Below are 115,343 nucleotides of genomic sequence, written 5' to 3'. Positions count from 1 at the left end.
GAAAAGAAGGCGATCGTTGAAAGTCACATTCCGATGGGTCGTGCTGGTACTTCCGAAGAAATGGCAGCAGCAGTTGCTTTTTTAGCTTCGGATGAAGCCGCCTACATCACCGGACAAACTCTATTTGTCGATGGTGGTTTGACTTTGTACGCCGATTTTCGCGAGGCGTGGTCAGCCTGATTGATAGTCAAAAGTCAAAAGTTAAAAGTTAAAAGTTAAACGTTGAGAATTGAAAATGAATGGATTAACTTCACAAACATTGAAATTCTGGAGTGTAACAGCAACCTTTGTGACACTCGTTGCTGGATTTTCTCTGAATCAAATACCTGAAGCGATCGCTCAAGCCCAAACTCAAGCTCAATCTTCTGAAGTACAAAAATTGCTAAAAACTAAGCAATGTCCGGGTTGCAACTTGAGTGGAGCAAATCTACAAAACGCAGATTTGGACGAAGCTAACTTACAAGGTGCTAATCTCCAGAATGCTAATTTACAAAATGCAGATTTAGAAGAAGCTAACTTACAAGGTGCTAACCTACAAGGAGCTAATCTGATTCGCGCCGATCTAGAAAAGGCAAACCTACAGTCGGCTAATTTACAACAAGCTAGTCTCCAGCGAGCAGACATAGAAGGAGCAAATCTTACCAAAGCCAACATCACGGGAGCAAATTTACAACAAGCAGAATTTGAGAACACAGTCATGCCTGATGGCACAGTTAGAAATAGGTGATTTGCCTGCTTCAGCTTTGCATTTTGAAATAACTGGAAATTACTAGGCTAGAAATGCAGACTAGACAACGGCAATTGGCAAACCGTCGCGCAGCAAAGAAAAAGCTGTGGTGGTGGATTGGTGGAGGAGTCCTTGCTTTGGCAATTCTTTGCTTGGGCTTTCTCTACCTGAGAGGGTTTTTTCGCTCGGAAGTCGAGTATAAAATTACCAATGGACCTAGTTTAGAAGAGCCCCGTTTTCCACTACTAGTAGTAAGTTTATCCAATGCTTTACCTACTAGCGGTCGCTTGACTGACTATTGGAGCGGAGCAGATGCTATTTATGCTGCTCGCATAGATGCTATCAAGAGCGCCAAACGCACGATTCACTTTGAAACATACTACATGACCCCTGGTCGTCGTGCTGATGAATTTGCTGCCGCACTCAGCGATCGCGCTCAAGCAGGCGTGGAAGTACAACTTTTGATCGATGACTACGGTACTGATTCGATTCCCAGCGAGTATTGGCAAAGATTGCAGCAAGCTGGTGTTGAGGTGCGTTTTTTCCGCGAATTCGATTGGAGAGCGCCATTGGAGTATAATTCTCGCACTCATCGCAAGTTACTGTTAATTGACGGTCAACGGGTTTTAATTGGTGGTGCAGGAGTTTCAGATGATTGGGATGGCGATCCAGAAATAGGTGATACCGCTCCTTGGTTAGAATTTGAAGCAAGTTATACGGGAGAAGTCGTCAGTCTATTGGAAGGCAATTTCTTCCAAAATTGGGCATATGTTGGTGGCACGGTAGATTTGGCGCAGGATGTAATCAAAGTGCAACCAGAAAAAGGAACGCCACTTTACATCACGAACGACACGTCTACTTTGAGCGAGTCAACAATCAGAATGCTATTTCAGGTAAGCTTTTTGGCAGCTAGAGAGCGAATTTGGATTGGTAGCCCCTATTTTGTCCCCGATCGCAATACGCGCAACGTGCTAATTCAAGCCAGGCAAAAGGGGGTTGACGTGCGCGTTCTGACAATGGGACAGAAGAATGATAAGCCAATTGTACGTTTTGCTTCTCGCGAACTCTACGGCGAACTACTAGAAGCTGGGGTGCAAGTTTGCGAATATCAACCAAGTATGATGCACGCTAAACTAGCTTTAATTGACGATGACTGGGTAAGTACGGGCAGTGCAAACTTTGACCCCCGCAGCTATCATCACAATGACGAATTAAATATTTCTACTAACAATACTCAATTAATTGAAAAAACAGACAATTTATTTCAAAACGCTTTGGATAATAGCAATTGTCTTACTCGCATAGAATGGCAAAATCGTTCAGCAACAGAGAAATTACTCGGTCAAATAGGGCTGATTTTCAAGCCTTTGTTGTAGTAGTTTAGTGAGAAATTTAAATTAGTTGTATAGCAATCCTATTTGATTCATGAACGTGGAGCAGGCTTCTAGCCTGCCGCAGGCTAGAAGTATACTTTACAAATCATTTAGAACTACTATAGGTAAATCTTAATAATTTTCAGGTAGGCAATGCTTACCACAATTGGCATATGTAACTCATGATGGGCAATACCTACCCTACTTGAAATGTTTTGACTTTTAACTTTTGACTTTTGACTTTATTTCAGTTCATGGAGTAAAAACATGACCGCAGAAGAAAAAAGACTGGAAGAAAATCGCACCCGTCAAGCATACTGGCGGCGCTGGGGTCCATATTTAAGCGATCGCCAATGGGGAACTGTACGCGAAGATTATAGCCAGAATGGTAATGCTTGGGATTATTTTCCCCACGAACACGCTCGGAGTCGCGCCTATCGTTGGGGAGAAGATGGGATTGCGGGAATTTCTGACAATCATCAAAGACTTTGTTTTGCGATCGCGCTTTGGAATGGAGTAGATCCAATCCTGAAAGAAAGATTATTTGGGTTAGCTGGACCTGAAGGCAATCATGGGGAAGATGTCAAAGAATATTATTTTTATCTTGACAATTCTCCCAGTCATGCCTATATGAAATATCTCTACAAATATCCTCAATCAGCATTTCCTTACACGCAATTGGTGCAAGAAAATCAGCAACGAGGATACTACGAGCCGGAATTTGAATTAGTTGATACTGGTATATTTGACAATAATCAATACTTCGATGTGTTTGTCGAATATGCTAAAAACTCTCCTGAAGATATTTTAATTCAAATTACAGTTGTCAATCGTAGTTCGGAAGAAAAAACACTTCATCTCTTACCTACTCTCTGGTTCCGCAATACTTGGGCTTGGGATAAACAGAGTGAAAAACCATCACTTCAAGTCATGAAGCCCGATCTTCTTGCCTGTGCTATTGAAGCTGCTCATCCAACTTTGGGGAAAAGATGGTTGTATTGTCAAAATGGCTGCAAGTTGTTGTTTACAGAAAATGAGACTAACTATCAAAAGCTATTTGGAGTTAGCAATAAATCTCCTTATGTCAAAGACGGGGTAAACGATTATGTTGTGGAGAATATCGAAGAGGCTATCAACCCAGAAAAAATAGGTACAAAAGCTGCTTGTTATTACTCACTGAATCTTGATGCAGGTGAAGAACAAATCATCAAGCTAAGACTCAGCGATCTCGGTAAGCTAACACATCCATTTTTAGAGTTTGATACAATTTTACAAACTCGCAAGCAAGAAGCAGATGAATTTTATCAACGAATTTCTCCAGAAGAGTTGTTAGCAGATTGTCGTAACGTGCAACGACAAGCTTTTGCTGGCTTATTGTGGACAAAACAGTTTTATCACTACGTCATAGAAGATTGGTTGAATGGCGATCCAAATCAACCAGTGCCACAGCGACATAATGCTCGCAATCAAGAATGGATGCATCTATTTAATGATGATATTCTTTCTATGCCCGATAAATGGGAATTTCCCTGGTTTGCGGCTTGGGATTTAGCTTTTCATGTCATTCCTTTAGCAACAATCGATCCAGATTTTGCCAAGCGACAAATGGATAGACTGACACGGGAATGGTATATGCATCCTAACGGGCAAATTCCAGCTTATGAATGGCATTTTAGCGATGTCAATCCTCCCGTTCATGCTTGGGGAACATGGCGAGTTTATCAAATTGAACGAGATATTTACGATCGCGCTGATACTGATTTTCTGGAAAGAGTATTTCAGAAATTATTGCTCAACTTTACTTGGTGGGTAAATCGCAAAGATAACGATGGCAATAATGTCTTTCAAGGAGGATTTTTAGGCTTAGATAACATCGGTATTTTCGATCGCAGTGCTGAGTTGCCTACAGGTGGCTATTTAGAACAATCGGACGGTACGAGTTGGATGGGAATGTATTGTCTGAATATGCTGGCGATCGCATTAGAATTGGCAAAAACTAACTCTACTTATGAAGATATCGCCAGTAAATTTTTCGAGCATTTCCTCTATATTGCCGATGCAATGAACCACATTGGCGAAACTCAGATTCACCTATGGGATGATGAAGACAAGTTCTTTTATGATGTCTTGCATTCTCCACATGACGAACGCCATCACCTCAAGGTGCGTTCGATGGTGGGTTTAGTTCCCATATTTGCAGTAGAGATTCTAGAACCAGATTTACTAGAGCGATTTCCAGGGTTTAAAAAACGCTTTGAGTGGTTTATTAACAATCGTCCTAAACTGCAAGAGAACATTGCCTCTTTGACAGACGAAGGAAAAGAAAGCAAACGATTGCTAGCAATTGTTAATCCTGAAAAACTCAAGTTAATTTTGCAAAGAATGTTAGATGAAGGCGAATTTTTGAGCGAGTATGGCATTCGTTCTGTCTCGAAATTTCATCTAGAAAACCCATACACTTTCAATGTTGACGGTCAGCAGCATCAAGTGAGTTACGAACCGGCTGAATCTACCAGTGGGATGTTTGGCGGGAATTCTAACTGGCGCGGTCCTATTTGGTTTCCGATGAATTATCTCATCATTGAGTCTCTACAAAAATTTCATAACTATTTAGGAGATGACTTTAAAGTTGAATGTCCCACTGGTTCCGGTCGATGGATGAATTTAGCAGAAGTGGCTACAGAGTTGTCTCAAAGATTGACAAGAATTTTCTTACGAGATAGTAGTAATCGTCGTCCTGTTCACAGTGGCAACGCTATATTTCAAACTCATCCAGACTGGCAAGGCTTGTTATTATTCTATGAATACTTTCATGGCGACAACGGCGCAGGATTGGGAGCAAATCATCAAACAGGTTGGACGGGATTAGTAGCAAACTTAATCCGCGACAGTGGAGAAATGAAGTAATTCAGCCGCGACTTCTTCTTATCTTCATCGCCTTTCTTCGCGCCTCTGCACGCCAGGTGCTACAGGGCGGGGAAACCTCACGCCAGCGCACTGGCTTGTCTTTGCGCGACACAAATCTTCAAAACACCTTATCAAAACAAAACTATGTGGGAAAAAGAAGCCTGGAAACTACTAGAAGACTCCATCATCTACTATCAAGGACGACCAATTGGCACGCTGGCGGCTCAAGATCCAGCACTAGAAGCACTCAACTACGACCAGTGTTTCATCCGCGATTTCGTCCCCTCAGCCTTAGTATTTCTGATGCATGGCAAAACAGAAATCGTGCGTAATTTCTTAATCGAAACGCTAGCCATGCAACAAAATCACGATCGCGAAATGGATTGCTTTGCGCCAGGACCAGGCTTAATGCCTGCTAGCTTTAAGGTGGAACATGATGGCGACAAAGAATATATAGAATCTGATTTTGGCGAAAGCGCGATCGCCCGCGTTCCTCCTGTCGATTCTTGTCTGTGGTGGCTGCTATTACTAAGAGCTTATATCAAAACCACAGGAGATATTGAATTAGCTCATCAGCCAGAATTTCAAGAGGGAATAAAACTGATTCTCGATTTATGTTTGGTGCATCGGTTCGCCATGTATCCTACTCTTCCAGTTCTCGATGGCTCGTTTATGATTGACCGTCGCATGGGGGTTGACGGGCATCCTTTAGAAATTCAAGTATTATTCTATGCGGCTTTGCGGACTGTAAAAGATTTGTTGTTGCCAGAAAATGGCGGCGATCGCTATCTTGATGCAGTCAAGCAGCGACTTGGTGCTTTAAATTACCACGTCCGCGAATATTATTGGATAGATTTGCAACGGTTAAATGAAATTTACCGCTATAAAAGTGATGAGTTCGGTCAAGAAGTTGCGAATAAATTCAACATTTATGCCGAATCAATTCCCAATTGGTTAACCGAGTGGTTGCCCGAAACCGGAGGCTATTTAGCCGGAAATCTGGGTCCAGGACTGATGGATTTTCGCTTCTTTTCATTGGGAAATCTGCTGGCAATTCTAGTTTCTTTAGCAAGCGAAGCAGAATCTCAAAAGATTATGGATCTATTTGAACAACGCTGGCAAGATCTAATTGGATTTATGCCTTTGAAAATTTGCTTTCCCGCTGTAGAAGGATTAGAGTGGCGGATCGTGACTGGATGCGATCCCAAAAATCTCCCTTGGTCTTATCATAATGGCGGTAGTTGGGCTACAATACTATGGTTATTTGCTGCCGCAGCCCAAAAAACAGGACGAATAGAACTAGCGACTAGAGCGATCGCGCTGGCTGAAACTCGCTTAGTTCAAGATAAATATCCCGAATATTATGACGGTAAAAATGGGCGCTTGATCGGCAAAGAAGCGAGAACTTATCAAACTTGGACGATCGCCGGATTGCTAGCAGCAAAAGAGATAATGAATAATCCGAAGCACATTGAATTATTCAGCTTTGAGGAGGGAGTTGAAAGTCCAGGTTGTCGATTGTGGTAGGTTTTTTGCATTTAATATAGGTTTGCACTACAAATTCTTCTGGAGCGATATCCCAATTTCTGCCGCAATTGCCGCACTACATCTTGCTTTCCACCTTATTTTACCGATTCGTTAAGCTATCGCCACAAATTCAATTTTAAGCCGATTGCATAATTGTGCAATAGTGCTATCATGCATTTATGCAATCAGAAATCGTTATTGAAGCACTCCTAGCTCTCGCTCAAGAAACACGGCTTGCTGCCTATCGTTTACTTGTCCGCGCTGGATCTCAGGGTCTACCTGCGGGGGAAATTGCTTCGGCTTTGAGCGTCAATCCCTCTACCATGTCTCGTCATCTTGCACAGCTAGAGCGGGCTAAGTTGCTCCACTCCTGGCGAATTCAACGGCAAGTGTTCTATGCGATCGATTGGGATGGAACAGGTCAACTATTAAAGTTTTTGACCGAGGATTGTTGCAGGGCAGATTCATCAATTTGGTATGACGGTGAGTCTGGAAATTGCAGGCAGTAAACAATTATGGGAGAAACCAATGAACTTTGACCACAAGCCTAGAATTCTTTTTCTGTATGGTTCGTTACGGGAACGTTCTTACAGTCGTCTATTGGCTGAAGAAGCTGCCAGAGTTATTCAGGATTTTGGTGCAGAAGTCCGTTTTTTTCACCCTCACGACTTGCCTCTTCATGGGAGTGTACCAGACACGCATCCTAGAGTTCAGGAATTAAGGGAACTGGTTTACTGGTCAGAAGGGCAGGTTTGGTCAACTCCAGAGATGCATGGCAATGTGAGCGGATTGATCAAGCATCAAATTGACTGGATTCCGCTTAGTATCGGTGCAGTACGACCTACGCAAGGTAAGACTTTAGCAGTGATGCAAGTCTGTGGAGGATCGCAATCCTACAACGCAGTAAATACACTTCGAGTTTTAGGGCGTTGGATGCGGATGTTCGCGATTCCAAATCAGTCTTCTGTTCCAAAGGCATATCAAGAATTCAATGAAGACGGAACGATGAAAAACTCACCTTATCGAGATCGTGTTGTCGATGTGATGGAAGAACTTTACAAGTTTACGCTACTGTTGCGCGATAAAGTAGACTACTTAACCGATCGCTATAGTGAACGCAAAGAAGAAACAGAAAAGCAAGCGAAAGAAATCGTCAGTCAGTCAATTGGTTCACCTTCCAGCTAATCAGGAAAGAAAACGCAAACCGAGACTGCTATGATTGAAGGACTCAGCCATATTACCTTTATTGTCCGTGACCTTGAGCGAATGACAGCGTTCCTTACCCAGATCTTTGATGCAAAAGAAGTTTACACAAGCGCTGACAGAACGTTTTCAATTGCACGAGAGAAATTTTTCCTCATCAACCATCTTTGGATTGCAATCATGGAAGGTGAGCCGCTTCCTCACAGAACTTACAACCATGTTGCATTCAAAATTCATGAAGAAGATTTCGCTCGATATGTTGAGCGAGTTCAGGCAGTTGGTGTAGAAGTTCGCTGCGATCGCACTCGTGTTGAAGGTGAAGGAAAATCGCTGTACTTCTATGACTACGACAATCACCTGTTTGAATTGCACACGGGAACGCTCAACCAACGCCTAGAGCGATATTTGCGATCGACTGTAGACGTTGAACCACTAATTGAATTGTTTACTCAGGGCGATCGATCCAGTTAACCAAAATAGCCAAAGGAATCATCGGTAAAGCAGGCAGCAGACAGATTAACCACCGATCTAAATTCAACGGTGCAGTAGCAAATAAATTATTCATGACGCTCCATTGACTGAAAACAATTTGCAATAAGACTGCGGCAAGAATACCCAGCGCGATCGCCTTTGTACCACTAATAGAAACTTTTCTACCACGGATTTTCAGCGCGATCGCTTTCCCTAAATGGCTGATACTCAATAAATACACGATTCTGGCTGCAACCAAAGCTTGAATTGCCATCGTTCGCGCCAAGGTGACATCTCCCGTGTTTCGACGTACCCCCTCGAAGAAACCAAAAATTAGAATCCAGTTAAAAACGGAAATTGCCAAAATCCGCTGTAGCAGTTTTCCTGAGATTAACGGTTCCCTTGGGTTGCGTGGCGGTTGCTGCATTACCCCCTCAGATTTGGGTTCAAATGCAAGCGGCACTGTCATCGCCACTGAGTTGACCATATTCAACCACAAGACTTGTAAAGACAGAATTGGTAGATCTCTGGCGAGTAAAGCACTAATTAAAATCGTCATCGACTCGCCACCGTTGACGGGTAAGATAAACGCGATCGCCTTGCGTAAATTTTGATAGACCGTCCGTCCTTCCTCTACTGCGGCTTCAATCGAAGCAAAGTTATCATCCGTCAGCAGCATATCGGCGGCTTCCCTAGCAACATCCGTTCCCGCACCACCCATCGCTACGCCAATATCGGCTTGTCTGAGGGCTGGGGCATCATTTACCCCGTCTCCCGTCATGGCAACAATTTCGCCTTTGGCTTGTAATGCTTCTACCAACCGCAATTTTTGGGCTGGGGCGACTCTGGCAAAAACTACACCTTCTTCCACCGCCTGCGCCAATTCGCGATCGTCCATTTGGGCGAGTTGCTGCCCTTCAAATGCCTCCACCCTACCATCTTTTTGCAAACCCATGCGGAGGGCGATCGCTTTCGCTGTGGTAATGTGGTCGCCCGTAATCATCTTCACGTCAATTCCTGCCGACTGACAGTTGCGTACTGCGGCGATCGCTTCAGCGCGTGGTGGATCGATCATTCCCTGCAAGCCGATAAAAACCAGATCGGATTCGATATCGTTATGGTCTACAGAAGTCTGGTTATCCCTACTGTTTTTTTGGCAAAAGCCAGCACTCGTAATCCCTGCTTTGCCATTAACTCAACCTGCTGTTCGACTTCGGCGCGGTTGATGGAAATAGAGTTGCCGTTTCGATCCAGCATTTGCCGAGTGCGGCTCAAAATTGCTTCTACAGAACCCTTGACATAAATAACTTTAGATTCTTCCCCACTCCCGTACGGGCGGGTTTCTAAACCCACCCGTACCGACTCCCCACTCGCCAGTTCATGCAACGTCGCCATGTACTGAAACTGAGATTCAAACCCAATTGCATCCACTCTGGGAATTGACTCTACTAATTCGGACTGACTCAACCCTGCTTTCTTAGCAACTGCAATCAAAGCTCCTTCCGTCGGATCGCCCACGACTACCCAGCGATCGTTTTTTTCTTCTAAGTGAGAGTCGTTGCACAACAACCCAGCGATTAAACATTCTTCCAGAGCTACAGGCAACCTCTCCCTCAGCTCCCTCAGCTCTCTTATCTCCCCTTCTGGACTGTAACCCGTACCGCTAACAGTAAAGCGATCGCCTCCAGCGTAAATCGCTTGCACTGTCATTTGGTTTTCGGTTAGCGTTCCTGTTTTATCAGAGCAAATGACTGTTGCACCGCCTAAAGTTTCTACCGCAGGTAGCTTGCGGATAATCGCGTGGCGGCGTGCCATGCGGTTGACTCCAATTGCCAACGTCACCGTTACCACTGCTGGTAGTCCTTCAGGAATGGCGCTGACTGCTAAGGCAACAGCCGCTTCAAACATTCCGGCAAAGGTCTGTCCTTGACCCAACCCTACTGCTAACGTGAGCGCCGCCAGCCCTAAAATGACGTAGAGTAACGTGCGGCTAAATTTGTCAAACTTGCGAGTTAAGGGCGTACTCAGGTTACTCCGTTGCTCGATGGTTTGGGAAATGCGCCCTACCTCCGTATTGCCTGCTGTTGCTACGACAATACCGCTTCCCTGTCCGAAGGTAACAAAGCTACCTGCATATGCCATGTTAAGCCGTTCTGCTAAAGGAGCGTCAGGCTGAAGTGGAGCGGTTGACTTTTCCACTGGGACAGATTCGCCCGTGAGAGCTGATTCGTCTACTTGCAAGTTCCGGCTATTTACCAAGCGCAGATCGGCTGGCACTTTATCGCCAGAAGCCAGCATGACGATATCTCCAGGTACGATTTCTCGTGAGGGAAGGCGAATCTTTTGTCCGTCGCGCAATACAGTTGCTTCTGTAGTGACGGCTTGCGCTAAAGCGGCGATCGCCCCTTCTGCTTTTGATTCTTGCACGAAACCGATAATCGCGTTAATTACCGTTACACCCCAAATCACGATCGCATTTGTCCAAGAACCTAAAAAGGCTTTGATGATTCCGGCGATTAATAAGATATAAAGTAGCGGCTGGTTGAATTGCAATAAAAAGCGCCACCATGCTGGTTTACCTGGTTTAGCCTTGAGTTCGTTTTCCCCATACTGGTTCAACCGTTGCCTAACTTCTGCTGCTGTTAAGCCCCTATCTGAGTTAGTATTCAGCGAGTGGGCTACTGCCTGGGCTGCGAGTTCGTGATATTGAGGTTCTAATTGGCTACCTGTTGCAGAGGTTGTCATTGTTTGTTTCTATGGCGTTAATTAAAGTGCAAGGCTTTTGCAAGAGACCAAACAAGGCAAATGATGGACAACATAATTGCTAACCCTAACTAGAATAAATGACATCTTTTATTTCAGTTTTAGAGATAAATATGATGAGAAAGTGACAAAAAAATACCAATAATTCAACTTTAGGTAATTTTGAGTGAAAGCTGAGCGCAGTTTTGTTTCATCTCTTAACTAAGGATAAATTTATCTGGCTATCGAGGTATTAATAGAAACTACATTTGTTATAAAGTGCGATCGCACTTCCTCTGAGTGCGAAAGTGTAACGTGATGCCGTTACCTACACCAACTACCGTGATTCAAGCGTTCTGCACTCCTATTGAAATGGAAACTACCAGTAGAGAGAAAACAACAAAAGCTTAAAGTAGCGTTGAGTGCGGGAGCAAAAATTCTGACTCTGACGATTCTCTCTGCATCTTGCAAACACAATTTTTGTCCATTAACAAAATTTACTAGCTATTGCCTATAGCAATCCTATTTGATTCATGAACGTGGAGCAGGCTAAAAGCCTACTTTACAAATCATTTAGAACTGCTATAGAACGCCTATTCACACGCGGCTTCCTCACCCCTAGAGACAAACTGCTATTTGCGATCGCTTATTACTGCGCCTGTCGCGTTAGTGAAGTGCTGGCGCTGACGGCTGAAGATTTAGCGGGTAGTGTGGTGACGCTGCGTAAATGTACTACCAAGGGCAAGATTGCCACGCGCACGCTGCCAGAGCACCCGAAGCTACAGGGATATTTAGCAGCTGACGATCCACCGTCTGGTCTGTTATTTCCAGAACGCAATGGAAACAAGCCACTCACTAGAGCAGCTGCCGATCCGATCCTCAGAGCTGCTTGCCAGCGAGCGAGGATTAGAGGTGCTTCGACTCATTTATTCTCTTTTCGGTAGAGTTGGTGCTGCCGATCGAACTCAACTGGGTAAGCCCAATAGCTACAAAGTAAAAAACTAATTTCTCTCTAGAAGAGGGAAGGGCGCTCTCAATTTATTTATGCAACAAAGCCGAGCGCACTTATTACAATAGTTTAAGGGTGCTGCTAAAACGGAGTCATACCGATTATGATTAAATTCGTGACTATTTCATGGCAATTTAAATCGCTTTCTCGGTAGCTCCAATTTGCAACTGTAGATTAGCGTTTTTCCAAAGACAGGAGATAATATGAGCAGCGAGAGCGGATGCCCGTTTACGGGCGGAGGTCAGAAACTTACGGCTCGTCATATGCCGTCGAACCGAGACTGGTGGCCGAAGTATTTGAATCTGAGCATCCTCCACCAGCACTCACCCCAGGCTAATCCCATGAGTGAGGCGTTCAACTACGCTGAGGAATTCAAGAAGCTCGACTTAGCGGCTGTGAGGGCAGATATCTTTGAGCTGATGACTACCTCTCAGGACTGGTGGCCAGCCGACTACGGTCATTATGGTCCTCTCTTCATTCGGATGGCGTGGCACAGCGCAGGTACGTATCGGATCGGTGACGGTCGCGGCGGCGCAGGGTCGGGTAGCCAGCGGTTTGAGCCGCTCAACAGTTGGCCCGACAATGCTAACCTCGACAAGGCGCGCATGTTGCTTTGGCCAATCAAGCAGAAATACGGCAAGAAAATCTCCTGGGCTGACCTCATGATCTTCGCTGGCAACTGCGCGCTTGAGTCGATGGGCTTCAAGACGATCGGCTTTGCCGGCGGGCGCGAGGACATCTGGGCACCAGAGGAAGACATCTACTGGGGTTCTGAGAAAGCTTGGCTAGGTGGCGAGCGTTACGACGACGATCGAGTGCTTTTAAATCCCCTCGCTGCCGTTCAGATGGGTCTGATCTACGTGAACCCAGAAGGACCAAGCGGCGAACCCGATCCGATCGGCTCAGGGCGCGATATTCGCGAAACCTTTGGTCGGATGGCGATGAACGATGAAGAAACGGTGGCGCTGGTTGCCGGTGGACATACCTTTGGCAAATGTCATGGTGCGGGCGAATCGTCGCACGTAGGTCATGAGCCTGGGGGGGCAAGCATTGTAGAGCAGGGTCTCGGCTGGAAGAGCGCTTTCAACACGGGTGTAGGCGTTGATGCGATCACTAGCGGTATTGAAGGTGCATGGACTCCTACTCCAACGCAGTGGGACAACACCTATCTCGACACCCTATTCAAATATGACTGGGAGCTGACAAAGAGTCCCGCTGGTGCGTGGCAATGGAAACCGAAGAACGGTGCTGGCGCGGATACGGTGCCTGACGCGCACGATCCGTCGAAGCGGCACGCTCCTATGATGACCACGGCGGACATGGCTATGAAGATGGACTCCATCTACGAGCCGATTTCACGGCGTTATCATGAGAACCCAGATGAGTTCGCCGACGCATTTGCCAAGGCGTGGTTCAAGCTGACACATCGCGATATGGGTCCCCGATCGCGCTATCTCGGTTCAGAGGTGCCAGCGGAAGAGTTCTTGTGGCAAGATCCCATCCCCGCGGTCACCCATGAATTGATTGATGAGCAGGACATCGCCGCGCTCAAAGGTAAGATTCTTGCTTCGGGACTGTCTGTCTCACAACTCGTTTCGACTGCCTGGGCATCGGCATCAACGTTCCGTGGGTCTGACAAGCGCGGTGGAGCGAACGGAGCGCGCATTCGTCTTGCGCCTCAGAAGGACTGGGAAGTCAACCAGCCGACCCAACTCGCAACAGTGCTGCAAACCCTGGAGGCGATCCAAGAAGAATTCAACAGCTCACAGTCTGGCGGAAAGCGGGTTTCGCTCGCTGACTCGATCGTTCTGGGCGGATGCGTGGGCATTGAACAAGCGGCGAAGAACGCTGGGCATGAGGTCAAAGTTCCCTTCAAGCCTGGACGTGCGGATGCGTCCCAAGAGAAAACGGATGTCGAGTCCTTCGCCGTGCTTGAGCCAACCGCGGACGGGTTCCGCAACTACTCTAGCGGCAAACACAGCGAATCGCTTGAGGAGTTGCTAGTCGATCGGGCGCAATTGCTGACCCTGTCAGCCCCTGAGATGACGGTTCTCGTGGGCGGCTTGCGCGTCCTGGGTACGAACTTTGGAGCGTCCAAACACGGTGTCTTCACCGATCGCCCAGAGACGTTGACCAATGACTTCTTCGTTAACCTGCTTGACCTGGGCACGACATGGAAAGCGATCGCTGAAGATGAATATGAGTTCGAGGGGAGCAGTCGCAAGACAGGCGAACTCAAGTGGACTGCTACCCGTGTTGACCTCATCTTCGGCTCAAACTCTCAGCTACGCGCCCTCGCGGAAGTCTACGGATCTGAGGATTCGCAGCAGAAGTTTGTGCATGACTTTGTGGCAGCGTGGGACAAGGTGATGAACCTCGACCGCTTCTAAGCGTAACTTCCACGGTCATTGGGCGATCGCAGGTTGAGGCTACGCAAACCGGCAGAAATCCTGAGCGCAGGTGAAAGCCAGAGACAATAATGAGGGCGGCGTTTCAAGACAAGTTGAAACGCCGCCCTAGCTTTAGACCCTGACTTGTACGTTGCCAGTTTTATTCCCTCAGTGGAGCAGCGAGACTTGCGAGATTGAGTGCGTCCGAAGGGCATTGAGGCAGTATTAGCTTCTGGATGAGTGAGGCAGTGATTGAGCAATGGCGCAACGAGCAAGCATACTGGGAGACGGGGAGCCTCTAACTATTACAGTGACACAGCGGTTACTACTTCGGGGCACGATTCAATCGTTGTTTCATCTGGCAGGACGGCAAACAGAAAGCTTTTTGGAGTCGTTGTTTATAGTGATGAGAATTGAGTTGGCAGCGTCCGACAAAGCACATTTAGTTACAAAGTAGAAGGCTAATCACCGCATCATTAAAGGTGAGGCGTGACTTTCTCTTATTCATGCAACAAAGTCCTTGAAAGACCTCTTCATCTATGACTTACATCCTTACTCGTGTAGGACTACCGAAGGTGCTAGAGTGAAACTAAAGAAATATGTTTAGAAAGTTAATTCCGCAATTCTCTTTTGTCTGAGCCAACCGGAGAGATCGGGAAAGGGAGTCTAGATATGACTGAATTTGTGCAACAAAAAATAGCGTCAAAAGAAACTGGTGTAAATCAGGAGCATTCATTAACAGTAGGAACATCTGCCGGTTTGGTATGGTTTACAGCATCCCAGCAGTGGATGGAACTGGAGGGTCACAGTATCACTGCGATCGCTCCAAGCCTGAACGGACTATGGGCGGTGGTTGATGGCAAGTCGGTATGGCATCGCGATTCTGAGGGTGAATGGCAAGTAGTAGCCCCAAGTATTCAAGATTTGCAGTTGAATTGCATTCAGCCACTGAGTGGGAAAGTTCTGGTCGGTACATCTAATGCTCATCTTTTCTGGATTGTAGATGGTGGCATTGAATTCATCCAAAGTTTTGATACAGCTCAAGGGCGAGACGAGTGGTATACACCTTGGGGTGGGTTGCCAGATGTTCGCTCTATGGCAGGAGGACAATCGGGCGAACTTTATGCCAACGTACACGTTGGTGGCATCTTGCGTTCCCAAGATCGCGGACGTTCGTGGCAGCCAACTATCGATTTGCACTGGGATGTTCACCAAGTCATCACTGTTCCAGATCGTCCTGGTGTCGTGCTAGCAGCTACAGCAGAAGGATTGGCTACGAGTACAGATAGAGGCGATACATGGAGCTTGGATCGAGCTAACCTACACTCCACGTACTCCCGCGCTGTTGCTATTTGTGGCGAGACAGTCTTGATAAGTACCTCTAGCGGTCCATCTGGTGCTAAAGCAGCAATTTATCGGCGATCGCTCGACCGAGCGGGGACTTTCGAGAAGTGCGATCGAGGTTTGCCGCAGTGGTTTTCACACAACATTGATACGGGAAGCCTTGTGGCGTTAAAGGATAGAACTGTTTTTGGTACGAGTAAAGGTCAGATCTTCCTATCAGAGGATGCGGGCTTGACATGGAAACAGTTCGCCTCAGATCTGCCACCAATTCACTGCTTGAATTTTTCATAACGCAGCCACAAACAATCTTTTAGGAAGAGGAATGAATATTGAGAATCTTTTTAGAATGAACTTCAGTTCTAATTTAAGAGGATAGGAGTTATGACAGATCGAAAACAAGAGAAAGTCACCTCTGAAGTTCAACAAAAAGTGGCACCAGAAGTAGAAGTGAAATCTCCTGCGGTCGAGGACAGTGAAAACCCAGAAGATCCTATTTCAGAAGCAGGTGAAGTTCCTAAAACGGGTGATGCGCCTGCTGATTGATAGAACTTTTCGCGTCTTCACGTCTCGATCCGTTCTCCGATCGCAAGGTGTAAATGTCAGAAATGGCGATCGCGTTACGATCCGCAATTCATCTAGTAACTACAGTGCTTCTTCTGGTACTGTATGCATTTTCTAGCAAATGACTTGCCAAAAAAGTAAATAAAGTAGATACAACTGTAAGCGATCGCCGTTAGCAAAATTTCAATTAGTTACTCGATCGATAATGTCTCATCGCAGGTGTAACGTGTTCTGCTTCTGTGTCGCGATTCACCGCTGAATGTTGTACCGTAAGTACGGAGCAGGGAGCGTGATGCAGGACGTAGTTGCTGACACTACCCATAAACAATTCGCTCAAACCAGAGTGACCCCGACGACCCATAATAATTAAGTCAGCTTGCCAATTTCGCGCAAACTCGCAGACAGTACGGCTAGGACTACCAGCTATCTGACTAAACTCCGTTTTCACTCCCGCCGCAGTTGCTTCATCTGTAAAACTTTGCAGCATTTCCAGTCCTTTATTTGCAAACTCGTCCCATCGCTGGCGCTGCATTTGGATGATTTCGCTACTCATCCCATATCCCTGATAGTAGTCTGCATGGGACATCATATAAATATCTGGGCTACCCTCTTCTTCAGCAGAGAGTACGTGTAATAGCATGACGCTAGCATTAAGTGCCTTTGCTAAGCCTAGTGCTTCCTCAAAAACGCTGCGATTAAGACTAGAAGTATCGAGCGCTACTAATATTTTTTGAAACATATGAAGTTACCTCCAAATGTATTGTTGGTAATTGGTAATTGGTTACTGTTCTCTACCCATTTACAAACTTAGTAAAAAACTTTGAGGAAGTTGTGAGGATGTTAAACGGAATTTACCCAATTCACTTTTTTATCTATTGCAACACCATCCAAAATTGTATGTCCCTTGTAACTGTTAGCCTGAGATTGAATAACAATATAGACCAAATCTTCATTTAAAATATTTCTAAGAGTTCTCTCGCCATCAGGATCGACTCGTACTACTGTTCCTTCACTGATGGGAAAAATCTCACCATCAATTTGAAATTCACCTTCACCTTGAAGGAAGAGATAAACTTCTTCATTTTGCTTGTGTTTGTGATAGAAAGGAATTGCTACTTTTGCTGGTAGCTTATTGAAGGAGATTTCACAACTTGTTAAATCTACAATTTGCTTAATAAATAACTTGCCTTCAACTTCAATTACTCTTGATGGTAGTTGAAAGGAGAAATGATGTAGCTGCGACAACTTACCTATATTAGCTACAGTAAAGTTTTCACCATGCTTTGTTTTATAGTCAAATGCTGTCATATTTTTGACTCCTTTTGAGACTTTAAGTTCTGCTAGCAATAACTTCTATTTCGACTTTGGCTCCCTTGGCTAATGCATTTACACCAATGGTCGATCGCGCTGGAGGATCGAGATCGAAATAGCGGGCATAAACTTCATTGACGGATACAAAATCATTCATATTGGTCAAGAAAATAGTCGTCTTTACTACGTCTTGCCACTGTAAACCAGCCGCATCCAAAATCACTTGAATGTTCTGCATTAAATAATCAGTTTGTTCTGCCGCTGATTCTGAAAATACTGCATCGTTTTTAGCATCGTATGCAAGTTGTCCCGAACAAAATACTAAACTTCCTGCATCGATAGCCTGGGAATAAGCTTTGACGGGAATTGCTACATCTGGCGCATACACAACTCGTTTAGGCATAGATATCAATTAATAGAAACAGACAGGTCTGTATTGTTACTGCCATTAGAAGATGTAACAGACAGGTCTGTATCATGTCAATAGGGAGATACCAATGCTATGCCCTGATGAGATGCCAAGATGAAGAGAAAACAATGTCAAGCGATCGCAAAACCTCAACCCGCCAGAAGATTCTAGAAGTTGCTGACGATCTGTTCTACCGCGAAGGAATTCGGGCAGTAGGAGTAGATACAATTATTGCTCAGTCAGGAGTTGCCAAAACGACGCTATACCGCTACTTTCCTTCTAAGGATGACTTAGTGGTGGCGTATTTAGAGGAACGTCAAAACAGCTTCAAGCGATTATTTGAAATTGCGATCGCCCGATACCCAAACGAGCCGAAACAGCAGATAATTGCTTTATTTGCCTGGTTAGACAAGTATTTGACAAAACCCGAATGTTACGGTTGTCCGTTCTTGGTGACAGCATCGGAGTTACCGGAACTAGAACATCCGGCGCATCAATTAGCTGTATCTAATAGGATAGCAATTCGCGATCGCCTCGTGTCTTTAGCTGAAGCAGTGGGAGTAGACAACCCTCAACAGTTAGGCGTTCATCTCCTGCTATTAATTGACGGTGCATTTACCCAAAGGCGGTTATTTGGAATCGAAGGTTTTGATGTAAGATTGAAACCTATTGTTGCTCAATTAGTCGATGGTAATGGGTAATGGGTAATTGGTCATTTGTCATTGGGTAAGAAGTATTTTCACGCACCACGACGCAGCTAATATCGGCTTATCCGCTTTGCCGCTCGCTGCAACACCCCACGCACCGCGCACCACTCTCTACTGATAACTGAATTGACTACGCAATTTTCCTTCCAAGTTTCCACTCGTTGCAGCCAAACTAAAGCCCGTGCAGGTGTCTTTTACACTCCTCATGGTGCGGTTGAAACTCCCCGCTTTATGCCCGTAGGGACGCTGGCAAATGTGAAAACCGTCACTCCCACACAACTTCAGGAAACAGGGGCGCAGATGGTTTTGGCAAATACCTATCACTTGCATTTGCAACCAGGGGAAAGGATTGTCGAAAAAGCTGGGGGATTACACCAGTTCATGCGCTGGAATCAACCAATCTTGACTGATTCTGGCGGTTTTCAGGTTTTCAGTTTGAGCGAAATGCGGCAGATTACCGATGATGGGGTAATATTTCGATCGCCTCATGACGGACAGATGATTAATTTAACCCCAGAGCGATCGATCCAAATCCAAAATGCTTTGGGTGCTGATGTGATTATGGCATTTGATGAATGCCCCCCCTATCCCGCCAGTCGTGAGGAGGTAGAAGCAGCGACACAAAGGACATACCGCTGGCTAGAACGTTGTATTAGCGCCCACCAGCGCCCCGATCAGGCGTTATTTGGTATCGTCCAAGGGGGAGTCTACCCAGAATTACGGGCGGCGGCGGCTGAGGCTTTGGCAGGGTTAGATTTACCTGGATATGCGATTGGTGGCGTGAGTGTAGGGGAACCACCAGAACTGATTGCCAAGATCGTACAAGCGACAACTCCCATGCTACCAGTAGATAAGCCTAGATATTTGATGGGGGTAGGCACGTATAAAGAAATGGCACAAGCGATCGCGTCTGGTATGGATCTATTTGACTGCGTGATTCCTACACGCCTTGCCCGTCATGGCGCAGCTTTGGTAAAGGGGGAACGGTGGAATTTAAAAAATTCTCAATATCGGGAAGATTTTCAACCTTTAGATGAAACTTGTCCTTGTTACACTTGCCAAAATTTCACGCGGGCGTATATTTCTCATTTGGTGCGATCGCAAGAAATTTTAGCTTATACTTTGTTGACCATTCATAATATTACAGAATTAGTTCGGTTTACCCAAAAGATTCGAGAGGCAATAATTAGCGATCGCTTTACGACAGAATTTGCTGAGTGGTTGAGTTAGCAGATCGGCACGTTAATAAAACGATAGGGGCGCACATCTGTGCGCCCCTACTAAATATATTTCTAAATTTTTAAAGAATATCCCCTAATTCTTATGAGAAGAATTGCTGGATCGCTGCAAAAATATTAAGATTATTATTCTTATTATTCAAAATTTTGTTTATTTTATGGTGCTGGTATCCAGCAAAATTATTGTATGAATTGTTAACAATCGACCAAGATAGTTTAGGTTGTGAGGGATGGGGATGTAGCTATGCAGTTGGATGGCTTGGTCTAGTCATGCTCGTAACAAGTAGTATTTTTATTATGATTGGCACGGTTTTGGTTGGGTTAGAGTGGAAAAACAAGACATGGAGGATTATTTTAGGACTTGCTACATTTACATCTAGCATTCCTTTGTTATTATTTTTTATTTTAATTATTTGGGCTAATACTTTTAAATAAAACTAAAAATAGAATTTCAATGTATGGTGGGCAATGCCCACCTGACGATTAAAGACAGATGAAGACAGAGTCAATATAAATGTACATGGGCTGAGCCAAAAGAACTAACACCAATTACCAATTACCAATTACTAAGATTTTTTATATGACGCTACGCAAACCATTCGCAATTGGTTTAGTTGCCACAACTGCGATCGCAACTTTAACTATTGTTGCCCGCACTTTTTCCCAGACGAATCAAAGTACTAGCCTTGATACTGGAAATGTTATTTTTCTGCATCCCGATGGTACGAGTGCTGCCCATTGGGGAGCTGCCCGTTTTCTCAATTACGGTTCCGATGGTAGGCTGAATTGGGATCGCATGTCTCATCTTGGTGTCTATTTAGGACACATGAAAAATCAGCTGACTGCCACTTCTAATGCTGGCGCTGTGACTCATGCTACGGGAGTGAAGGTAGATGCTGACTCCTACGGCTTAGACGAAACTGGAAAGCCAATGACGGCGCTTTCAGGCAAGCCACAGACAATTATGCAAGAAGCGATCGCCCAAGGTATTCCAACAGCAATTATTAACTCTGGTATTATTAGCGAACCTGGTACTGGTGCTTTCTTAGCTAAGGTAAAAAATCGTCAAGCACACGCAGAGATTACCAAACAAATTGTTGAGTCTGGCGTAGATATCATTTTGGGTGGTGGAGAAATTTGGTATCTTCCTAAAGAAAAAACTGGACGACACGCTAAGTCAGGTAAACGAGAAGACGGCGTAAATCTAATCGATCTAGCAAAACGTAAAGGTTATGCTGTAGTATACAACCGCGAGGAACTATTGAAACTACCCACTAACACCAAAAAAGTTTTAGGCATATTTGCAGCTGAAGATACTTACAACGATGAACCAGAAGAGGATTTGAAAAAGCAAAAGCTACCGTTGTATGTCGAGAGTGCGCCAACTGCGGCAGAAATGTTACAAACAACGCTGAGGGTTTTATCTAATAGATCGAAACCCTTTTTTATCGTTCAAGAGGAGGAAGGAACGGATAACTTTTCTAATTACAACAATGCTAAAGGCTGTCTCGAAGCCATGAAACGGGCAGATGATGCAGTTGGGGTAGCAATGAAGTTTATCGAGCAAAATCCCAATACTATGTTATTAACAGCCGCAGATAGCGATGCTAGCGGGTTAGAAGTCATTGGCGAACAGATAAGCAATATGCCACTGAACCAGCCTTTACCTCCTAGACAGAAAAATGGCGCACCTTTGGATGGTAGAGATGGTACAGGTACGTTACCTTTTGTTTCTGCACCCGACGCTAGAGGACAGCGTTTTCCATTTGCGATCGCCTGGACTGGTTTTGCCGACAATGCCGGATCGATTGTTGCCAAAGCACACGGAATGAACGCTGCAAGGATGCAACCTACTATAGATAATACTGAGATTTATAGATTGATGTATAGAAGTTTATTTACTAAAACTTTGCCGTCCAGCTCTCCTTAAAAGTGCTATCTTGTGAGGCAGAGATCGTACCTGCCTTGCGATCGCCTCTAGCTTAATTATTTTTTTAACTAACGAATGGTTATCTAGTTTTAAGCTAAAAGAAGTTAGTCAAAATTTGCCTGCGTTTAGTAAAGATTTATCAAGTTTTATGGGCTTACCTTTGCATGTGCCGAATCGCAGTACTAGATGACGATCGCAATTGGTGCATGGCACTTCAGCGTTTTTTAAAAAACACCTTTGAAGTGTCTATTTTCAACGATGCTACCTCGCTCATCGAAGATTTGATTCAAGATGTGCGGCAGTATGACTTAATTATGGTCGATCTGTCTCTGCCACCCGATGCTTACGGAGAAATTGACGGGCGGAAATTTATTCGCTATATCAGAGAAGTTTTACTAGAACCTCCCATTCTCGTGTTAGTGACCGCATTTATTGGAAAAAATGAATTGAATAGTGGCGAGATTTTCTGTAAAGAAGCTGATGCTTTCTTAGCTAAAGATGCAGGGTTAGATGAGATTTCACGGCAATTGCAACAATTATTGGTAAATAGGTAATCAGTTATCAGTGAATAGGGAGCAGGGAGCAGGGAGCAGGGAGCAGGGAGCTGAGGGGGCTGAGAGAGTGACCAGTGAAGAAAGGGTGTGGGAAGTGTTGGAAGTATGGGAAATGCGGGAGGACACTCAAAGAATTTTCGAGAGCGCTCTCCCTTGTCCCCCTTGTCTTCCTTGTCCCCCTTATCCTCTTATCCTCTCGACTCCCGACTTTCAAAAATATGCGTCATAAAAAACATCCAAATCGAGCGGGACTGAACCGAAATTCTCTGTTAAATCGGATTACGAATCGCATCCATCAATCTTTGGAACTACAGCAGATTCTCTCTGTTGCAGTGCAGGAGATTCGGGCATTTTTACAAATAGATAGAGTCAAAGTTTATAAATTTCATCCTGATGGAACGGGACAAGTGATTGCTGAAGCGATCGCGGCAAAGCGTTTACCATCTTTGCTAGGGTTGCACTTTCCCGCAGATGATATTCCTGCCCACGCACGGGAGATGTTTGTCAAAATTGGGGCGCGATCGATTGTGGACGTTCCCCAACAACAGATTAGCCTCAGCTATTTAAAATCTCCCCAAACTACAGGAGATTTGACGTTAGAGGAAGTTCAGCAAAGAACTGTTACAGAAATTCTCCAACGCCCCGTCGATCCTTGTCACGTCGAATATCTCACAGCTATGGGGGTGCAGTCTTCCCTAGTCATCCCAATTCTTCACGATTGCCAGTTGTGGGGACTGCTGGCTTGTCACCACGCGCAACCAAAAACTTTTCGTCAGGAACAATTAGACGTGGTGCGACTCGTGGTAGAACACCTCGCGATCGCAATTTCTCAATCTCAACTATTGACGCAAGCACGCGAAAGAGCTATTCGCCAAGAATTAATCAACAAAATTTCAACTCTGCTTCACTCTCCCCACTCAATTCAAACAATTTTACAAATTGCTCTTGAAAGTATTGTCAACAGCGTTGATGGTTCTGGTGGCAGACTATATCTTTGTCCTACAGGGCAAGCACAAATCACAGAAATTTATACCGATAAAGCCCAACCTCAAGGGATGTTGGAGAACGCTCCATTTTGGCAACAGTTGATGGCTGGTGTTGGTAGAAACCCCCAGCACGGGTATGTGGCGATCGCCAATCTTTATCAAGCACCGGAGTTACTAGAAGTTGCTCCTGCCTTTCAAACTACGAATATCCGCAGCCTATTTGTTATGCCCTTGCATTATGGTAGTGAAACCTTGGGTTGCCTGACCATTTTCCGCGATGCGATCGATACTGATATTACCTGGGCGGGAAGATTCGATCCTGACGAACGTATTTCCAGAGTGAGGCATTCTTTTGAGGCTTGGCGAGAATTAAAACGAGGACAAAGCAAAGAATGGACGAGTTCGGAAATAGAATTAGTCCAAGCCCTAGCCAATCATCTCTCACTTGCCGTCATGCAGCACCGATTACATGAATACGAACGACAACAGAGGCAATTGTTAGAAAGACGTAATCAAGAACTAAAGACTGCCCGCACCCTGGCAGAAGAAGCCAATCGCCTCAAATCAGATTTTCTCTCCTCCACCAGTCATGAATTACGCACGCCTTTAGCAGCCACGCTTAATTATTTGAAATTGCTCAAAGAAGGACTTTACTACAACGAAGTAGAGTTAAAAGAATACATTCAAATTGCCTATCAATCAGCAGAAAATCTCGTCACCTTAATTAACGATATTCTCGACCTGGCAAAAATTGAAGCCGGAAGATTGGTGATGCATTGGGAAGAATTTGAGCTAATGCCTCTATTGACAGAACTACAACGTTTATTTCAAATTGAGAGCAATTGTAAGGCTATTCCCTTAAGCATCGATTGTCAAGTCGAGCGCATTTATGCCGATAAATTCCGACTGCGACAAGTCCTAACTAACCTCTTGGCTAACGCTTTTAAATTTACTGAAACCGGACAAGTTTGCATTCGAGCAATTACCAAAACTGACGAACCAGCAATTGAAATTTCGGTAACTGATACTGGAATTGGGATCGAACCAAGCCAAGCAGCAGTATTATTTGAGCCTTTTGTCCAAGCAGACGGTTCGGTGAAACGGCGCTATGGAGGTACGGGATTAGGCTTAACCGTCTGTCAGCGTTTAGTAGAACTGATGGGAGGAAAAATCTGTCTAGAGAGTGCGGGTTTAGGACAAGGCACGAAGGTTACTTTTACTCTTCCTGTGAGACAAGGGAGTAGGGAGTAGGGAGTAGGGAGGGACAAGGGGGACAAGGGGAACAAGGGGGACAAGGGGGACAAGGGGGACAAGGGGGACAAGGGGGACAAGGGGGACAAGGGGGACAAGGGGACAAGGGGACAAGGGGGACAAGGGAGCAACTACCAATTACCCATTACCCATTACCACTCTCCGTTGATAACTGATAACTGATAACTGTATATAATTGCGATCGCGCTCTAATTTTTTTTCGTAGCCTGCTTGAATATTCTCTTAGTTGATGACGATTACACATTGGCTCGCAGCACTGCCAAGCTCTTGCAACGTCTGGGGGGTCATTACGTTTACATTACGGACGATCCAGCAGAAATCTTTCAGCGCTGTCAGACGCAAGCAGTTGATTTGGTAATTATGGATATTAATTTGCCAGACGCACAGTGGCAAGGTCAAGCTGTTAGTGGTGCTGATATTTCGCGCGTGTTAAAAAATCAAGCGCAAACAGCCCAAATTCCGATTATTCTCGTGACAGCTTACGCTTTGGCAGGCGAACGTCAATTTCTGCTGGCTGCTTCCCAAGCTGACGAGTTCGTGGCTAAGCCGATTACTGACTACAACTCTTTTCTAAACCTCATTCGTTACCTTGCGAGTAGTAAGTAGTTATCAGTTATCAGTTATCAGTTATCAATAGACCTCCTGCGTGAATACTTGAATTGTCATCCACACGCGAAGCGAAACATCTGGGAGATTCTTCACTACACTGCGTTGCGTACCCTTCGGGAAGGCTTCGCCAACAGAATGACATCCATGATTTTTTGATTCATGCAGGAGGTCTAATGTACAGACTTTACATGTAACGTCTGTACAAAGTTATCAGTTAATTCCGACTTACGAATTACGAATTACGACTTACGACTTTACAGGTGGTAATTCATGCAAAATCGTGAAGCGAATATGATTAATTGCTAAGTCGCCAATTGAGATTTCTTCTTTATTCAGCGGTACGCCATTGCTTTTCACAGTTTCAAAAGAAATACCTTTGCCAATTTCAATGTGATACCAGGCTAAACCCATAAAAAATCTAGCAGGGTAGGGACCTTGTTCTACTACGTCGTCGGGGTTTGATTCCATCGGCAACCACAAGTCTAGTCCTGGTAAGTAAAATTCTACCCAAACGTGGTTAAAATCTGGTTGCAGGGGGACTTGCTGGTGTTCGGCATAGGGAGGACACTTGTAGCGTCCGATTGTACGACAAGCAATTCCATTTAAGCGCATCAAAGCCAGTAAAACACCAACATATTCGCCACAGGAACCAACGCCGCGATCGAGAACAATATCGGGCGTATCGATGTGAGGCTTAATCCCGTAGGATAATTGGTCGTAGACGTAATTGCGGATACTGTACATCTGGCGCAGAATATTGGTTTCGCTACCGATCGCCTCGCGAGCAGCACGACGGACGATGTATGATTCCATTGCTAATTCATCATCATCTACCAAATAACGCTGGGCAAATTCTGGCGGGAGAGGAGGGATATTTTCTACTTCTCTAGGGGCAATGCGATACTTGATGCTGCGAACTTCAACGATCGCTTTCCAACCGAAAACATGGCGATCGCCTGTTGTTAAATGGTCGAATTTAAATACTGCGACTCGCTGTCCGTCTTGGATTTCTTCTGTAAAAGGCAGACCAATCGGTTCAACGTGAACGACTTTTTGACGGTCGGTGGATGCAGGTAAAGCAATTCGCCACTCTACCTGTTCTAAGTCTACTTCGTCTAGCGGCGATAATTCCTCAGCATAGACCATTTCGATCGCGTAGCCGTTGGAAAGAGCGTAGTGTCCTTGGGAGTTGTAGTGGTATTGCAGCGGATGGATAAAGGTGCGATCGCGATAGGTTAATTCGTGCGATGGATCTAAATTAGGATTATCCCTGATATACGCCTCTTCTGATGCATAAGCGACGTAGAGTAATGTCTCATTAGTTTGTGGCTGGGTATAAAAAGTCAACCCCGTGGGACATTCAAACGGAGTCAGGACGCTAAATTGAATGTCCCCCGTAGCGCGATCGAGACAATACACTGTCTGTTCCGTGCGATCGCATACCCACAAATTCTCTTCCTTAACTGTAATGTTTTCTATCCCTACCCCTGGAGCAAAAAATCTGGTAATTTGTCCCCCTGTATTACTGTCAAAAATTAAGATATAGCCTGCTTTTTGACAAGTGATGTAAATTGTCGATCGCCACACTGCGACCCCATCGGCAGTGTAAGGTAAGGTAACAAAAGGTTTGAGTTTAAATTCTCCCCACTGGCAATAGTAAACCGTATCGTCCCGCGTACACCACAGAGTGTCTTCCCACACCGCGATTCCCGTTATGTCAACAAACTCTTCTGCGGTTTGCCAATTCAAAATTGTGGTGTTGTCACTAACTGGATCGATTTGCAGCAAATACCCTTTGACCCGATCGATGGCTAACAGGCGATCGCCATAACTGGCAATACCATGCAAGGCTGCTGCACCAAAAGGTCTAATTGTCCGTTGCCAAAGGGGTTGACTCATATGCGTGCGTGAGGGACAGGGGGGACAGGGGAGACAAGGGGGACAAGGGGGAACTCGGGGACCCCACGACCGAAGGGAGTGGGGATTAGGGGCGAAGGGAGACAAGGGAGACAAGGGGGACAGGGGAGACAAGGGAGAAAAAACCTACACCCTACACCCTACATCCCACACTCCACACCCTACACCCTTTCTTCACCCACCACTCAAAAAGGAGACAAGTAAAGTATATGAATTGCAATTTTATACTGTCTGTCGAATACAGGTAAGTACCAAAAGAGACAAGAAGCAAGTATAGAGATGCAGCGATTCAATCGACGCTTAATCGGCAACTGCTCCTATAATTACAATTTAAATACAATCGAGCGGATCGATATTTACTTTTTTCATCTAATTTGATAGGGTGAACTCTGCCCACTTTTTCTGCAAGATTAAGTAGGGTTGGGATTATCCGCCCTACTTTACTGTTCGCTCCTAAGATTGCTCATGTTAAGAATCCAGAAGCTTAATAAATCTTACGGAAAAAGACGAATATTGCAAGACCTAACTTTGCATATCTTACCAGGAGAAATTTACGGTTTATTAGGGGCAAATGGAGCAGGAAAAACAACTGTAATAAATATTATTTGTAATCTTCTACAAGCAGATAGCGGAGAAGTTAAGATCGGCGATCGAGCAGTTTCTGATGCTACCAAGAAAATTATTGGTATTGTCCCCCAAGAAAATTTACTCTACAAAACCTTAACTTGCACGGAAAATCTTAATTTTTTTGCCCAGCTTTACGGTATTTCAGTTAAGCAAAGAAAGCAGCAAATTCAGTCTTGTTTAGCTGCTGTCAACTTATTAGACTGGGCAAAAACTCCTGTAGAAAAACTCAGTGGAGGCATGAAACGGCGATTGAATATGGCGATCGCTTTAGTTCATCAACCCAAATTAGTTATTTTAGACGAACCAACCACAGGTTTAGATGTAGAGGCGCGTTATGAGATTTGGGATTTAATTCTACAACTCCAACGTCAAGGGACTACTATTTTACTCACCACTCATTTATTAGAAGAAGCCGAACGTCTTTGTCACAGAATTGGAATTTTGAAAAATGGTCAAATTGTCGCTGAGGGTAGTTTAGCTCAACTACGTCAATACATATCTGCTGAAGAAATTATTATCGTGCAGACAGATGAAGCGGAAAAAGCGATCGCCCGGGCAATAGAATTAGGTTTCAACTATCGTTACTATGGCAGAGATCTTGCTTTTTGGCTTCCAGAATCTTTAGATTTAAAAGAAATTATTTCTCTCTTTGAAGGTATTCCTCTTAATGCTATCTCCCGTCAACCCGTGCGACTAGAATATATTTATTTAGAAGTGACTAAATCAGTGGCTAGTGGTTAGTGAGTAGTGAAAATACAAATGACAAATGACCCATTACCCATTACCCATTACCCATTACCCATTACCCATTACCAATCCTCCCATAATATAAGTAGCATGTATAGCGCGATCGTCTCCCATAATGACTAAGGTAAATATTCTTTCTGCTAATTCTTCTAAAGATGTTGGAGTTGCGTCAGAATTACGAAATGCCATTAATGGTGTAGCACGCGGATCTAAGACAACAAAATCTGCTTCTTTACCAGGATTAAAATTACCAATTTTATCTTCTAAGTTGAGTGCCTTTGCTCCTCCTAAAGTTGCTAAAAATAGTGTTTGAAAGGGTGAGAGCTTTTGTTGCCTTAGTTGAGCGATTTTGTATGCTTCGTTTGCGGTTTGTAGGAGAGATACACTCGTTCCGCCACCTACATCTGTACCCAAACCAACTTTCACAGGATAATCTTTTGATTTAGCTGTTTCAATTCTAAATAGTCCGCTACCTAAGAATAAATTTGATGTCGGACAAAATGCGATCGCAGCATTTGCTTGAGATAATCTATGAAACTCTGCATCAGTTAAGTGGACTCCGTGGGCAAACACAGAGCGATCGCCTACTAATCCAGCGCGATCGTACACGTCTAAATAACCCTGACTTTCTGGAAATAATTGCTTGACAAATGCAACTTCATCTACATTTTCTGATATGTGAGTATGCAAATAAACATCGGGAAATTCTTGTAAAAGTCTTCCAGCAATTTGTAATTGCTCGTTGGTTGAAGTTATGGCAAAGCGGGGAGTTACAGCATAAAGCAAGCGGTCTTTTTTATGCCATTTCTGAATGAGAGCTTTTGTTTCTTGATATGATGTTTCTGCGGTATCGGTGAGAAAATCTGGAGCGTTACGATCCATCATCACTTTACCAGCGATCGTTCGTAGATGGCGGCGGTTAGCTTCCTCAAAAAAAGCATCTACAGATTCAGGATGAACGGTAGCAAATACTAATGCTGTTGTCGTACCATTTTTCAATAATTCATCGAGAAAGATAGCGGCTACTTTTTGAGCATAGGTTTTATCTTTAAATTTCCCTTCTGTAGGAAATGTATATTTGTTCAACCACGTTAGTAATTGTTCCCCATAGGAAGCAATCATTTCTAGTTGGGGAAAGTGAACGTGAGTGTCAATAAATCCTGGCATTATCAGCATCCCAGGATAAGCAGTTATTGAAATTTCTTTGTATTTGTGCTGGAGGCTATCGTAAGTTCCTATTTCTTTAATTTTGCCATCTTCTAAAACTAATAATCCATCAGGAATATAGCGTACGCTTTCTAATTCAGATACGTAGAATGGATCGGCAATAAAATCTAGAAACGAACTACGAAAAGCCTTAAGAGATGACATAAAGAATCTCTGATGAATGTAGTCCGTGTAGAGACGTTACATGTAACGTCTCTACACGGGAAACTGTGCGCCCCTACGATTAACTTCTCAAATTCAAACTAAACTTCTCTACCAGAGATTCTCTGACTTTTTGATGCACGGGTTCTACTTCTGCATCGGTCAAAGTGCGATCGCTTGCCCGATAAACTAATCGAAAAGCCAAACTTCTTTGTCCTGCGGGAACACCTTGACCTTTATACTCATCAAATAATTCTACCGACTCTAGTAGCTGACCACCTGCATGAGCGATCGCCCGTTCTAATTCTGCTACCGAGACATCTACGGGGGCAAAAAAAGCAATATCTCTGTCGGCGGCTGGATAAGTAGAATAAGGTTTGAAGCGAGGAACGAGCATTTCCTCTACATCCAAAGCATCAAATAGCAAATCTAAATCGAGTTGAAAAACATAAACCTCATCCGGTAAACCTCTTTCTTGCCGTAACTGAGGATGCAACTGTCCGAAAACACCTAAGCGGTTTCCTTGCAACCACAAAGAAGCCGTTCGTCCTGGGTGCAAGCGCGTATCTTGTCGGCTGGGTTGATATTCAATCGACAATCCCAAACGCTGAAATACGCTGTCTAATATACCCTTTGCCTCATACCAACTCATAGGGCGATCGCGTCCGGCGCTGACCCATTTACCTTGCGTTGGATCGCCACCTAAAATCCCTCCAATCGCCTCCATTTCATCGATCCCAGCTTCATCTTGAGTGAAGATTCGCCCAATTTCAAAACCATTGAGCGCCCCATTTCCCTGTTCCAAATTGTATTGGAAGGCATCGACTAAACCAGCAATCAAATCCGTCCGTAGGGCTGCATATTCGGCAAACAAAGGGTTAGCCAGCACCACCTGCCGATCTTCCCCTGGTTTCACCAACGAATAATGCATCAACTCTGTTAATCCTGCTGCCCGCATCGCTGCTCGGATTTGCCGCGTTAGCTGTTGTTCGACCGAAAGAAAGCCAAATTCTGTTGCTTCTGGCAGCGTGGTGCAGAATTTATCGTAACCGTAAACGCGGGCAATTTCTTCAATTAAATCGATTTCCCGCTCTAAATCGCGGTAGCGATAAGGTGGTACGGTAACGATCCAGACTCGCTCTTTTTCTGCGTCTGGTGTGACTTGACAGCCTAACGCCGTCAAGATTTGTTGCATTTCGTCTGGCTGTAATTCTCCATCCGTATCGCCCAGATCGACTAAGCCTAAAATTTGATTGACGCGATCGAGGCGCAGTTGAATCGATCGCGATAGCGTACCCATGTCGGGTCTGCGATCGGCAATTTGCTGACTTACCGCTGTACCCCCAGCTATTTGCTGAATTAAACTAATGGCGCGACGACAGGCTAATTCTAATTCAGCATAATTCACGCCGCGCTCGTACCTTGCCGAAGCTTCTGTACGCAACCCCAAACTGCGCGCTGAACGACGGATCGCCACAGAATCAAATAACGCTGCTTCTAATAATAAATTTTGCGTTGTGTCGCCAACTTCCGTTGCTTCTCCTCCCATCACTCCAGCTAAAGCTACAGGTTTGTCGTTGGCAGTAATCAGCAGAGTTTGGCTTGTCAGGTTGCGGCTTTGTCCGTCTAAAGTTTTTAAACTTTCTCCCGATTCAGCAAAGCGAACGCCAATGGTAATAGGTAGGGGCGCACTGCTGTGCGCCCTTACTGCTAATAAGCGATCGCGATCGAATGCGTGTAGCGGTTGTCCCCACTCCAACATAATGTAGTTGGTTGCATCCACCACATTATTAATCGGTCGCATTCCTGCTGCTTGCAAGCGCTGTTGCAACCATTCGGGAGAAGGTGCAATTTTTATTCCTTCAATAACAGTACCGATATAAGCCGGACAAGCTTGCGGTTGGAGAACGGCGATCTCTAATCCCTCTGTTGTCGGAATCGACAAAGCATCTGGTTGTGGTAATCTCAGCGTTGCTCCAGTTAAAGCTGCCACTTCCCGTGCAATCCCTACCATGCACAACGCATCAGCACGATTTGCCGTTGCTGTCAAGTCTAAAATTGTGTCGTCTAAACCTAGAAGGGGGCGAACGTCATCACCCAACTGTAGGGGCGCACGGCTGTGCGCCCCTACTTCATCAAAAATATGGATACCAGCAGATTCTTTAGATAAGCCTAGTTCTGCTAGGGAACAAATCATGCCTTCGGAACGCACTCCCCGCAGATTGGCAGCACGAATTTTTACGTCAATTTTAGGTAAGTAAGTGCCGACGGTAGCAACTGCTACATAGATATCTGCACGTACATTCGGTGCGCCACACACAATATTTAAAGGTTCACCTTTGCCAATATCGACCTTCGTAACGCTCAATTTATCGGCGTTAGGGTGGCGCTGACACTCCAGCACTTTGCCGATGACGACACCATCAGCCCAAGTACGACGGTCTTCGATCTCTTCCACCTCGAAGCCAGCCATAGTGAGCGTATGAGCCAACTCCTCTGGAGTCATCGTTATATCGACTATTTCCCGCAGCCAGTTCAAAGAGATACGCATGGAGTGTGTTTGCTTGTTTCAATCGCAGCTCATCTATCTTACAAAATTCTCGATCCAAAACCTACGTGCTTTTACCCCCTAGTCCAACAGTTGGCTAATTGATATTTAAACAAAACTCACAATTACCCGATATTGCTGCCAATAACTTTAGCAATTCTTCAACGATTCTCCGCAAGACTAACCTAGTAAAAGTCAATTTTTATTTGAATAATTGATTCAGAGTGTAACAATTCTGTTTGCTTCTATTGTTTGCGTCCATTGTGCAACGTCGAGTCTGTTATGAGCTACTGCTTAAATCCAACTTGCCAGTCTCCAGAAAACCCAAATTCTGTCGCACAGTGTCAGTCTTGTGGGTCGCCCCTGCAAAAACTGCGCGATCGCTACCGCGTGACGCAAGCACTAGCCCAAGGTGGCTTTGGTGCAACCTTCTTAGCTCAAGATGATAGTTTACCCGGACAGCCCTGGTGCGTCATCAAACAACTGCGCCCTTCAATCAATACTCCTGAAGTTTTGACAATGGCGCGGGAATTATTCGCCAGAGAAGCACAAACCCTTGGCAAAATTGGCAATCATCCCCAAGTGCCAAGATTATTAGACTATTTTGAAACCGATCGAGAATTTTATCTAGTTCAAGAATTCGTCAACGGTTTAACCATCCAGCAAGAGATCAAACGTAAAGGTCTAATGAGCGAAGCTGGAGTCAAGCAATTTTTAAGTGAAATTTTAGGAATTTTAAAATACATTCACTCGCAACAAGTTATCCATCGAGACATCAAGCCCAATAACTTGATCCGCCGCAGTGAAGACGGCAGACTTGTCTTAATTGATTTTGGTGCGGTCAAGAATCAAGTTAGCAAAACCTATAGCAGCCAAATCGAAAATACTACCCTGACTGCTTTTTCTGTGGGAACAAATGGCTTTGCACCACCAGAACAAATCGCCATGCGTCCAGTCTACGCCAGCGATATTTATGCTGTGGGCATCACCTGTATTTTCCTTTTAACTGGAAAATCTCCGAAAGATTTTGACTATCATCCTTCTACAGGTGAAATGCTCTGGGAACAAGAAGTCAGAATTAGTCAGCACCTAACTACCGTTCTGCGGAAGATGGTTGAGGCTTCCGTGCGCCACCGCTATCAATCAGCTGATGATGTCCTCAAAGCTTTGGAGATGGAACCATACTTCGACAGCATCTCGTCTGGGATGGCTACACAAATTCGCTCGCGCCCTACGAGTACCCCTGCTTCCCAACCATCTCAACCTTCGCAACCAGTTTATTCTGGCTTGAATTCCCATCAGCAGTACGTAGCAGCATTAGCTCAGAATATTCGGGCGCGGCGCGAGTTGGGTGCTACGACTGGTGTAAATACTCAAATGACTCGCCAACAGCCAGTTGCTGCTAGAGCAAATGCCGTAACAACCGTAAAAACCCCTAGCCCAACCAAATTAAAATCCAAAGAAGTGGAGCGTTTAGACTCTGGTAGTTTACTAAATGCATACATCAATGGCAGAAGAGATTTTACCTCTCAAGACTTGAGCGCGATCGATTTACGGAGAAAAAATCTTGCTGGTATTAAATGTTACGCTTCCAGGCTCGATCGCGCAAACTTGCAAGAAGCAGTTTTGTGTAACGGTGATTTTGGGCAAGCTTGTCTCAGTCAAGCCAATCTGAGAAATGCCGTATTGACCAAAGCATACATGAGTTATACCGATTTGTCGGGAGCCGATTTACGCGGTGCAGATTTAAGCGGTGCTTATTTGAGCAATGCTAACCTCAGAGGCGCAAATTTGTGCGGTGCTAACCTAACTGGTGCGACTCTTTCTGATGACCAGTTGGCACTAGCTAAGACAGATTGGTTTACTAAAAAGCCTAATAGAAGGGGATAGTCTAAATTGCTGCTGAGTAAGCTTCATCCACTTTAAGTGTTGTGCCAGAGACGAATTTGGCATCATCAGAAATTAGAAAAGCTACCGTTTTAGCTAATTCAACGTAAGTTGCAGGACGACCGTACATTAAATCTGAAGGTACGTTCCACCCAATAAGTTCTTCCATACTATCCGCTACAAAAAAAGGGGCAACGGAATTCATCCGAATTTTATCTGCTCTGTAGCGTTTGGCGTACAGTTTCGTAAATCCTTCCATTGCAGCCCGCAGCGTCCCGCTAAAGGGCGTTCCTAATTCTGGTTCGCGCGAGTCACAAGCAGAAATATTCACGATCGCCCCGCCTCCTTGTTGTCGCATTGGTTCCGTTACCAGTCTTGCCATGCGGACGACGCTGAGAAATAGCATTTCAAAATTCTCCTGCCACATTTCATCACTAATTGACAGTAATTCGGGTCGCGGCGGATCGCCAAAATTATTCACAACGGCATCAATGCGCCCAAATTGACTCAATGTTGTTTCCACTAATTGCTGCAAATCTTCGGCATTGGCGATCGATCCTTGCGTGGCAATTCCACTTAACTCTGCTGCTAAGTCGAATATACTCTGGTTTCGCGCTATCAAAGAAACCTTGTAACCCCTTGCTGCTAACTCTCTGGCACAACCCGCCCCAATTCCACGACTGGCAGCCGTAATTATGGCAACTCGTTGGGTATTCATGACCAATTTAATAAAGTTTTCTCTTTAGAAAATATCGTATATCTCTCAAGTAAGTTTGTAAATAAATATCTTTACTTAGTTTTTTGCCTCTAGCCTTGGCGATTGGCGATCGCACTCTATAGTGAATTGTAACTACAAAATCTATCCCAAGAAGAATAGAACCAACTCTTCATCCATCATATGGTGGAAGATAGCAGCTAACTAAGGTATGCAATAGATACCTCTAAGCATTCCATGCCAAAAGTTACCCGCTTCCAGATTGCTTCCTACGGGGTTGCTGTCCTTGCCGTAATGCTAGCTCTGGCGCTCATGTTGGGGCTAGACTCTTGGCTGGGAATGACAAAAACTCCGTTTTTGCTGTTTTATGGGGCAGTAGCGATCGCGGCTTGGTATGGAGGGTTAAAACCTGGAATAGTAGCAACTGTCTTATCGATTCTATTCAGCAATTACTTCTTTCACTACCCGACTTATACATTTATAGTTGACCTGCCCGACTTGCTACGGCTAGGATTGTTTGCCTTACAAGGAGTCATGATTAGCTATCTATGCGAGGAGTTACGCATAGCAAAGCACAGAGCAGAGATCGATCGACAGCGCGAACAAAAAGCCAAAGATCGAGCAGAGGCAATGCAACAAAGATTGGCTTTTTTAGATCGTGCCAACACCGTACTCACATCTTCTCTGGACTATGAAACAACATTGCGATCGGTTGTAGAACTGACTATTCCCGAATTTGCCGATCTCTGCACCGTCGATATTCTCCCCGCAGACATGGCGATTAATCCTTTGGCTGCCGTTCAAGCCAAAGACCCCAATCGAGCAGACTTGGTGCGTCAACTTACAGCTACCTATCCCTTAGATTTAAACGACCAAACACACCCAATTACTAGAGTTTTTCACACAGGGCGATCGGAATTAATTCCTGAAGTCACAGATGCCAACTATGTAGCTATGGCGCGAGATGCCGAGCAGTTGAAATTTTTTCGGCAACTAGGGATTAAATCTGCGATTTGCGTACCGTTGATTGCAGGTAGAGAAGTGTTTGGCGTACTGTCGCTGATGCTGACAACTTCTCAGCGTCATTACTGTAATGAAGATTTAACCCTAGCTGAGGAACTGGGACGGCGCGTCGGGTTGGCAATGGAAAACTCTCGCTTGCATCGCCAATTAAAGCAAGCAATGCAGCGACAAGAAGCAACCCTGGCATTGATCGATACTTGGTTAGCTAGTTCTCCTGTCGGTTTAGCTTTTTTAGACACCGATCTCCGCTACGTCCACGTCAACCAAGCTTTGGCAGACATTAATGGCATCCCCCTCAAAGACCACTTCCATCGCAGCGTGCGAGAAGTGCTACCAGCGTGGGGCGATACGCTAGAACCAGTTTTGCGGCAAGTGATGCAAACGGGAGAGCCACTGCTTAATCAAGAACTTAGCGGTGAAACAAATTCCCCAGGAGTTTATCGCCATTCTCTGGTCAATTTTTATCCCGTTTGTCTGGCAAACGGACAGACATTGGGTGTAGGTGCAACTGTAGTCGATATCACTCAACTCAAACAAACTCAAACATCACTGAGTCAACGGGAAGCTGAATTAAGCCTAATTACCAACACCGTACCCGCGCTGATTGCCTATGTCGATCTTAACCAGCGCTATCGCTTTGTGAATCGGACCTACGAACAATGGTTCGGTCATCCCGCTACAGAAATTTGTGGCAGGCATATACGGCAAGTCTTAGGCGAAGCTGCTTACGAGAAGATTCGCCCTTATGTAGAGCAAGCACTAGCAGGACGAGCAGTTAGATACGAAAGTCAAGTTCCCTATCAAGATGGCGGAGTGCGTTACATCGAAGCAGTCTATATTCCTCAGTTCGACAGTCGAGGACAGGTAGAGGGGTTTGTCTCTTTAGTCAGCGATATGACCGATCGCAAACGTGCCGAACTAGAGCGCGATCGCCTGTTGCAGCAAGAGCAAGCAGCACGTCAACTTGCAGAGTTAAATATCCAGCGAGTTTACCAATTACAAAATTTGACTGCGGCTCTAGCTCAAGCATTGACGACAGAGCAAGTCAGAGAAATTTTACTGCATCAAGGACTAGCTGCCTTCAATGCCACAAGAGGCTGGATCGGTTTGCTGCATAAAAATGGTAAAACGGTAGAGATTGTCTGCTCGATTGGCTACCAGGAAGCAGAAATTGCCCCCTATCGGCGCGTTCCGCTAACGACACCCCTTCCCCTCACCGATACAATCCGCACCGGGGAAATGGTCATCGCGCGATCGCCTGCTGAATATCAACAGCTTTATCCGAGTCTCGCAGATACATATATTGCTTCTGGTTCTCAAGCAATTGCCAGCTTACCATTGACAATCGAAGGGCGAACAATCGGTTCTTTAGGGCTAAGTTTCAACCAGCCCCGCGATTTCGATGTGGCAGAACGTGCCTTTATGATGACACTTGCACGGCAATGCGCCCAAGCTTTAGAGCGATCGCGATTGTACGCTGCTGAACAAGTGGCAAGAGAGGTAGCAGAATCCGCAAATCGGATTAAAGATGAATTTTTAGCCGTACTATCCCACGAATTGCGATCGCCCCTCAACCCGATCCTCGGTTGGGCAAAACTGTTGCGATCGCGTCAATATAATGAAGCAGCCAGAAACCGCGCCTTAGAAACTATCGAGCGCAATGCTAAACTCCAAGCCCAACTCGTAGACGATCTGCTTGATGTCTCCCGCATTCTCCGAGGCAAACTCGCGTTAAAATTTGCTCCTGTGAATCTAGTCAGCACGATCCTCGCTGCAATGGAAACGGTGCAACTAAGTGCTGAAGCGAAGCAGATTCATTTAGTTTTTGAGGGAGCAGGGACGAGCTGGGAGCAGGGACGAGCTGGGAAAGACAAGGGGGACAAGGGGGACAAGGGAGACAAGGAAGCAGCAATTACAATCCAAAATCCAAAATCTAAAATCCAAAACTTCCCGACTCCCCTAGTTCTAGGGGACTCAGGACGATTGCAACAGGTGGTATGGAATCTGATATCTAATGCGGTTAAATTTACTCCTGCTGGCGGACGGGTAGAGATTTCACTTCAACTTCCGAATCCCGACTCCCACTCTCCCACTCCCGACTCCCAAAAATCTGTCCAAATCCAAGTTTCCGACACTGGCAAAGGCATTAGTCCTGATTTTCTGCCTTATGTATTCGATTACTTTCGCCAAGCCGATAGCAGTACAACTCGGACTTTTGGCGGATTGGGTTTAGGACTGGCGATTGTACGTCACTTGGTAGAGTTACACGGTGGTACGGTTGGGGTAGAGAGTCTGGGGGAAGGACAGGGAGCTACGTTTACTGTGACATTACCTGTGTTGGAAGGGAGTCGGGAGTCAGGAGTCGGGAATCGGGAGATGCATCACTCGCCATCCAATAGTCAGCAATTACCACTGCAAGGCGTGCGCGTACTAGCAGTAGACGACGATCCAGATATGCGAGAGTATGTGACTTGCGTGTTACAACAGCATGGAGCAGAAGCGACGGTCGTGAGTTCGGCAGAAGATGCATTAGTGGCTTTGTCTCAACAAATGCCGGATATCATTTTGAGCGATATTGGGATGCCGCTGATAGATGGTTATATGTTCCTAGAAAAAGTCAAAAATATAATGCAGTCTCGATCGCTGTCAATTCCTGCAATTGCCCTAACTGCTTATGCTGGAGAATACGACCAACAAAAAGCAATTACCGCAGGATTTCAGTTGCATTTGCCTAAACCTATAGACCCTGATGAATTGGTGAAAGCGATCGCGGAGATGGTCTCGACAACTCGCTCCGGCGACCGCTCCTAACGCAACAAATAATTCATCTCGATGACGCTATTCAGTTATTATGCGTGTCGTTTTTGATGCCAGTTCCAAGCATGACTGATAATTTTATCTATCTCTGGATATTGGGGATTCCAACCCAGAATTTTTCTGGCTTTTTCACCACTACCGACGAGTGCAGGCGGATCTCCAGCGCGGCGATCGCTTTCTACAACTTTAATTTCTCTTCCCGTAACTTGCTTGGCAGTATCGATGATTTCTCTAACTGAAAAACCATTACCGTTACCTAAATTAAAAATTGTTGAATCTCCACCTTGTAACAGATATTCCACACCCAGAATATGAGCATCGGCTAAATCGCTAACGTGGATGTAATCGCGAATACAAGTTCCATCAGGAGTATCGTAATCAGTCCCAAAAATTGAGACAGACTGGCGTTTACCTAAAGCTGTTTGCAGTACCAAAGGAATTAGATGAGTTTCTGGATCGTGGTCTTCTCCTAACAATCCAGTTGGATCTGCACCAGCAGCATTAAAATAGCGAAAACAGACAGATTTGAAGCCATAGGCAACATCAAAATCCGCCAAAATTCGCTCTACCATCAATTTAGTCGCACCGTAGGGATTAATTGGACTTTGGGGATGGTCTTCGGGAATCGGTACTGTTTTAGGTACGCCGTAGGTAGCGCAAGTAGAAGAGAAGACGAATTTATCGATCGATGCAGCCTGCATTGCCTCTAGTAAGGTGAGCGTGGCAACGACGTTGTTACGATAATATTTGTCTGGAGTCGTGACAGATTCACCAACATATGCATAAGCAGAAAAGTGCATGACAGCGGCGATGTCGTACTTAGCAAACAATTCGTCTAGTAAGGGGCGATCGTTTATATCGCCAACAATCAAATCTACCTGTAAAACCTGCTCTACCAAATCGCGATGACCGTAGACTAGGTTATCGAGAACGACTACGCCGTATCCAGCTCGTTTGAGTGCTAATACTGCATGGGAACCAATATATCCCGCTCCACCAGTAACTAAGATTGTGGGTTTTACAGACGACATTCTCTTCTCCCCTTTGCTGCAACAATCTTTTAATGTAACTGATTATTTAGTTGTCAGGGAGCAGGGAAGAGAGTTGAGGGAGCTGGGGGAGAAAAACTACTTCTGTCTTCTGTCTCCTGGCTTAATCATTACTCGTTCCAGCGCTAAGTATCTGTTATGTGAGTTTGCCCAATTTAAACATCTCAAGTTCCATCTTGTAGTATTTATGAGTCCGTCCAATTGGTATCATCTTCAATCTTTGCATCACGCGAATTGAAGTTGTATTTTCGGGTCTAGCAACTGAGTAGATTGTGGGTAATTTTAGAATATTAAATCCATAGTTAAGAATTGCCCTGGCTGCTTCCGTGGCGTATCCATTTCCCCAAGCAGACTTCTTGAGATGCCAACCGATTTCATAATCTTGTGTCCATTGTTCTGCTTCATCTCGCAAGGGAATGAGAATAATCGTACCGAGAATTTCAGGCGTTGCTTTACTTACAACTGCCCAAAAGCCTCCACCATTAAGTTGAGTCGATAATATTACCCAGCGTTGAAGTAGTTTAATTGCGTCTTCAGTACTAGTAGTTTTAGTTTTAATAAATCGCGTCACTTCTGGATCGCTATAAATTTGAAAAGCCGATTCTGCATCCTCTTCAGGAATCCAGCTACGAATCGTGAGGCGATCGGTTTGGGCAATGGTAGTCATAGCCTTTGGTAGCATGAAATACACAATCCGTAGTAGGGGCGCACAGCTGTGCGCCCCTACCAGTATATTGCGATCGAACCAAAATATTTCAGTTATCGCTTTGCATCATGAGGTGACATTAAATCCCTTGTTGCTTAGCAATCACGCGATCGCGCAAACGTAACAGCGGCTTGTCATGAATTCCGACACTATTTAAACCATCTACAGTTTGAAACAAATAATCAGCACTAGAACCGAGTTCACCCTTAGCAGTGGCAAGAGTATCAACAGTAGCGTCAAAAGAAATATTACCCGCGTAGCCCGAACGACGTCGATTCACAACAAAAGCGATCGCCTCTACAACTTGCTTATCGTGATAAAACTTGACCCAAGTAGGAACGTAGGAACCAACAATCATTTCTCGCCGCCAGACGATGGTTAATTCCGACATGACATTAGCCGCAGCGATTCTGTAGGCAATGCCGCGACAACTACCACCGCGATCGAGTCCCAAAACCAAACCAGGGTTATCCGGCGTACCGCGACCGAGGGGAGTCCAGAGGCAAAAACGGCGATGCAAACCGTAAATCGTACCAGTGCGATATTCAGCAAAATGAAAAATTGGGTTCCAAATCAGAGAACCGTAAGCAAACAACCAAATATCAGAATTGGGTTTTTGTCGTGCTAAAGTTTGTTGAATAGATGCCTGCAACTCCGCCTCGCTTAGCAGGAGTTTTCCCAATTTAGATTGAGCGATCGCTTTTTGTAGCAGCCCTGATTCGAGATAGGCGCGGGTGAGAATCATAGCAACGGCGAGAAGAACTGCCTCAGACTTCAACCATCCTACAATAGACCTGTTGCAGATAAAACTCAAGAAAGCGCATTTGCAATAAGTCTAAGATATCTACCAAATCATCTTGCTGCGGTTTTGAAGCGTTTCTACGTAAGTAGCTAGATTCAAGTTAACCAACAGAACCCTACACTATCTAAGTAGTGGAAAGCGGGTGAGGTAGTGAGAATAGGGCGTAACAACTGGCACATTTTCCCAAGACTATTCAGATGGCTGCGACATCTCCCCTCAAGTCTGCGTACTCTACTGCTTGTGGCGGTTTACGTTTTAGCTGGACTAGGTCTAGAAGAATTAGCCTCTGTCTTTGACACGGCGGCGGCGATCAGCCCTTGGGATCCATCAGCCGGACTTCACTTCGTACTTTTGTTGGGGTTTGGTCTGCGCTATACTCCTGAGTTGCTGCTCATTCCGTTACTACATATGTTAGTGGTGAGCCCACTAAACATTGCTCCGTTATACGTGTTGCTCTGTGCTATCTGGATAATGCTAGGCTACAGTCTAGCTAGTGCTTTGTTGTTGCACAAGTTACACATCGATCCATACCTCCGCCGTTTTCGGGACGTTTTTAGATTTACTATTGTCACCTTTATCACATCGCTTGTAGTTTCTGGGCTATATGTAACGACGTTAGCAGCAGCTGGCAGTCTTTCTTGGTCTCAATGGACGGTGCAAGTCATCCGCGAATGGGCTGGAGAGGCTACTGGCATTGCGATGTTAGCGCCACCGCTTTTGCTTTTGTTACGCCTAGCATCTGAGGCTAAGTGGCAGGATACTCAAGAAAGACCGACGCAGCAGATCGGCTCAGGTCGGTTGAGGAGTCAAGCGGTGCTAGATTACAGCATAGATATGACTGCTTTAATTTTCGCTATCTGGCTCGGTTATGGATTTCCACCAGGATTATCTTTAGAATACAGCTATTTTGTGTTTTTGCCGTTGATTTGGATTGCAGTGCGGCACGGATTCGAGCGAGCAGTGCTGGCAGTTTTAATCATCAATATTGGTGTCACGCTCCTGGTTTACATTCGCTCTGGGAATAATACATTAGCCTTACAGTTTTGCTTGATGACAGTTTCATACACGGGTTTGCTTGTGGGTGCTGCGGTTACAGAACGCCAGCGAGTAGAAGCGTCACTGCGAGAGAGTCAGCAACAATATCAAAATTTGTACGATTCTGCTCCCGATTCCTATGCCTCGATCGCAGTTAATGGAATTATTAGATCGATCAATCAGATTGGTGCTGATTTTCTAGGCTACCGCAAACAAGAATTGATCGGCAGACCGATTTGGCTGACGATTTACCAACCAGATTGGCAGTTGGCTCAACAGTGGTTGGATAGAGTCTTGAGGGAAAGGTTGGTCACTAGTGAAAATGAACTGCGCAAAATTCGTAAAGATGGCTCGGTTGTGTGGGTTCGCGAACGCAGCCAACTACTATTTGACCAAGATGGAACGCCTACGGAGTTGCACGTAATTTGTCGAGATATTACAGAGAGTAAGCACGCAGAGGAGCAACTGCTACACAATGCGTTTCACGATGCCCTCACTGGTTTACCCAATCGAGCTTTATTCATGAATCGCCTAGAGCGTGCGGTGGAATATAGTAAACGAGATGAAGATTATCTATTTGCTGTCCTCTTCCTTGACTTAGATCGTTTTAAAGTAATCAATGATAGTCTCGGGCATACACTTGGAGATGAATTTCTCATAGCTATTGCTAGAAGAATAGAAGCTTGCATACGCCCTATAGATACGGCGGCGAGACTTGGGGGAGACGAATTCACTATCTTGCTTGAGGGTATTGATGACATCAGCGACACTATCCAAGTCGCAGAACGAATACAAGCCCAACTGACATTGCCCTTCAATCTAGGCGGACAAGAGGTATTTACGACAGCAAGTATTGGCATTGTCCTGAGAACGACAAGTAATAACCATCCAGAAGACCTACTGCGCGACGCTGACATCGCTATGTACCGAGCCAAGAGCTTAGGTAAAGCGCGATACGAGATCTTCAACCCAGAGATGCGCAATCGCGCCATCGCACGCTTGCAGATGGAAACGGAGCTGCGACGAGCGATTGAGCGTCAGGAGTTTCGGATTCACTATCAGCCGATCGTATCGCTGCAAACTGGTAGAATTGTAGGCTTTGAGGCGCTAATCCGCTGGCAGCATCCAAATCGAGGTCTTGTTTACCCAACCGAGTTCATGTCCATTGCAGAAGAAATCGGGCTAGGTCTTGCTCTAGATCGGTGGGTGCTGCGGGAAGCTTGTCACCAACTTCAACAGTGGCAAGAGCAATTCTTATCTAGCCCAGCTGACGAGGAAAGCGCCGCGAGTGATTCCTCAAGAGCAATTCAATCCTTAACCATTAACGTCAATCTTGGTACTCCCCAGTTTGGGCAAGCTGAGCTGCTACAGCACATCGATCGAGTCCTACAGGAGACTCATCTAGATGCTTCTAGTCTACAGCTAGAGATTACAGAAAATGCGATTATGCAGAATGATGAAGCGGCAAGTGTCATGCTCTCGCAACTCGGAGCGATGGGAATTCGGTTGCTCGTTGATGACTTTGGCACTGGCTATTCATCTTTAGGTCGTCTTCACCGCTTTGCGATCGATATGTTGAAAATCGATCGCTCTTTTGTTAGCAATATCGGGACTAGTGCGGTCAGTCTAGAAATCACTGAAACAATCGTGACGCTTGCCCAAAAGCTTGACGTAGACGTGACAGCAGAAGGAGTAGAAACAGCAGAGCAATTAGCCCGGTTGAGAGAGTTGAACTGTGGATACGGACAGGGATATTTCTTCTCTATGCCACTAGAAGCTTCAGCAGCAGAGGCATTGATCGTGACAAATCCACGGTGGTGAATTGAGGCGATCGCACTTTATTCTTTTGTACAAAAACCGTTAGAGCAAGAGCAAGGAAACACAGGCAGATAATTACAAATTATTCTGACTCCTGACTCCTGACTCCTGACTCCTGTTTACTTCACAGCTGCTTCTCGCGCTGCGGCTGCTTGGTCGGGATGAATGCCCAAGCGAGTCAGATTGATCCGACCTTTGCCATCGATTTCTCTGACTTTGACAATCACTTCATCACCAACTGTGACTTCGTCTTCGACTTTCCCTACACGATAGTCAGCCAGTTGAGAAATGTGGATCATGCCTTCTTTTCCAGGCAAAAATTCTACAAACGCGCCAATGGGAATAATTCGAGTCACGCGACCAGCGTAGACTTCTCCTTCTTGTAGCTTGCGGGTCATTCCCTGAATGATGTTACGAGCTTTTTTCGCTTTGCTCTCATCCACTGCAGAGATAGTCACCGTGCCATCGTCTTCAATATCGATTTTGGCTCCAGTTTCTTCGGTGATCCCTTTAATTGTTTTGCCACCAGGTCCGATAATCATGCCGATCAGATCTTGCTCGATCTTAATTGTCAGCAGACGCGGGGCAAAGGCTGACATTTCGCTACGCGGCTGGTCGATCGCCTGAAGCATTTTTTCCAAGATGTGCATCCGTGCGGGACGCGCTTGGTCAATGGCTTGCTTGATCGTTTCCAGAGGCAGCCCAGAAATTTTCATGTCCATTTGCAGGGCTGTAATTCCTGTATCCGTTCCAGCCACTTTAAAGTCCATATCGCCCAAGAAGTCTTCAATCCCCTGAATATCAGTCAGGACGCGGACTTCGGAACCTTCTTTAATTAGTCCCATCGCTGCCCCACTCACGGGTTTGAGAATCGGAACGCCTGCATCCATCAGGGAAAGAGTGGAACCGCAGACCGAACCCATCGACGTAGAACCATTAGAAGAGAGGACTTCCGACACTACGCGAATGACGTAGGGAAAATCAGCTTTGGGTGGTAGAATGGGCAGGATGGCACGTTCTGCTAGGGCTCCGTGACCGATTTCCCGCCGACCTGGGGCGCGCAGAGGTTTTGTTTCCCCAACCGAGAAGGGCGGAAAGTTGTAGTGATGGATATAGCGTTTTTCTAGGTCTTCTTGCAGATCGTCAGACAAGTTTTGAGCATCGCCTGGTGTCCCTAAAGTACAGGCAGACAGAACCTGCGTCAGACCGCGATTGAATAAACCGCTACCGTGAACCCGCTTGGGTAAAACATCAACTCTACAGGAAACAGGGCGTACTTCGTCTAGTTTGCGTCCGTCAACCCGCACGCCATCTTCAACAATTTGCCGTCGCATCAATTGCTTGGTCAAATCTTTGAAAGTGTTACCCAGTGCTTTGCTTTCGGTAGTCGTAATCACCTTTACCGGATCTTCTTCTGGCAGTTCCGCGATCGCTTCGGCAACAGCTGCTTTCACTTCATCAAGGGCAGCATCGCGGCTATTTTTGTCAAGGTCAAACTGCGAGAGAATTTGTTTGATTTGAGTTTGGGCGCGATCGCGAATGAAGTCTGTTAAAGTAGAATCCACTTCTGGCGGTGTGACTTGTGGCGGTTCGACCCCTAACTCTTTGAGAAAGTCTTGTTGAGCAGCGATCAAATCTCGCACGGCTTCGTAGCCGAAATCGATCGCCTCAACCATATCCTGTTCTGATAGCTGGTTAGCTCCAGCCTCTACCATAATCACGCCGTCTGGAGTGCCTGCTACCACCAGATCCAAATCTCCGGCTTTAATTTCAGCATAGGTAGGGTTAATAATAAAATCATCTCCTACCAAGCCGACGCGCACGGCTGCCATTGGTCCATTAAAAGGAATTTGCGCCAGCATCACCGCCATTGATGCACCCGTTACCGCTAGCACGTCCGGCGGGACTAACTCATCCATTGCCAGAGTCGTCGCCACGACTTGCAGATCGTCCCGCAGCCAACCAGGAAACAGCGGACGCAAGGGGCGATCGATCAAGCGGCTCGTCAGAATCGCCTTTTCTGGCGGGCGACCTTCACGCCGCAAGAAACCACCTGGAATTCGACCGACAGCGTAGAGTCTTTCTTCATAATCTACCGTCAGGGGAAGAAAATCAATGCCTTCTCTGGCTGTACTTCGGGTTGCAGTAACTAAAACTGCCGTATCGCCTGATTGAATTAACACTGCTCCCCCAGCTTGAGGGGCTAACATACCTACTCTAAGTCGAATATCCCTTCCATCGAAGGATATTGACCTATCCATCTCTACCATTTAGTTTTTTGTCCTTCTTAATCGCTATTCTGATTCTGTCGCAATCCTAGCACCGATATACCTCTAGTGGGTTGTCACGGAAGAAGGGGAGTCGTAGGGGCGAGTTTTGGCAGGACACCTGTATTAGAAATATCCCTCGACAGAAAAGAAACTCAAATTAGCTGGTGCGGATCGCGTGATTATGCCTGCTTCCATTGGTGCAGGACGAATGGCACAGATGATTGTGCAAAAGCGCGATCGAATCGGTAGTGATGGTTGTTAGATAACTGGTAACTGGTAGTTGGTAGTTGGTAACTGGTCACTAGCCACTAGCCACCAGTCACTAGTCACTATTAAATCCGATCGCTTGCTCTTTTCATTGCTTTAGCAAAAATACATTTTTCATTTAGTTCTACTTAATTAAAATAGTATAAAAGTTGATTTGTTTCCCTGACTGGGGTTAGGAGTGGGTGGGTGTCGAAGGCTGCTAAGTTTTTGCTAATTGGTTCAACTGAGACTTACAGTGGTAAGTCTGCCACTGTATTAGGTCTATCTCATCGATTGCAACAAATGGGGCTGGATCTTGCCTACGGCAAACCTTTGGGTAGCTGTTTTAGTGAAGATACCACAGCCGCGATCGCTGATGCTGATGTTGAGTTTGTGACTAAACTACTGAAACTCCCACCACAGCGGGTATTTCCCACAATCTTATCCTTGGACGAAAATGCCATTGGCAAACGCTTGCGAGGAGAAGACAACATCGACTACCGCGAACGCCTGAAGCAATATCTGCAACTTCCAGCAGGCGATCTGACAGTCTTGGAAGGACCGGGAACTCTGGAAGAGGGCAGTTTGTTCGATCTGCGAATGCTGCAAGTATCTGAAATTATTAATGCTTCAATTCTACTAGTGTCTCGCTACAAATCGGCGTTTTCTGTGGAACCATTGATTTCGGCACGACGGCGCTTGGGCGATCGCTTAATTGGCGTGCTACTGAATGATATTCCTCTCGAACAGATGGAAGCTGTAGCAGCAGAAGTCAGTCCTTATCTGGAAAAACGCAGTATTCCAGTTTTAGGAATGCTGCCTAGCAATCGCTTACTCAGAAGTGTCAGCGTTAGAGAATTAGTCAATCAGTTAAAAGCAGATGTCCTCTGTCGTGCCGATCGCCTCGATCTGATGGTGGAAAGTTTGGCAATTGGAGCTATGAATGTCAACTCAGCGTTGAGATATTTCGGACAGCGGCGAAATATGGCTGTCGTCACGGGAGGCGATCGCGTTGAAATTCAATTAGCAGCTTTGGAAAGTTCTACTCAATGCCTCATTCTAACGGGCAAGCTTCCCGCACCAACTTTTATCCTTAGTAAAGCAGAAGAACTCGAAATTCCCATCCTCTCGGTCGATCTCGATACGTTAACTACAGTAGAGATCGTCGATCGCACGTTCGGACAAGTGCGCCTGCACGAACCCTTCAAAGTTGAATGCATCCGTCAGTTAATGACAGAACATTTTGACTTTAATCGCTTATTATCTCAACTCGACCTCAGCCCTGCTGTTGCTTTGCCTTAGATCTAAATTATCCATAAATAGTTGCCATTCCCTGCGGTTCGTGCGAGTATTTACCACTTGCTGTAGGTTGATATGTCTCGTTATATAAACACAAACTCTCGGGATGCTTGGCAACAAATTGCATCATCTGGCGATGAAATTTCCCTTTGAAAAATGCTTGCAAGCTTTGCGGCGATCGCCAATAACTTACCATCACAACTTCATTAGCAGCGCAAATCCCTGCTTTAAGTTGCACGCAGCCATCAGCCGTTGCTGTGGTGTTCTTAATCCACAAGAGATTTTTCCACAGCCAAATCAAGCCTGCGCGATCGCGTGCCAAGAAACCGTTCACAAAGGCGATCGCTTCGGGGTTTTCTGGTAACTCAACTTGATATATTGAATAACTCATACGAGAATCTCCTCATTAATTGGTGGTCGATCGACTAATTTTGACCAGTAGAGACGTTGCATATAACGTCTTTACAGCCATTGCAGAGCGGTTAATATGCAATTAGTTGAATATACTACTATCATATGCACTTTTTTGCATAAGTAAAGTAAAGAAATATTATGGCTTTAACGCACGCGATCCTTGCCAGATTAATTGATACTCCCTTAAGCGGATACGATATAGCCCAACAATTTGATGGCTCAGTTGGCTACTTCTGGGCAGCAAGTCACCAGCAGATTTATCGAGAATTATCCAAATTAGAACAACAAGGCTGGATTGCAGGCGAAACTGTGCTTCAATCAGGAAAACCAGATAAAAAGCTTTACTATGTGACAGAAATAGGCAAACAACAGCTAAAGTCTTGGATAGCTTCCCCCTCAGAGGCTTCACCAATCAAGGACGATTTATTAGTCAAAATTTTTGCTGGTTATGTTGCTCCTCAAGCGATCGCGATCGAGTTGAAGCGTCATCAAAAAGCACATCAGGAAAAGCTGGCAGTATACAAAGCTATAGAGCAAAAGTACTTTAGCAATCCGCAAATACTATCCGAAATCGAAAAGTTTCAATACCTCACTCTCCTGAATGGTATTAGTTACGAAACCCACTGGTTGTCTTGGATCGATCGAGCAATAGAGTTACTTAAATAGCAGGGGACAATTCGCCATTCGCACTTTTACGCTGCGCTACACTAGCCCTAGTCTTCGACAAAGCGTTTCCCCCTACGGGAAAACAAGCTACATGTTAGCCAAAGGCGCAGCGCTCACGCAGTATAGCGCAGCGTTTAGCGTTACGCAATTTGCAATTCACAATTAACTAACCTCCTGCTACTCGCCACTGATAACTCCCAATTACCAATTACCAATTACCATTCTTCCCTGATAACTAATAACTGTTCTCTGCTAGAATAACTAGGTTGTGTATCCGAACCTACGTCCTTGATCGAGCAGAGCCAGTCTATCAATGTATCCGATGTCGATACCCTTGCCCAAGAGTTGGCAACGATTCAGCAAACGGGCGCAAAACGAATTGCTTTACTGGGGTCGCGTCACGTCCCCCTGACTCATCAGCACTTAATCGAAATGATGAGCTACGCTCTGGTTCTGTCGGGTAATCGGATTATAACTTCCGGTGCGACGGGGACAAATTCAGCTGCTATTCGCGGTGCGATGCGTGCCGATGCGAATATGTTGACTGTAATTCTGCCACAAAGTTTAGAGCGTCAACCCCTGGAATCGCGCCAGCAGTTAGAAAAGGTGATGCATTTAGTAGAAAACGCCAAAAACGACCAAATGTCTTTGGCAGAAGCTAGTGCTGTATGCAACCAAGAGATCGTTTCTCGTTGCCAACAGCTAATCTGCTTTGCTTTCCACGATAGCCGCACGCTTTTGCAAACTTGCCAAGAGGCAGAAGATCAAAGGAAGATCGTGACGCTGTTCTACCTTGACTGATCGAGATGAACTCACAACTCCCTACTTCAGCAATTTTTCTCTTTTGTATTGCAGTAGCAGCAGTACTGGTTTATGTACCGTTTCTCCTTGTCGGTTACGGACGAGTGCAAGCTGGCTACGATATGGCAGCTCCTCGTGCTATGTTTGACAAGCTACCACCCTACGCGCAACGAGCAGCTTGGGCGCACCAAAATTCATTTGAGAATTTCACCATTTTTGCGCCAGCCGCGTTGATGGCATATGTTACGGGAGTTGATTCTACCTTGGCTGTGGGAGCGGCGATCGCCTTTGTGGTAGTGCGATTGTTTTACTCGATATTCTACATAGCTAATATCCCCTTAGCGCGATCGCTGATGTTTGCGATCGGCAGTCTTTGCTCTGGTATCTTGTTTATTACTAGCATCCTACAAGCAACTAGTTATCAGTGACCAGTTATTAGTGGCTAGTAGCTGGTGACTAGTGGTAAGTGGGGTGTAGGCTGTAGGGTGTAGGGTGTGGAGATTTTAAATTTCTTTCTCCCTTGTCTCCCTTGTCTCCCCCCTCTCCCTTGTCTCCCTTGTCTCCCTTGTCTCCCTTGTCTCCCCCCTCTCCCTTGTCTCCCCCTCTCCCTTGTCTTTCTATAGCCTCTAGCCCCTCATTCTTATGGCTTCTACTTTTTCCTTCGATATTGTCAGCGACTTCGATCGCCAAGAACTAGTTAACGCTGTCGATCAGACTAGCCGCGATATTAAAAGCCGTTACGATCTCAAAGATACTCAAACGACAGTAGAGTTAGGTGAAGAGACGATTACTGTCAACACCGATAGCGAATTTACGCTCGAATCCGTTCATACTATACTGCGCGAAAAAGCTGCAAAGCGTCAACTATCTCAGAAAATTTTTGATTTCGGCAAAGTGGAATCTGCTAGTGGTAACCGCGTCCGGCAAGAAATTAAGCTCAAGAAGGGCATCAGTCAAGAAATTAGCAAACAAATCTCTAAATTGATCCGCGATGAGTTTAAAAAAGTGCAAGCTTCAATTCAAGGTGATGCTGTACGGGTGTCGGCGAAATCTAAAGATGACTTGCAAGCTGTAATGGGACGCTTGAAGCAAGAAGATTATCCTGTAGCTCTACAATTCACCAATTATCGATAAAAGTCAAAAGTCAAAAATCAAACTTGGTTTGTGTTGGTTCGATTTCAAGGAAACAGTTCTTTCCCTGGATAACAGCTTAGGTGAACTTTAGCTTAGGTGAACTTTTCTTAAAAAACATCTGAATGTATGTTCATATGTTATCCTGATGGGAGAGGTGAATAGGATTAAAACTATGACGACAGTAACTTCAATGAAATGTGCTTGTGACAATTGCTTGTGCGTTGTTTCCTTAGAGGACGCGATTCAAAAAGATGGCAAGGCTTACTGTAGTGAAGCCTGTGCTAGCGGTCATCCCGATGGTAGTAGTGGCTGCGGTCACACTGGTTGCGGTTGCGGCTGATCTGATTTTGAATTTCGGGTTGTATAAACATTACATATCTAGTAGCTTCCATTACTGTGTTAAAAGAGAGTAGGAAATGAAAGTTTTCTACTCTTAATTAAAGTAAGGGTAGAATCACCTGAAAACAACTACCAACGTTAACTTGGCTCTTAACAGCTATTTCGCCTCCGTGCTGCTTCACAATTGCTTGAGCAATTGCCAAACCTAATCCCAAACCCTTTTGCTGTTGTTGCGCTTGTTCGGAGCGCCAAAACCACTGAAATATTGAAGCATGATGCTCTAGTGGAATACCAATGCCTGTATCTTCAACTGAAACGATCGCTTTACGTTTAGACTTGCGTACTGCGAGAGAAATACTACCTCCTTTTTCCGTATAAGCGATCGCGTTCTCCAGTAAATTTGAGAATAAACGACCCAAATGAATTGGATCTCCCCGCACAGATAAACCAGGTAGCAATTGAGCTTGAAAAGCAATACCTTGTGACGTAGCACGGGCATCGAACTGTTCTAATATAGGTAAAAGCAATTCTTCTAAGCGAATATTTACTGTCTCTAACTCAGTTGGTAAAAGTGCTACCTCGCTCCGAGTCAAAATCAGTAAATCTTCTACCAGATGCTCTAGTTCGTCAGTAGCGTTAGCAACGATCGTTAATTTTTGCCGATCGAGTGGTATTGCTGATTCTGCTTCTCCTGCTAGCAGTGCGATCGCTAGGGTAATTCGCGTCAACGGGTGGCGGAGATAATGAGATATATTCGTAACAGTCTGTTTGAGCTGTCGAAAGCTTTGTTGTAGCGGCTGGGAGTTCCACTGACTGAGGTGAACGCCACCGATACCAAAGATAAATAAAATCGTAATTCCCTGACAGCCAAGCCATAGCCGTAGCCGAGCCAAAATCAATTCTAATGGCTGTGTGGATTCGCTTACCCGAATATATCCTTCTAGATGTAGCGTTTTTAGCTTCGGATCGCTGACATAGACAGCAATGGTGGCAATCCGTAATTCTCTCTGCTGTTGGAAAATAGGCGCGATTGGTTGCCAGCGAGAATGGAAGACATTTCGGGAGATGGGAAGAGAAGGAAAGCGATTTCCTTGACTCAAAAGTAATTTACCATCAGCGTCGAACCATTCCCAACTTTGAGTTTTAGCAGCAAAAAGTTTGCGCCAAGGAAGCTCATGTAGGTTTTGCCGATTTTGAGATTTCACGATCTCAAAACTCGGAATTGCAGCTTGTGCCAAAGTTAAGAGGCGATCGTCCGATTGTTTCTTTAGAGCATTACCAATTGAGTTGTACGTCGTCAGGGAAAACCCTCCTAAAAGAGCTGCCGTTGCTGCTAGATAAGCAAATAATATGCGTCTATAGGAATACTTGAATTTTGTTTGAGGAACCATACCTAAAGATAGAAGCCATAAGCTTCAAGAAAGGATGCGGCAGAATAATCAACATTGCAACTTTGACAAAGCCAGTATTTTTTATGATGAAAATTTATTATCAACGAATACTAAATTGCTTAGTAATTCAAATAAAACAGAAAAAAGTAACAAACTTAGGACAAAATCAGTTAGTAGTGACTAGTGACTAGTGACTAGTGGCTGGTGGCTAGAAACGACTCTAGCGACTAATCACCGGTTCCACCAGCACTCATCAACAACCGTCTTCACGGAGTCTATCGCAGCGTCTACTGTCAACCGTCAACCGTCAACCGTCAACCAGTGGTTAGTTATCAGTGAATAGGCACAGAGAACAGCCTACAAATGAGCAATGACCAACAAACCAACAACCAATGACCAATTAAGCTGTTTCTGGCTGGAAGAAGGCTGTAGGATGAATGAGAAGATCGGCAGAAGAGTGTTTTTCTACCATTGCTTTACAGATAGTGCAGCGATCTAAGTCTGGGCGAGAGGGAAGTTCGTACATGATATCTAACATTAGCTCTTCTACAATTCCCCTCAAGGCTCTTGCACCAGTTTTACGCCGATATGCTTCTTGGGCGATCGCGCGGACAGCATCTAATTCAAACTCAAGTTGAACGTTATCCATTTGTAATAGCTTTTGATACTGTTTCAAAAGCGCATTTTGTGGCTCGGTTAAAATCGCTATCAGTCCTTCTTCGTCTAAAGGTTCCAGCACTGTAACAACTGGCAATCGTCCGATTAGTTCTGGAATTAGACCGAATTTCACTAAATCTTCCGCTCCCAGATGATTTAATAAATAATCTGTTTGCCTTGTTGTAGATCTTTCTGGCGATCGCCCGAAGCCCATAGATTTTTTTCCCATCCGTTGTTCGACTAGTTTTTCCACTCCGACAAAAGCGCCGCCACAGATAAATAGGATATTTTTGGTATCAACTTGGATGCTCTCTTGATAAGGGTGTTTGCGTCCTCCTTGTGGTGGTACGTTAGCGATCGTTCCTTCTAATATTTTTAACAGTGCTTGCTGCACTCCTTCGCCCGATACATCACGAGTAATAGAGGGATTTTCACTTTTGCGGGCAATTTTATCAATTTCATCAATATAAATAATTCCTTGTTGTGCTGTTTCTGCATCCATGTCTGCCACTTGCAACAATCGCAGGAGGATATTTTCTACATCATCTCCGACGTAACCTGCTTCTGTGAAAGTTGTTGCATCCACAACAGCAAAAGGTACGTCTATGACTTGTGCTAGAGTTTGAGCCAGGAGTGTTTTACCGCTTCCCGTTGGTCCAACCAAAAGAATATTTGACTTTTGCAATGCCACATCATTGCGATCGCTGGACAAACGCTTATAGTGATTGTAAACTGCTACTGAAAGAACTTTCTTCGCCTGTTCCTGACCGATAACATGGTTGTCCAAATACTGTTTTATTTCCCTTGGTTTGGGGATGGGGTAGTTGTTAGAATTAGTAGTGGTTTTTGGGGTACTAGGTTGAGGTGGAGAAGTGTCCAAGACTTCTTGACACTGTTCGATGCATTCACTACAAATGTTAACGCCCGTACCAGAAATTAGCTTATCCACTTGAGTATGGGGTTTGCCGCAAAACGAGCATCTTAATAATGAAGTGTAGTCAGGCATATTTACTTTTTCCTTGGGGTTAAAATGTATTAACTGAAATGTTTTAACTAGGAATTTGTTTTTCCATTATCGATAAAAATCCGCACAGACTTATCGAAAGGATTTCAACTAACCAATGCATTGATTCAGGGGCGATCGCAAATCCCCAAATTAGTAAAATTGAACCAGCTAAGCAGATAGCAAGTCGATGAATTTCTTCGGTCATTTTGCAACCAATCCAAGTAAAGCCGAAGCTCATAGTCCAAAAAATTAAATATGTGATATGCATAATTTTGAGGAGGGGGATAAGGAAGAAGTCAAAAGTCAAAAGTCAAAAGTCAAAAGTCAAAAGTCAAAAGACTAGTCACCGATCGCTGATAACTGATAACTGATAACTGACTAGGCGATATGCTGCAAAGCCGTTTGTTCTTCTATGGTCTGCTCGAAAATATTCTTGAGTGCTTGCAAAAACTCAAGTTCTATATACGGCTTGGTGAAATAGGCGCTAGCACCTAATTGAGTTGCTAAACGGCGATGTTTGTCGTTACTGCGTGATGTCAACATAGCCACGGGAATTTTGGCAAATTGCGGCTCTTGTCGCCACTGACAGAGAAATTCAAAGCCGTTCATATTCGGCATTTCAATATCGCAAAGTACTAGTTGTACCGTGGGAGATTGCTGTAATTTTTCTAGTGCTTCTAATCCATCCCGCGCTGATAAAACTCGATAGCCAGCCTTTTGCAACGAAAGTGTCAGCGTTTGGCGCATCGTAGTTGAGTCATCTACAACTAAAATTGTAGGACGTTCGGTTTTATGAACAATTGCTGCTCGATCGCGCCACAAATTATTGATGTTTTGTTCTCTGTCTTGTGATTGACTTTCAGTTGTCTGAATTGTATTTTGTTGCCGTTCTAGGACATATTCTAAAAGGCTGATTCCATTAATCACGGGAACTAAACTACCGTTTCCTAGTAGAGTGCAGCCATAGGTATATTTGGGAGGTGAAACGAGCGATCCAAAAGGTTTAATTGCTAGTTCTTGTTCCGCCAACAAGCAATCGACTTCTAGCGCCAATAATTCGCCCTCCCAACGTAGTAGAAGCATTGGCAACTCCCGTTCTTCTACTGTGGTTGTAATTGGAGATTGGCTGTTAGCAACTTCTAACATTGGACGATTGTATTCTAAAAGATCCGCCAACCGATGGATTGGTATGATGTGTTCTCGCCAGCGCAACAGCTGCTGAGTCCCCGTGCGATTGATGCGATCGCTTGGCGTAGTGACAATATTTTCAATGCTGTCAGATGGCAACGCTACGGTAGTTTTCCCCGTAGAGCAAACAACCAAATTCGCGATCGTCAACGTGAGAGGCAAGCGTAAAATAAAGGTCGTACCCTCACCAGGGAAGGAACTGACGCTTACAGAACCGCGCAGCGATCGCAGTTGAGAACGGACAACATCCAAACCCATGCCACGACCGGAAAGTTCGCTAACGTGGTGAGTGGTAGAAAATCCTGGCTCGAAGATAAATTCTAGCAACTGCTCTTTCGAGGCGCTGGCTGCTTCTATTGGCGACAACCAACCCAACTCTACGACCCGGCTGCGAATTTGTCCCAAATTTAGACCCCGACCGTCATCTCTAACTTCAATAATTGTTTGATTGCCTTTGTAATAAGCACAAATCAGAATTTCTCCGTTTTCCGGCTTACCTTGCTGTTGGCGGATTTCAGGTGACTCGATGCCATGAGCAAAGGCATTGCGGAGTAAATGCAACAGCGGGTCGTAGAGTTTTTCCAAAATCGCCTTTTCTACCTGTACCTCTGTCCCTCTCAGCTTCAAATTGACAGGCTTGGAGTAAGTATGAGACATATCCCGCAGCATCCGAGAGAACCGCTTGAGAACTTCACCCAAAGGAAGCATTCGCGCTCGCATTAATTCATCTTGGAGTTGGGAAAAAACTTGTTGTTTCCGCTCTAATATTTGACTCGATTGCTCGGCAAATAAAGCAATATCCTCTACAGCCTCTTCCAATTGGACAATTTCTTCTAGAATTCTTTGTAATAGAGGGTGAACCGCTCCATAACGATCCATTTCTAGAGGATCGAAGTCAGTTGTAATTGGTAGTTGGTAATTGGTAGTTGGTAATTGGTAATTGGTAGTTGGTAGTTGGTAGTTAGCAATTATTCTCCCTTGTCCCCCTTGTCCCCCTTGTCCCCTTGTCCCCCTTGTCCCCCTTGTCCCCCTTCGCCCCCTAATCCCCACTCCCTTCGGTCGTGGGATCCCCGAGTTCCCCCTTGACCCCCTTGTCCCCCTTGTCCCACAACTTCCTGCTCCCTGTTCCCTGCTCCCTTGTCTCCCTCAGCTCTCCTCTCTAGCTGACCGATCAGTTCTTGAAAGTGAGCAAAACGGCGGAGTAACTCTTGGGCTGAGTTTTGGGTTTGCTCGGTTTGCAGGGCAATGGAGTTACGATTGACGACTAATTCACCCAATAACTTATGCATCCGCTCTAATCGGCTTAATTCTACTCGCGTAGAAACAGCTGTCGCTATCTGTGATTCATCTGTGTAGGAATTGGTAGTTCCTACTTTAGGGCGATCGCCCTCTATTTTGCTTTGAGAAATTTCAGTCGAGTGGGATAAGGACTGAATCGGCGATATATTTGCCGCAGGGGAAATAGTTAGGGAATGAGCATCTGATTCGATCGCGCCATTGGAATCATCTTCAGTTTCAGTGACGAAAATAATTCCAGGGTCGATCGCCACTGCTTCTATTGGTGCTGTCTCGTCGCCAAATAACAGCTCGTCTAATAAAGGCGAGAATTCTGACTCTGGGTTAGGCACCAAATCGACGCTCTTTTCTGTTAACGCACAAAGGGCAGCAGACGGACTCCCTCCACTAGTGCGATCGCCTGCTAGTACGGCAGCTCTGCTATTGTGAAAATCAGCTAGGGCAACTTGAATAATTTCTCTAGCGCGATCGGGATAGGTGTCTAGTGCAGTTAAGGCTGTTTGGGCGATCGCCCCAAATCCTGGTAAATTCAGCAGCTCCGCAAATCCAGCAAAGACTTCTGCCTGCGCCCGTAATTCTCCAACCACCTCGAAATCTTGGGGGTTGGCAACCACAGCCGCCAATCGTTCCAGTCCTTGTACGACATCAGTTTCAAAGATTGAAGCTACCAAATCGACCCCAAGTTCTGAGGACATGGGCATATAGCGATCGATCTGAGCTAAAGCATCTCCTAAACGTTCTTCTATTTGATTAAATACGGGTTCGGCTACTGCTAATGTTGCCGCACAGTCAATGCTGCCGATGGTAATTTGTTGCAGTAGGGGGACGCGCAGACAATCGTAAGCTTGCAGTAATAAACCTTCTAACTCTGAATCTATTGCTACAGAGCGGTTGTACAAAGCCCGAAAAACATCTTCTAAACGGTGGGCAATAATTTTAATTGGCTCTAAATCCAAGCAAGCTGCACCACCTTTAAGAGAGTGAGCTGCACGCATCAAATCGTGAATGCGTTCGTGCGTGCGCTCCTGCTTCAGACTAAGCAAGCCTGCCTCGATCTCTTGTAGCAGCTCTGGAACTTCTTCAATAAACAGACGGTAAGCTTGGTCGCGAATGTCGGGAGTAATTAGCATGACTGGGAACCAGAGGGGGACAAGTCAAAAGTCAAAAGTTAGAAGTCAAAACTAAGGAGATAGGAGATAAGGGAGACAAGGAGGACAAGGGGGACAAGGGGGCGAAGGGGGACAAGGGAGAAGACAATTCTAGTCACTAGTCACCAGCCACTAGCCACTAACTAACTTTGAATTGACCGACGCTGGCTTGGAGCGATCGCGCGACGGTTGATAATTGTTGGAAGGAAGCGGAGACTTCGGTTGCAGTTAGGGAGGTAGTTTCGGCGATCGCGGCGACTGTGGCGATGGTTGTCGTGGCTGCTTCTGAGTCTTGAGATTGCTCGATCGCAGCTTGGGCAATTGCTCCTACGAGTTGATGAATGCGATCGCTAGCGGTGGTAATGTGGTTTAAGCTCTGGCGGGTATCGTTGACGAGTTGAGTCCCGATCGCTACCTGTTCTGTGCCGATTGCCATTGCTGTAGCAACTTCATTGGTTTCCCGTTGAATCCCCGAGACGAGCTTTTCAATTTCTGCTGTTGCTTTGGCTGATTGTCGGGCTAGCGATCGCACTTCATCGGCAACAGCCGCAAAACCGCGTCCTTCTTCCCCTGCTCGCGCTGCTTCAATGGAAGCATTCATGGCGAGCAAGCTAGTCCGCTCGGCAAAGTGAGCAATTAAATTTACCACTTTGTAAATCTTTTGCGATGACTCTCCCAAACATTTGATCTTCTTGACGGTTTCGGCAACAGTCCCCCGAATTGTCAGCATTCCATCTACGGCACGATCCATTGCTATATCCCCAGATGCGACTGTCTCCATCGCTTGGCGCACGTCTATTTCTGCGCGTTTGGCGTTATCCGCAACAGTATGGGCAGAATCAGCCATCGCTTGAATGCGTTCCAAGGCAGTGACAATCTCTGTCGATTGCTGCCAAGCTCCTTGCGAGAGGGCTTGGATTAACGGCTCGTTACTGCTAATTGCTGCATCGACTTGTTTGGCGGTTGTTTGTGCTTGTACCGCAATTTCTTGCAAGCTTTCGACTGTAGAGTTATAAGAGTCAGCGATCGTGCCGATTTCATCTTCTGTGACTCTGGCGCGGATTGTCAGGTCGCCTTGACTAATTGGATCGACTTCAATTAGCAAATCCAACGCTCGTCTTTGCAACTGTTCTTTGGCATTTTTCTGTTGTTCCAAAAGATCGGCACGCTCTAACGCCAATCCTATTTGAGTGGCAATCTGGGCAAAGAAATCAACCTCTACTTTCTGCCAGTGACGCGGAACGTTACACTGATGCACGACAAGTAAACCCACACAGCGATCGCCGAGTAAAATTGGTGCAGCTAGACTGGATTTGACGGCAAGTGCTGTTAACTGTTGCCAGTACTCATCGCTCGTATCTGCCGGTCGGATCTGAGAAATGACTTCGACTTGACCTTTTTGATATTGTGTGTATTGCTCTAGGGCATAGTTTTCGATGTTTTTACCCAGTATGCGAGTTATACCTGCGCTTGCGGCTTCGACAACGACGCTACCATTGCGATCGCCATCAAACCAATAGACAATTGCGCGGTCGGTTAGCAAAGCGCTGCGGGTCTCGGCTACAGCGGTGTTGAGAATAGCTGGGCAGTCGATTGCGCTACCAATCTTCACGGTAACATCTTTGAGTAATTGCGACCGCCGAGCTTCTGCTGCTTTGAGCTGCACGAGTTCTTCTAGCTGCTTCGCCATGCTGTTGATGCTAGTCTCTAAAACAGCCATTTCAGCCGTGCCACGGACTGCCACGCGAGTATCTAACTTACCTAAACCAATTTGAGCCACAGCCCTAGCAGCATTTAGAATTGGATAAGTCGCCCGCTTAGCCAAAACTGCGGCGATCGCAGCGATCGATACGGCGGCTACTCCAGTTCCCAACCAGAGAACTCGGCGCAGTTCTAGTAAAGGTGCAAAGGCGCGATCGACGGGACGAGAAACCACCAATCCCCAACCTGGTTCTGGTAGTCCATCCAATTGACCGATCGGCGTGAAGCTCATCAGTGCATTCTCACCATCGTTTTTGTCCCACGCGACTTGAGTTGAAATTAGCTTGTCTTCATGCCTGGGTCGATCTGTAGAGGCAAGCGCTAAAACCTTGGCACGCAAATGCGGCAGTTCGCGAAAATCTTCTCCCAAGTAATGCCCCACTAGCCCAATTTCATCAGCCGCAAACACATTCCCGTCAGCACCGATCAGTTTGTATTCCCATCCTTGCGCTTCAATATACTCAAAGGTTTCGTTTAGATGAGTCAACGGCATCCGCAAGCGAACAACTCCTACGAGCTTATTTGTTTCTATATCTTTAATTGGAGCTACAACTTCTAAACTAATTTTGCCGGAGGTAGGCGCAATTTTAGGATTGTTAACTGCGGGAGTTCCAGTCGCGATCGCCCGCCGAAAATATTCGCGATCGCTATAGTTTTCCGTGCGCTTAAACGGCTGCGTTGACTTGGATTGAAAGATTAAATTTCCTTTGAGGTCGAACACGACGATACTGTCATATCTACCATTACGTGCCTCGACAAAGCTATCTAACAGCGCAATTTTCTGTCCTTCAGTCGCCGCTGCCCTCAGCTTAGAATTTGCCAACATGGGAGAATTACCAATTGTCTCGGCATCATCGATTATTTGCTGCGTCGCCATGCCAATGCCGCGCCGAACATCAAGCGTGCGGTTTTCTTGCTCGGCAATAATTTGCTGCTCTAGGGAACTATTGGCTACGGTGTAGGCAACGCCGCCAACAGTTGCGACTGGAATAGCACCAATTGCGATCGCCAAAATTGTTGCTTTATGTTGCAAACTCAAACCTTTCCAGAACCGCAAACCCCTAGATAGTGAAAACTGCCAAGGCGAGTTTGGCTTTGTTGATGGCGATTGGCTCGCTTTTTCAGGTGAATCTGGCGCTACTGCCGAAACTCGCTCCCACTGAGGCGAGATGCGATCGCGATCGGAGTTTGGCGGATCGAGTTTGAGAGTTGACTGCGACATGAAATTTACCTCATGGCTGTAGAGAAGAGAGCTGGGAGCTGGGGGAGCTGAGGAAGCTGAGGAAGAAAGAAATTTAAAATCTTTACACCCCACGCACCACGCACTGATAACTTTGTACAGACGTTACATGTAACGTCTCTACACTGATAACTGACAACTGACAGCAGCAACGATCGCTTTGACCGATAAAATTGCTGTCATTTCGCTATCGCCGTTTAACTGATATCCGCGCACGAAGGGAGCGAAGGAACTGGAAACAGCAGTAAATGGCGGCGGTTGGATTGTATCTGGATTGCACCATTCGATATCGTCAATTCGCTCGATAACTAAACCGATGGTTTGGGTTTCTGCTGTCGGTGCGGGTAGGCGATCGCAAAGGTTAGCTTGCAAGGCAACTGCTGTATAAGTTGGAACGTTGCTGGTTTGGTAGCGATCGCCAGCAGTCAGCCCGACTAATTCAGCTAAATCGACCATCCAGAGAATTTCACCCCGCCAGTTGTAAACTCCCATGACCCAACTTGGCATGTGCGGGATCGGGACGATCTGTTCCGCAGACAGCTTCAAGATTTCTAGCAATTGAGTCACGGGAAGCAAGGCTGCTGTGTCTGGTTCGAGGTAAAAGCGCAGAAATTGCTCGTCAGCATCGGTGAAAGTTACTCTTTCTGGTGATGCCTCCTGGGAGTCTAACTTTGGTGACTTGGATACCATAATTGTCTCGCCTCACACGTTAGGTTCAAACCATGAGAGTTGTTTCACCGTGTGAAACCAATAGCAGTTGCTTCACAGTGCGAATAAATTCCTCTGGCGCTACAGGCTTCGGTAAGTAAGCGTCTGCTCCTTGCTTTAAACCCCAGAATTTATCCATGTCAGTTCCTTTTCTCGAACAGAGGATAACGGGGGTGTTTTTGGTGGATGGGTTAGCTTTTAAAGCACGACAGAGTTCAAATCCACTCCGACCTGGCAAGACAACATCTAAAATAATGATGTCAGGCTTGCAGTCACTCATTTTTTCCAGGGCTTCTTCTCCGCTCTTAGCAGCCAAGACGCTGATCCCGCCTTGTTGCAAATAGCTGGCGATCGCTTCCCGCTCGGTCAAACAATCTTCTACAACGAGGGCAATATCCATAGAATTCACCAAAGATTGGCAATTAGCGAGCTTGCGGTTGGCGATTCGCAACGAGCGACTAGCGATTAGTAACTGCTCTGTGCTTCCTGCTCCCTGCTCCCTGTCCCTAAACTCAGCAACAGTTTTTCATTCCCTGGCTACATGCTTGCGCCAGATAAGTTAAACTCTTCATCCGCAACAACACCAACTGCTCGTAGAAAGGATTGAGCTTACATAAGGGTGGAACGTGCAGCAGACTGCGATCGAAAAATCGAATGTCTCGCTCGAAGGGACAACTTGCTGGAATCACGCGACAGACAAATCGAGCTGTTTTCGGGCGATGAATCTCGATAGATTCCAGTTTTTGTTGAGTTGGCTGTATTAAACTTTGCCAAAGTTTGTTGGTGTTTGCTGTGGGATTCATGGTTGTTGGTAATTGGTAATTGGTAATTGGTAATTACTTCGTTGTCCCCCTTGTCCCCTTGTCCTCTCTTACCCCTGCTCGTACGCTCCCTATACACTGTGTTTGAGATGTTTGTGAATTGCGCCTAGAACTCGATCGGGATCGATGGGCTTGCCCAGAAAATCTGAGGAACCGACAATTTTAGCTCTGACGCGATCGATAATGCCATCGTTTCCAGTGAGGATGACAATTGGCGTGTGCTGGAAGCAAGAAAGCTGACGCAGACGGCTGCAAAGTTCGTATCCGTTAATATTTGGCATCATCAAATCAAGAAAGATGAGATCTGGTTTGATGGCTAGCAAAACTCCGATCGCCCGCAGTGCATCATTTACGCCCACAAATCGATAGTTAGCTGTTGTCATCACTTTTTCCATGATGTGACATACCCAAGGGCTGTCATCTACACAAGCGATCGATGGTGCTTGAGTATCATGAGGTGTAGGTGATGAGAGAACCGGAGCGGTAAGATCGGGAATATTAATCAACTCCACAAACCCTGACTGAATATATGGCAGGAGAGAACGCAGTGCCGAGTTGACATCTCGCTGCATCTGAGCGGCAATATCCCGTAGCGTATGTTGTCCGTCTAGTAGTTGACTCAAGGCTTGATAAGCTGGAGCAGAGATGCTGTGTTGCAATTCTGCCGATTGTTTAATAACTGGGGCGCTGTTAGGAGAATAATTGAGTCTGTTTGCTTGCCAAGCTTGCCACAATCGTTCGACTTCGGCGATCGCTTGAGCGGCATCGATCGCAACTACGGGAGTCAGCTTGCTGCTACTGGGCTTGAGTTCGTAAGCAACCTGTACTGCTTGAGTCACATCAAACAAAACTTCGATAATGACCGACCATGCAAATCTTGCCATTTGTTCTGGAGTTATCTGCTGCCGTTCGAGCCATGAAGTCAATAACTGATACTGCCAGCAGACGCTAGAACCTTCAATCGAAGTTGTGGCTAATTGATTCTCCCACGATTCGTTTGATAGCGAGCGATCGCTAGATATTTGCGGTAAGTATGTCGCGAGATGCCGTCTCCATCGCCTGACTGGATGTTCTCCACCAGTAGCGTAGATAATCAAACCTCGGTGAACGTGCAGAATCCATTTTCTACCGCAGGAGTTTGTCAGAATCAGTTGACCGTTAAACCGCAACTGCTTCAAGGTTTCAAACAATTCAACCTGCTTTGAGGGCGTAAAATCCCGAATTAATGGAGCATCATTTCTCCTAGTTAGCAGGGCATCAACTGATTTTTCAAGAATGCTGTTATTCATTGCCTGTTCCTGCAATCTGTTTTTTTCTTACTCTTGGGATTTGTTGACTACCCTGCATTGAGGATACATTTAAGACATGAAATCTCTGCCATTTGCACCTCAGTGTATAAAATAAACCTAAACCACAAAAGGTGACAAAATCGGAACAAGAAAGAGACAAAACTGGGACAAAATTTAATCGGTAATCGGTAATCGGTAATCGGTAACCGGTTGTTGGTTGTTGTGTGGTGAGGCAGTAGACAACAAGTCAGTTTTAACTTCTGACTTTTAACTTCTGACTTTTAACTTCTGACTTTTAACTTTTGACTTTTAACTTTTGACTTTCTACGGGTCTTGCTTGAGACGATAACCTACACCGTAAGCGGTTTCAATGGGATCTCCAGGCGAACCTGCTAATTTGAGCTTCTGACGCAAACGTTTGACCAAAGCTTTAACTGCATCTTCATCCGGCGGTTCGTCGAAAGACCAAAGATTTTCTAAAATTGCACTACGACTGAGAACCTTAGAGCCGCTTCGCATGAAGAGTTCTAATAAGCGATACTCTTTTGGAGTCAGTCTGAGGGGACAGCCTTTATAAGTCACTTCCCGCGTGTTTACATCCAAAGATAAATTGCCACTTTTCATTGCTGGAGGTAGGGACGAACCACCTCGGCGTAATAAAGCGCGGATACGTGCCGATAATTCTTGCAGTTTGTATGGTTTGATCACGTAGTCATCTGCACCCGCATCGAGTCCATTGACGCGATCTTCGGTTGCATCTCTGGCTGTTAACATCAAGACTGGCATTTGGTAGCCTTGAGTCCGCAACTGGCGACAAAGGCTAATGCCATCCATTTTAGGCAGCATGACATCAATCAGAACTAAGTCGTAATCAAAAGACTTGACAAAATCCCAACCAGCGTGACCATCTGCGGCAACATCAACGACGTAATGTTGGTTGCTGAGTGCTTCTGCAAGTAACTGATTGATGAGTTTATCGTCTTCGACTAGTAACAATCTCATGATGGTATGTCATTCCAAAAACAGGTTAGCAAGGGTGAACCTACTTCTCAGAAGGTTGTCAGGTGGCGATCGCTTAAACTAATTCTTTGCTCAAATTAATTCTCGGACTAGTTCATGTTACAGGTAATTGCTGCGACGAGAGGTAAAGAAAACTGAATTTCCTTGGCAAAAACTATACACTGAAGGACAGAATGTAAGGTATCGGCACGATTTAAGCGGTTTTTCGCGGTAAATCGAGAACGTTACCGCTAGCAGGGCGCAGCACGCGGGCGCAGGGGGCAAATTGGATGATATGTTCGAGGTTACGAACAATTGTGACGCAGATAGCATCTAAGGGCAAGTCATTGGCATCGCGACCGAAAGGTTCTTCAATTTCTGCCCCTACTTCATTGATACCTAAGTAGAGAAAACTCATAAAGGCAAGGATCGGTGCTGTCCACCACTTGATACCACCAACTAGCTGAAAAGGTAAAAGCAGGAAATAAATCCACAGCAAAGCATTGAGAGTAACGGTATATACCAAGGGAACGGGGGTTTTCAGGATGCGTTCGCAGCCACCTAAAATGTCTACCATATCATCTAATAGTTCGTGCAAGGATGTCAGCTGAAAAATGTTTAGGCGTTGGCGCTCGAATTGATGTTGCAAATAATCCCCAATCCAATAAGCAATTTCTAAGGGAGCGTGATTGACACTTTGTAGTTGATGATATTGTAATGGTGGCATCATCGGCTCCAATTCTGAATTCATTGGTTCTCGCCGTAGATGGATTTTCATTGCCACAGCAAAGGCAGCAACTAGATAGACAGCAGCACTTTTTTCGTCTCGCTCTTGCGGTTCTCGTTGTTCGATGGTAATTGAGATTCCCCGTGCTAAGTTGCGCGTAGTATTTACCATTGAACCCCAAAGTTTGCGCCCTTCCCAAAATCGATCGTGAGCTGTATTGGTGCGGAAAACTAGCAGTAGGCTGAGAATGACGTTAAAACTAATAACGACATTTTGAATGATTTTACTATCACCAAAGAAAGCAGGCAGCTTTCCATAATGATCGAGTAAAGAAATTAGTAAGCCGTAGCTCCCACACATGATTACCCAAGGCAGAATTCCGTGAATGACAGAAATTAAAAGTCTCTGAGTAACTTGCAGCCAGTGTAATTGCTCTCCGGTGTAGATTTGGAACTTTTCGCGAAACGATCGCAAGGCTACTGATTTACGGTGATGTGACTGCGATCGCTTGCCGGAAGCAGAAACTTTTGGCGATCGCTGTTGGCGACTGCGAGCCTTTTTACTGATGGAAAAAATCATCAACTCAACCTCATTCTACGAGCATTTTCTAGCACCAATGACACAAATTTAATCGTTCATCTCTTTCAAAGTTGCTACCGTTGATGGTGACATCCGGCTGAGGGAACGGAAAACCCAATACTTAAAAATTGTGGCGAGAATGACCGGAACTGTGGCGATAAATAGGAAGATTAAACCGCGATTTGCTGCAATTCCTAAATGACTAGATAGTCCTTCTAACAAAACTTCCCAACCATGAGGAGAGTGAAACCCGACAAAGATATCGGTAATCAGAATAATTGAGAAAGCCTTAGCACTATCACTCAAGCCAGTCACAATATTATCCATAAATGACTTGAGCATCATAATATCTTTACGTCGCCATACTAACACTAAAGCAAAAGATAAAACAGCGATGATATCAGCAAAAACATTACTAACAGCATTGTTGCTACGATGACGAAATTCCTGAGAAATTTCAGCTGCTTTATCTTTGACCTTTTCTTCAATTGCTTCTGAAGTTAGTGCAGGTGCTGCACCCATCAAACGTTCTAGCTTCAGTTCTTCTTCAAAGGTTTGCAGTTCTTTGAGTGCCTCTTCTTTCATTTCAGAGTTTAAGAAGACTGGCGTAACTGCTTCGTTTCTCACGCGATCGACAATTGGTTGCACCAAATAAAGTTTGGACACTTGCTGAGTTATTAAAGGAATCAAAATCAACAATGCCAGCAACCTAATGGCAACGACAGTCTTTTTTTGCGATCGCCGAAACGATTTGACAACTTCTGCTTCTGCATTGGGGTCAAGCTCGTTCTTGATTTTATTAATTGTGCGCTCAAGAGAACGCGGTAGAACTCCAGCTTTGACTTGCGGTTCGGCATTTTCTGGAGCTGAATTTCTAGAATTCTTGCGGTGGAGTTGCCTCGATCTAGTTTTTTCTGGGGCGATCGCTTGTTTTACCTCAATGACTTGAATTGGTGGAGTGGGTAGCTGGAATGAAGTATTGGCTGGTAGATTATTTGAAAAGGGAACTAACGCTGATGCTTGCGGTTCGAGAGTGTATTTTGTCAGAGTTCCTTCAGTAAAAAAGAGCCGCATCAGGTGGTCTTGTCCCAAATTTCCTTGCGTAGAACTGCTCGTATTAAACTCCTTCATTTGCTGTTTGAGTATACTTAAATGCTTCTCAAAATCAGCTTGCACGCTAGTAGGAATTTGAGCATCGTTAGCGGTTGATACAGTTACTTTACCACCATGAAAATATCGGTCTTCAATCGATTTTATGCTCAGCGCGGCTTGATACGCTTGTTCTAGCGATCGCTCTGGCGTACCAAAGATTTTTCCTTTGAGTTGAGAAAGGGAGTCTGTGGATTTGTTGAAGAAGGTAGAAGTCATGCTGCAACTGGGGTGTTTGGAGTGCATTTTGGACTAAATTCTGCGTGAGGCGATCGCTGTTACCTGAAACTCTTTTATAGGCGATCGACCACTGCTTTTGGATGCCAATGAGTACTGCTGGGATGGGAACTCGTGTAATAAATGTGACTGTGGGGCAAACGATGTCTTGGTTGCGTAGTAATGTCATCAGTATGCTACTCGTCAAGGATCGTAACTGTTCGGGACAGTGCATACTCATCCCTCAGTCCTCCTCTCCATACTTGCAGGGTGAGTGTTTAGGCAACAAGTTTTAGCAGAGGGTGTTTGCCTTTTTGACAGGAGTTAATTTGACGGTAGCTATTTTGAGAGCGGTGACTCTGAGCAACAATGGGTAAACTTTCTACATCCGACTGGCTAGTAATTATTGCTCCAGCAGGGATATGTTTTTGATTGGGAATGCCAACAGCCATAGACAGTGGTTGACGCGATGCTGCTTGACCGTTGGTGGTAACTAATTTCAGTTTGGGTGTCATGGTGAAGTGAGTAGTGAGTGGTGCGTGGTGAGTAGTGCGTAGGGGATCAATTCCGAATTCCGAATTCCGAATTCCGAATTCTTAACTATGCTGCTTTCAATTGCTCGGCATTACCAATGCCTTGATAGCCAGTGGCTAGCTGCGTGTTGACGTGAACCACGGCTTGATTGAGGAATCTGAGGGGATATTCGTTAGTAATTAAGGGTAAGTTGTCAGCAGCTTCTTGTGTAGTAATCAGAGAACCTGCGGGGACGTATCTGCCATCGGCGATATTAACTCCCATGACTAAAGCTTTGGGTTCGATAACGCAGTTATTGCCGACTGTGGCTCGAAATACTAAAGATTGCATTCCGACAAAAGTATCAGTACCAATGCTGGCTGGACCGTGGACTTGACATTGATGCGCCAGGGAAACGCGATCGCTGATGTATACTCCATAGAAGTTACCTTCAACTTCTACGACAGCCTCATGCACCATTTCACCATTGACGTGAGTTTCTAAAGCATGAAGCACTACGCAATCTTGTACGTTGACATCATCTCCTACCCAAATCGGTTGTCCTTCATCACCTCGTACTGATGCTGCGGGAGCTACCATGACTCGCTTACCAAGATAAACGTTACCAATTACGGCAGCTAGAGGATGAATGTAAGCGGTAAAGTCGATTTTTGGCGAATTTTGTTCTTGATTGAAGGATGCCAGCACATTAGCGTGAACGTTAGCAGACTGCTGGGTGCGATCGCTTTTGATAGAGAAGATGTTGCTCATGGGATTACCTCTTTCGTGGTTTGACTTGGGAATTTCCTTATGCATGTCATAAGTTAAACCAATAAATGTAATAAACCTGGAATAAAAAAGTGACAAAGTTGAGACAAAGTTGAGAATAGGTGAAAAAGCGCTTTATCTCGCCAAGCGGAGAATCTCGCTAGTTGAGTTTTTCTCGTCTCATGTACTTTACAGACACGGCATTTGAACCAAGGCAAGTATCTCAGCGTTCTGACATCTCACTTTCTCATCTACGCCGTAGTTCATTTGAAGAACTATCAATGACTTTATAACCAATAACTCATGACAGACTTATACTAATTCTGTTTATCTCTGTACTAAATGAGATCCCCCCAACCCCCTTATTAAGGGGGGTTGGGGGATCTCTTGTTGCGTAGTTTTGAAAAAATTTGTCTCCCGTGGCTCAACGGAAGCAGTAGATAACTGAAGCCTTGTTATGAAAAAATGAGAGCTTTCTCATAAAGTCTTCATGTTAAGTTCACGATCGTAATGTAATATTGAAGTCGCTGTTTTATTACCTTTTTTACACTATTCTCATGTACGATTCAAGTTGAAATAAAACACATCGCATCTCACTTTCTCTAAAAATTGAGAGCGATATCTAATTGAGTTGAGGTAAGCATAATTATTCAATGTTTCAATCATTACGCTGGCTATTTTTACTAACTTATTTATTAGTAATGTCCGCTATATTTGGCGCTTCTAGTACAGCTATTTATATCTTTTTTAGCCGTAGTCTAGAGCAACAGTTAAACGATCGCTTACAGATTTTGGCTGAAGCTGCTATTCCTAGTTTGCGAATCATCAAAAGCCGAGGAATTCAAAGATTAGATGATGAACTTCCTTGGCAAGAGTTATTTCGCCACAATCAAAGCCTCGAATGGTTTAATCCTAAAGGTAAGCTCTTAGCGAAAGAGGGAAAATTTTTTGCTAATTCGTCATTGTCGCAAGCCTTAGTTGATGGTTTACAAGAGGGCTTTCCAATCCTACAGCAACAAGGACAAGTTCGGACTTTTTCTATTGCTGTTTATACCGAAGATCGAGATAAAACCACCTTACGCTTAGAAGGATATATTCGCGCTAGCGAGTCTACTCAAGATTTGATCTGGAAGTTAGATCAACTGCGATCGGGTCTGATTGTGGGAGGAGTTACAGTATTACTATTAAGTAGCATTAGCGGTATTGGTTTAACTTGGCTCACCCTCCAACCAATGCAACGTAACTTAAGGCGATTAAAACACTTTACCGGAGATGTAGCGCACGAACTACGCAATCCCCTAACGGCGATTAGTACTACAGTAGATTTGTTACGTAATAGTCCAGAAGAGTTAAGTTTAACTCAGGTGAGAAAGTTAGCAATTATCGATCGCGCCAACGAGCAAATCATTCATTTAGTAGAAGATTTACTATTTTTATCTAGGGCAAATATCGCAAGCGATCGCCTCGATCGCGATTTTAACTTTGCACCGATTCGCTTAGAAGAGTTACTGCAAGATTTAGTCGAACGCTTTGAACCACAAGCTCAAAGTAAGCAAATTCAGTTCACCCCACATTTACGTACTGGTATAGTCGTGAAAGGCGACAGCCATAAACTCAGCCGCTTATTTTCTAATCTTTTAGATAACGCACTCAAGTACACAACCGACGGGGGAAGAGTGGCGTTATTTTTAGAACAAGAGCAACGATTTGCCGTGATTCGGATCGAAGATACGGGAATTGGTATTCCACCAGATTCTCTACCACTGATTTTTCAGCGCTTTTGGCGAGCCGATGCAGCTAAATCTGAAAAAGACGGTTTAGGCTTAGGGCTAGCGATCGCACAAGCGATCGTCCAACAGCACAAAGGTGAAATAAAAGTCAGCAGTAGATTAGGTGCTGGTAGCAGCTTTCGCGTGTTGCTACCACTAGATGCTCAGGCGTAAATCGCATAAAAAACGAAGAGACGTTACATGTAACGCCTCTACATTTAGATAATGAATTACATTTTGACTTTTAACTTTTGACTTTTGACTTTCCTAATAGCCGCCTTCTTCTTCGTATTCTGGTTGCTTGATTTTCTTGGGAATATTCAAAGGCTGCGGTTCCTCATCTTCTCCCCAAGCGTCACCGTCGAGATCGTCATCCAAATCTTTCGGTGCTGTGTATGGCTTTGGTTCAAACGGCTGGGGTTCGGGGTAGCGGGGTGGAGGTGCAGGCGTATAGCGATCGCTTCCCGACGCTTCACTCCAGTTTTCTTCTTCCTCTAAATCGCGATCGTATCTGTTGGGTTCGTACTGCTGGCGGCGTAATGGCTGCTGTTCGATCCGAGGTTGGACTGTTTCATACTCGTATTCATCCTCATCCCAGGCTTCCTGTACCGCAGGTTGAGTTGTCTTTAAAGGTTGGGCTTTTGGTGCTTGCAACGGTACGCCACTTCCTAGCTGGTTTTCCGGTCGCACTGCTGTGGGAGTATAGTACTCGTCTTCTTCTTTCTCCCAAGGTGCTTTACCAATACCAAGCCGTTCTAGCACTCCAACACTCAAACGATTAATTCTTTCTTCAGCGCCTTCAAATACAATTAGCCGATTGGGTCCACTGCTGACAACTTCTTCGATTGGTAATTCATAAGTACTAATTACCTGGTCGGGGATCTGGGGTAAACCCAGCGAAGCGATAATTAAAGAATGGATTTTGCCTGTTTGAGCGTTAAATGTAAAGCCACGCACTCGCCCCAAGGGTTGACCTGTTTCTGTAATGACTTCACAATTAACTAAGTTGCTGTAAATCTCTACATCAATATCTTCGATCGCGTCTTCGTTCTCCACCAAAATCACATCGCCGATTTTGCTGATGCTGCTCAGGTACATATAACGCGGTACGCTAGCAAAGGCGATCAGGTTGTCTCGCAAACCAAGAGCTACAACCTCCCTGCGATCGATATCTACCCATAGTTGGCTGACAACCCCTAATACTTTGGCGTTGTCATCCGCGATCACCTTTGTATTTAAGATGTCGGAGCGTTTAATAGTGTTTTCAGAGGTCATTGCTTTGCGGAGTCCCGATCTCGAATCAGGGTTAACGGTTAATACTTTCTAACGATCGATACTATTATGATGGAATCCTCAACCAAAGTTGTCTTAGGGTTACAATTTTATGCCTAAAACTTGCGTATAAGCTCCTCGCGCTTGGGTCACTCCTATTGTACGTTCGGCTGATTCTATCATGGGTCGGCGCAGACTCACGACAATAAACTGTGCTTGTTTAGCCTGTTGTTCGATCATTCTAGCTAATCGTTCCACATTTGCCCCGTCTAGGAACATATCTACCTCATCAAAGGCGTAAAAAGGTGATGGGCGATACCGTTGTAGGGCAAAGATAAAACTCAGCGCCGTGAGTGATTTTTCTCCCCCCGACATAGAAGCGAGACGCTGCACGGGTTTACCTTTGGGATGTGCAACTAAATTAAGTCCACTGGTAAATGGATCTTCTGGATTATCGAGTTGCAAAAATCCATCCCCATCCGATAAAGTAGCGAAAATAGATTGAAAGTTTTCATTCACCGCATCAAAGGCTTCTTGAAACGCTCGTTGACGCAAAGTCGTAAAGTTTTCAATCCGCAATAACAATTCAGTCCGTTCGGCTTCTAGGGTCAATAATTTTTGACTCAATTCTTCTAATCGTGCGTTGGTGCGTTCGTATTCTTCTAACGCCAACATATTGACAGGTTCCATCGCTTCCATCCGCTTCACAAGCGATCGCAATTCTTTCTGCAATTGTTCCAAATCTACCTTATCTGGTACTTCTGGTAGGGGATCGGGCATTTCTGCGGCTTGGATTTGAATCTGTGCTTGTAAGTTAACTAAATCTTCTCGCCGCGATGTTTGCGTTTCTTGCAACTTTTGCTGTTGCCATTCTACCTGTTGTCGATCTAAATGCAATTCTCGCAGCTGTTGTTCGGCGCGATCGCGTGCTTGTCTTTCCGCCGTCATCCGCTGTTCGATTTCTTTCAAGGATGTATGGATCTGCTTTAAATGTTCGCCAATTTCCTGTAATTGAGCATTGACAGCCGCTTGCTGCGACTGATTTTCTTGTTGCTGTTGTTGGTATTCTCGCGATCGCACTTCGCATTCTTGAATTTTCTCGTGCAATCTTTGAGTTTGATTTTCTATGTCTTTCAATTGCTGTTCGGCGTTACGAACTATCTCGATTCTAGTTTGTAATTCCTGTTCTTGCTGTCTAATTGCGGCTTGAATTTGCTGCCATTGACTGTTAGTTTGAGATTGCTCTAACTCCACTAAAGCTTGACGCAATTGTTGTAATTGTTCTTCTTGTGCGGGTAAATCTCGTTCTAAAGTCTCTAATCTAGCTTGTACCGTAGATAGTTGTTTTGTGTTCTGAGCCAGTTGCGATTGCCCAGTTTCCACTTGTTGAATTAGCTTGCGAATTTCTTTTTGTAATTGATCCTTCAGGAGATTATTTTCTCTTTGTTTGGTCTTCGCTTCGGTTAATTCTTGAGATAGATTTTTAGTTTTAGCTGCCAAATTACCAATCGATTCACCACACCGAGCTAAAATGCGATCGATTTCTTGCAAGCGATTTCTTAACTCTATAACTTCCTGAGATTCAGTAGCATCGCTTGTACCGAAATGCAAACTTGAATTTTGCTGGCTGATACTACCCCCAGTCATCGCCCCACTAGTTTCTAACAATTCTCCTGCTAAGGTGACGATCCGATATTGTCCTAAATGAGAACGCGCTGATTGCAAATCAGCAAAAACAACTGTGCTACCGAAAACATAACCAAAAATATCTTGATAGCGGCGATCGCATTCGATTAAATTAATTGCATAGTCGATATAACCATTGGCATAACGCAACCCCGAAGCCGGGGAAAATCGCGGGGCTTGAATTTTATTTAGGGGTAAAAACGTCACCCTCCCCCCTCGTTTTTGCTTCAGGATCTCAATCCCCGAAGCCGCCACGCCATCATCCTCTACCACCAATTGTCCCAACCGCGCCCCCGCTGCAATTTCTAAAGCTAGTTGATACCGAGGTTCGACTTTCCCGAGTTGGGCTACCAAACCACAAATCCCGCTTAAACCTGATTGCAGCAAAATTTTTGTGGCAAAAGTGCCTTGAGTTTCCTGCAAGGCTTGAGACTGCGCCTCCAACTTATCCAATTGGCGCTGTTTATCTCTTTGTTCTTGGAGTAAGCGATTTTGAGTTTGCTGTTGAATTTGTAACTCAGCTTCAGCCGCAGCTAAAGATTGGGCTAAAGATTGAATTTGCTCAATTTGACTCGATAATTGAGTTTCTATTTCGGTTAATTGTGTTTGCTTTGTCGCCAGTTCTGGCTCTAAAGTTTGAATTAACCCAGTCTGCTCTTGAATTTGCTTTTCTAATTGATGCGATCGCTCTTTTAATTGCGCTTGTTCGGTGCGCTGGGGTTCTACAGTTTGCAGCAGAGATTCAACTTGGCGGCTGAGGGCAGCTTGTTGTTGCACCCAAGCATCAGAAGCATCAGCGACTGCACTAGCTTCTGTACGACTTTGTTCTAAGGTTTGTTGCGCCTCATCCCGTTGTTGACGCAGGCTAGAAAGTTGAGCAACGATTTCTTGCTGCTGTTGTTGCAACCGCACCAGAGAATTTTGGTGTTGTTGAATTTCTAACTGTTGTTGCGTGTAAGCATTTCCGGCATTTTCATAAGCATTTGTCAAGTCTCTTTGGCGATTTTGTAACTGTCGCCGTTCGGCTTCCTGGGTGGCTAGAGTTGATTGCAGAGATAAGAGTTCTTCTTCCCCCAAAGTCTTCACTCGTGCGTTGAGTGCGTCTAATTCTGCCGTTACCTGCTGAATTTGGGTGTTGAGGGTAGTAAGTTGAGTCGTTAATTCAGCCAGCGTTCGATCGCCCGTTTGAATTTCCGCCACCAACTTTTCTTGTTGCTGTTGCAGCGATCGCCAAACTAAAACAATTTCCCACTGCTGCTTTTGCTGATATTCTATTCTCAGCTTTTGATATTTCTCAGCTTGGATGCGATCGTGAGACAGGCGATCGCGTTGAGTAATTAATTCAGTTTCAACGATGCGATAGCGGTCTTCCCTGTCTTTAACTTCATTTAAGGTTTCTTTTGCTTGGATAATTTTGCGATCGTAATTCGCTACCCCTGCTAGTTCGTCAATAATCTCCCGCCGTTCTCGCGAGTGCATGGAAATAATACTCGTCACGTCCCCTTGCAGCACGACGTTGTAGCCTTCAGGATAAATGCGGATCTGACTTAGTTGTTCGTGCAACTCAGTTTGAGTACAGGTAGAACCATTAATGTAATAAGTTGACGTATACGAACCCTGTTGAGTGACTCGTAAGCGGCGCGTAATTGTTAATTCATGAGGGGTGAGGAGTGAGGAGTGAGGAGTGAGGGGTTCTTCTTCCCCCGTGTCTACCGTGTCTTCCTTGTCTCCCTTGTCCTCTAACTCTTCAACATAATACCCATTCCCATTTCCATTAACCTTTGTCCCCTCTGCTTCCTGCTCCCAGCTCGTCCCTGCTCCCTCTAAATCGAAAGTCACCGTCACTAGCGTTTCTACTGCCGATTTTCCGCGTGTGGCTTTGTCGTGGTTGACAAGATCGGGTAGGCGTTCCGCCCGCATTCCCCGAGAACTTGCTAGACCGAGGCAAAACAGGAGAGCATCGAGAATATTAGATTTACCGGAACCGTTGGGACCTGAAACGACTGTAAATCCTGGTAGCAAAGGAATTTTCGTCGTGCCACCAAAGGACTTGAAGTTCGTGAGTTCTACGCGCTTGACATGAACCATGTAGGCTGGTCAGTAGAGGAGTGTGAGGAACAAGTGTATCAAAGTCAGGATGCCCAACAGGTTAGCATAGATTATTCAATTGGCTACAGTTTCTAATGGGAGTCGGGAGTCGGGAGTCGGTTCGTAGTGTAGAGACGTTACATGTAACGTCTCTACAAAGTGCGTGGTAAGAGGTTACTATTCCCTGTTCCCTGTTCCCTGTCAACTGATAACTGATAACTGTTCAAAGTAAACCCATACTACGCAGGATATTTTTAGTAATTGCAATCCTTGCTCTGGCATCCTCTGGTTTGTTAATATCCATATTCAAAGCAAAAAAGTAAACGCGATCGTCTCGTTTTAAATAGCCTACATACCAACCTACCTGGGGTGTAAAGTCCCATCCCCAACCCGTTTTTCCTCTCAATTAATGTCTCGATTACCGTGTCAACGGCAACAAGGCGATCGCTAACATCAAGAATGTGAGATATTTGTAGCGCAAAGACATACAATCTTTGGATGAAACATTCAGCCGGAAATATTAACACATTTAACCAATGATAGTTTTCATTGAGATGCAATACGCGATCGGTAGGGGCGCACAGATGTGCGCCCCTACTAATGTATTGTTCTTCATAAATCCGTCTAAATATATTCCGTACAGATAATTAAAAATTGCATGATTTGCTCATAAATTCATCTCTCACTCAACTATCGATATTGTTGAATTTAACGATGAAATGATATTTGACTATCTGCAAAATCCACAAATACCCACACACCCCGTTATTCTGACTTCTGGCTTAATTGGTCATGAGTGAGTAGCGATTTGGTGTTTGGTGCGTGGAATACTTCTGACTCTTGTACGGGCGGATTTTGACTGAGATTTCTAGCCCCATTTGCCAGCTTATTTGCTAAGGATCGCCCCTATGACTTCTGACTCCTCAATTTTGACTTTTGACTTTTGACTTTTGACTTTTGCTTCGCTTGTCAATAAGCTCTTGGCAAGTGAGAATAGAAAAGTAGTCGAAGTTACAAAAAAAATTGTAACAAAGATGAATTTAGATAATTTCAAGGGTTGTAGTTTCTGTAACAATATTGGAGAGGGCGATCGCAGGGAGTCAATCCAAATTAAGTAACATAGCGATACTTTTTATCCGCCATCACTGAAGTTTCAATCTTTAAGTTGCAGTATCCAGCAGTTTTAAAAATAAATTTAATTTGCGAGAATTCCCTATGCTAATCCAAGACAAGCAGCAGCGTGACTGGAAGACAATTATTAAAAAATTTGAAGCAGTCTTAGGCAAAAATGGCGTGGTACAGCGTCGGGAGGAATTAATTACTTATGAGTGCGACGGACTAACCAGTTATCGCCAGCGCCCCGCAGTTGTCGTGTTGCCAAGAACGACAGAACAAGTAGCAGAAGTTGTAAAGATTTGCGATCGCCACAATATTCCTTTCATTGCCCGTGGTTCTGGTACTGGCTTATCTGGTGGGGCATTACCAATAGAAGACTGCGTGTTAATCGTCACCTCGATGATGCGGCAAGTCCTCAGCGTAGATTTGGAAAATCAGCAAGTTGTGGTACAGCCAGGGGTGATTAACAACTGGGTGACGCAAGCAGTCAGTGGTGATGGATTTTACTACGCCCCCGATCCTTCCAGTCAAATTATCTGTTCGGTGGGCGGGAATGTTGCTGAGAATTCCGGTGGGGTACATTGTCTTAAATACGGTGTCACTACCAACCACGTATTAGGCTTAAAAGTCGTCACTCCCGATGGTTCAATTGTCGATTTGGGCGGACAAGTACCAGAAATGCCGGGTTACGATCTTACAGGCGTATTTGTCGGTTCTGAAGGTACGTTGGGAATTGCTACCGAAATTACGCTACGGATTCTCAAATCAGCCGAATCAATTTGCGTCTTGCTTGCCGACTTTACCAGCGTAGAAGCAGCAGGGGCAGCGGTTTCAGACATCATCAGTGCGGGAATTATTCCGGCTGGGATGGAAATGATGGATAACCTCAGCATCAATGCTGTAGAAGATGTTGTTGCCACGGGTTGTTATCCCAGAGATGCTACGGCAATCTTGTTAGTAGAAATTGACGGCATAGCTGTAGAAGTCGCAGAAACTAAACAGCTGATTAGCGATATTTGTTTGAAAAATGGTGCAAGGGGAATTACTACGGCTAGCGATCCTGAAACGCGCCTCAAATTATGGAAAGGACGCAAAGCAGCATTTGCCGCTGCCGGACATCTCAGCCCCGATTACTACGTTCAAGATGGGGTGATTCCGCGTACTCAATTGCCCTACGTTTTACAAGAAATTGAAAATTTGAGTCAGCAATATGGCTATCAAATTGCGAACGTATTTCATGCGGGTGATGGGAATCTTCACCCATTAATTTTGTACGATAATTCCGTACCAGGGGCATTGCATCAGGTAGAAGAATTAGGGGGAGAAATTCTGAAACTCTGCGTTAAAGTGGGTGGTAGTATTTCCGGCGAACACGGCATTGGTGCAGATAAAAAATGTTTTATGCCCGAGATGTTTTCTGAAGCAGATTTGGAGACGATGCAATATGTCAGGGAGGCGATTAACCCCAAAGGTTTAGCTAATCCCGGCAAGATCTTTCCGACTCCACGCACCTGTGGGGAAGCAGCCAAGATGACTGATATTAAAGAGTTTGCCTCAGTTGAGAGATTTTAGATCCGCGAGATCCCCCCAACCCCCCTTTTTAAGGGGGGCTATGAGTAGGTGGATTAAAGTGGAGCAGATGGAATAATATACATTAATTCTGCTTTTTCTGGTTTCGCCTCAGCAGGTGCTAATTTCAGCCAATCTTGAAAGCTAATTCCAAGTTGCGCGATCGCTTTTACTTCTGACTGGTATGCTTTAATTCGATTGTATGTTTCGAGCATAGCTTCAATTCTGTTCATAACTTTAGGTAAGTCTGTATAAATCTTAGGAACACTCTTATCCTCTACATATGCCAAAACAGCATCAGGGAGAGATTTCACCCAAGAATCAGAACTTTGTGCTATTTTGAAAAAGTTTTCACGCTGAGATTGAAATACTGTATTTTCATTCTTGATAGGATCTAACCATTGATAAACTGCTGTTAGTTTGCGTAAAGTGATGCGATCGCTCAAACTAGGATGTAAATAAGCTGCTGGATTAGATGTTAGTAAAGTATTAACATATTTTTCAACCAACGGACGCAAAGTGTCTAAACCTTTCTGTAATCGCATTTGTGCTACTATTGGTTCTTCAAGCTCAAGATAGCAACGTGCCTCTGCAATATAAGTAAAAGATAAAGTTAAAAGGTATTGTTCGGCAACTCTAAGACTTTGCTCAATCGCATTCATAGCATAGAAACTATAATGTTTCTCAGCTTCTAAAAATCGATTAATAGCTTGCATTGCACTAATTCTTCGGTTGTCAGGATTACTCATGGTAAAAGCACTATCTGCTAAATTTAGTGCTGCATAAAAATTTGCGTAGAATGAGAGATCGATTTTACTCGCAAGTTCTTGATTTGACTTTAATAATATTTCTTGTGTTTGCTGCAATTTTTTTTCAATTTCGTTCAAACGATTTGCTACCATAGTAAATCCCATGACTGAAATTGCTAAGTTGAGTGTAGACACTCCTAAACTTAGGATACTAGCCACAGAACCTAGCGGTAAAGATCCTGAAAATTCTGAAACTGATTCGCGTAGCCAAGCAACAACTTGCTTAGTTTGAGTATCACGAATAATACCTCCAACCCGCTCTAAAGTTCCATCATTTACCCCAAAAGCAATTTCTTCAGGAATTACAAATGTTGCATTTACTGTATTCATAGTCTGATTATTCATAAATGAAACTCCAAATTTCAGAATGTCAACTGCAATAGCTACAGCGCTATTTACCTGTTCGCTTTCATGTTTGCCAGTTTTACACCAACTAGAAAAGTGTTCGCAGTTGTTAAAGAGAAGATTGTATCTATCTTCACCTAATCGGCTTTCAGCTCGTTGAATTATAATTTCTGGCAAATCGCAAATCTCGTATTGCCTAGTAAATAATTGCTTTCCAGAAGTAAAAGCATCCATAGAAGTACGAGAAATGACACCTTGCATCGATTCACCTATGTAGTGAATAGCTGTGCCATCACCGCAATCAATTCCATGATGAGTATAATTACCACAATTAATGTAGATATGATCCCCTTTTGCCATAACTCACACTAAAATAAAATATTGAAGATGCGATCGCACCTCTATCCAGTATTCCCACAAAATAAATAGCCACTAACAATTAACATGCAAAAACGCAAAGACACCAAGATTTCTCTTAGCGCCTTTGCGTCTTTGCGTGACAATTTTAATCTATCAAAAATTCTTTATCACCATATCATATTCAAAGGAAGGGTTCATATAGCCCCCCTTTTTAAGGGGGGTTGGGGGGATCTTCTGCGGCGTAGTCAAACAGCAAATTGGGATTAAAAATTAAAACTCGTCCGAATTACCCCAACATATTGATTGCTATTATCGCTGTTATTTTCAGGATTAAATACTACCCAAAAACCCGGAGTCACAGAAATATAATCGTTAACTTGAAAACGGTAAAAAGCCTCAACATGATATGAAGTGTCATCTTCATCGCGCACGTCGCTATCTGTCACTCTAGGAGGTAAACCAACCAAAATCCCCGGTAAATTACCTTCACCCCCCACATCTGGGAAAGTTAAACCCACAGCACCATACCAAAGATCTGCACTATCCCCATCTTCAACAGTACTAGCAATAGTTCCTCCACTACCATCGGCGATCGCACTCAAACCCGAACCATTAGCACTCGCACTGATGTAACCTACCCAACCATGTAATTGAAACTTGGGTGAAAAGCGATAAAACCCTTGAAAAGCAAAGATGTCTGCGGATGTCGCAATATCGTCTCCAAATGGTTCGCTAGCCAACAAACTCCCCGTACTACCCGTAATATCGACTACTCCCGCCGGATTATAACTGCGCGAGTAAGCAATTCCAGCCGCACCCCAATCACCATCTACAGCAAGTTGTGCTAAGGCGTGATACGTACCGTTAAATAAACCAGCACCATCGTCAGGATCGCTGGGACTACCAGCTAAATATCCTAGAGTCAAAGTTAAACTCTCGGCAATCTCCCAATTCACCGCCGCACCACCACCACCGCGACGATACAGGGGACTGTATTCGCCAAACAGAGAGGGAATACCTCGGCTATCATCGGCAATGCTGGGAGGAGTCAGAGTATCTGTAATATCGGTGTAACCAACTCCGGCGGGACCTACAGTAAAGGTGAGGTTGGAACCCACGGGGAAACGATATAACAAGTGCGGTACAGTTACATCGTTCTCAGTATTTGTATCAAAGTTAAGCCGTGTCATGTTCGTACCCGACACGTCTTCCAGATCGCCAAAGTTACCAAATTCCAAACGAGTCCGTAGTAAATCTCGTCCGGTAAAACTCGTTTCAAAATTCATCCGCGAACGATAGCCGAATATCGTATTAGAATCGTCCTCATCTCCAGCTATGCGATCGCCAAATGTATCTGTAATTGCTGTAATTAAACTGACATTAAGTTTTGTCGTTGTCGAAAACTGATTTGCTTCTAATTCTGCTGTTTGTGCTTCCAAACTATCAACTCGACCGCGCAGAGTTGCCAGTTCTGTACTAAATTCTGTTTGCAAACGTTGTAATGTTGCTAAGTCTTCTTTCGTCACTACATCTGCACTAGCTGTAGCAATTAGTTCGTTGACTCGATCTAAACAAGCATTCAATCCTGCTGCAAACTCATATCTCGTTAAAGCACGATTTCCTCGATAAGTTCCATCGGGATATCCCGCAATACAACCATATCTTTCTACCAAAGATTGCAATGCTTGAAATGCCCAATCTGTCGGTTGCACGTCTGATAGTTGAGAGACTGACGTAACTTGAGCCATACTATTTTCTAGCGGCAATGCTAAGGTAGTTTCCGCATTCATTCCTACTAAAGCCGCTACTAAATTCGCAGCCAGAAACAATCTAGCGTGCGGCAATTTTTTGTTCATCCGTTTGCCACTCACTTTATTTTTTACAAAAAATTTTACCCTGCTTTTATTTAGTCTAAAGAGAAAACCTTTAGGCTCAACAATAGCTGTTTTTTAGCAGCATTACATCTTAATAAATTAAGAATATCATCGAGCATCTAGCTACAGTCATATATCTTACGGATGAGTTTGGATTGACTTAAGAAAAATTCAAGAAATTGGTTACAAATTCTAAATTAATTTGCTAGAAAGCACAAATTATTTCTACGATTAATTATTAGGAGTTTTTGGGTATTAAGAAAATATCTAACCCACGACTGATAACAATTAAACAAAATTTAGTTTTCACTGAAAATTACAGCTTTTTGCGGCTAGGGATCGACAAACTACGAGAAAACCAGGAAGTAGGCGCTCGGAGCATTCCCGCACCTACTTCTTAATTTTTCTTCACAAAACTTTTCGTTCAACGTTTAGTTAAGAAATTTAAAAATTGTAGGAGAAGACGGTGGCTGCTATAGATATCGTGTTTCTCGTTGCTTACTTTGTAGGTGTAGCGGCGATTGGTTATTGGTCGAGTCAGAAAAGTTTAGCGACTAGCAAATCATATTTTTTGGGCGGTGGAAGTATTGGCTGGGCAGCAATTGGTGCGAGTCTATTTGCTAGCAATATTTCTGCCGAACACTTCATTGGATTAGCAGGTAGCGGCGCTAGTTCTGGTCTAGCAGTAGGGCAGTTTGAATGGATTGCCTGTTTTATGCTATTGCTATTAGGCTGGCTGTTCGTGCCGTTCTATCTCCGCACTGGTGTATTTACAATGCCGGAGTTTTTAGAAAGGCGGTTTAATCGTCAGTGCCGTACCTATCTATCCGCAATTTCATTAATTGCTTATGTCTTTACAAAAATTAGCGTCGCGGTTTATGCAGGGGCGATCGTTCTGCAAACAATTTTAGGCTGGAATATTTGGCTAGGTGCGATCGCCTTGATTGTGGCTACGGGTGCGTATACAATTTTTGGCGGTTTGAGAGCAGTAATTTATACTGATTTCTTCCAAGCATTTATTCTGATTGGCGGCGGAATTTTCTTAACTGCAACAGCAATTATTGATGTGGGTGGTTTCGGTGCTTTGTATCAAAAAGTCGATCCCAACTTCTTTAGTTTGTGGAAAGACATCAATCATCCCGATTTTCCTTGGACGGGAATTTTATTCGGCGCACCCATCTTAGGTTTGTGGTATTGGTGTACAGATCAAATGATCGTCCAACGCACCCTTGCCGCACCTAATATTGAAGTCGCAAGGCGATCGACAATTTTTGCTGGATTTTTAAAACTTCTACCTGTATTTATCCTTGTCTTACCAGGGATCGCCGGGAGAATTCTGTTTCCCGATGTAGAACCAGACCGGATATATGCCACGATGGTGAATAATCTCCTCCCGCCTGGAATTAAAGGATTAGTGGTAGCTGGGTTGCTGGCGGCGTTGATGAGTTCTCTTTCCAGCGTCTTTAATAGTAGTTCCACGCTAGTTGTGATGGACTTCTACCAAAAATGGAAACCAGAGGCAAGCGATCGCGAGTTAGTGCGAGCCGGACAGATTTCAACTATTCTACTGGTAGTGACTGGTTTGCTATGGCTCCCCTTTATCGGGTTGATGAGCAATCAGCTTTATGTCTATCTCCAGTCAGTACAAGCCTACGTTTCGCCACCGATTGCTGCTGTCTTCTTGATGGGGATATTGTGGAAACGCGCTACTGGTAGGGCGGCTTTCAACACCTTAATTACTGGTTTTATTTTGGGTGCAATTCGATTTATCGCCGAAATCGCCGTAAAAGCAGGTTGGATAACTTGGCGACCTTTGGTAGCCTATGCCACAATCAATTTCTTACACTTCGCGATTCTGCTGTTTGTCATTTCTATTGCCATTTTGGTACTTGTCAGTTTAACCAGTGCTGCACCAAACCAGAGACAACTAGAAATCTTCCAACACTCAGATGCAGAGTTGGAGAAGTTTGCTGGTTCGCATCGATCGCACAATCTCAATGTTAGGTCGAGTTTCATCCTCGCCGCGATCGTCTTGGTGTTCTGGGTTGTTTTTAGTCCCTTTGTCGTTAGTTAATCGCTAGAAAAAGTAGAGACGTTACATGTAACGTCTCTACACTGCTAATTCTTTGGCGACAGTTTCAGATTCAAAATTGACAAAACCAAGATGATTAAAAACATTGCCAAACCGATCGTGCAGGCGTAGCTAATATCTAAACTACTGCCAAAAGCTTGTTCGTAAAGGTAATAAACAATAGTTTTAGAACTGTTGCGGGGTCCACCTTTGGTCATGATGTAGATTTCTTCAAAAACCTTGGTGGCGGAAATGGCAGAAATGACAGCTACTAGCATTAAGTAAGGTCGCATTAATGGCACTGTAACATCCCAGTGTTTGCGCACGCCATCGGAACCGTCGATCGCAGCAGCTTCGTATAATTCTGCTGGAATCGACTGTAACCCAGCTAAATAAATCACCATGTAGTATCCCAGTCCTTTCCACACTGTCACCGCGATGACGCTAAAAAGGGCAAATCTGGGACTAGTCAGCCAGGGTATACCACTAGTTAAAATTCCAGTTTGTTTCAATAATTGATTTAGCAATCCATTCTGAGCATATAACCACCGCCAAGCAATCCCTGCTACGACCATAGAAATAATCACAGGCGTGTAATAGGCAGCGCGAAACCAGTGCATTCCTCGTAGTTTCTGGTTAACTAAAATCGCCAAAACCAAAGGAATTGCAACCAAAATCGGCACGGCGATCGCCAAATACAATATTGTATTTCCCAAAGTTTGCCAAAAGACTTTATCCTGCCACAAACGCTCAAAGTTAGCCAAGCCAATCCATTCAGGTGCTTGGGTTATGTCGTATTCGTAACGAGTAAAGCTCAAGTAAAATGCTTGCAGGGCAGGATAAAAGACCGTTAACCCCAGAACAAGCAGTGCTGGTAGTAAAAATAAGTATGGAGTGAGGCGCTGTTGAATTAACGTCCAGTTAATGGGAACGGATTTCTGCATGGTCATTGCTTTGTAGTGGCAATCAGAGCTTTTCGATGTTTCTAGTGTTACTCGAATAGGATTTGCAAGTAGATAGCGGACGTGTAAAAGTTTTCTCGCTTCATTTATAATTTTCTGGTCGCCGCTAAACACGACGGTTAGATGGCTTGAATCAGTGTAGATTGTATTGATATCTAAGGCAACGGAAATATTACTATGAAAACATGCAAGGTTATTTCAGTCTCTTGCCTAATATTCTCTACTAGTATTTGTGGGTGTCAAATAGATACTTTGAACGCACGAGCAACTCAGCCGAGTGTTGCGGCTGCTCAAGAGCCAGAAAATTCTACAGGTGTCCAGCTTGCAAGTATAACTTCAGCGTCAGCTAAAACATTGTTAATAACGCTTAGTAAGGACTCGAAGCCTAAACCGATCCAGACGCGATCGGGACCAGGGGGTTTAGAAGTTGACCTCGTGCGTGCTGGCATCACTGGAAAAATTCTCACTGTCGAACTGCTCTATCGCAACCCAACCAGTGCATACACCCGCAATGTCGAGATGCCGATTCAGCAAGTTAGCTATATTGATGATGCGACAGCAAAACGCTATGGCGTGCTTAAAGATGAATCCGGTCAATACTTGGCATCGCCGTTGGGAAAGAGGGACAAAACAATCGTGGATTTGGGAAATTTTTCTAGCGTCGAAAAGTCTAAGGTGGCGTGGTTTAAGTTTCCTGCACCGCCTGCCGGAACAAAGACTATTTCGATTAACATTCCCGATGTAGGTCCTTACGACGGTATATCGGTACGACCATGAAATACGTTCTCCTCCAAGCGGCTTTCAGCGTTTCTGCGATGATGTTGGCAAGTTGCAATGAGCCGATCGAGAAATCTCGTGATGCTTCTACTGCTGAGTCAGTTAATCCGAAACAAGTACAGCAGTTTGCTACTGCGCAAGTACAATCGGAGCCGTTGAAGCAGGAACGAGAACGCGCCTTATCTTTTCCGGATTCCGGTAGTCAATTAACAGGTGATGTTAGCGATCTGGAAGGACTGGTTGCTGACTTGGATGGTCGTATTACAGAGTCGGAAACAATTATCGATCTGCCAGCTGATGTGCTGTTTGATTTTGACAAAGCTAATATTCGTCCCGATGCTGTTCCAAGGTTAGAGAAGTTAGCTCGCCTGATTCAACAATCCGGTAGTGTTATGGTGCAGGTCAACGGTTATACAGACTCGAAAGGCAGCGATGCGTATAACATGAAGCTATCCCAGCGTCGCGCTGCTGCGATCGCCCAGTGGCTTGCTAGCAAGGAAGGCATAGAGTCCGAACGCTTGCGGACTAAAGGCTATGGCGAGAGCCAACCTGCTGCACCAAATGTGAATCCAGACGGTTCGGACAATCTAGAAGGACAGCGGACAAATCGCAGAGTTCAAGTAATCATTCCGCGATCGTAGGTTTTGTCCTCTGCCATCCGCTTTAAGAATTCGCTTCGATATCAACTCAGACCCAGATCCGTCACAGCACCGAGACTGCTAGAAGATACTAACTTGGCATACTTTGCTAACACGCCTGTAGTATACCGTGGCGGGCGGGGTTTCCAGCTAGCGCGACGTTGGGCTAATTCTTCATCCGATACGTGCAGGTGTAAGGCACGGGAACGAGCGTCGATGGTAATTGTATCTCCTTCTTGCACCAGGGCGATCGCACCTCCTACAGCGGCTTCTGGGGCGACGTGACCGACGACCATACCGTATGTTCCACCGGAGAAACGCCCGTCAGTGATTAATCCTACCGAGTCTCCCAAGCCAGCGCCGATAATTGCCGAAGTAGGGGCTAGCATTTCTCGCATCCCAGGACCTCCTTTGGGTCCCTCGTAGCGCACGACGATGACATCACCTGCTTGGATCTGTTTTGCCAAAATTGCCGCTAGACAGGCTTCCTCGGATTCAAATACCCGCGCTGGACCCGAAATTTTTGGTAACTTCACCCCTGTAATTTTTGCTACCGAACCTTCTGTAGCCAAATTTCCCTTCAAAATAGCTAAGTGTCCTTCAGCATAAAGGGGATTTTCCCAAGGACGAATCACATCTTGGTTTGTAGGTGGAGTATCGGGGACATCAGCTAAAATTTCAGCAATGGTTTGTCCGGTAATTGTCAGCGCATCGCCATGTAATAAACCATGTACGAGCAACATTTTCATCACTTGGGGAATTCCGCCGACTTTGTGTAAATCTGTTGCTACATATCTACCACTCGGCTTGAGATCGCATAGGACTGGAACGCGGGCGCGAATGGTTTCAAAGTCATCTAGAGTGAGTTCTACTCCTATTGAATGGGCGATCGCCAGCAGGTGTAAAACAGAATTGGTAGAACCACCCACAGCCATGATCGTCGCGATCGCATTTTCAAACGCCTTACGAGTGAGAATTTGACGGGGTAAAAGTTGGTTGCGAATGGCTTCAACTAAAACAAAAGCTGATTTTTCCGTACTTTCGGCTTTTTCTGCATCCTCCGCTGCCATTGTGGAAGAATAGGGCAAGCTCATCCCCATAGCTTCAAACGCAGAAGACATTGTATTTGCCGTATACATTCCACCACAGGACCCAGCCCCAGGACAAGCACGGCGTTCGACTTCGATTAATTCTGTTTCGTCAATTTTGCCAGCACTGTATTGTCCTACAGCTTCAAATGCACTGACAACTGTTAAATCTTTGCCGTTGTAGTGTCCGGGTTTAATTGTTCCACCATAGACAAATATTGCTGGGATATTCATCCGCGCCATAGCAATCATCGCCCCTGGCATGTTCTTATCGCAACCGCCGATCGCCAAGACTCCATCCATACTCTGTCCGTTACAGACAGTTTCAATTGAATCGGCAATCACTTCCCGCGATACGAGGGAATATTTCATCCCTTCCGTTCCCATCGAAATGCCGTCGCTGATGGTAATCGTACCGAACATTTGCGGCATTCCCCCAGAGTTACGCACTCCGGCTACAGCACGTTGGGCAAGCTCGTTAATTCCCATGTTGCAGGGAGTAATGGTACTGTAACTGTTAGAAATACCAACGATGGGTTTAGTAAAATCTGCATCGCCAAAACCGACAGCCCGTAACATAGCACGGTTAGGCGATCGCTGTACGCCTTGGGTAACGACTTGACTTCTGAGGTTGTCCGACATTTTCTATCCTTGGGGATACGATCGTAGGGGCAGAGTTTGTATTGTCGCAAAAAAAGATTGGACTTGGTAATAGAACTTCTTACGATTTAATCATGCCGCAGATAGATACTGATATTCACAGCAAAGTTACATAATAGTAATGTCGAGAGCAGAAATTTAACTAAATTTCTGCTTCTCGACAAGGATAGTGAGTTAAATGGCAAGGCAAAAAGTTTGCCTGCTTGAATTGAGATTAATAGCGATTGTTGACTGAACTAGTGGTAAAAAAGCAGCGATCGCATTGTTGTTTTTTGAGTAAAAATCAATAAATATAAATAACGCTAGAGGTGTAGGGTGAGCAACGCCCACTCTAATACTGAAACCAAAAACAAAAATTTCGCCCAAATACTTCTTTACTGCTTAGATCTCTCACCTTGTATAGTAGGTGCGATCGCGATCGTCGGGTATTTGGCGAAAAACTAATGGTTAAATTGTCAAAAACCCTTAATGTTAACTGGCGCTAGAGACCGCCACAGCAACGAATACTAAAGCCACAACCAAAAATGCACCTGCAACGCCACCAATAATATAGTTACGCTTCTGAGTACTGCTTGGTGGTTCTGCCGTGTAAACTTTGGGTTCTACAGCAAAGTTATTTAAACGACCGCCTTCTTCGGTGGTATAGGGCATGAATCAAGTCCTTTCTATTTTTGCTTTGCTTAACTGTAACAAAAAATGGTAGAAATACTCTCATACTTTAGTTAAGAAAATTTACATATACGGGAGTCGGTAGGGGCGCACGGCTGTACGCCCTTACAGGAGTTGGGGAAACAACCGCTTTAGCTCGTGACAGTGCCGCTAAGAGGGGAACTAGCGATCGCGTAATCTTTAATTGGTATTCGTCCGGCGAGGTAGGCGAGTCGTCCGGCTTCGGTGGCTAGTTTCATACCGCGTGCCATAGCAGGAGGGTTCTTAGCTTGGGCGATCGCCGTGTTAATCAGTAAAGCATCTGCCCCCAACTCCATTGCTTGCGCGGCTTCGCTAGGCGTGCCAATTCCCGCATCTACCACCACTGGTACGCCAGCATTTTCAATGATGATTTGAATATTTGCCGTTGTTTTCAATCCTTGTCCAGAACCAATTGGAGAAGCCAAAGGCATCACAGTCACGCAGCCGACTTCCTCCAAGCGTTTCGCCAGCATTGGATCGGCATTGATGTAAGGTAATACAGCAAACCCTTCCTTCACCAGTTGTTCTGCTGCTTGTAAAGTCCCGATCGGATCGGGCAGCAAATATTTTGGATCGGGAATCACTTCTAACTTGACAAAATTGTTATCTTCTTGTCCTAAAACCTTCGCCATCTCGCGCCCCAAACGAGCAACGCGAATTGCTTCTTCCGCCGTCTGACAACCAGCAGTATTGGGCAACATCCACAGCTTTGTCCAATCCAAAGCCTCAGCTAAATTTTCATGTCCAGGTGCTTTTGTTTGCACTCGTCGCACAGCAACGGTGACAATTTGACAACCGCTAGCAACCACGCTTTGCTGCATCTCTTCTACGTTGCGATACTTACCAGTACCAGTCATCAAGCGGGAAGAAAAAGTGCGATCGGCAATCACTAAAGGGCGATCGAGGGACTGTTGCTGTGATAGATCTAAGGTTTGCATTTGTGAATTTTTGGTAATTGGTAATTGGTAATTGGTAGTTGGTAATTGGTAGGCAATGTCTCCCTCAGCTCCCTCAGCTCTCTTCTCCCGACTCCCGACTCCCGACTTCCAACTCTCGCCAAGAAATCGTAAATAACTAAAACTCTCTAGCAAAGGATCTAATTTTTGTTCCCATAAGTCAGCAATTAACTTGGCAGTGATGGGTGCGAGGAGGATACCGTTGCGATAGTGACCAGTGGCTAAGGTAAGATTCGAGCAGGGGCTATTTCCTAAAATGGGTAGTTCGTCAGGAGTCGCAGGACGAAAACCCCACCAAAATTCGCGAATTGGATAATCTTGTAACTGGGGATAGATCCGAATGGCTCGTTGCAGTAAAGTTTGAATTCCCGCTGGGGTATTATAAGGGGTAAATCCTACATCTTCACTGGTAGCACCAATAATAATGCGGCGTTCGCGGCGCGGTACGATGTAGACATCTGAAGCATACAAAACCCGCTGGAGCATCGCATCAGCGCGATCGCTATCTGGTATTTGTACCGATAGCATTTGCCCTTTTTTCGGACGCACGGGTAAAGGTAACAACTCTGACGACCAAGCACCAGATGCCAGGATATAGCGATCGGCTGAGAAGTTGCCACTGGCAGTCTGAACGCCAATAACTCGCCCTTGATGCTGTAAAATGCCTTCAACAGCAATTCCATCGTGCAAATCTACGCCCAAAGATTCTGCTGCCGACCATAAAGCCAAAGTCAAAGCCCGATTATCGACTTGAGCATCTTCGGGATACCACCAACCGCCCTCAACTGCTTCACTCAATCCTGGTTGATAGAGGTGGATTGCCTCTTTATCGAGATAGTAAGCGGGGGAAGAATTATTTTCTTGTAGGAGTGTACGGCTGTGCGCCCCTACATCTTCATAAACAGGCGCGAGAATGCCGCAAGCCCAGTAACCTGTTGGTTTACCGCTAATTTCTTCTAGCTTGCGCGTCCATTCGGGGTAGAGCGATCGCGATCGCAAACACAGATCTAACATTGCCCCTGGAGGGATTTGCTCGGCTTGAGGCGCTAGCATTCCCGCCGCTGCATGACTTGCCGCAGCATGAAAATCGCGACAGAGTAAAGTGACAGATGCACCGCGCAATCTTAACTCAACGGCGATCGCCAAACCAACGACCCCGCCACCAATAATTAAAATGTCATTTGTCATTTGTCATTTGTCATTTGTGAGTTAGGCAAGAGGCGAGAAATTGAGCGATCGCTTTTACCTGCAATGCTTCGCCAGCCATTCTGTATATATCTTGAGTTCTCATAAACAGCTTCCCTCCGCTGGTATTACCCAGTCTCAGGTTCTAAGGGACTATCTCAGCCTGGTTCCCCAGACACCCCTAGCTATGGTTGACTATCCTAGCACGCGGATAAGCGGAAAATGTGCATAGCTTCTCATGTTATCCCTATTGTCATAGTAGTTCGCTACATAACACATCGACAGGAAAAACGCAGATCATCTCCATCAATAAACCCCTCAGCTTTCACTTTCTATAATTCCGAATTCCACACAGTTTCCGTACCTTGTCCCCAGAAGCCGTCAAATTTTGTTACCTTTACATCACCTAAAACTTTTGTCTGGCACGCTAACCTTAGGTTGCGCGTGGGAGAATGGGGAGGAAGGGAGCGACGGGTTTTATCTTGCCAATTTGGTTCGGAAACTTCGCCTTCGACTAACACCGCACAAGTACCGCAACTGCCAATACCGTGACAATTGATAACTTTAGCGCCACCGTTGTACAACTCAATGTCATGCTTAAGCAAGACTTGTCGTAAATTAGCGCCGCGATCGCATTCAATTGTTTTACCTTGAGCAATTACCTTTACCATATCCATGTTAGCTAGCGACTCCACCATCTAGTTCTACCTAAAATCAGAATATCGCTTTCTAGAGTTCGAGCTTTCCTGTGTTTGTTCTTTCCCTATGACCGAAGCATTACCCCTCGCCTCCAACCCAAACCAGATCTGGATTTACGATACAACCCTACGCGACGGTACGCAGCGTGAAGGCTTGTCTGTATCCTTAGAGGATAAATTACGCATTGCCCGCCAACTCGACCAATTGGGCGTTCCCTTTATTGAAGGTGGATGGCCTGGGGCAAATCCTAGAGACGTACAATTTTTCTGGCAGTTGAAGGAAGAGCCCCTCAAACAAGCCGAAGTCGTTGCTTTTTGTTCTACCCGTCGCCCCCATGTTAGTGCGGCTGAAGATTCACTCCTGCAAGCGATTCTGGCTGCTGGAACTCGTTGGGTGACAATTTTTGGTAAATCTTGGGATCTCCACGTTACAGAAGGGCTAAAATGCAGCCTGGAAGAAAATTTAGAGATGATTCGCGATACAGTTGCCTACCTTCGCAGCCAAGGGCGACGAGTCATTTACGATGCCGAACACTGGTTTGATGGCTATAAACACAATCGCGATTATGCCTTAAAAACGCTAGCAGCCGCGATCGCCTCTGGCGCAGAATGGCTCGTCCTGTGCGACACCAACGGCGGGACTCTCCCACATGAAATTAGTTCTATTGTTCGCGACGTAGCCTCATTTATTTCTGTAGGGGCGCACAGCTGTGCGCCCCTACCCATTCCCCAAATAGGAATCCATACCCACAACGATTCCGATACAGCTGTCGCCAATGCGATCGCCGCTGTGATGGAAGGGGCGAAGATGGTACAGGGGACGATCAACGGCTACGGCGAACGCTGCGGTAATGCTAACCTCTGTTCTCTCATCCCTAACTTACAGCTCAAACTCGGATACCAATGCCTTGCTGACGCACAAATGCCTCAACTAACTGAAGTCAGTCGTTTTGTCAGCGAAGTTGTCAACCTTGCCCCTGACGAACACGCACCTTTTGTAGGGCGTTCTGCCTTTGCCCATAAGGGGGGTATCCATGTCTCGGCTGTAGAACGCAATCCCCTTACCTACGAACATATTCAACCAGAACAAATTGGCAATCGCCGCCGTATCGTGATTTCTGACCAAGCAGGAATTAGCAATGTCGTCGCTAAAGCCCGTACTTTTGGGATTGAATTAGATAAACATAACCCTACAGCACGACAAATTCTGCAACGCTTGAAAGAATTAGAAAGTGAAGGCTATCAATTTGAAGCTGCTGAAGCCAGTTTCGATCTCCTCATGCGCGAGGCTTTAGGTAAACGACAGCAATTTTTTGAAATTAAAGGCTTTCAAGTTCACTGCGATTTAGTCGAAGGGCGATCGAATACTAATGCCCTCGCTACTGTTAAACTAACTGTCAACGGTCAAGACATTCTCGAAGCCGCCGAGGGAAATGGTCCTGTAGCAGCATTAGACAGGGCGTTAAGAAAAGCTTTAGTTAACTTTTATCCACAAATTGCTCAGTTTGAATTAAGCGATTACAAAGTCAGAATTTTAGACGGACACAGTGGTACGGCAGCAAAAACTCGCGTCTTAGTAGAATCAAAAAACGGTCATCAGCGTTGGACGACCGTTGGTGTTTCTCCTAATATTTTAGAAGCTTCTTATCAGGCAGTTGTAGAAGGATTGGAATACGGATTAATGTTGCATATGATGGCAGAAATAGTATTAAGTGCTTCTAGTTAGGCTAAAATTAGCTATTATTCGTCACCCCATTCAATTTCATTTTTTAGTGCCTGTAATGGTGTTAGAAGCATGTCGGCTATATCCGATCTTCCTCTAGCTTTGTAGATATCTATAGCTTTTTGAAAATCTGTCACTGCCCCCTGTTTATCTCCTGTTAAAGTTCTAGCATGAGCGCGGTAAATATAAGCTTCTGCAAACTCAGGATTGAGATTAATGGCTTGAGTAAGATCGTCAAATGCTTCTTTGTATTGACCTTTTCTACCTCGATCGATCCCTTGTTGATAAAATTCGTTGGCTTTCATGAGATTTTTTAAACTCTCACGTCTATTATCTTATAGACAAATTTCTTCAAAAAAAAGGAACTTATTTAAGCTTACTCACCCCATTCAATTTCATTTTTTAGTGCCTGTAATGGTGTTAAAAGCAGATCGGCTATGTCGGCTCTTCCTCTAGCTTTGTAGATATCTATAGCTTTTTGAAAATCTGTCACTGCCCCCTGTTTATCTCCTGTTAAAGTTCTAGCATGAGCGCGGTAAATATAAGCTTCTACAAAACCAGGATTGAGATTAATTGCTTGAGTGAAATCCTCAAATGCTTCTTTATAAAGCCCTCTTCTAGCTCGGTCACTCCCTTGTTGATAAAATTCGTTGGCTTTCACTATATCTTTTAATTCTATTTTTAGAACGTTACATCTGAACTTCTTCAACAAGTTGGAATAACTAGGGGTTTTTCTCCCATTCAGCCTCTCTTCGTATATGCTGAACCATATCGAGAACGATATTATATCTTTGTGTATCTCCCCTATCCTTATATATATTCAAAGCCTTATTGAGGTCTTCAAAACCTCCCTGTTCATCTTCTGTTAAATATCGAACGGTAGCACGAGAAACATAAGCCTCTGCAAAATCAGGATTGAGATTAATTGCTTGAGTATAATTAGAAATTGCTTCCTTATAAAATCCTTTACGACCTAATTCAATTCCCTGATGATAAAGTTCGTTGGCTTTCATTGCAATTCTTAATTTCTTCTCGTCATTACGCTTTTTGCATAGAGGGTCAAGGCTAACTATCTTGCTATCTGAACCAATTATAAAGCAACCTGGATACTCTTGAGCTGTTGATACATTTTGAAGAAAAGATAGAATCGACATTGTAGTAGAAAAAACAGTAACAACCAAATATAAAAACTTAATTATTATTTATATCACCTAATATATAAAATTTACATTACTATTTTTGCTTTTATCTATCAAAGCATAATCAATTTTATAAAATTATTGTAATTTTACCTAATTTAGCTAGCAAGTGCAAGTAAATGTTTTCAGCAAAATCACACTTATAGTATTGAGAAAAATAGAGTTAAGTTTATTTTGTATTCTTGTTTTGCTGCTCTATATTTGAGCGTTTATCTTTGTCAGTCTATGAAGATATCTACACTTTGCACTAGCTACTATCAGACTAGGTATTCCAATTCCAGAAAATACCGAAAAATTTGAATCACCCCAAAAGAGAGACAAGACAAATGGTAAATTAGTAAACGTAGTACCAGATGGTGTGCTTCCACTTGTAATTCAAAACCTTCCTTTGGGTTCACCTTTAACATATGACAAGAGTGTGTTTTATGAAGTTAAAGCATTAAGTGGAGGTCTACTACCCCTAGTTATGATGATTACCAAATTCTAGGTTTTCTTGATGCTCTTAGTAGGAGTGATGCAGGAGTATCAGGAAGAATACCAGCAATTATTTTTCTCACTACTGCTGATGTTAGACAAATTAGTACTGCAACAACAAGAGAAGCTTTCTTCAAAGGTGTAGGTGTCTGGCACTCCATAGGTTGTGAAATTCCAGGTAGTTTCAATAACCTCCAGCTTGGTCAAGCTTCGCTGAGAAACCCTGAAGTATATCTTATCCGCCTTACTTTTCCAGAATTTATAGGTCCTGGAATGCCTGGAAGACTTTTCTTGAATCCATCAAATTCAGATCCAGATTAATTAATAGACTAGAGATTATCTGAGCTATATCTCAATCCAAGCATAGGGCTTAGTGTTATCATTGCCCTATGCATTTATTTATATTCATTCAAATTAATGCTTTTACCTCGTTTTTACAATCAGACAAAAATATGGTTCTAGAACAGAAAAGAGGGATTGAATCTATTGATTTAAATCAAACTTTTGTTTTCGTTAAAGCCCCAATAGAAACTGTCGCATCAGCCTTTGTTCGAGTAAGACAAGCGGATAGATGGGAACAGGATGTGTACGATCGCGAAATAGTAACTACAGGTCAAGGCTTTATTGTATTTCAATTTCAAGAACAAACTTGGACATCAATTTATAACTTCGGTTTTGTACCAGGTTGTACTCCACTCGACAAAAAAGATACTCAAACTCTTTCTAGTCTGCTGCAAACTCGCACAGTTTACTATAGAGTGAGCGATACGGGTGGCTATATTGGATATGAATTATATGAAAACGGCAACTTTATAGAAACGTTAGACTTTGAAGAAGATATTTCTTTTTACTTCCAATCTCAAAATCGTCAGCTTCAACGTGAAGACATGGGAAGTGTATACGGATTTATTTATGATTTTATGGTCGAGCAAGATATTTATATCCCAGCTATACGTCGAGTTGAGAATCAGCAAGGTTACGTGCGACTGCTGGGTCCTGAATTAGAAAATTTAGAACGCAGTGACTTTGAACGAATAGATTACCTCACGCTAGGATAAAGACATAATAAGGGCGCAGCTATGCGCCCCTACCTACAGTCTACAAATTCAAATTAATGGACAGACTCAACAGGTAATTCTGCACCCGCAGGAGAACGTAAATCTTCTACCATTTCTTGTACGGCGATTGGTGGTGGTGGAGTCAGGCGTGAAACCACCAGCGTGACGATGAAGTTAATTATCATCCCCACCGTACCAATTCCTTCAGGAGAAATCCCAAATAACCAAGGTTGCATTCCGTAGAATTTTACCCCGACGATGTAGAATAGGGTGAAGATTAGACCGACTACGATACCTGCGATCGCCCCTTCTCGATTCGTTCGTTTGTCAAAAATCCCGAGAACAATGGCAGGGAAAAAGCTAGCAGCAGCTAACCCAAACGCAAACGCTACCACTTGCGCCACAAAACCCGGCGGATTAATCCCAAAATATCCCGCCAGCACCACGGCTAAACCTACCATAATTCGACCGACAAACACCCTTTGGGTTTCTGAGGCATTGGGATTGATGATGCGGTAGTAAATATCGTGCGCCACAGAACTAGAAATCACCAACAGCAAACCACTAGCCGTAGATAAAGCTGCGGCTAATCCCCCAGCAGCGACCAGTCCGATGACCCAAGGGGCTAACCTAGCCACTTCTGGTGTAGACAAGACAATAATATCGGGGTCAATCGTGATTTCGCTCGTATTTTTATCTGGTGTTAGCTCAATTCGTCCGTCATTGTTCTTGTCGTCAAAGGTTAATAACTTGGTTTTTTCCCATTTATTTGCCCAGTCTAACTGTCGCACTTCGGTAATTGGCTGGTTGTGCAAAGTGCTAATTAAGTTGTAACGGGCGAAAGTTGCCAAGGCGGGAGCGCTGGTATAAAGTAGGGCGATAAACAACAGCGCCCAACCTGCTGAATAACGTGCCGCTCTGACGTTAGGAACCGTGTAGAATCTAACAATTACGTGGGGTAGTCCTGCCGTTCCCACCATCAAGGCGAGGGTAGTGAACAGCACGTCCAACTGAGATCTGTTAGCAAATGGTTGCGAGTACTCTTTAAAACCCAAATCCAACTGAATTTGATTCAGCTTGCCCACAATATCGCTAAAAGTAAAGGCGAGTTGCGGAATTGGATTGCCAGTGAGAATATAAGCGATCGCCGCTGCGGGAATCAAATAAGCCACAATTAATACACCATACTGGGCTACTTGCGTCCAGGTGATGCCTTTCATTCCGCCCAAAACTGAGAAGAACGCCACTACCACCATCCCAATAATCACACCCGTGCTGATATCGACTTGGAGAAAGCGGCTGAAAACAATTCCGACACCCCGCATCTGTCCGGCGACATAAGTTAAAGAGACAAATAAAGCAGCAACAACCGCGACTAACCTAGCAGCATTAGAATAATAGCGATCGCCGACAAAATCCGGCACGGTATACTTACCAAACTTGCGCAGATATGGAGCAAGTAGGAGTGCCAGCAACACGTAACCGCCAGTCCAACCCATCAGATAAATCGAGCCATCGTAGCCCAGAGTCGAAATTAACCCCGCCATCGAGATAAAAGAAGCCGCCGACATCCAATCCGCCGCCGTTGCAGCTCCATTTGCAATCTGGGGGACACCTTGCCCAGCGACGTAAAAGCCAGAACTATCTTTGACGCGCGATCGCCAACCGATGTAAAGATACAGTAGAAAAGAGAGGGCAACTAAAATAATCGTCCAAAGCTCTGCTGACATGATTTTCCCTCACTTTCTAATCCCATATTTGCGATCGAGCTTGTCCATCTGAAAAGCATAGATAAAAATCAATACTACGAAAGTTAAGATCGAGCCTTGCTGTGCCATCCAAAAGCCTAGAGGAACGCTTCCAAGTCGGATTGCATTCAACGGCTGTGCTAACAGGATGCTAAACACCAGGGATACCAGCGCCCAAACAATTAATAGATTCCGAATTAAAGCCGTGTTTGCCCGCCAGTATGCTTCTTGTCTATCTCTATCCATAGTTTTATAAATTGAATTTGTGAAATGATATGAATTAAGATGTAAAAACGCAAGGCTTTGGTTGTAAAAATAGTTTAAAACTTAACAATCTAATCATTACAAAAAAAGTTTGCTTTTCAGTTGCAAGAAAGTATGAATTAACTGACAAAGAAATTAAAACTTAAAGACAAGTAAACTGAGGCAACGGCAATTTTTTGGTATAACGGCGACTTAATCACAACAAATGTCATCGAGTTAGCGGTTGACGATCCAGGTTTATTGTATGGAGCAACCGTGTTTACTACCCTACGAGTTTATTGTCAGTCGCTCGATCGCCCCTTAACCAACTGGAAAAGGCATTGCGATCGCCTCCGCTCCAGCATTCAATTCTTAGACTGGCAAGAACCAAACTGGCAGAAAGTTCGACAAGGGGCAGAAATCTTACTGCAAGATTTTCCCGTATTGAGAGTCACAATCTTTCCTGACGGCAGAGAGTGGATAACTGGGCGATCGCTACCAGGGGACTTGACAGAAAAGCAAAGACATGGGGTAGCAGCTAGCTTAATATTCGGAGAAGAATTTCACCGCTTTTTACCCACCCATAAAACAGGTAACTACTTAGGTGCGTGGCTAGCCAAGACAAAAGCCCAACACATAACAGCCAGCGAAGCAATTCTTGTCGATGCCAACGGTAACTGGCTAGAAACCAGCACAGGTAATTTGTGGGGATGGCAAGACGGTAACTGGTGGACACCACCACTAGAAGCAGAAATTTTACCAGGAGTGATGCGATCGCAACTCATAGACTGGCTCAAAAATCAAAACCAACAAGTTATTGAACAACCCTGGACACCAGACGTAGTTGCCAAAATGGAAGCGATCGCCTACAGCAACAGTATTGTAGAAGTTATTCCCATCCACACCATATTTGAGGAGCGAGGAGTCAGGAGTGAGGAGCGAGGGCAAGAAAAAATACATCAGCTAAACTACAACCCCCATCATCCAGCTTTGACGAACTTACAAAAACTATTTCAGCACGAATGAAATCTTCCTATTCCTCTTAGCGCCTCTGCGTCTTTGCGCGACATCATCTTCCCCTACTCCCATAAAGAGAAGCCCCACCCGCCGCAACTGTCACCAAAGCGATCGCCATTATTGCCCGCAACTCCAAAGTTTCCCGCAAAACAATAAAACCAATAACAGCCGCCGCCACAGGCTCCAAACTCAACAACACGCCAAACACCCTTACAGGTAGCCACCGTAACGCCTCTAACTCAAACGAGTATGGAATCGCCGAAGACAGAATCGCCACCCCAAACCCAAGAAATAACATTTGTGGATTTAACAGCGCCGAGCCACCCGTAACAATTCCCATTGGCAAAATGACGATCGCCGCCACAGCCATCGCCAAAGCCAGCCCCACGCCTCCAGGAACAACCCGCCCCACTTTGGCAGAAAGGAGAATATAAGCTGCCCAAAATCCCCCCGCCGTCAGCGCCAAAATAATTCCAGTCAGATTGACACTCAAACCACCAATTGGAGCCAGCAACACGATCCCGCATCCAGCCAGCAACACCCACAACAAATCGAGCAAGCGCCGAGAATTGGCGATCGCCACTCCCAAAGGACCAAGAAACTCCAGCGCCACCGCAATCCCAATCGGAATCCGCTCGATCGCTAAATAAAATGAGAGATTCATCAAACCCAGAGCCAAACCAAATAAAATCAGCACCCCGTAGTTCCGACGCTGAATACCCTTAATTTGCGATCGCCACAGCACCAGCAACACCACCGCTGCGAAACCCACCCGTAACAGCACCACAGCGGCAGGACTGAGCGTATTAAATAATGTTTTCGCGATCGCCGAACCTAACTGAGTCGAGGCGATCGACAGCAGCACCAAACTCGTAGGCGATAGAGTAGGCTGAGAACCAATCTTTTTCATCGTTCACCAACATCGTCGATCGGAGTGCGATCGCGTAACCCCAATCCACCATAATTCAACATCAGCCGCCGCAACAAATCACCCCTAAGAATAGTGGCTAGTGGCTAGCACTTAGTGGCTGGAAACTGAATTGTTATGTCTAGCCGCCAGTCACCAGCCACCAGTCACTGATAATTGATACCTGACAAGTGGCAAGTTTCTAAGGTAGATTAAAATTAATTAACATAAGAAAAAAACGCCCTTGCCCGTAAGCTTTAGGAGGCTAACCCTCGGTGAATAAACGGTGGAGAAACGCAGGGCTGTACGCATTACTGGCAATTGTGGTCATTGCGCTGGGAACGGCGTTCTTTGACAAACAGCCTCAGAGTCGAGAGACATGGCGATACAGCGATTTTATTCAAGCAGTTGAAAAAGGTAGAGTTGCTCAGGTCAGACTTAGTGCCGATCGCACCAGAGCGCTTGTCAAGCCTCAAGATGGCAGCCAAGTCATCGTTAATTTACCCGATGACCCCGAATTAATTTCGATCTTGACGGAGAGAGGAGTTGATATTGCGGTTCTACCTCAAACTGATGAAGGTTTTTGGTTTAAAGCCCTAAGCAGCTTATTTGTCCCCGTCTTGCTTTTAGTTGGCTTATTCTTTTTACTACGCCGCGCCCAAAATGGTCCTGGCAGCCAAGCAATGAACTTTGGCAAGTCTAAAGCCAGGGTACAAATGGAGCCACAAACTCAGGTAACATTTGGCGACGTGGCTGGAATCGACCAAGCCAAATTGGAATTAAACGAAGTTGTAGACTTCCTGAAAAATGCAGATCGCTTCACCGCAGTCGGGGCGAAAATTCCTAAAGGTGTATTGCTAGTTGGACCTCCAGGGACGGGTAAAACCCTGCTGGCTCGTGCTGTAGCGGGTGAGGCTGGCGTTCCCTTCTTCTCAATTTCCGGTTCTGAATTCGTTGAAATGTTCGTTGGTGTGGGTGCGTCTCGCGTCCGCGACCTATTCGAGCAAGCAAAGGCAAACGCACCTTGTATCGTATTTATCGATGAAATCGATGCTGTCGGACGGCAGCGGGGTGCTGGTTTAGGTGGTGGTAACGACGAACGGGAGCAAACCCTGAACCAGTTACTCACCGAAATGGATGGTTTTGAAGGCAATACTGGAATCATCATTATTGCTGCGACTAACCGCCCAGACGTACTCGATGCAGCGTTATTGCGTCCCGGTCGTTTCGATCGCCAAGTCGTTGTAGATCGACCCGATTACGCCGGACGTTTGGAAATCCTCAAAGTTCACGCCCGTGGCAAGACTTTGGCAAAAGACGTAGATCTAGACAGAATTGCCCGTCGTACACCAGGTTTTACAGGTGCAGACCTATCGAACCTATTGAACGAAGCTGCAATTTTAGCTGCTAGACGCAACCTGAGCGAAATTTCGATGGATGAAGTCAATGACGCGATCGATCGCGTTTTGGCAGGTCCAGAGAAGAAAGACCGCGTGATGAGCGAAAAGCGCAAGCAACTGGTTGCCTATCATGAAGCCGGTCACGCTCTCGTAGGGGCGCTGATGCCAGACTACGACCCCGTACAGAAAATTAGCATCATTCCTCGCGGTCGTGCTGGTGGTTTGACTTGGTTCACACCTAGCGAAGACCGGATGGACACCGGACTTTACAGCCGTTCGTATTTAGAAAATCAGATGGCTGTAGCTTTAGGTGGTCGGATTGCCGAAGAAATTATCTTTGGCGAAGAAGAAGTCACCACTGGTGCATCCAACGACTTACAACAAGTCGCTAGAGTCGCCAGACAAATGATCACTCGTTTTGGTATGAGCGATCGCCTCGGTCCGGTTGCTCTCGGTCGTCAACAAGGTAATATGTTCCTCGGACGCGATATCGTTGCCGAACGCGACTTTTCCGAAGAGACAGCCGCCGTCATTGACGAAGAAGTGCATCAGCTCGTTGATACCGCTTACAAGCGAGCAAAATCAGTCCTAACTGACAACCGTGCCATTCTAGATCGGCTAGCTCAAATGCTAGTAGAGAAAGAAACTGTAGATGCAGACGAATTGCAAGAGTTGTTAGCAAATAACGATGTTAGAACGGCTGCGATCGCATAGTTGTTCAAAACATCAACATTAGTAGGGTGGGCAAGGCTCACCTTTTTTTTATTTCAATAGTAGGGTGGGCAAGGCTCACCTTTTTTATTGCAGCGAGTAAGTGTTGTCATAGGGTAATTTCTGGGAATACTGAAAAATAGCAAACAATTATTAGTGTAGAGACGTTACATGTAACGTCTCTACAAAATTACCAACAACCAACAACTACCAGTAAATTTTATCCCCTAACACCTATGTCCATTCAACAACTTCAACCCGCCAATCAGCAAGAATTAAGAGTTTACCTTCCATATTTTCAAGGCAATAAACGTAATATCTTACCTCTTGCCATCAGTTTGTTTAAAAAAGGAGTGATGGAAGGACAGCGTAGAATTGAAGGCGCGGATGGTATTCCCTTTATAGCAACTTGGAATATTTCCACATTACCAGCAGACCTGATCCGGTGTCGGCTACAATTTGATAATAATGCCGAGTTGAGTTACGAGCTGCTAATGCAAAGCTCGGAATATATCGATCATTTAATCGATGTCATTCTCAATTTTCAGCGCAGCCGCAGTACAGATTTTTCTAAACCTTTTTACCGCAAACTACTCCGTATTGAAGAATAGCAAATAGTTATTTTTATGAGTAGTTCTGAGCAATTAGCTGCTAGCGATCGATAATTGGTGGCGCGATCGCTTGAGGGTGAGAACATAGATTATATCTCCCTCAATTCCCTTTAGAAAGGGAGATTTGTAAATTGTGATATTAAAACTTGGATTAGACTTTCTAGCAGCGATCGCATTTTATACTTGTCTGCCCATCCCTAAATTGAATTTAGACTTTCAGCGCGTAGCGTGTCTTGTACCGCTGGTAGGTTTGATTGTTGGTGGAATTCTGGGATTGTTAGATCTGGGCTTATTTTTATTAGGCGTACCCATACTAACTCGCAGTGCTGTAGTTGTCGTGAGTTGGATGGCGCTGACTGGGGGACTGCACCTAGATGGTGCAATGGATACTGCTGATGGCTTGGCAGTACAAGATCCGCAAAGACGCTTACAAGTCATGGCAGATAGCGTTACAGGTGCGTTTGGAGCAATGGTGGCGATCGCCATTCTAATATTAAAAATATCAGCCTTAACCGATCTCGATACCTATCGCCCTTTAATATTGATGGCAGCTTGTGGTTGGGGACGATGGGGACAACAAGTCGCGATCGCCTGTTATCCTTATCTCAAACCTACAGGTAAAGGAGCGTTTCACAAAGCAGCGATTCGGTCTTATTGGGATTTATTGCCAGGACTGTTATTATTACTCGGTCTTAGTGGAGTACAAATCTTGCTAAACCGCGATCGCATTGTAGCGTCTCTTGCTATGGCATTAGGTGGAAGCGCGATCGCGATTGTAACTGGAGCTTGGCTCAATTATAAGTTAGGCGGTCACACGGGAGATACCTACGGTGCGATCGTAGAATGGACGGAAGCTTTATTTTTGTGCTTGCTGACAGCTTTTTGACAGTTATCAGTTATCAGTTATCAGTTGTCAGTGACTAGTGGAATCGATAACAAGAAAAGAGTCCAGCCACTAGCCACTAGCTACTCATTTAATGCCGAATTGTCCGTCCTTCGATTGCAGGATAAGGTAAGTCGGGAACGGAGTTCCACAATGCAGATGGTTTGTCTTTGAGGATGAGAGGAACCTTTACTGGCATTTTTGGATCGATAGCAGGTATTTTTGACTCGTTGGGAATTGCCTGCGAATTAGCAGGAGTGGTAGTAGGATGATTGATATTAGTAGTTCCAGGTATCCCAGGAGTTGGAGATGTCTTCTTGTTGCATATTCTAGAGAGATCCACTTGTTTTCCATCCCTAGTCTGAATATAGCAGAGTAGCTCGTTAGCACTGACACCTGATACAAATGCGGTTGCAGCGAGCGACATCGAAGTAGTGACTGAACCTAGTAATAAAAAGTATTGTATTTGCTTGTAGATCATTGGTGGTAGATCTTTTAGTAGTGCAGTTGAAGTAATTTATGGGGCAATAACTGTTGTACTGCTAGCCGCTCCTGTTGCTCTCAGTTTAAGAATAGCTGGCATAAACCGCTCTAGAGGAACGGCTATACTAATTGATGTGCCATCAGGATAGGCTATAAAACCGTTATTCAAAGCCATAGTCCGAAAGTCTATTTCTGAAGCCGCAGTAAACAGAGACGAACCAGAGGTTCCTTGCGTGATATCACAGTCATGCAATAGGACTTCTAGCTGCGGATGTTTACCCAAAATGTTACAGCCACCCTGTAAGGCTGGTAAGTATCCTTGATAAGCTTTCAATGCTGGATCTGTGGGCCAATCACCAGGATAACCAATGTAGTTTGTAGGCTGACCCACAACAGTTGCTCCTGCACTGTTAATATCGTTCCGATTCCACTCAACGGTACCATACCAACCCGTGGTGTCTCCTAAATTTGTGGTAAACCGGATAATTGCCCAATCCCGCCTCCATTCTTCTGGAGTTTTAGGAAAAGCTGCCAGTCCTGTCCAGTAAGCATTAACATTTGCTACAGCTAATTGAGTCGTTCCATAGCGCACGACATAGGCTTTAGCCTGTACTGGTATCCTTCCTTGTTCGTCTCGTACGCAATGACTATTTGTTAATCCAATATTACGACCGACAACGGTGAAAGTACAATGTCCCCATTTTCCATCTGCCCTCTGAGTTTCTAGCTGCCCCACTGCTGCACGAGGTCGTGCTGTCAACCACTGATAGGAAGGTAAAACGCGGTCATCTTGCCCGATGATATTTGCTCTTGTAGGTTGAACAGTTGGTGCGATCGCTGCCAAACAACTACCGAGCGATAAGATAGTTGCAGCTAACCGACGGCTTTTCGTCAGAAACTTTAAGCAATTAAGATTTTGACTCATAACGAGTACCTTCATCTATGCTCCTTAAATCTGTGGCTCGAAGCTAATACATAAGGCAGATGACATATTCACTACGATTTACTAACTATTTACCCAATCTTCACAGTAGAACAAATAACAGTAAATGCAGTTAAATTTCTGTAAACTTCAGCTAGGCAATTGACCTCTTTCTCCATGCCCTGCTGAAACAGTTTTATTGACTGTTGCTAGTACGCCCCTTGAATGGTGGATGAGGCAAGTCGGGAACTTGATACCAAAAATCAGGTGGTTTGTCAGTGATGACGCGAGGAATTTTTACTGGTGCTTTGGGGTCAATTTTTTCGACAATGGAACTATTGGTTGGAGAATTGCTTGTGTTAGCAGTAGGTTGAGGTTTATTGGTAGTTGGAGCAGGAGAACTGGCAGGTGTAGGGCGATCGCATAATTTAGATAGGTCAAGTTGCCGACCGTCTCTATTCTGGATGTAACAAATTGGGTCATCGTCAGCGATCGCAATCGTCGCAGATGTTGTTGCTACGCCAACAGATGCAGTTATAAGAATTCCTAATAATATGTTTTGATTGCGTTTAATGCTCATTAGCAGAAAAGGTAAAGGATAGAAAAGGCTAGGTGAAACCCAGCCATAGTGACTAAGTGAAGATAAGACAGAATAGATATTTAGTGTTTCAAATTCTGAATAACAAAAACTTAGGGGCGAGGAACTACTGTATCGGACGCTGCTCCTGTCTGCCTCAATTTCAGTACTGCTGGCATGAACCGTTCTAAGGGTACAGCTAAGTTGATATAAGGGTTTTGCACTGGATATTCACCAGAGTGTAAACCGATAGTACGGAAGTCTGTCTGTGACACTGCTGTAAACAAAGAAGAGCCAGAAGTTCCACCTGTAGTATCGCAGTCATGCAGTAATATACCCCCTTCTACGTTGTGAATAGTACAGCCATAGTGCAAGGCTGGAGTATAGCCGCGAACATTTCCTGGCTGGAAACGTGCATCAGTAGGCCAGTCTTGAGGATAGCCAACATACCCTGCAGTCAGACCGACAACGGTTTGACCAGCAGTGTTAATATCGTTTGGATTCCAATCAGTATTACCCAACCAGCCTGTCAATTCTCCTAGATTGGTTGTGAAACGAACAATCGCCCAATCGCCAGGAACATCCTCAATACCTACAGGAGCGGTGTCCCTGCCAGTCCAATAAACATCAACATTGGTCACTGCTAAAGCGCGATCGCTGTGTTGTGCGGCAATAGCAGCTTTTATTTGAATTGGCGCTCCTTTTTCATCTAACAAGCAATGGGCATTTGTCAGTCCGATGTTACGACCAACAACCGTGAAAGTGCAATGACCAAAACTTCCGTCAGCTTTCTGAAGAGCGAGCCGTCCTACAGCTCCCAATACTGAGTTAGTTAGCTGTTCGTAAGTCGGCGTGATGCGATCGTCTTGTCCAATTACGGCTGCGGACGAGGGTTGCAGCGTAGAGGCGATCGCTCCCAAACAACTACCGAGCGATAAGATAGTGGCAGTTAACCTACGGTTTTTCGTCAAAAACTTTAAGCAATTAAGATTTTTACTCATAAAGAGTACCTTCATCCATAATCCTTAATTTGTGGATGAAAGCTAATACATAAGGTAGATGACATATTTCCTACCGTTTACTAGCTATTTACCCAATCTTCACAGTAGAGTTAAAGCCTTGGTAAGGCAACAACTTTTTATGTCAATTTAATGACTAAAACTCGGGTATAACCTGTAGGATGTGAATTTAAGGTATAGCTAGAGAGGGCGATCGCGGTAACTCTCCGAACGGAAAATATTTACTAATATGCATTGCACCCGAAATCTTTTACATTGAGGAAGGAATACATACTTCACCACTACGACTCCACCCAAGACAGTTGGCAACAGTCGAGTGGTGAAGCACAAGACGCAACGCAGAGGGAACACCCAATATGCACCTGAGTGAAATCACCCATCCTAATCAGTTGCACGGTTTGTCGATTCGTCAATTACAACAAATTGCTCGTCAAATTCGCGAAAAACACTTGCAAACGATCGCCGCTAGTGGCGGACACCTGGGACCAGGGCTAGGCGTGGTGGAATTGACCCTAGCGCTATACCAAACATTAGACCTCGATCGCGACAAGGTGATTTGGGATGTCGGACATCAAGCCTATCCGCACAAGCTGATTACTGGTCGATACAGTGAGTTTCACACTCTCCGGCAGAAAGATGGAGTTGCTGGCTATCTCAAGCGCTGTGAGAGCAAATTCGACCATTTCGGCGCGGGTCATGCTTCTACGAGTATTTCTGCTGCACTGGGAATGGCACTGGCACGAGATCTCAAGGGGGATAAATTTAAAGTCGCAGCAATTATTGGTGATGGAGCGCTAACAGGTGGTATGGCACTTGAAGCGATCAACCACGCCGGACACTTGCCTAAGACAAATTTACTCGTGATATTGAACGATAACGAGATGTCAATTTCACCGAATGTTGGTGCAATCTCTCGTTACTTAAATAAAATGCGTCTTTCTGCACCAGTACAGTTTCTTGCCGATAATTTAGAAGAACAAGTTAAACACATTCCCTTTGTTGGTGAATCTCTCACCCCCGAACTGCATCGGCTTAAGGGTGGCATGAAGCGGTTAGCCGTGTCAAAAGTTGGAGCAATTATCGAAGAACTCGGATTCACCTATCTCGGACCAGTAGACGGTCATAATCTGGCAGAATTGATTGCGACCTTCGAGCAAGCACATCACATCCAAGGACCAGTACTCGTCCACGTTGCAACAGTTAAAGGGAAAGGTTACGAGATTGCCGAAAAAGACCAAGTGGGATACCACGCCCAATCGCCCTTCGACTTGACAACGGGTAAAGCCATACCCTCCAGCAAGCCCAAACCCCCTGGCTACTCTAAAGTTTTTGCTCATACTTTGGTCAAACTTGCCGAAAATAACCCCAAAATTATCGGGATTACGGCAGCAATGGCAACTGGAACGGGACTGGATAAACTGGCGAGTAAGCTACCAAAACAATATGTCGATGTTGGGATTGCCGAACAACACGCCGTCACTCTAGGCGCTGGCTTGGCTTGTGAGGGAATGCGTCCTGTAGTGGCTATCTACTCGACTTTCTTGCAACGTGCCTACGATCAGATAGTCCACGATGTCTGCATCCAAAATCTACCCGTCTTTTTCTGTATGGACAGGGCGGGAATTGTGGGATCTGACGGTCCGACGCACCAAGGTATGTACGATATTGCCTACCTGCGCTGCTTGCCCAACATGGTTTTGATGGCTCCCAAAGACGAAGCTGAGTTGCAGCAGATGGTCGTTACTGGAGTTAACTACACTGATGGACCGATCGCCATGCGTTATCCACGTGGTAACGGTTACGGCGTTCCCCTCATGGAGGAAGGTTGGGAATCCTTGCCAATTGGGAAAGGGGAAATCCTCAGACATGGGGACGATCTCTTACTGATTGGTTTTGGTGCGATGGTTCACCCTGCGATGCAAGTCGCAGAAATTTTGCGCGAACATGGAATTGAAGCCACGGTAATTAATGCTCGTTTTGCCAAACCCTTAGATACAGAGCTAATTCTACCTTTGGCAAAACAAATCGGGCGCGTCGTGACTTTAGAAGAAGGCTGCTTGATGGGTGGGTTTGGTTCTGCGGTAGCCGAAGCTTTACTCGATGCAAATGTTGTCGTTCCTGTCAAGCGAATTGGCATACCAGATACTTTGGTAGATCACGCCGAACCAAATGAATCGAAAGCCGATTTGGGTTTGACCAGTCCGCAAATTGCTGAAACCGTGCGTCAAGCGTTCTTCAGCCAGCAGTTATCTCCTGTAGGTTCGTAATTTTTGATTTTGAGGTGGGCGATCGCCCACCTTTTTTATATTGGTAATTGGTAATTGGTAAATAGTCATTCCTCATTCGTCATTTGTTATGAGTGAGTAGAGTAGGTAGTGAGTAGTGATATATAAGAATTTATATCCAGCTTCTCCTGGCTTTTGACTTTTGACTTTTGACTTTTCCCTAGCCCCTAGCTCTCTATGATCTCTAGTCCTACCCACGTCTACCCTGTCATTTGGTACGAAGGCTCGGTTTTACTCATCGACCAAACGCACTTGCCAGCCGAGTATGCCTTTGTGGAAATTCATCGCTGTGAAGATATGGCACAGGCAATCAAAACGATGATTGTCCGAGGCGCACCAGCAATCGGTATCGCTGCTGCCTACGGTATGTACTTGGGGGCGCGGGAGATTGAAACCCACGATCGGGAGCAGTTTTTGTCGCAGCTAGAGCAAGTGGCTCAGATGTTGCGAACAACCCGCCCAACAGCGGTAAATTTATTTTGGGCGATCGCTCGCATGTTAAAAACTGCCTACGAAACGATCGGCACGGTTGAGGAAATTCGCCAAGTTTTGTTAACTACAGCACAGACAATTCAAACCGAAGATTTACAAACTTGTCAGGCAATTGGCGATCGCGGTCTGGAACTCTTGCCAAAAACTCCCGCTCAACTCAATCTCTTAACTCATTGCAATGCTGGAGCCTTAGCAACCGCAGGTTATGGTACGGCTTTGGGTGTTGTGCGTTCTGCTTGGTCTTGTGGTAGGTTATCGCGCCTCTATGCCGATGAAACTCGTCCCCGTCTCCAGGGAGCAAAACTAACTGCTTGGGAATGCGTCCAGGAAGGGATACCCGTTACGGTAATTACAGATAGTATGGCTGCCCACTGTATGCAGCAAGGTATGATTCACGCCGTTGTGGTGGGCGCTGACCGCATCGCCGCTAATGGCGATACGGCAAATAAAATTGGCACGTACAGCTTAGCGCTGGTAGCTAAGGCACATGACGTTCCTTTTTATGTTGCCGCACCCGTAGCAACAATTGATTTTGCGATCGCCACTGGTCGAGAAATCCCAATTGAGGAACGCGATCCGGTTGAAGTCTATCAGATTGACGATACCATCTTGACTCCAGCAGGCGTGGAATTTTACAACCCAGCTTTTGACGTAACTCCCGCTCATTTGATTACAGCAATTATTACCGAGCATGGGGCATTTTCTCCCAGTCAGTTGCAGCAAGAGTTACAGCATAAATATGTAGCATAGAGAAGAGAGAGTCGCGGAGCAACTTCCAATTCACGCATTCACGCATTCAAAACTAATTCCGAATTCCGAATTTTGCATTCCGAATTCTCCACGCACCACGCACCACCTTCTTGATGAACACTTCAAGCTCAGATCCCTGGATCGGTCGTTTTATTGGCGATTGCCGACGCTATTATCTAGAACAGCGCATCGGTGCGGGTGGTATGGGTAACGTTTATCTAGCTATGGATACGCGGCTGGGACAGGAGGTAGCGCTGAAATTACTGAGAGACACGCTCGCTGTCTCGATTCCATTGCATAAACGTTTTGAGCGCGAGGCGATGCTTTGTGCTGCCCTCAAAAGCGACCATATTGTCGATATTAGTGACTACGGCGTGACGGAAGAGGGATACCCTTTCTACGTGATGGAATATCTCGTTGGCGAAACACTAGGGCAACTCCTACGACGAGAGACACGATTGCCTGTAGAACGAACGATTGAAATTGCCTGTCAAGTCTGTGCGGGACTGCAACTCGCTCACCAAGGTGTTAGGATTCGGCGTGAGGGAGTTGTCACCACGAGCGATCCGATCCAAATCGTTCACCGCGACCTCAAACCCGATAATATTTTTCTGATCCCAACCGCTTTAGGGGAGTTAGTTAAAATTCTCGATTTCGGGATTGCTAAAATTCGCGATGAAGCACTAGAGTTAACTAACCTGACTAGTACGTTCTTAGGCACGTTCCGCTACGCTGCACCAGAACAGTTACAAATAGAGAAAAACATCGACGGACGGGCAGATATTTACAGTTTGGGGATGATTCTCTACGAGATGCTGAGTGGTTCCGATCCATTTGGCTTCGGAACTGAAGCCCGCAAAACGAGTGGCGTGTCATGGGGAATTGCCCACACTTCCCAAATGCCTCAATCATTGCGATCGCAACCTCAATGCGCACACTTGTCGGTCGAGCTAGAAGCAATTGTCATGCGCTGTTTAAACAAGCAACCAGAGCAACGCTTTGGCTCAGTGATGGAATTGAGTGCGGCACTACAATCCGTGCTACCAACTTCTTTGGGGCATACTGCTGGTTTTATCCATTCTCAACCCACCAAGGAGGCGATCGCCCCAAATTCGGCAAACTCAGCTACAGATGAGAGAAAGCCTACACCGCCGTCAGTAACTTCCCCCTCGTCCAATCGAACTCAGACTCCTCAAACGCGCATATTCGATCTGCACCAACATCAACCCAAGCAGTATACGCCGCCAGCTCATCGCACCGATGCCATAAACTCGAATCCAACCGACTCGAATCCAACCGACTCAAGACGAGCGCAACAGTTGAGCCAAACTCAGGTGCAAAACCCTCCCGTTGAGCAAAATAGTCGCGAACCACAAAGAACTAGAAGAAACTTATGGTTATTGTCTAGTGCGGGCTTTGTGTTAGGAGTAGCAGGAGTGACACTTGTGGCTGGCATTTTCTATTTGTATTTTTTGCTACCTCAATCCAAGCCTCCAACTCAATCCCCTTCAACGCCACCCGCATCACCACAACCTCTGGAACCGTGGTAAGTAAGCGATCGCGCCATAGCTCCTCAAAATACGCATACAAGCAAAGTATAATAAATTACGAAGAATAATCAAAAAAATCTTAAATTTCTTGCGAACAGGTAGAAAAAAGGTACTATTTTCTATGCAATACTTTTCGGTTAAGACAAGATCCCCCTAACCCCCCTTTTTAAGGGGGAACTTAAGCCCCCTTTTTAAGGGGGTTGGGGATCTTCCAAGATCTTTGCATCACTAATCGAGATGTATTGATTCTCCATGTAAGTTAAGAAAAATTGAATAAATTATTCGAGACATTTCACGAAAATTGAAGATGTCAGTCTGTATAGAGAGTGAGTAGTGTAAGGAAAGTCATAAGTCGTGAGTCGGAATTAACCGATAACTTTGTACAAACGTTACATGTAACGTCTCTACACTGATGACTGATAACTAATAATTAAAAAAGTTCCTCATGAAATTTAAATTTCCAATCTTTGTTTTAGTAGCTAGCTTGACATGTGCCAGTGCCATAGGATTTCAGGATCGAGTAGGGGCGCAGAATACCAGTCGCACTCAAGTATCTCCACAAAATACCTCCAATCAGGCAACCACTTTTGTTTGCGTCCGTTCTGGGAATGGCTTTGCTACAGTTGCAGCTAGGGGAAATCAACGCTCTGCACCAATGATTACCTGGCAAAGACAAGTCAGTGCAGAATATACGCCTCAAGAACGCTGTCAGCTAGTTTCCCAGAAGTTGACTAAAGCAGTTGCCGCGAATGGTGGGAGACTAAGTAATTTACTCCTGACAACTGGAATCATTAAAAATGAGACAGTCATCTGTTATGTCAATTCTGGTGCTAGCTGCGATACAAGCAATACGCTATTTACCCTCTCTCCAGAAAATGCTAAAAACCCTGGTGCAGCTTTAGCCAATTTGCTGCGTTTCGGTCAGCGTGCCGACTATTCGGCAATTCGTGAGAGTGCTAGCGGTGAAGGTGAGACTGCAACTACTGGCGCTATTGATATGGAAGCAGCAGTAGAGGAGGCTTTTTCAGCTGGTTACGAATCAGCGGGTACAGGCGCAAGCGAGGCATCTCCCGTGCAGCAACCTAGTAACTCTCCTGCAAATAGTAGTTGGTAGTTGGTAATTGGTAGTTGGCGAGAGGCAAGAGGTAAATTGATTGTTAAAGTCTTGGTAAGTACACTGATAATTGCGAGTTTAGCGTATATTTCTATACTAAAAAACTCCGAGCAAGCCTTAGCGCGATCGCAGTCTCAGCCGATGCTGATGAGTCAGGTTACAAGTGTAGAACCCGCCGTAGCGATCGCAGTGCCAGTAGTTGCCAGACAAGTGACCGTACGAATTTTTGCCGCTGCTGCTACAGGATCGGGCGCGATCGTGCGGCACAGAGGAGAAACGTACACCATATTGACCTGCGCTCACATTGTGGGTGAGGGTGAGGACGATCGCTTCACGATTCTAACCGCAGACGGACAAAAGCACGTAGGCAAGCGGTTGCGATCGCCTGTATTGTCTGGATCGGATTTAGCCTTGGTAGAGTTTACCAGCAAAACAGCATATCAAGTCGTGGCGATCGCCGATACCAAAGCTGTAGCTGTCGGTGATTCCATCTATGCAGCTGGATTTCCTAATTGGCAATGGACGAGTGCGGATGCAGTCGAAGACACTAGAACTTGGGGTATTAAAGCCTTACGGGTGACGGAAGGTGAAGTAGCAATGCTACCAGAAAAATCTCTACAGGAAGGATATCAACTGGGTTATACCAACGAGATCGATCCAGGGATGAGTGGTGGTCCAGTTTTGAACCGCAAAGGACAACTAATTGGAATCAACGGACGCTTGAAATACCCGCCTCAAGGTATTAGTGCATTTACATTTACTGATGGTTCTGCACCATCCGAGCAAATGTACCAGCAAATGGAAGCATTGAGCTGGGCAATTCCCACTACAGCTTTTTCGCAAGCACTGAAGTGAAGAAGTCAAAAGTCAGAAGTCAAAATTAACCGATAACTGATAACTGACAACTGTACGGGTGGGTATGAAGCGAAGATTATGGCTAAAGCCCGTGAAACTGCTTGCGCGCACCCGCACGGACAGTTTGCTCAACGGGGGATACCCCCGCACGCAACTGTCCTCCCCTACGACAACTGATAACTGATAACTGATTTATGAAAACAAACTTTACTTATCCTCTTTTGACCGGAACGGTAACTTTAGTAGTGTTAGTAACGAGCCATAATTTAGCGCTGGCTCTATCTCCTCAAGAAATTGTCAAAATTGGCAGTCCAATGACGGTGCAGGTCAATCCTCCGATGGGAGTTAAAGATGGCGGTTCTGGAGTGATTATTCAACGACAGGGCAATACTTACACTGTCTTGACGTGCAATCATGTTGCTTTAATGCCTGCACCGCATACGATTCGTACTCATGATGGTCAGAGTTATGCAGTTGTGAGTACGGAAAAATTGCAAAAAAGCCCGAATGACCCCGATTTGGCATTGGTGACATTTAGTAGTGCGGCTGTATACCCGGTTGCCAAACTAGCGCCGTCTAACGTGCCTGTAGGAGCAGAAATTTTTGTCATGGGCTTCCCTGCTTTAGACCGGAAATTTGGTGCAGACCGCGATTTTGTCTTTTCGCCTGGATTCGTGACTAGTCGTCCCAGCAGTGCGCCAGAAGGCTATACACTGCGTTATAACTCAGTGACAAAAGGTGGAATGAGCGGCGGTCCTGTCTTTGATATTGATGGTCGAGTCGTTGGGATTCACGGGTTGGGAGGTAGCGATCGCGTAGACGTGAAGCAGCAGGGAAGCGACGCGACGATGGCGGTGAATATGAAAACTGGCTTTAATGGGGCAATTCCGATTAATACGTTTTTGGCAATGCGATCGCAGATCCCTCAAGCTCCAGCAGTCGCGGTGGATACTGCCCCCAGTACGGATAAACCAGCTCAAAGGTTAGAAAATCCCAAATCTGCTTCAGACTTTTTCGCTAAAGGATCGGTAGAACGCGATCGCGGCGATCGATCCAGAGCAATTGCTAACTACACTCAAGCGATCGCCCGCAACCCCAACTACGCCGACGCTTACTATCAAAGGGGAAACGCCCGTTACGACCAAGGAGACAAGCAGGGGGCGCTAGCAGACTACGACCAAGCGCTGAAATTTGACCCCAACTATGCCAATGCTTATTATCAACGGGCAGTCATTCTTTACAATCGGGGCAACAAACAGGAAGCGCTGTCAAGTTTCGATCGCTACATCACTCTCGTTCCTAACGACGCTCAAGCCTATCACAGTCGCGGTGCGATTCGCCGCAGTATGGGAGACGGTCAGGGAACGTTTGACGATTTCGATCGCGTCGTCCGGCTCGAACCGGATAATTCTAGGGCATATTACAATCGCGCCTTAGCTCGGACGATGTTGCGAGACTCTAAAGGAGCGCTGGATGATTTTAGCCATGCTTTAAATCTCGATCCTAGTTGGACGACAGTGTACAACAACAGAGCAATTCTCCGCCGCCGCTTAGGAGATCGAGAAGGAGCAGTTGATGATTTTAGTAAAGTCATCAGTATAGAGCCGAAAAACGCCGAAGCTCACTACAACCGAGGTTTAGTACGACGCGATTTAGGCGATCGCCAAGGTGCGATCGAGGACTTACAGCTGGCTGCTAATATATTCCAACAAAAAAACGACAGCACGAATTATCAAAAAGCATTGGAGAAAATTG

General features: G+C 45.1%; 97 protein-coding genes, 3 pseudogenes and 1 riboswitch (2 of these 101 cut by a window edge). Of the genes and pseudogenes, 48 read left to right on the top strand and 52 right to left on the bottom strand.

The features are described 5' to 3' along the window. From M5J74_RS22240 to fosX, 8 genes are all read left to right on the top strand, one after another. Positions 1-180 carry the end of an SDR family oxidoreductase gene (locus M5J74_RS22240; RefSeq protein ID WP_250013258.1) on the top strand. 630 nt of this gene lie to the left of the window's left edge, so only the last 180 of its 810 coding nucleotides appear in the window; its start codon lies off the left edge, out of view; its stop codon occupies positions 178-180. 55 nt (positions 181-235) lie between these two features. Next, positions 236-727: a pentapeptide repeat-containing protein gene (locus M5J74_RS22235; RefSeq protein WP_015156192.1), complete on the top strand. Its 492-nt coding sequence runs from the start codon at positions 236-238 to the stop codon at positions 725-727. 53 nt (positions 728-780) lie between these two features. Further along, positions 781-2,103: a phosphatidylserine/phosphatidylglycerophosphate/cardiolipin synthase family protein gene (locus M5J74_RS22230; protein ID WP_250013251.1), complete on the top strand. Its 1,323-nt coding sequence runs from the start codon at positions 781-783 to the stop codon at positions 2,101-2,103. A gap of 264 nt (positions 2,104-2,367) precedes the next feature. Then, positions 2,368-5,007, top strand: coding sequence for a glucosidase (locus M5J74_RS22225; protein ID WP_250013249.1), 2,640 nt, complete (start codon positions 2,368-2,370; stop codon positions 5,005-5,007). 144 nt (positions 5,008-5,151) lie between these two features. After that, positions 5,152-6,534 carry a glycoside hydrolase 100 family protein gene (locus M5J74_RS22220; protein ID WP_250013235.1) on the top strand — a complete coding sequence of 461 codons (1,383 nt, stop codon included), beginning with the start codon at positions 5,152-5,154 and terminating at the stop codon, positions 6,532-6,534. Positions 6,535-6,713: 179 nt separating this feature from the next. Further along, the gene (locus tag M5J74_RS22215; protein WP_250013233.1) at positions 6,714-7,043 is read left to right on the top strand and encodes a helix-turn-helix transcriptional regulator; all 330 of its coding nucleotides are present in this window, start codon (positions 6,714-6,716) and stop codon (positions 7,041-7,043) included. A 19-nt stretch (positions 7,044-7,062) separates the two neighbouring features. Next, positions 7,063-7,719 carry an arsenical resistance protein ArsH gene (gene arsH / locus M5J74_RS22210; RefSeq protein ID WP_305883598.1) on the top strand — a complete coding sequence of 219 codons (657 nt, stop codon included), beginning with the start codon at positions 7,063-7,065 and terminating at the stop codon, positions 7,717-7,719. Positions 7,720-7,749: 30 nt separating this feature from the next. Then, the gene (gene fosX / locus M5J74_RS22205) at positions 7,750-8,208 is read left to right on the top strand and encodes a FosX/FosE/FosI family fosfomycin resistance hydrolase (protein ID WP_250013231.1); all 459 of its coding nucleotides are present in this window, start codon (positions 7,750-7,752) and stop codon (positions 8,206-8,208) included. Here the strand turns inward: fosX and M5J74_RS33615 are convergent. Continuing rightward, positions 8,183-10,953: pseudogene (locus tag M5J74_RS33615) on the bottom strand (cation-transporting P-type ATPase). The gene fosX and the pseudogene M5J74_RS33615 overlap by 26 nt on opposite strands. A 530-nt stretch (positions 10,954-11,483) precedes the next feature. Between M5J74_RS33615 and M5J74_RS22190 the strand changes: the two are divergent. From M5J74_RS22190 to M5J74_RS22170, 5 genes are all read left to right on the top strand, one after another. Further along, entirely contained in the window at positions 11,484-11,894 is a 411-nt protein-coding gene (locus tag M5J74_RS22190; protein WP_250013218.1) for a site-specific integrase, read from the top strand. A gap of 268 nt (positions 11,895-12,162) precedes the next feature. Further along, positions 12,163-14,349, top strand: coding sequence for a catalase/peroxidase HPI (gene katG / locus M5J74_RS22185; protein WP_106547278.1), 2,187 nt, complete (start codon positions 12,163-12,165; stop codon positions 14,347-14,349). A 672-nt stretch (positions 14,350-15,021) separates the two neighbouring features. Then, positions 15,022-15,984 (top strand): hypothetical protein, encoded by a 963-nt coding sequence (locus M5J74_RS22180; RefSeq protein WP_106218641.1) that lies wholly within the window; start codon positions 15,022-15,024, stop codon positions 15,982-15,984. A gap of 90 nt (positions 15,985-16,074) precedes the next feature. Then, positions 16,075-16,236, top strand: a complete 162-nt coding sequence (locus M5J74_RS22175; protein ID WP_015156182.1) for a hypothetical protein — start codon at positions 16,075-16,077, stop codon at positions 16,234-16,236. Further along, positions 16,220-16,372 carry a hypothetical protein gene (locus M5J74_RS22170; protein WP_158631944.1) on the top strand — a complete coding sequence of 51 codons (153 nt, stop codon included), beginning with the start codon at positions 16,220-16,222 and terminating at the stop codon, positions 16,370-16,372. Before M5J74_RS22175 ends, M5J74_RS22170 begins: the two co-directional genes overlap by 17 nt. Positions 16,373-16,441: 69 nt before the next feature. Here the strand turns inward: M5J74_RS22170 and M5J74_RS22165 are convergent, their stop codons facing one another. From M5J74_RS22165 to M5J74_RS22155, 3 genes are all read right to left on the bottom strand, one after another. After that, the gene (locus tag M5J74_RS22165; protein ID WP_015156181.1) at positions 16,442-16,993 is read right to left on the bottom strand and encodes a universal stress protein; all 552 of its coding nucleotides are present in this window, start codon (positions 16,991-16,993) and stop codon (positions 16,442-16,444) included. A gap of 101 nt (positions 16,994-17,094) precedes the next feature. Continuing rightward, a complete protein-coding gene (locus M5J74_RS22160; protein ID WP_250013216.1) occupies positions 17,095-17,562 on the bottom strand; it encodes a cupin domain-containing protein in 468 nt (155 codons plus the stop codon). 22 nt (positions 17,563-17,584) lie between these two features. Further along, complete coding sequence (locus tag M5J74_RS22155; protein WP_250013215.1) at positions 17,585-17,968, bottom strand: Rid family detoxifying hydrolase; 384 nt, start codon at positions 17,966-17,968, stop codon at positions 17,585-17,587. Positions 17,969-18,102: 134 nt separating this feature from the next. Here M5J74_RS22155 and M5J74_RS22150 point away from each other — a divergent pair, with 134 nt between their 5' ends. From M5J74_RS22150 to M5J74_RS22120, 7 genes are all read left to right on the top strand, one after another. Beyond that, the gene (locus M5J74_RS22150; RefSeq protein WP_250013213.1) at positions 18,103-18,675 is read left to right on the top strand and encodes a TetR/AcrR family transcriptional regulator; all 573 of its coding nucleotides are present in this window, start codon (positions 18,103-18,105) and stop codon (positions 18,673-18,675) included. Positions 18,676-18,807: 132 nt separating this feature from the next. Beyond that, positions 18,808-19,911, top strand: coding sequence for a tRNA guanosine(34) transglycosylase Tgt (tgt, locus tag M5J74_RS22145; RefSeq protein ID WP_250013205.1), 1,104 nt, complete (start codon positions 18,808-18,810; stop codon positions 19,909-19,911). Positions 19,912-20,499: 588 nt separating this feature from the next. Further along, positions 20,500-21,849, top strand: coding sequence for an alkaline phosphatase (locus M5J74_RS22140; RefSeq protein ID WP_106218645.1), 1,350 nt, complete (start codon positions 20,500-20,502; stop codon positions 21,847-21,849). A gap of 164 nt (positions 21,850-22,013) precedes the next feature. Beyond that, entirely contained in the window at positions 22,014-22,403 is a 390-nt protein-coding gene (locus M5J74_RS22135; protein ID WP_015156174.1) for a response regulator, read from the top strand. Between the two features lie 10 nt (positions 22,404-22,413). Beyond that, complete coding sequence (locus tag M5J74_RS22130; protein ID WP_041462564.1) at positions 22,414-22,632, top strand: hypothetical protein; 219 nt, start codon at positions 22,414-22,416, stop codon at positions 22,630-22,632. Then, positions 22,622-24,640, top strand: a complete 2,019-nt coding sequence (locus tag M5J74_RS22125; protein ID WP_250013203.1) for an ATP-binding protein — start codon at positions 22,622-22,624, stop codon at positions 24,638-24,640. The genes M5J74_RS22130 and M5J74_RS22125 overlap by 11 nt, the downstream gene beginning before the upstream one ends. Positions 24,641-24,871: 231 nt before the next feature. Beyond that, positions 24,872-25,267 carry a response regulator gene (locus M5J74_RS22120; RefSeq protein WP_015156172.1) on the top strand — a complete coding sequence of 132 codons (396 nt, stop codon included), beginning with the start codon at positions 24,872-24,874 and terminating at the stop codon, positions 25,265-25,267. Positions 25,268-25,516: 249 nt separating this feature from the next. On the opposite strand, the gene M5J74_RS22115 is transcribed toward M5J74_RS22120, so the two are convergent. Further along, on the bottom strand, positions 25,517-27,169 hold the full coding sequence (locus M5J74_RS22115) for a transglutaminase family protein (RefSeq protein WP_015156171.1): 1,653 nt from the start codon (positions 27,167-27,169) through the stop codon (positions 25,517-25,519). Positions 27,170-27,173: 4 nt separating this feature from the next. Between M5J74_RS22115 and M5J74_RS22110 the strand changes: the two genes are divergently transcribed. Beyond that, positions 27,174-27,464, top strand: coding sequence for a hypothetical protein (locus M5J74_RS22110; protein WP_250013201.1), 291 nt, complete (start codon positions 27,174-27,176; stop codon positions 27,462-27,464). 188 nt (positions 27,465-27,652) lie between these two features. Beyond that, the gene (locus M5J74_RS22105; RefSeq protein ID WP_015156170.1) at positions 27,653-28,555 is read left to right on the top strand and encodes an ABC transporter ATP-binding protein; all 903 of its coding nucleotides are present in this window, start codon (positions 27,653-27,655) and stop codon (positions 28,553-28,555) included. 54 nt (positions 28,556-28,609) lie between these two features. Here the strand turns inward: M5J74_RS22105 and guaD are convergent, their stop codons facing one another. Further along, entirely contained in the window at positions 28,610-29,932 is a 1,323-nt protein-coding gene (guaD, locus tag M5J74_RS22100; protein WP_250013199.1) for a guanine deaminase, read from the bottom strand. Positions 29,933-30,011: 79 nt separating this feature from the next. Continuing rightward, the gene (gene pheT / locus M5J74_RS22095; protein ID WP_250013197.1) at positions 30,012-32,480 is read right to left on the bottom strand and encodes a phenylalanine--tRNA ligase subunit beta; all 2,469 of its coding nucleotides are present in this window, start codon (positions 32,478-32,480) and stop codon (positions 30,012-30,014) included. Between the two features lie 279 nt (positions 32,481-32,759). On the opposite strand from pheT, the gene M5J74_RS22090 reads away from it, so the two are divergent. After that, positions 32,760-34,367, top strand: coding sequence for a serine/threonine-protein kinase (locus M5J74_RS22090; protein ID WP_015156167.1), 1,608 nt, complete (start codon positions 32,760-32,762; stop codon positions 34,365-34,367). A gap of 1 nt (position 34,368) precedes the next feature. On the opposite strand, the gene M5J74_RS22085 is transcribed toward M5J74_RS22090, so the two are convergent. Next, a complete protein-coding gene (locus M5J74_RS22085; RefSeq protein WP_106218098.1) occupies positions 34,369-35,082 on the bottom strand; it encodes an SDR family oxidoreductase in 714 nt (237 codons plus the stop codon). 234 nt (positions 35,083-35,316) lie between these two features. On the opposite strand from M5J74_RS22085, the gene M5J74_RS22080 reads away from it, so the two are divergent. Further along, entirely contained in the window at positions 35,317-38,913 is a 3,597-nt protein-coding gene (locus M5J74_RS22080; RefSeq protein ID WP_250013189.1) for a PAS domain-containing protein, read from the top strand. 38 nt (positions 38,914-38,951) lie between these two features. Here the strand turns inward: M5J74_RS22080 and galE are convergent, their stop codons facing one another. From galE to M5J74_RS22065, 3 genes are all read right to left on the bottom strand, one after another. Continuing rightward, a complete protein-coding gene (gene galE / locus M5J74_RS22075) occupies positions 38,952-39,950 on the bottom strand; it encodes a UDP-glucose 4-epimerase GalE (protein ID WP_250013187.1) in 999 nt (332 codons plus the stop codon). A gap of 154 nt (positions 39,951-40,104) precedes the next feature. Beyond that, a complete protein-coding gene (locus M5J74_RS22070) occupies positions 40,105-40,635 on the bottom strand; it encodes a GNAT family N-acetyltransferase (protein WP_250013185.1) in 531 nt (176 codons plus the stop codon). A 118-nt stretch (positions 40,636-40,753) separates the two neighbouring features. After that, positions 40,754-41,419, bottom strand: coding sequence for a gamma-glutamylcyclotransferase (locus M5J74_RS22065; protein WP_015156162.1), 666 nt, complete (start codon positions 41,417-41,419; stop codon positions 40,754-40,756). Between the two features lie 297 nt (positions 41,420-41,716). Here M5J74_RS22065 and M5J74_RS22060 point away from each other — a divergent pair, with 297 nt between their 5' ends. Further along, positions 41,717-44,332: an EAL domain-containing protein gene (locus M5J74_RS22060; RefSeq protein ID WP_015156161.1), complete on the top strand. Its 2,616-nt coding sequence runs from the start codon at positions 41,717-41,719 to the stop codon at positions 44,330-44,332. Positions 44,333-44,448: 116 nt separating this feature from the next. Here M5J74_RS22060 and M5J74_RS22055 read toward each other — a convergent pair whose 3' ends face one another. Further along, on the bottom strand, positions 44,449-46,599 hold the full coding sequence (locus M5J74_RS22055; RefSeq protein WP_106166491.1) for a polyribonucleotide nucleotidyltransferase: 2,151 nt from the start codon (positions 46,597-46,599) through the stop codon (positions 44,449-44,451). Between the two features lie 179 nt (positions 46,600-46,778). Next, positions 46,779-46,901, bottom strand: a complete 123-nt coding sequence (locus M5J74_RS32875) for a hypothetical protein (RefSeq protein ID WP_256498568.1) — start codon at positions 46,899-46,901, stop codon at positions 46,779-46,781. A gap of 151 nt (positions 46,902-47,052) precedes the next feature. On the opposite strand from M5J74_RS32875, the gene M5J74_RS22050 reads away from it, so the two are divergent. Then, positions 47,053-48,147: a phosphotransacetylase family protein gene (locus tag M5J74_RS22050; RefSeq protein ID WP_106218101.1), complete on the top strand. Its 1,095-nt coding sequence runs from the start codon at positions 47,053-47,055 to the stop codon at positions 48,145-48,147. A 7-nt stretch (positions 48,148-48,154) separates the two neighbouring features. On the opposite strand, the gene M5J74_RS22045 is transcribed toward M5J74_RS22050, so the two are convergent. Next, positions 48,155-48,535, bottom strand: a complete 381-nt coding sequence (locus M5J74_RS22045) for a monooxygenase family protein (protein ID WP_250013184.1) — start codon at positions 48,533-48,535, stop codon at positions 48,155-48,157. A gap of 161 nt (positions 48,536-48,696) precedes the next feature. Here M5J74_RS22045 and M5J74_RS22040 point away from each other — a divergent pair, with 161 nt between their 5' ends. From M5J74_RS22040 to M5J74_RS22030, 3 genes are all read left to right on the top strand, one after another. Next, complete coding sequence (locus M5J74_RS22040) at positions 48,697-49,224, top strand: PadR family transcriptional regulator (RefSeq protein WP_015156157.1); 528 nt, start codon at positions 48,697-48,699, stop codon at positions 49,222-49,224. Positions 49,225-49,512: 288 nt separating this feature from the next. Then, positions 49,513-50,025, top strand: coding sequence for a DNA-processing protein DprA (locus M5J74_RS22035; protein ID WP_015156156.1), 513 nt, complete (start codon positions 49,513-49,515; stop codon positions 50,023-50,025). Positions 50,026-50,030: 5 nt separating this feature from the next. Further along, positions 50,031-50,453 carry an MAPEG family protein gene (locus M5J74_RS22030; protein WP_015156155.1) on the top strand — a complete coding sequence of 141 codons (423 nt, stop codon included), beginning with the start codon at positions 50,031-50,033 and terminating at the stop codon, positions 50,451-50,453. Between the two features lie 28 nt (positions 50,454-50,481). Here M5J74_RS22030 and M5J74_RS22025 read toward each other — a convergent pair whose 3' ends face one another. After that, positions 50,482-50,715: a hypothetical protein gene (locus M5J74_RS22025; protein WP_250013182.1), complete on the bottom strand. Its 234-nt coding sequence runs from the start codon at positions 50,713-50,715 to the stop codon at positions 50,482-50,484. Here M5J74_RS22025 and M5J74_RS22020 point away from each other — a divergent pair. Together M5J74_RS22020 and M5J74_RS22015 are read left to right on the top strand one after the other, a co-directional pair. Further along, positions 50,668-51,159 carry a YajQ family cyclic di-GMP-binding protein gene (locus tag M5J74_RS22020; RefSeq protein WP_015156154.1) on the top strand — a complete coding sequence of 164 codons (492 nt, stop codon included), beginning with the start codon at positions 50,668-50,670 and terminating at the stop codon, positions 51,157-51,159. The two genes, M5J74_RS22025 and M5J74_RS22020, sit on opposite strands and share 48 nt — an antisense overlap. Positions 51,160-51,331: 172 nt before the next feature. Continuing rightward, positions 51,332-51,499 carry a metallothionein gene (locus M5J74_RS22015; RefSeq protein WP_071925448.1) on the top strand — a complete coding sequence of 56 codons (168 nt, stop codon included), beginning with the start codon at positions 51,332-51,334 and terminating at the stop codon, positions 51,497-51,499. A 97-nt stretch (positions 51,500-51,596) separates the two neighbouring features. Here M5J74_RS22015 and M5J74_RS22010 read toward each other — a convergent pair whose 3' ends face one another. The 16 genes from M5J74_RS22010 to M5J74_RS21935 form a co-directional block, all read right to left on the bottom strand. Further along, positions 51,597-52,889: a cell wall metabolism sensor histidine kinase WalK gene (locus M5J74_RS22010; protein WP_250013180.1), complete on the bottom strand. Its 1,293-nt coding sequence runs from the start codon at positions 52,887-52,889 to the stop codon at positions 51,597-51,599. Positions 52,890-53,289: 400 nt separating this feature from the next. Then, positions 53,290-54,552, bottom strand: coding sequence for an ATP-dependent protease ATP-binding subunit ClpX (gene clpX, locus M5J74_RS22005; RefSeq protein ID WP_250013178.1), 1,263 nt, complete (start codon positions 54,550-54,552; stop codon positions 53,290-53,292). A 43-nt stretch (positions 54,553-54,595) separates the two neighbouring features. Continuing rightward, the gene (locus M5J74_RS22000; RefSeq protein WP_127022941.1) at positions 54,596-54,820 is read right to left on the bottom strand and encodes a hypothetical protein; all 225 of its coding nucleotides are present in this window, start codon (positions 54,818-54,820) and stop codon (positions 54,596-54,598) included. A 110-nt stretch (positions 54,821-54,930) separates the two neighbouring features. Further along, the gene (locus M5J74_RS21995) at positions 54,931-56,790 is read right to left on the bottom strand and encodes a hybrid sensor histidine kinase/response regulator (protein ID WP_250013176.1); all 1,860 of its coding nucleotides are present in this window, start codon (positions 56,788-56,790) and stop codon (positions 54,931-54,933) included. Beyond that, entirely contained in the window at positions 56,709-58,166 is a 1,458-nt protein-coding gene (locus tag M5J74_RS21990) for an Hpt domain-containing protein (RefSeq protein WP_250013174.1), read from the bottom strand. The genes M5J74_RS21995 and M5J74_RS21990 overlap by 82 nt, the downstream gene beginning before the upstream one ends. A 157-nt stretch (positions 58,167-58,323) precedes the next feature. Next, positions 58,324-61,167 (bottom strand): methyl-accepting chemotaxis protein, encoded by a 2,844-nt coding sequence (locus M5J74_RS21985; RefSeq protein WP_250013173.1) that lies wholly within the window; start codon positions 61,165-61,167, stop codon positions 58,324-58,326. 138 nt (positions 61,168-61,305) lie between these two features. After that, entirely contained in the window at positions 61,306-61,875 is a 570-nt protein-coding gene (locus tag M5J74_RS21980; RefSeq protein ID WP_106218926.1) for a chemotaxis protein CheW, read from the bottom strand. A 25-nt stretch (positions 61,876-61,900) separates the two neighbouring features. After that, complete coding sequence (locus M5J74_RS21975) at positions 61,901-62,293, bottom strand: response regulator transcription factor (protein ID WP_015156147.1); 393 nt, start codon at positions 62,291-62,293, stop codon at positions 61,901-61,903. Between the two features lie 112 nt (positions 62,294-62,405). Then, positions 62,406-62,696 carry a Mo-dependent nitrogenase C-terminal domain-containing protein gene (locus M5J74_RS21970; RefSeq protein WP_106168699.1) on the bottom strand — a complete coding sequence of 97 codons (291 nt, stop codon included), beginning with the start codon at positions 62,694-62,696 and terminating at the stop codon, positions 62,406-62,408. Between the two features lie 89 nt (positions 62,697-62,785). Continuing rightward, positions 62,786-64,003, bottom strand: a complete 1,218-nt coding sequence (locus M5J74_RS21965) for a response regulator (protein ID WP_250013171.1) — start codon at positions 64,001-64,003, stop codon at positions 62,786-62,788. Positions 64,004-64,327: 324 nt separating this feature from the next. After that, positions 64,328-65,005, bottom strand: coding sequence for a response regulator transcription factor (locus M5J74_RS21960; protein ID WP_015156144.1), 678 nt, complete (start codon positions 65,003-65,005; stop codon positions 64,328-64,330). 211 nt (positions 65,006-65,216) lie between these two features. Continuing rightward, positions 65,217-66,308: a bestrophin family protein gene (locus M5J74_RS21955; RefSeq protein WP_106168701.1), complete on the bottom strand. Its 1,092-nt coding sequence runs from the start codon at positions 66,306-66,308 to the stop codon at positions 65,217-65,219. A 48-nt stretch (positions 66,309-66,356) separates the two neighbouring features. Further along, the gene (locus M5J74_RS21950; RefSeq protein ID WP_250017158.1) at positions 66,357-67,619 is read right to left on the bottom strand and encodes a proton extrusion protein PcxA; all 1,263 of its coding nucleotides are present in this window, start codon (positions 67,617-67,619) and stop codon (positions 66,357-66,359) included. Continuing rightward, a complete protein-coding gene (locus M5J74_RS21945) occupies positions 67,552-67,914 on the bottom strand; it encodes a hypothetical protein (protein ID WP_241994187.1) in 363 nt (120 codons plus the stop codon). The genes M5J74_RS21950 and M5J74_RS21945 overlap by 68 nt, the downstream gene beginning before the upstream one ends. A gap of 37 nt (positions 67,915-67,951) precedes the next feature. Further along, positions 67,952-68,188 (bottom strand): hypothetical protein, encoded by a 237-nt coding sequence (locus M5J74_RS21940; RefSeq protein WP_015156141.1) that lies wholly within the window; start codon positions 68,186-68,188, stop codon positions 67,952-67,954. Between the two features lie 85 nt (positions 68,189-68,273). Continuing rightward, entirely contained in the window at positions 68,274-68,957 is a 684-nt protein-coding gene (locus tag M5J74_RS21935; protein ID WP_106168703.1) for a carbonic anhydrase, read from the bottom strand. A 650-nt stretch (positions 68,958-69,607) separates the two neighbouring features. Between M5J74_RS21935 and M5J74_RS21930 the strand changes: the two genes are divergently transcribed. Next, positions 69,608-70,897: a cell wall metabolism sensor histidine kinase WalK gene (locus tag M5J74_RS21930; RefSeq protein ID WP_015156139.1), complete on the top strand. Its 1,290-nt coding sequence runs from the start codon at positions 69,608-69,610 to the stop codon at positions 70,895-70,897. Between the two features lie 93 nt (positions 70,898-70,990). Here M5J74_RS21930 and M5J74_RS21925 read toward each other — a convergent pair whose 3' ends face one another. The 3 genes from M5J74_RS21925 to M5J74_RS21915 form a co-directional block, all read right to left on the bottom strand. Then, positions 70,991-71,998, bottom strand: a complete 1,008-nt coding sequence (locus tag M5J74_RS21925) for a PRC-barrel domain-containing protein (RefSeq protein ID WP_106170808.1) — start codon at positions 71,996-71,998, stop codon at positions 70,991-70,993. A 99-nt stretch (positions 71,999-72,097) separates the two neighbouring features. After that, positions 72,098-75,769 carry a chromosome segregation protein SMC gene (gene smc / locus M5J74_RS21920; protein ID WP_250013155.1) on the bottom strand — a complete coding sequence of 1,224 codons (3,672 nt, stop codon included), beginning with the start codon at positions 75,767-75,769 and terminating at the stop codon, positions 72,098-72,100. A 223-nt stretch (positions 75,770-75,992) separates the two neighbouring features. Continuing rightward, the gene (locus tag M5J74_RS21915; protein WP_250013154.1) at positions 75,993-76,175 is read right to left on the bottom strand and encodes a penicillin-binding transpeptidase domain-containing protein; all 183 of its coding nucleotides are present in this window, start codon (positions 76,173-76,175) and stop codon (positions 75,993-75,995) included. An 809-nt stretch (positions 76,176-76,984) separates the two neighbouring features. Between M5J74_RS21915 and glcD the strand changes: the two genes are divergently transcribed. Then, positions 76,985-78,457: a glycolate oxidase subunit GlcD gene (gene glcD / locus M5J74_RS21910; protein WP_015156136.1), complete on the top strand. Its 1,473-nt coding sequence runs from the start codon at positions 76,985-76,987 to the stop codon at positions 78,455-78,457. Positions 78,458-78,510: 53 nt separating this feature from the next. Here the strand turns inward: glcD and M5J74_RS21905 are convergent, their stop codons facing one another. Then, positions 78,511-79,968: a lecithin retinol acyltransferase family protein gene (locus M5J74_RS21905; RefSeq protein ID WP_250013152.1), complete on the bottom strand. Its 1,458-nt coding sequence runs from the start codon at positions 79,966-79,968 to the stop codon at positions 78,511-78,513. A gap of 263 nt (positions 79,969-80,231) precedes the next feature. Next, on the bottom strand, positions 80,232-81,824 hold the full coding sequence (locus M5J74_RS21900; protein WP_250013150.1) for an iron uptake porin: 1,593 nt from the start codon (positions 81,822-81,824) through the stop codon (positions 80,232-80,234). 484 nt (positions 81,825-82,308) lie between these two features. On the opposite strand from M5J74_RS21900, the gene M5J74_RS21895 reads away from it, so the two are divergent. After that, a complete protein-coding gene (locus tag M5J74_RS21895) occupies positions 82,309-83,916 on the top strand; it encodes a sodium:solute symporter (RefSeq protein ID WP_015156133.1) in 1,608 nt (535 codons plus the stop codon). 44 nt (positions 83,917-83,960) lie between these two features. Here M5J74_RS21895 and M5J74_RS21890 read toward each other — a convergent pair whose 3' ends face one another. Then, positions 83,961-84,863 carry a carbohydrate ABC transporter permease gene (locus tag M5J74_RS21890; RefSeq protein WP_199755488.1) on the bottom strand — a complete coding sequence of 301 codons (903 nt, stop codon included), beginning with the start codon at positions 84,861-84,863 and terminating at the stop codon, positions 83,961-83,963. A gap of 264 nt (positions 84,864-85,127) precedes the next feature. Between M5J74_RS21890 and M5J74_RS21885 the strand changes: the two genes are divergently transcribed. Together M5J74_RS21885 and M5J74_RS21880 are read left to right on the top strand one after the other, a co-directional pair. Then, positions 85,128-85,652: a hypothetical protein gene (locus tag M5J74_RS21885; RefSeq protein ID WP_041462559.1), complete on the top strand. Its 525-nt coding sequence runs from the start codon at positions 85,128-85,130 to the stop codon at positions 85,650-85,652. Further along, on the top strand, positions 85,649-86,293 hold the full coding sequence (locus M5J74_RS21880) for an OmpA family protein (RefSeq protein ID WP_250013148.1): 645 nt from the start codon (positions 85,649-85,651) through the stop codon (positions 86,291-86,293). The genes M5J74_RS21885 and M5J74_RS21880 overlap by 4 nt, the downstream gene beginning before the upstream one ends. A 41-nt stretch (positions 86,294-86,334) precedes the next feature. Here M5J74_RS21880 and ilvD read toward each other — a convergent pair whose 3' ends face one another. The 5 genes and pseudogenes from ilvD to M5J74_RS21855 all read right to left on the bottom strand — a co-directional run bounded on the left by ilvD (position 86,335) and on the right by M5J74_RS21855 (position 91,540). Next, positions 86,335-88,020 (bottom strand): dihydroxy-acid dehydratase, encoded by a 1,686-nt coding sequence (ilvD, locus tag M5J74_RS21875; protein WP_250013146.1) that lies wholly within the window; start codon positions 88,018-88,020, stop codon positions 86,335-86,337. A gap of 489 nt (positions 88,021-88,509) precedes the next feature. Next, entirely contained in the window at positions 88,510-88,689 is a 180-nt protein-coding gene (gene psb34 / locus M5J74_RS21870; RefSeq protein WP_015156128.1) for a photosystem II assembly protein Psb34, read from the bottom strand. A 149-nt stretch (positions 88,690-88,838) separates the two neighbouring features. Continuing rightward, a pseudogene (locus M5J74_RS33610) lies at positions 88,839-89,630 on the bottom strand (thiazole synthase); the annotation flags it as partial. A 152-nt stretch (positions 89,631-89,782) separates the two neighbouring features. Beyond that, positions 89,783-90,872, bottom strand: a pseudogene (gene thiO, locus M5J74_RS33605) (glycine oxidase ThiO); the annotation flags it as partial. 94 nt (positions 90,873-90,966) lie between these two features. Further along, positions 90,967-91,062, bottom strand: a riboswitch (TPP riboswitch). 139 nt (positions 91,063-91,201) lie between these two features. After that, the gene (locus M5J74_RS21855) at positions 91,202-91,540 is read right to left on the bottom strand and encodes a 2Fe-2S iron-sulfur cluster-binding protein (protein WP_106168436.1); all 339 of its coding nucleotides are present in this window, start codon (positions 91,538-91,540) and stop codon (positions 91,202-91,204) included. A 94-nt stretch (positions 91,541-91,634) separates the two neighbouring features. On the opposite strand from M5J74_RS21855, the gene cimA reads away from it, so the two are divergent. Continuing rightward, complete coding sequence (gene cimA / locus M5J74_RS21850; protein ID WP_250013144.1) at positions 91,635-93,293, top strand: citramalate synthase; 1,659 nt, start codon at positions 91,635-91,637, stop codon at positions 93,291-93,293. A 14-nt stretch (positions 93,294-93,307) separates the two neighbouring features. Here the strand turns inward: cimA and M5J74_RS21845 are convergent, their stop codons facing one another. From M5J74_RS21845 to M5J74_RS21835, 3 genes are all read right to left on the bottom strand, one after another. Next, the gene (locus tag M5J74_RS21845; RefSeq protein ID WP_250013142.1) at positions 93,308-93,595 is read right to left on the bottom strand and encodes a hypothetical protein; all 288 of its coding nucleotides are present in this window, start codon (positions 93,593-93,595) and stop codon (positions 93,308-93,310) included. Positions 93,596-93,666: 71 nt separating this feature from the next. After that, positions 93,667-93,951, bottom strand: coding sequence for a hypothetical protein (locus tag M5J74_RS21840; RefSeq protein ID WP_250013140.1), 285 nt, complete (start codon positions 93,949-93,951; stop codon positions 93,667-93,669). Positions 93,952-94,012: 61 nt separating this feature from the next. Further along, the gene (locus tag M5J74_RS21835; protein WP_250013138.1) at positions 94,013-94,471 is read right to left on the bottom strand and encodes a tetratricopeptide repeat protein; all 459 of its coding nucleotides are present in this window, start codon (positions 94,469-94,471) and stop codon (positions 94,013-94,015) included. Positions 94,472-95,415: 944 nt separating this feature from the next. Here M5J74_RS21835 and M5J74_RS21830 point away from each other — a divergent pair. Continuing rightward, a complete protein-coding gene (locus tag M5J74_RS21830; RefSeq protein WP_250013136.1) occupies positions 95,416-96,021 on the top strand; it encodes a hypothetical protein in 606 nt (201 codons plus the stop codon). Positions 96,022-96,074: 53 nt separating this feature from the next. Here the strand turns inward: M5J74_RS21830 and M5J74_RS21825 are convergent, their stop codons facing one another. Next, a complete protein-coding gene (locus M5J74_RS21825) occupies positions 96,075-97,751 on the bottom strand; it encodes a sodium:solute symporter family protein (RefSeq protein ID WP_250013134.1) in 1,677 nt (558 codons plus the stop codon). A gap of 9 nt (positions 97,752-97,760) precedes the next feature. Next, positions 97,761-98,015 (bottom strand): DUF4212 domain-containing protein, encoded by a 255-nt coding sequence (locus tag M5J74_RS21820; protein ID WP_015156119.1) that lies wholly within the window; start codon positions 98,013-98,015, stop codon positions 97,761-97,763. 189 nt (positions 98,016-98,204) lie between these two features. On the opposite strand from M5J74_RS21820, the gene M5J74_RS21815 reads away from it, so the two are divergent. After that, positions 98,205-99,038: an aminotransferase class IV gene (locus M5J74_RS21815; protein ID WP_371934071.1), complete on the top strand. Its 834-nt coding sequence runs from the start codon at positions 98,205-98,207 to the stop codon at positions 99,036-99,038. Between the two features lie 43 nt (positions 99,039-99,081). Here the strand turns inward: M5J74_RS21815 and M5J74_RS21810 are convergent, their stop codons facing one another. Beyond that, complete coding sequence (locus tag M5J74_RS21810; RefSeq protein ID WP_106218029.1) at positions 99,082-99,939, bottom strand: DMT family transporter; 858 nt, start codon at positions 99,937-99,939, stop codon at positions 99,082-99,084. Between the two features lie 272 nt (positions 99,940-100,211). Between M5J74_RS21810 and ftsH3 the strand changes: the two genes are divergently transcribed. From ftsH3 to cobS, 3 genes are all read left to right on the top strand, one after another. Beyond that, positions 100,212-102,050, top strand: coding sequence for an ATP-dependent zinc metalloprotease FtsH3 (ftsH3, locus tag M5J74_RS21805; RefSeq protein ID WP_015156116.1), 1,839 nt, complete (start codon positions 100,212-100,214; stop codon positions 102,048-102,050). 233 nt (positions 102,051-102,283) lie between these two features. Further along, entirely contained in the window at positions 102,284-102,658 is a 375-nt protein-coding gene (gene ebsA / locus M5J74_RS21800; protein WP_015156115.1) for a type IV pilus biogenesis protein EbsA, read from the top strand. 133 nt (positions 102,659-102,791) lie between these two features. Then, positions 102,792-103,544 (top strand): adenosylcobinamide-GDP ribazoletransferase, encoded by a 753-nt coding sequence (cobS, locus tag M5J74_RS21795; protein ID WP_106218030.1) that lies wholly within the window; start codon positions 102,792-102,794, stop codon positions 103,542-103,544. A gap of 88 nt (positions 103,545-103,632) precedes the next feature. On the opposite strand, the gene M5J74_RS21790 is transcribed toward cobS, so the two are convergent. The 4 genes from M5J74_RS21790 to M5J74_RS21775 form a co-directional block, all read right to left on the bottom strand. Beyond that, a complete protein-coding gene (locus M5J74_RS21790) occupies positions 103,633-103,884 on the bottom strand; it encodes a hypothetical protein (protein ID WP_127022968.1) in 252 nt (83 codons plus the stop codon). A 174-nt stretch (positions 103,885-104,058) separates the two neighbouring features. Further along, positions 104,059-104,964 (bottom strand): serine protease, encoded by a 906-nt coding sequence (locus M5J74_RS21785; protein ID WP_127022970.1) that lies wholly within the window; start codon positions 104,962-104,964, stop codon positions 104,059-104,061. Positions 104,965-105,142: 178 nt separating this feature from the next. Next, a complete protein-coding gene (locus M5J74_RS21780; RefSeq protein ID WP_250013126.1) occupies positions 105,143-105,526 on the bottom strand; it encodes a hypothetical protein in 384 nt (127 codons plus the stop codon). 110 nt (positions 105,527-105,636) lie between these two features. Next, positions 105,637-106,494 (bottom strand): serine protease, encoded by an 858-nt coding sequence (locus M5J74_RS21775; RefSeq protein ID WP_250013125.1) that lies wholly within the window; start codon positions 106,492-106,494, stop codon positions 105,637-105,639. A gap of 404 nt (positions 106,495-106,898) precedes the next feature. Here M5J74_RS21775 and dxs point away from each other — a divergent pair, with 404 nt between their 5' ends. The 6 genes from dxs to M5J74_RS21745 all read left to right on the top strand — a co-directional run. Continuing rightward, the gene (gene dxs, locus M5J74_RS21770; RefSeq protein ID WP_106167820.1) at positions 106,899-108,809 is read left to right on the top strand and encodes a 1-deoxy-D-xylulose-5-phosphate synthase; all 1,911 of its coding nucleotides are present in this window, start codon (positions 106,899-106,901) and stop codon (positions 108,807-108,809) included. Between the two features lie 195 nt (positions 108,810-109,004). After that, on the top strand, positions 109,005-110,069 hold the full coding sequence (mtnA, locus tag M5J74_RS21765) for an S-methyl-5-thioribose-1-phosphate isomerase (RefSeq protein WP_015156110.1): 1,065 nt from the start codon (positions 109,005-109,007) through the stop codon (positions 110,067-110,069). Positions 110,070-110,182: 113 nt separating this feature from the next. After that, complete coding sequence (locus M5J74_RS21760) at positions 110,183-111,619, top strand: protein kinase (protein ID WP_250013124.1); 1,437 nt, start codon at positions 110,183-110,185, stop codon at positions 111,617-111,619. A gap of 445 nt (positions 111,620-112,064) precedes the next feature. Then, positions 112,065-112,733 (top strand): COP23 domain-containing protein, encoded by a 669-nt coding sequence (locus M5J74_RS21755; protein WP_015156108.1) that lies wholly within the window; start codon positions 112,065-112,067, stop codon positions 112,731-112,733. After that, complete coding sequence (locus M5J74_RS21750; protein WP_250013123.1) at positions 112,734-113,588, top strand: serine protease; 855 nt, start codon at positions 112,734-112,736, stop codon at positions 113,586-113,588. Between the two features lie 194 nt (positions 113,589-113,782). Continuing rightward, positions 113,783-115,343 carry the 5' portion of a tetratricopeptide repeat-containing serine protease family protein gene (locus M5J74_RS21745; RefSeq protein ID WP_250013122.1) on the top strand. Its footprint extends 206 nt past the window's final position, so the window shows 1,561 of its 1,767 coding nt (coding positions 1-1,561); its start codon is at positions 113,783-113,785; the stop codon falls past the right edge of the window.

The organism is Chroococcidiopsis sp. CCNUC1 (genome assembly GCF_023546805.1).
GTDB classification, from domain to species: Bacteria; Cyanobacteriota; Cyanobacteriia; order Cyanobacteriales; family Chroococcidiopsidaceae; genus Chroococcidiopsis; species Chroococcidiopsis thermalis.
This window is presented reverse-complemented; position numbering and strand designations above follow the sequence as displayed.

What these genes read in the sequence shown, in the direction of transcription:
- glcD (WP_015156136.1), top strand. Translation starts at nt 76,985, where the DNA reads ATGCTAATCCAAGACAAGCAGCAGCGTGACTGGAAGACAATTATTAAA.
- M5J74_RS22015 (WP_071925448.1), top strand. Translation starts at nt 51,332, where the DNA reads ATGACGACAGTAACTTCAATGAAATGTGCTTGTGACAATTGCTTGTGC.
- M5J74_RS22040 (WP_015156157.1), top strand. Translation starts at nt 48,697, where the DNA reads ATGGCTTTAACGCACGCGATCCTTGCCAGATTAATTGATACTCCCTTA.
- M5J74_RS22115 (WP_015156171.1), bottom strand. Translation starts at nt 27,169, where the DNA reads ATGAGTCAACCCCTTTGGCAACGGACAATTAGACCTTTTGGTGCAGCA.
- M5J74_RS21955 (WP_106168701.1), bottom strand. Translation starts at nt 66,308, where the DNA reads ATGATTTTTTCCATCAGTAAAAAGGCTCGCAGTCGCCAACAGCGATCG.
- M5J74_RS21975 (WP_015156147.1), bottom strand. Translation starts at nt 62,293, where the DNA reads ATGGATATTGCCCTCGTTGTAGAAGATTGTTTGACCGAGCGGGAAGCG.
- M5J74_RS22155 (WP_250013215.1), bottom strand. Translation starts at nt 17,968, where the DNA reads ATGCCTAAACGAGTTGTGTATGCGCCAGATGTAGCAATTCCCGTCAAA.
- pheT (WP_250013197.1), bottom strand. Translation starts at nt 32,480, where the DNA reads ATGCGTATCTCTTTGAACTGGCTGCGGGAAATAGTCGATATAACGATG.
- cimA (WP_250013144.1), top strand. Translation starts at nt 91,635, where the DNA reads ATGACCGAAGCATTACCCCTCGCCTCCAACCCAAACCAGATCTGGATT.
- M5J74_RS22020 (WP_015156154.1), top strand. Translation starts at nt 50,668, where the DNA reads ATGGCTTCTACTTTTTCCTTCGATATTGTCAGCGACTTCGATCGCCAA.
- M5J74_RS22125 (WP_250013203.1), top strand. Translation starts at nt 22,622, where the DNA reads ATGCGTCATAAAAAACATCCAAATCGAGCGGGACTGAACCGAAATTCT.
- M5J74_RS21980 (WP_106218926.1), bottom strand. Translation starts at nt 61,875, where the DNA reads ATGGTATCCAAGTCACCAAAGTTAGACTCCCAGGAGGCATCACCAGAA.
- M5J74_RS21900 (WP_250013150.1), bottom strand. Translation starts at nt 81,824, where the DNA reads ATGAACAAAAAATTGCCGCACGCTAGATTGTTTCTGGCTGCGAATTTA.
- M5J74_RS21760 (WP_250013124.1), top strand. Translation starts at nt 110,183, where the DNA reads ATGAACACTTCAAGCTCAGATCCCTGGATCGGTCGTTTTATTGGCGAT.
- M5J74_RS22170 (WP_158631944.1), top strand. Translation starts at nt 16,220, where the DNA reads ATGCGCCTGCTGATTGATAGAACTTTTCGCGTCTTCACGTCTCGATCC.
- M5J74_RS22140 (WP_106218645.1), top strand. Translation starts at nt 20,500, where the DNA reads ATGACGCTACGCAAACCATTCGCAATTGGTTTAGTTGCCACAACTGCG.
- M5J74_RS21960 (WP_015156144.1), bottom strand. Translation starts at nt 65,005, where the DNA reads ATGAGATTGTTACTAGTCGAAGACGATAAACTCATCAATCAGTTACTT.
- dxs (WP_106167820.1), top strand. Translation starts at nt 106,899, where the DNA reads ATGCACCTGAGTGAAATCACCCATCCTAATCAGTTGCACGGTTTGTCG.
- M5J74_RS22215 (WP_250013233.1), top strand. Translation starts at nt 6,714, where the DNA reads ATGCAATCAGAAATCGTTATTGAAGCACTCCTAGCTCTCGCTCAAGAA.
- M5J74_RS22175 (WP_015156182.1), top strand. Translation starts at nt 16,075, where the DNA reads ATGACAGATCGAAAACAAGAGAAAGTCACCTCTGAAGTTCAACAAAAA.
- M5J74_RS21925 (WP_106170808.1), bottom strand. Translation starts at nt 71,998, where the DNA reads ATGACCTCTGAAAACACTATTAAACGCTCCGACATCTTAAATACAAAG.
- psb34 (WP_015156128.1), bottom strand. Translation starts at nt 88,689, where the DNA reads ATGCCCTATACCACCGAAGAAGGCGGTCGTTTAAATAACTTTGCTGTA.
- M5J74_RS21985 (WP_250013173.1), bottom strand. Translation starts at nt 61,167, where the DNA reads ATGTCGCAGTCAACTCTCAAACTCGATCCGCCAAACTCCGATCGCGAT.
- M5J74_RS21965 (WP_250013171.1), bottom strand. Translation starts at nt 64,003, where the DNA reads ATGAATAACAGCATTCTTGAAAAATCAGTTGATGCCCTGCTAACTAGG.
- M5J74_RS22180 (WP_106218641.1), top strand. Translation starts at nt 15,022, where the DNA reads ATGACTGAATTTGTGCAACAAAAAATAGCGTCAAAAGAAACTGGTGTA.
- M5J74_RS21785 (WP_127022970.1), bottom strand. Translation starts at nt 104,964, where the DNA reads ATGAAGGTACTCGTTATGAGTCAAAATCTTAATTGCTTAAAGTTTCTG.
- M5J74_RS21830 (WP_250013136.1), top strand. Translation starts at nt 95,416, where the DNA reads ATGGTTCTAGAACAGAAAAGAGGGATTGAATCTATTGATTTAAATCAA.
- ilvD (WP_250013146.1), bottom strand. Translation starts at nt 88,020, where the DNA reads ATGTCGGACAACCTCAGAAGTCAAGTCGTTACCCAAGGCGTACAGCGA.
- M5J74_RS21990 (WP_250013174.1), bottom strand. Translation starts at nt 58,166, where the DNA reads ATGCTAATTACTCCCGACATTCGCGACCAAGCTTACCGTCTGTTTATT.
- M5J74_RS22055 (WP_106166491.1), bottom strand. Translation starts at nt 46,599, where the DNA reads ATGGTAGAGATGGATAGGTCAATATCCTTCGATGGAAGGGATATTCGA.
- M5J74_RS22235 (WP_015156192.1), top strand. Translation starts at nt 236, where the DNA reads ATGAATGGATTAACTTCACAAACATTGAAATTCTGGAGTGTAACAGCA.
- M5J74_RS22220 (WP_250013235.1), top strand. Translation starts at nt 5,152, where the DNA reads ATGTGGGAAAAAGAAGCCTGGAAACTACTAGAAGACTCCATCATCTAC.
- M5J74_RS21970 (WP_106168699.1), bottom strand. Translation starts at nt 62,696, where the DNA reads ATGAATCCCACAGCAAACACCAACAAACTTTGGCAAAGTTTAATACAG.
- M5J74_RS21780 (WP_250013126.1), bottom strand. Translation starts at nt 105,526, where the DNA reads ATGAGCATTAAACGCAATCAAAACATATTATTAGGAATTCTTATAACT.
- M5J74_RS21820 (WP_015156119.1), bottom strand. Translation starts at nt 98,015, where the DNA reads ATGGATAGAGATAGACAAGAAGCATACTGGCGGGCAAACACGGCTTTA.
- M5J74_RS22165 (WP_015156181.1), bottom strand. Translation starts at nt 16,993, where the DNA reads ATGTTTCAAAAAATATTAGTAGCGCTCGATACTTCTAGTCTTAATCGC.
- M5J74_RS22230 (WP_250013251.1), top strand. Translation starts at nt 781, where the DNA reads ATGCAGACTAGACAACGGCAATTGGCAAACCGTCGCGCAGCAAAGAAA.
- M5J74_RS22090 (WP_015156167.1), top strand. Translation starts at nt 32,760, where the DNA reads ATGAGCTACTGCTTAAATCCAACTTGCCAGTCTCCAGAAAACCCAAAT.
- M5J74_RS21905 (WP_250013152.1), bottom strand. Translation starts at nt 79,968, where the DNA reads ATGGCAAAAGGGGATCATATCTACATTAATTGTGGTAATTATACTCAT.
- M5J74_RS21855 (WP_106168436.1), bottom strand. Translation starts at nt 91,540, where the DNA reads ATGGTAAAGGTAATTGCTCAAGGTAAAACAATTGAATGCGATCGCGGC.
- M5J74_RS22010 (WP_250013180.1), bottom strand. Translation starts at nt 52,889, where the DNA reads ATGGTTCCTCAAACAAAATTCAAGTATTCCTATAGACGCATATTATTT.
- arsH (WP_305883598.1), top strand. Translation starts at nt 7,063, where the DNA reads ATGAACTTTGACCACAAGCCTAGAATTCTTTTTCTGTATGGTTCGTTA.
- M5J74_RS22105 (WP_015156170.1), top strand. Translation starts at nt 27,653, where the DNA reads ATGTTAAGAATCCAGAAGCTTAATAAATCTTACGGAAAAAGACGAATA.
- guaD (WP_250013199.1), bottom strand. Translation starts at nt 29,932, where the DNA reads ATGTCATCTCTTAAGGCTTTTCGTAGTTCGTTTCTAGATTTTATTGCC.
- smc (WP_250013155.1), bottom strand. Translation starts at nt 75,769, where the DNA reads ATGGTTCATGTCAAGCGCGTAGAACTCACGAACTTCAAGTCCTTTGGT.
- M5J74_RS22080 (WP_250013189.1), top strand. Translation starts at nt 35,317, where the DNA reads ATGCCAAAAGTTACCCGCTTCCAGATTGCTTCCTACGGGGTTGCTGTC.
- M5J74_RS21890 (WP_199755488.1), bottom strand. Translation starts at nt 84,863, where the DNA reads ATGACCATGCAGAAATCCGTTCCCATTAACTGGACGTTAATTCAACAG.
- clpX (WP_250013178.1), bottom strand. Translation starts at nt 54,552, where the DNA reads ATGCCTGACTACACTTCATTATTAAGATGCTCGTTTTGCGGCAAACCC.
- M5J74_RS22160 (WP_250013216.1), bottom strand. Translation starts at nt 17,562, where the DNA reads ATGACAGCATTTGACTATAAAACAAAGCATGGTGAAAACTTTACTGTA.
- M5J74_RS22190 (WP_250013218.1), top strand. Translation starts at nt 11,484, where the DNA reads ATGAACGTGGAGCAGGCTAAAAGCCTACTTTACAAATCATTTAGAACT.
- M5J74_RS22135 (WP_015156174.1), top strand. Translation starts at nt 22,014, where the DNA reads ATGTGCCGAATCGCAGTACTAGATGACGATCGCAATTGGTGCATGGCA.
- M5J74_RS21930 (WP_015156139.1), top strand. Translation starts at nt 69,608, where the DNA reads ATGTTTCAATCATTACGCTGGCTATTTTTACTAACTTATTTATTAGTA.
- M5J74_RS22070 (WP_250013185.1), bottom strand. Translation starts at nt 40,635, where the DNA reads ATGACTACCATTGCCCAAACCGATCGCCTCACGATTCGTAGCTGGATT.
- mtnA (WP_015156110.1), top strand. Translation starts at nt 109,005, where the DNA reads ATGATCTCTAGTCCTACCCACGTCTACCCTGTCATTTGGTACGAAGGC.
- ebsA (WP_015156115.1), top strand. Translation starts at nt 102,284, where the DNA reads ATGTCCATTCAACAACTTCAACCCGCCAATCAGCAAGAATTAAGAGTT.
- M5J74_RS21940 (WP_015156141.1), bottom strand. Translation starts at nt 68,188, where the DNA reads ATGACACCCAAACTGAAATTAGTTACCACCAACGGTCAAGCAGCATCG.
- M5J74_RS22030 (WP_015156155.1), top strand. Translation starts at nt 50,031, where the DNA reads ATGAACTCACAACTCCCTACTTCAGCAATTTTTCTCTTTTGTATTGCA.
- M5J74_RS22045 (WP_250013184.1), bottom strand. Translation starts at nt 48,535, where the DNA reads ATGAGTTATTCAATATATCAAGTTGAGTTACCAGAAAACCCCGAAGCG.
- fosX (WP_250013231.1), top strand. Translation starts at nt 7,750, where the DNA reads ATGATTGAAGGACTCAGCCATATTACCTTTATTGTCCGTGACCTTGAG.
- M5J74_RS21825 (WP_250013134.1), bottom strand. Translation starts at nt 97,751, where the DNA reads ATGTCAGCAGAGCTTTGGACGATTATTTTAGTTGCCCTCTCTTTTCTA.
- M5J74_RS22065 (WP_015156162.1), bottom strand. Translation starts at nt 41,419, where the DNA reads ATGATTCTCACCCGCGCCTATCTCGAATCAGGGCTGCTACAAAAAGCG.
- M5J74_RS21845 (WP_250013142.1), bottom strand. Translation starts at nt 93,595, where the DNA reads ATGAAAGCCAACGAATTTTATCAACAAGGGATCGATCGAGGTAGAAAA.
- M5J74_RS21935 (WP_106168703.1), bottom strand. Translation starts at nt 68,957, where the DNA reads ATGAGCAACATCTTCTCTATCAAAAGCGATCGCACCCAGCAGTCTGCT.
- galE (WP_250013187.1), bottom strand. Translation starts at nt 39,950, where the DNA reads ATGTCGTCTGTAAAACCCACAATCTTAGTTACTGGTGGAGCGGGATAT.
- M5J74_RS22000 (WP_127022941.1), bottom strand. Translation starts at nt 54,820, where the DNA reads ATGCATATCACATATTTAATTTTTTGGACTATGAGCTTCGGCTTTACT.
- M5J74_RS21755 (WP_015156108.1), top strand. Translation starts at nt 112,065, where the DNA reads ATGAAATTTAAATTTCCAATCTTTGTTTTAGTAGCTAGCTTGACATGT.
- M5J74_RS22225 (WP_250013249.1), top strand. Translation starts at nt 2,368, where the DNA reads ATGACCGCAGAAGAAAAAAGACTGGAAGAAAATCGCACCCGTCAAGCA.
- M5J74_RS21810 (WP_106218029.1), bottom strand. Translation starts at nt 99,939, where the DNA reads ATGAAAAAGATTGGTTCTCAGCCTACTCTATCGCCTACGAGTTTGGTG.
- M5J74_RS21945 (WP_241994187.1), bottom strand. Translation starts at nt 67,914, where the DNA reads ATGAGTATGCACTGTCCCGAACAGTTACGATCCTTGACGAGTAGCATA.
- M5J74_RS22150 (WP_250013213.1), top strand. Translation starts at nt 18,103, where the DNA reads ATGTCAAGCGATCGCAAAACCTCAACCCGCCAGAAGATTCTAGAAGTT.
- M5J74_RS22085 (WP_106218098.1), bottom strand. Translation starts at nt 35,082, where the DNA reads ATGAATACCCAACGAGTTGCCATAATTACGGCTGCCAGTCGTGGAATT.
- katG (WP_106547278.1), top strand. Translation starts at nt 12,163, where the DNA reads ATGAGCAGCGAGAGCGGATGCCCGTTTACGGGCGGAGGTCAGAAACTT.
- M5J74_RS21880 (WP_250013148.1), top strand. Translation starts at nt 85,649, where the DNA reads ATGAAATACGTTCTCCTCCAAGCGGCTTTCAGCGTTTCTGCGATGATG.